We start from the raw sequence: 115,343 nt of genomic DNA on the forward strand, positions 1-115,343 counted from the left end.
AGGAATAATGGTAAGCGTCACTTCCCGAGTTTGTTGTCAGCTTTTCTYTACTTTGATGTAAGCTTTATGATTTGGGTATTTATTGGTGCTTTATCACTCTTCATTACCAAAGATTTCGGGTTGTCGGATACTCAGAAAGCTACCATGGTAGCCATTCCCATTTTGGGCGGATCCGTCTTCCGGATACCGATGGGAATATTGGCGGACCGTATAGGCAGTAAAAAAGCTGGACTTATCGGGATGACGCTTACCATTATTCCTCTTCTTTGGGGCTGGCTCGGCGGAACAAGCATTCTTGAAGTTAAATCGATCGGATTCTTRCTCGGTATCGCAGGCGCAAGCTTCGCTGTATCGCTTTCCTTGGCAAGCCGCTGGTACCCACCACAATATCAAGGTCTGGCGATGGGGATTGCCGGAGCAGGCAACAGCGGTACTGCGTTAGCTACATTTTTCGGACCTCAGCTTGCGCAAGCTTACGGTTGGCACAATGTTTTCGGTTTGGCGATAATACCTTTGATCCTTGTCATTGTTGTGTTTGCGATTTTAGCCAAGGATGCTCCGAATGCTCCTGCKCCTAAAACGTTGGCAGATTACCTCAGTGTATTTAAACATGCGGACACATGGTGGTTCTCCTTCTTCTATGCGATCACGTTTGGCGGCTTTGTCGGATTTGCCAGCTACTTCAGCATTTTCTTCTACGATGTGTATGGCGATGCTATCGTCCCGGGCGGCCTAACCAAAATACAAGTAGGTTACGTGGTTACTCTTACCGTTATAGCCGGCAGCTTCTTTAGACCTGTAGGCGGTTGGATTGCGGATAAGGTTGGCGGAATGCGGTTCTTGACCCTATTGTTTGGCGTCGTTGCAATAAGTGCGTTTKCGATTGCAACAATGCCAAGTTCATTCTTAGTTATGCTTCTTTATACAAGTATTATGATGGCTTGCCTCGGTATGGGGAACGGATCGGTGTTCCAAATTGTTCCTCAACGCTTCTCCAGGGAAATCGGTGTTGTTACTGGAATCGTCGGTGCAGCAGGCGGTTTAGGAGGGTTCCTACTGCCTAAATATATACTTGGTCCATTAAAACAATCGACAGGCACTCACGTTACCGGCTTCCTTATTGTTGGTTCTATCGTTTTAGTCTCGACACTTGTTTTCTACGCTGTAACTCGCTCTTGGAGAAAGTCTTGGGCTACAAAGGAATCCGGCGTTAATTTCTAAGCACGACAGCGCCGAGGTTCAGACGTTGATTCCGATAGCAGTCCATCCTCAACCGAGGGCGGGCTGCTTTTGCTCTTTTAGAAAGCGGCTGGCCGATTTGCAGNTTTAGTCTCGACACTTGTTTTCTACGCTGTAACTCGCTCTTGGAGAAAGTCTTGGGCTACAAAGGAATCCGGCGTTAATTTCTAAGCACGACAGCGCCAAGGTTCAGACGTTGATTCCGGTTAACGCCTTGGCAGGATGAGAAAGAGGCCGCTCGCTTGGTAGAAAGATCTACTAAGCGAGCGGCCTCTTCGTTATTTGCTATTTGAGAGCTGATTCGATTTAGAGCGCCGGAGGCGTGAATGAGCGCCCGGCAAACTCTGCATCAAGCATATAGAAAGCATTGCTGTCTTTGTCGATACGCTTCAGCTTATGGATGATGCTATCGAACAGCGCTTCTTCTTCAACCTGCTCGTCGATGAACCATTTCAGGAAGTTAATCGTCGCGTGCTCACGATCATTGATCGCAAGGTCCGACAAATTGTAGAAGCGTTTCGTATTTTGCTGCTCATGCCCATAGCCTTGCTCGAACGTATCAAGGATAGATGTGTAGTCGTTATTTGGCTCTCCTAGCGCGGAAAGCCTCGCACGACGGCCACGATCGTTCAAAAACTTGTATATTTTCATTGCATGAAACCGTTCTTCCTCTGCTTGTACAATAAAGAAGTTAGCGAAACCATCAAGACTTTCACCTGAACAATACGCAGCCATCGCAAGATACACATGCGCAGAATAAAATTCAAAATTCATCTGTTCATTCAACGCTTCTGCTAGTCCATCATTCATGCTCGTGCACCTCAGCTTTCCTAGATTGTATTTATTCTAACATAAAAATAAAGAACGGCAAATGCCGTTCTTGTAAATGTATCCATATTTACTCAGCCGATCATTTTCTTTAATCGCTTGTAGAGCTTCTCTGCGGACGGTGCGCTTACCGTCTTCGACTTAATGACGACGAAGCACTCTAGCTTGCAGGTTTTGCAATCGCCGAGACAATCGCTTTTCTTCTGCTTTATATCCGGATATCGATTTTTCATAGCCTTATAAACCGGCTCTAAACCATTCTTTAAATTCCTTTTGCAATACTTGATCTTCTTCATCCGACTCACCCCGCAGCGCAACGAAGTATTTGCTTCCTACTAAATGATAATGATAATCATCCCCGTTGTCAACTGCGAATTTTAAGAACTTCAATTCCTTTTTGCAGCTGGCTGTCCTCGCGTCCAAGCTTTTCACGAAGCCGCTCCAGCAGCTGGTAGCCGGTCTTATCATTAAAGCTGCCCGTAGCTTCCAGTTTCTCGGCAGTCTGGAATTTGCTTAATGCTTCGGCAGTCTGCTTGTCGAACAAGCCTTTCTGACCCGTACGCGTGTAGCCGAGCTCCTTCAGCATCAGCTGAAGCGTCTTTACATCCTCGCCGTAGCTTCCGACTTTCATTTCCGTTCCGATTGCAAGCGGCCTAAGCTGAGTATATGCAGGCAGAGCAACAACATAGTCCGGTGACACCCCTGTTTTGTTAATCCAAGTCCCGCCCGGCGTCTTCCACTGTGCTTCCGTTAGGCTTAAGACGGAACCGTCCTTAAATTGATTAAAGGCTTGAACGACACCCTTGCCATATGTCTTCTCTCCGATAACCGCAGCGCCTGCCGATTCTTTCAAGGCAGCTGTCAGCACCTCGCTCGCGCTGGCAGATTGTCCGTTTACGAGCACCGCAACCGGTACTGTCCATTCCTTCTCCTGCTTCGACTTGTAGGTTATCGTTTGACGCTCGTTTTTGTACACGACATTCAAAATAACTTTGTCCTTCGGAATGAGCGTGCTCGCAATCTTAATGGTCGGCTGAAGCAGGCCGCCAGGATTGGAGCGCATATCGAGCAGCAAGCCCTTAAGCGGCTTCTCCGTCTGAAGCTCGGTGAGCGCGGCAGCAAATTCGTCCGCTGTTTTCTCGGCAAAACGACTGATCGTTACATGACCGATTCCGCCTTCCAGCAGCTCTGACGTCACGGTATGGATCGGAATTGCTTCCCGCTTTAACGTTAGAGTGAACGGCCCGGTTTGATTCGGCCTCTGAATCTGCAGCGAGACGGATGTTCCTTCTTCGCCTCTAATGATGCCCAGCAGCTCTTCAAACGTTTTGCCGCTCAGCTTCTGATTATCTGCCGAGATGATCATATCGCCCGGCAGCAAGCCGCCACGTTCGGCAGGAGCGCCCTTCGTTAGCCCGCTGATCACGAACTGTCCTTCCTCCTCGCGAATTTCAGCGCCGATCCCGTAAATTTGACCTTCGTAGGACTCTGTATAAGCATTTCCCTTCTCCTCGGCCAAATAACGGGAATAAGGATCCTCAAGCGAGGCAACCATTCCTTCCGCCGCCCCGTTAATAAGCTTTTTCGGCTCAGCGCCGTTTAAATAATCATCGATAATTTTGTTGTAGGATACCGTAAATTGCTGGAAAGCCGGCTCCTTCAGCATGGGATACCGGTTACCCATCCATAGCAATCCCAATGCGAAGCCAACAACTGTAAACAATACAGCACCCAGCGCACAGAAGGTCAGAAATCGTTTTTTTGCCGCCGCTGATGTAAAATCGTTCATCTGTTCATCTCCTCAAAAGTTTAACGAAGTAAAACTTACTTCGAAAGCATAGACCCCGTTTTGTGTAATAAAACTTAACTTAAAAGCTGGCGTTTAGTCTTGTATGTATGGTTCATTTTAGCTACAATCAACCTAATCTTAACTTTAGAGAGCTGGAGAGGAGATTTACTGCTAGTATGTATAAACTTATCGCTATTGATGTTGACGACACCTTATTAACAGATGACCTAACCGTAACGGAAGGCACCAAGCGTGCGATGGAGGCTGCCATTGCGCAGGGGGTAACCGTAACGCTCGCAACCGGCCGCATGTTTGCTTCTGCCCAGAAGATCGCCAAACAAATTGAACTCAATGTTCCTATTATTACTTATCAAGGCGCCCTCGTCAAAACGCTGCTCGACGGACAAGTATTATATGAGAGAAACGTGCCTATCGATGCGGCTAAGGAACTTCACGCCTTCGCAGAAGCGAACGGTCTTCATCTGCAGCTTTACGTAGATGACGAGCTGTATAGCACAGAGGATAACGATAAAATAAAAGCCTATTCCAAGCTATCCAATATTCCGTACAAAATCGAGCCAGACTTCAACAAGCTGCTGGACTTTCCAATGAACAAAATGCTTATTATTGACGAGCCCGCTCGTCTCGACGAAATAGCCGAGCAGCTGGGGCCACTCATCGGCGATCGCGTGCATATTACGAAGTCGAAGGCGCATTACTTGGAGTTCATGCACAAAGAAGGCACCAAGGGACATGCCCTGCGGTTTATGGCTGAGCATCTCGGCTGTACGATGGATCAGACGATTGCGCTGGGCGATGCGTGGAACGATAATGAAATGATTCTCGCGGCTGGTCTTGGCGTAGCAATGGGCAATGCGATCCAATCGCTGAAGGACATCGCAGACTATGTCACGCTATCTAACAATGAGGAAGGCGTATGCCATGTTATCGAGAAATTTGTTCTGCATGCATCCGCAGAGTAGCCTCACTACACAATAGAACATGCGGAACAGCCCCTTCGTTTTCAGCGAAAGGGCTGTTTCTTTAGAAAAAGGAGCGTATTGACTATGAATTGTCCGATATGCAATCAACCGAATGAGTGCGGCATTCCAGCTGTTCAAGAGAATGGTGCGGATTGCTGGTGCTTTCATGAAAATTTTCCAAAGGAGCTTCTTCAACAGATTCCAACAAATAAACGCGGCAAAGCCTGTATTTGCAAGCGATGCTTGCTTGCAAATGAGGACTCGCTCAAGACCTAGATGGAAATTCACGCGTAAAAGCATTGTGCGGCGGGATGTCGCTAACCGTCTAGGTCACATTCGTGCTTCCGCCAGCTTAATTATTGTTATTTATTTATCTCTATTTATCCTTTAATAGCAGTCATCCATATGCGTTGAAATTGATGGGATGGATTAAGCCTTGTCCCTAAGGAAGATAATTGCTCAGGCTGGTGACTCGTTATGGGATGAAAGCCTGCATGCTCTAGCATCTCAATCAATCTGTTCTCTAGAACACCATTTATGGAATGGCCTACACTTTTCTTCTTCCATGCGATAGGCATATGACTTCTTGTACATCTTCCCATTTTTGACGAAGTCGTGCGGAAAAAGGGGTCTACGTTACGCGCCTTCCAATCGCCGTCCATGACGACTATTTTGCCGCCAGGCCTCAGCACTCTGCCCCATTCTGTCAATGCGCATGCTATGCAAGAAAGCCCCGATAGCACGTTTCGGCTAACGACGGCATCAAAGCTTCCGTCTGGAAAAGGCAGCAGCTGCGCATCTCCCTCAATAAATGTGCACGATAGCCCTATTGCTTCGGCCTTTGATCTCGCGATGCGAAGCATCTCGCTGGATAGATCGATACCCGTTACACGATGTCCCTGCTCTGCAAGCTGCAAAGCAAGCAGCCCCGGCCCTGTACCCACATCCAATACGTCTAGCTCCGATTTCCCTTCAAGCAGCTTACGCAGAAGGCCGTTCCATCGCTCCTTTTGCTGTGTCGTTTCCAGAAGGCGATCTGTTCCTTTTGCGTAAGCTTTCGCTTTATTATCCCAGACAGAAGCGATTGCCGTCATGACTGCATCTGTCATGATTTTGCGGTCAAAGCTTGCTCATATAATTCGGTACAGCGCTGCATCAGCAAGCAAAATGAACGGTTATGCCCAATAAAAAACGAAGAGAGGTCATATCGCTTACGTGCCGGCTCATAGGAAACAAGAAGGCGATGCTTCATGTATCCAGCTGCAAAACGTACGAATGCTTCCGTCTGCTCCGATGTATGTAGCGTAATATAGGCATATAGGGAATGATCCAGCGGATCGTCTTGCAGACTCACGCCTGCGCAAGAAAACTCGGTCGTCATTTGCATGCGTCTAAGCTGCGACAGCACAGGATAAAGCTCCGCATCAACCATAAACGATTCAAGCATTACGGTATGCTTATCTTTCTTTTTCCGTTTATCTCGTTTGGCCCAAGCATAAAGCTCCCGCTCCCTGCGCTCCCAAAGCGCCTTTGTTTGGCTGCTTAATACGAGTTCCTTACCATCGTTCACGGCGATGCTCCCCATCGTTTGCACTGAAACGGCCTAATCGTACGAAAACCCCGGGATCGGATCCTATTGTGTAGTATGCTGCTCTTTTTCGATAGCCAGAAACAGTCATGAAATAGCCTCCATATTCAAATGCGGTTTATATTCCTCAATAGAATAACGAATATGCTTAGATGTTAGCATAGAGCTTTCAATAATAGCTTTCCGCTTTGCTTTCAATATGATTTGCTCCATGTCGGCGAAGCTGCAGCCCTTTAACGACGAGCAAGCATGATTTAGAGTTTGCTGCTCACTCTCGAAATCGCCGATCAGCAGCCGGATATATTCACTTCTCGCAGCATCGTCCGGCATGCCGTACGTCATTTTCGTATCGAATCTGCGCCATACCGCATGATCGAGCTCCTCCTGCAAATTCGTCGCCGCCATAAATATACTGCCGCATTCGAATTCATCCAAGCATTGCAGCAGCGTATTCACGACACGGGCCATTTCCTTGACCTCATCATTATTCTCGCGCGTTCTGGCAATTGCATCAAATTCGTCGAGAAATAACACGCAAGGAGCAGCTTTCGCATATTCGAAAATTTTGCGGACATTGCTCGCCGTTTCACCAAGATGGCTATGAATAATCGTATCCAACCTTACGAGAACAAGCGGAATGTCAAGCTGCTGAGCCATATAGAAGGCAGTCAACGTTTTACCGGTTCCGGGAGGTCCAAACATGACGATTTTATTAGGAATCGGCACATCATGCAGAAAAAACTTTTCCTTCATCTTAAGAATAGTCAAAAATTCCTCTATAATTCTCCGATTTTCCGGCTGAAATACGATCCGCTTAACCTTGCGCGCACAATCTTTAGGGGTATAGAAGGTGGCCATTTCCGAGCCCTTTGCCCGCGGAAGACGGTTATTGTTGTTTTTGCTCATTGCTTTGCATGCTCCTTTGGCTATCGCTTTTAAAACGTAATAATTACGATTTAAGTATATCAGAAACATTTTGCTTTGCAAGCCACTCTTCTCAAAAAGACGCCTAAGCGTTTTCTCCTGCTTTGCCAGGCACCTTGCAATACGTTTCAGGTTCAATGCTATTATCCGCTATAGGGCTCCAGCCAATGATTAATTTCTGCAAGCGGCTCTGCACACAAGCTGATTCCGCATGCCAAAAAAAGGAGCCTCTCCGCTTCTGTGGAAAGGCTCCTGTTCTTTTTGCAGACAAACGATCTATCAAGATACGGCTTTACGCGACCGCTTGCATTCGCCCTTGCTGCATGACTGATAGGTCCCTGTAAAATCAAGCCGATGGTCCGTTACCTTAAAGCCAAATTCCCGTTCAATCCGCTGCTCGATCTCGAGCAGCCAATCCTCTTTTATTTCCGTGAGCGAGCCGCATTCATCGCAAATGAGATGATGATGCATATGCTCATGATCCTCGCCGCGAAGATCATAGCGTGCTACGCCATCTCCAAAATTCATTTTCTCTACGACATGAAGCTCAGCAAGCAGCTCGAGCGTCCGGTATACGGTAGCCAGACCGATCTCGGAATATTTTTGCTTTACGAGCATAAAGACACCTTCTGCGCTCAAGTGATCCAATTCGTTCTCGAGAAGCACTTGTAATATGATTTCACGTTGAGTCGTCAGTTTGTATCCGTTTGCCATCAATTGCCGATTTATTCGGTCCATTTCTGCCGCGATATTTAACACGCTCGGATACCTCCTCATATTGAAAAGCCAGTACATGAATACTATTCCATTTTTGTAAAGGCTTGCTTTTAGAATGATTACAATCTAATGGTAGTATACTTTTGCGAATTTAGCAAATGCCCTATAAAAGAAGGGAAGCTCCCGGCAAACATCCGTACGATACGGCCGCATGCAAGGAGCTTCTCTTGTTTTATTGCTGCGGTGACTTACAGCACCGCGGAAATTCCGCCGTCAATGTTAACGGAGGTCCCCGTCACGAACGATGCCGCCTCGGAAACGAGGAAGCCAATGACATTGGCCGCTTCCTGCGCATTGCCAATCCGTCCAAGCGGTATGCCATGACGCGCGTCGGCCGCGAATTCATCCCAACTTAGCTCGGGGGCTTTGGCTTGCCACATCCGCTCAATTTGTGCGCTGCGAATGAGCCCGATGCATACCGCGTTTACGCGTATGCGGTCAGCAGCCAGGTCCTTGCTCATCGCTTTGGTGAGCGCAAGCCCTGCCGCACGGCTAACGGAGGTTGGCAGCGAGGAAGCGCCGGGAGTTTTTCCGCCGACCGCGGTTACATTGACGATAGCTCCGCCGCCAGCTTGTCGCATATGAGGCAGCACCGCTCGCGAAAATTGAACGGCTCCGAAAAGCTTCAAATCAAGGTCCGCCGTCCAAGCATCCGTCTCGACCTGCTCGAAAGGACGAGCTGCAGACGTGCCCGCATTATTAACGAGAATGTTGACGCCTCCAAAGCGCGCCACTGTCTCCGCAACCGCCCGTGCGGCCTCCTCAGGCCTCGATACGTCAGCACTAATTGCTAAAGCGTCTTTACCTGTCTGCTCCTTGATTTGCTCCGCCGATCTGCGCAGCGACTCTGCCTCCCTGGCGACGATTGTTACCTCAGCGCCTTCGGCAGCCAGCAGCAATGCCGTTGCCAGTCCAATCCCCTTGCTTCCGCCCGTAATGATCGCTACCTTTCCTTTTAACCCAAGCTCCATCGTATGATTCGCCCCTCTTCTGCCCATTGCTATTTTTGAACCGTCTCTATCACCTTTTGCACTTCATTGTTAATATCGACCTCCGTATCGGCAGGTAAATTCACGATAAAGATACCTCCGAATACTTGCTGGGACTTGCCCTGCCAATTACGGATTTTATTTTTTAAAATTTTCAGCTCCACCGAATAAATGACTTCTTTGCTAAGCAGCCAGTTGTGTCTGGTATACCTTGATTTTTCAATTGTTTCTATGTATAAGGAAACATCGTTAGACGGTTTTACACGGATGACGTCGCCGAAAGCAACGTTTTCTGTAAAAACAGGATTTTCCTCGATTCTATAAATATCATCATCCAATTGAATGACATCTAATACTTCAACCTCTCGGCCAACACCATCGAAGCAGAGTTGCAGTTCTATAAAATCTTGAATGCTCTTCACCCTCTATGCCTATTATCAATTTCATTTCTGGAACCCGCTAGCTCAGATCCACACAGGTATAATGCTCCACGGTAGGAAATGGATCGTAGAAGTGATGAAGCAGGCTCTTCCATTCCAAATAGTCTGCCGATCCCCGAAAGCCCTTTGTATGATCCTCCAGCGTTTCCCATCTTACTAGCAATATGTATTTCCTGTCTTCTTCTATACATTTCTGAAGCTCGTGGCTAATATAGCCCTTCATCCTGGAAATGATTGCCGAGGCCTTCTTGAAATTACGCTCAAATTCATCTGACATTCCCGATTTAACCTGCAATACAGCAACTTCCAGAATCATATGATCAGTCCTTTCATACCAATCTAGCATATACGAATTGCCCAAAAAACACCATATGCGATCCTGTATTTCCATCGTATGACCGAATTTAATGCTTTCTTATCATACAACAAAAAAAAGCCCATTCGGGGGCTTACCTGGAAAGCCTCCATGTAAATTAGAGAAAGCATCGCAGCGCATTTTCCTGGATGCCATTATGGACAAATTCGAACTTCATTACGGTTGATCATATTATTTTCTAATAATAATTTTTCTTAATGGAAACATTATTTACTGGCTTATGGGGTTTATTTTTCTGAGGGAATCACCAACCTGGCGTACGTGGGCCGGTCTTGCGATCATTCTAGTAGGATTCGTTGTAGCCAAAGGTAAGTAACAAGAGAAGGTCTCAGGTGATGAGTATATTCTTGTTCCCTAAGGCTATATTGTAACATTGCAGGATAGAAGGCGGTTTCTCAGAGACGCAGCGGTCTATCTTGTATGTGCAGGATAGCTGACTTTAAAGCGCTGAATGTCCGCCAAATGAAAAGGCTATCCTGCAATAATGCAAAATAGCCAGAAATCCGAAACAAGAAACAGAAATATTGCTGCATTTATGCAACATACATAGCATCTTAAACGTAATTTAGTCCTTTAATCATCGTCATTGTCATCTTTGTCGCGGTGACGGCCTTTTCCTTTTTCTGTGTCGTCATCCTTCTTTCTATCTTTTTTCTCTTCTTTTTCTCTTTCTTTCCGCTCCTCTCTATCCTCCTTCTCTTTGTCTCGCTCACTCTCATTATTCGAATCATCGTTAGAGCTCCATTTATTCCCCTTATCCTTCTTATTTGGCAAAAGATTCGGAGCCTTTGGAAACGGCATCACCGGCTCATCCTTTAAAGCTTCTGCTAACAACGCATGGAATACGACAGCTGCGGCCTTAGAGCTCGTGGACAAATAGTGGCTGCTGTCGCTTTGGTCATAACCTAGCCATACCGTGCCTACAAGCTGAGGCGTATAGCCGACAAACCAGTTATCCTTTGCGCTGTAGCCTGACGTTCCCAGCATTTGCGTCGTGCCGGATTTCCCGGCAAGCGGGCGGTCCCCAAGCGCGGCAGCGATACCCGTTCCCTCCTTAATGACTCCCTCCAGCATGGCTGTCATCATTCGTGCAATGGCAGGCTCCGTTACCTTCTCGCTGCCCGCGCTCTTCTCGAATTCTGCCAGTACTGTACCATCAGCGGATTCAATGCGGGTAATGGCATGCGCATGCATACGTACGCCGTCATTGGCGAATACGCCGAAGGCTTCGGCCATATGAAGCGGCGATACGCCTTCATGCAGACCGCCAAGCGCAAGTCCCAGCGTGCGATCCTGCTCCGTCAACGGAATGCCGAAACGCGCTGCGGCATCGATCCCTTTATCGATCCCTATCTCGTTTAACAATTTCACAGCCGGAATATTGTAAGAGTTAATTAACGCATCATAAAGCGACACCTGTCCGTGAAATGAGCCGTCTGCGTTCTGAGGCTCATAGCCGTTAATACTGATCGGTTCATCAACCACCTCATCGCTTGGCTTATAACCAAGCTCCAATGCAGGTGTATAAACGGCGATCGGCTTGATCGTTGAGCCCGGCTGACGCTTTAGCTGTGTCGCTCGATTAAAGCCTCTGAACGGCTGCTCCCCTCTTCCTCCCACCAGCGCTCGAATTCCGCCATCGCGCGGATCGACCAGAACAGCACCGCTTTGGATGAGCTGATCTGCCGCGCTATCCGGAAACAGTTCCTCCTGGGCGTAAACCTTCTCCGCCGACTGCTGCATTTTCGTATCCAACTCCGTATAGATTCGCAGTCCGCCTTGCAGCACTTCATTTTCTGATAGTCCGTATTGCGACATAGCCTCTCGAATGATTTGATCCACATAATAAGGATAGTTGATGTCATCTACCCGGTTAGGCCTCGAGCTTAACAATTGAATGGGCTCACGGAGAGCCTTATTGTAAATATCCTCGCTAATCAACACTTGATCCTTCATTAGCTGAAGGACGACATCCCGTCGTTCACGTGCCTTATCCATGTGCTTATAAGGAGTAAGGGCGGATGGCGCTTTTATTAGACCGGCGAGCAGTGCCGCCTCCGCTACCGTAAGCTGCTTCGGCCGCTTGCCGAAATATGTATTCGCCGCCCTGTCAATTCCCCAGGCGCCTTCGCCGTAATAGATCTGATTAAGGTACATCCCCATAATTTCCCGCTTGCTGTAGTTTTCCTCAATCTTCTTAGCGAGGAGCACCTCGTTCCACTTCCTTGACCAGGTCCGCTCATGCGACAAAAAGACGTTTTTAGCCAGCTGCTGCGTAATCGTGCTGCCGCCCTGCACCGTACCGCCTGACACGATATTCTTTAAAAAAGCGCGTCCGATCGCCCGCATATCCATTCCATCATGCTCAAAATACCGCCTGTCTTCCACCGCTACAACGGCATCCACCATATGCTTCGGTATTTCCGCATATCCAATTTCTTCAATTTTATTGAATGAAATCCGCGTAGCTTCCGTTCCGTTCTTATCATACAAAATCGTCGCTGCCGGCAGCGGTACATCCAGTTGCCCGATATCCTGCGCGCCGACCAGTAAGCGAAAGGTGATCCATGCGCCCAGGAAAGCAACGATGAGCAAAGCTGCAGCCATGCGCAGTATGCTTTTTGCCTTTGACTTTTTCATTTTTAAAGCTTGATTGCTTCTCATCCGTTTTCCCCCATAATCGTGCTTCTCTATTTTCTACATTATTCGTGAAAGGATGTGATTTTTAGTACGTTCGACTCACTTGCCGCTTTTATGCATAAAAAAATGCCAGGGAGCAGTTGCCTGCTCCCCAGCATCTTTTAGACCTATTTGGTTAAGCCTGCATTTCGGGATGATAATGCCTGTCGTAAGCTTCCGGCATAGGAGGAATGAAAATCGCCCGCTTGTTCACAAATTGCTGATACTGAATTCGAGCTATTTCGTCATCCGGATTTTCTTCCAAATAAATTTCCAGCTCCACTATCGTTTGTTCAATCTCAAACAGAACGTCCCTCTTTCCGCCGCTTTTCTCCGGGTTCACCCGCAATTGCTCCCATGGTTTGTTCAAATTATCTGCCTCCTGCCGCCCTATTCTATTGTTTTGCAAAAATAATGATAGATCTGCAACAATAGGGCTTCATTATCTACTTTATTCAGGACAGCCAAAATTAGAACCGGCAATTCGAAAAAAAGCTTACGGAGCAGAGGTCCAGGAAATGATACGCGTGTAACTTTAACGCCAAAAAAGGCTGGAACATGAATGTTCCAGCCTTTCGTCTCAGAGAGAAGAAGTTACACGAATGTTACTTCGCATTACGCTCAGCATACAGTTTATTTGCTTCATCCGTATATGCCTGACCTCCGGTTTTCAACCATTGCTCAACGAAATCGTCAAACGATTTATCCGTATCCAATTCTCCTGAAATGGCTTTAACGAAATATTGATCCTGCAACGGCTTTACAACCGTATCATATTGCGTTTTGCTTTCCAGCACGGCAGGTCCAAGAGCGTCGGTCAACACCTTCACGCCGCTTGTGACTTTATCCCTAAAGGCAATCTTTTCCGTGGACAAGTGATGCTTCATCATAGAAGATACTTTTTGCACGAATGGATTATAGAACCCTCCAATCCCGAGCTCGGTGCGTTTATCACCGTCGCTATATGCCTCCGTCCATACGGCTACATCCCCATCCATTGTATAGGAAACGCCTTCCTCGCCGAATACGGTTGTCATATATCCTTCGGTATCGGTCGCCATAAACTCCAGCATTTGTAAAATTTTGATCCGTTTCTTTTCATTTTTCTCTACATCAATACCGAACATCAACGGTGCTTGGAGTGCGCCGTTTGCCACGACATACGAATCTCCATTCGGTCCGGTCAGCGCCGTTCCGACGACAAGCTTACGACCTTGGTCTATCGATATTTTACCGAAATATCCGTCTGCAAACAGATGATGCCACATGCCGGTGTCAACTATCCCGGTTTTGCCGCTGACGAATTTCTGCTGAATTTCGCCATTTGTATCCGTAATAAACTCCGGATCAATGATGCCCGCTTTGTACCATTTGTTCAATAGTTTCAATGTTTGTCTTGTTTCTTCCGTGATCGCCCCGTTTACAAGCTTGCCGTCAGCGCCAACCTTAAACTGATACGGAGCTACGCCAAACGCTCCGAATACCGGGCTGAACATCGAAGGCGTAAAATCCTTGCCTCTACCAGTCATGCCGTGGGTATCATCCTTACCGTTTTTATCAGGATCATCGAAGGTGAATTTGGTCAGCATATCCTCAAACTCAGTAAGGGTTTTCGGCGGTTCGGAGAAGCCAATGGCTTCGAGCCAGTCACCGTTGTAGGCTGGCGTAAATCCGGTCGCCCCCGCGTCCCAAACTCTCGGAACGCCCCAGTTCTTGCTTTGGTATGTTCCTACATCCCATGCGTTCGGAGCAACCGCTTCGAAATCCGCTACGTATTTCGGCATATATTGTCTGATATCTTCAACCGATATGCTGCCGATGATGCCTTGATTCGCCCATTGAACCATATCGCCTTCTCCCGATGGTGACGGGAAAATATCGGGTATTTCGTTGGAAGCGAGCATGACGTTAATTTGTTCCTTCCAGCTCGCGCTTTCGAATCTGACCGTTTTGATCTTGACGTTAAATTTCTCTTCCAAATATTTCACCGCGAAATTATCGTCTGTTTTTGGTATATCGGCGACATTAGCTATCGTAATTTCGATAGGCTCCTCCTTGTCCTGCGCCGGCGAAGTGACTTTCGGGGTGTTTCCCGTATTACCGTTGTTGCCGCTGCAGCCTGTTACAAGAAGAAACATCGACAATACGATGCATGCGATGGCTGACCAAATATTTTTTCTGTTTTTCAATTTTCTTCCTCCCTTTTTTTGTCCAACAGTTTATTTAAACAGAATGCCGCAAGTGCATTCCTTAAAAACCTTTATCCCTTAAGCGAGCCAACCATGATTCCGTTGTTGAAATGTTTCTGAACAAATGGAAACATCAACAGGAGCGGCAGCGCAGTAAGCATAATGACAGCGGCATTGATCGGATCGCCATACCCAATATCTGTTGTGCCTGAAGTAGCAATCAGTTGAATATCCTCGCCGGTGATGACGAGCCGGCGCAAATACGTTTGCAGCACCATCTTCGACTGATCCTGAATGTACAATACTGCATCGAACCATGCATTCCATTGCGCTACGACTCCCCACAGCGCAAGCGTCGCCAATACTGGTTTCGATAACGGAAGGACAATGCCGAACAAAATCCGCAGATCGTTAGCCCCGTCGATTTTGGCCGAATCCTCTATCTCTTCCGGTATACTCATGAAGAAATTACGGAGAATCAGCATCGAGAACGTGTTGATCAAACCCGGGATAATATAAACCCATCGCGAGTCCATCAATCCGAGCCACTTGATCAGGAGAAAGGTTGGAATAAGCCCACCGCTGAAAAACATCGTAACGACGATAAACATCGTATAGAAATTTCGATGAGGAAGATATTTCCGTGAAAGCGGATAAGCGCACATCGCCATGAAAATTAACGACAGCGCCGTCCCGATAACCGTCCGAAATACCGAATTGCCAAACCCGATCCATACCTGCGGTTTCGTCAATACTTTCTCCCATGCGTATAACGATACCTCAAGCGGATAGAGATGGATTCCGTACCTTTGCGATTCTACAGGGGTGCTAAAGGAAATCGATAACATGTGAATGAAAGGATAAATCATGGTAACGCATAAACCAATGATAAATATAATGAGGATGACCTGAAATATATTTTCTCCGAAACTTCGTTTCACTGCTCTTCACACCTTTCGGGTCTTTCGTTAAACAATGCCTTCCTGTCCCATTTTTTTCACAATATAATTGGTTATCATAACTAAAGCAAACCCGATCACATTTTTAAACAACCCGACGGCAGTCGTCATACTGAACTGAAAGTTTTGCAGACCAATACGGTAGACATAGGTATCCAAAATGTCACCAACCGCATATACATTGGCGTTATATAAATTCAGCACCTGGTCAAAGCCGGCATTCAGAACGCCCCCGATTCGCAATATAAACAAAATGGCGATGACAGGAAGAATGGATGGAATCGTAATATGCAGCGTTTGCTTCCAGCGATTCGCGCCGTCCATGACGGCAGCCTCATACAACTGCGGATCAATGCCTGCCAAAGCGGCCAAATATATGATCATTCCCCAACCGACATCCTTCCAGATTGCGGACATGATCAACGATAATTGGAAATAGGCTTCACTTCCCAGAAAATAGATCGGATCAAATCCGAACCACTCGATCACATAATTCACAACGCCAGTGTTCGGGGACAACAGCATAACCAATATACCCGAAAGCACAACCCATGAAAAAAAATAAGGCAAATACGTGAGCGTCTGCGTGAAATTCTTGAACCTCTTGAAACGGACTTCGTTAAATAACAGCGCCAATATGATAGGAGCGGGAAAACCAAAAATAATATGATATAAGCTGATCACAACGGTATTCCTCAATACCCTCAAAAAGTCCGGAGACTGAAAAAACAAATATTTAAAGTGCTTTAACCCGACCCAAGGGCTCCCCCATATTCCGTCCCGGATAAAAAAATCTTTAAAAGCCAATTGAATACCGTAAATGGGACCGTACTCAAAAACAACATACCAGATCAGCGCAGGAAATAGCAGCATGAACAAATAGCGGTTCCTCTTATACTGTTTCCAAGTATGCGCCAACTTCGACGTTCTATTGTTACTGATTCTTTTAATACCGCCAAGTTCAGGGGCGTTTGCCTGATTCATGTTTGTAAGCTCCTTTCAATTAAATGTGTTTAAGGCGTCGGTTCCTAAGCTCGCTTGACTCCTACTTTACTAAGATGAAAACGTTTTTTCTATTGTAAACTCATTTGATTGCTTATACATTCTTTCAAATAGGTTTATAATTTCTTTAATGAAAAAACAGCAACCCGTATTGGGCTGCCGTTTTATTGGGGGAAGCTGCGCTATTGTGCCATTGTAACCGCACTATTCGCATTGCGGTATTGAACCGGTGTGATGCCGTAACGGGCTTTAAATTTATTGTGAAAATATTGCGGATTTCGATAACCGACAAGGGATGCGATCTCGGCGACGGACATCCGCGACTCATCCTGAAGCAAACTCGCAGCTCTATCCAGCCGTGTCCGGGTGACATATTCGGTAAACGTTTCCCTCATGACTTCACCGAACAAGGTAGAAATGTATGCCGGTGCGAGCGAAGCCACTTCAGAGAGAATATTCAATGAAAGATCTTCATGCAAATGTTCATCGATGTAGTTTTTTAATTTTAAGATGACATCCGCATGCGCATGACTGCCCGATTCACGCACATGAAGCGCAATCCGTTCGGAAAGACTTCGTATCGAATCGATCGTCGCCGCGAGCGTATCCTTTTTTAGTTCATCGAACAAGTTAGAGGGTGGAACCAGCTTTTGCAGCTCCAATTCGATTACGACTTGATAAAGTGTGGAAACCAGTTGAAGCAGTGACAGCTCCACCGTCTCTAACTGAAGGCTCCGTTCCTCTAGAATGGCGGCAAATTCATCAATAAAACGATTCGCACCATTCACGTCCCCCGCCTTCAACGCATTTTTATAGAGATCGAATGCAAATTGATACGGGCTTGAATGGAATGTTGAAATTTTCGAATGCAGCACGATCGCTTCCGGTCCATACACAAATCGATAACGATAAGCTTGCTGCGCCAATTGATACGAAATCGGAATTTCTTCGGGCGAATGTACCAAGATGCCGATCGCAGCCCCGAAATGGATCTCCTCACGAATTTCCTCTTTGATCCGAAGCAAATGCGCAGCAATTGTCTCGTCTTCCATTGTGCTATTCGAATCTAAAAAGTAGATAATGGCGGCCTCCTGCGGATTTAAGCACACAAACTCGCGGTGAATAGTCTCATCTATAGCAGCAAAACGCTGTTTGAATTTGTCGCTATAGCCTTCAATAAGCCGAATATGCGCAACCATGTATCGGCAATCCTGCGGCAAGCCATCCATATGCTCCAGGTCGAGACTCGCGCCCAGTACAAGACTTTTCATCTCATTCGTTTTTGCCCGGGACTCAAGGGTTACTATTTTTTGGCCCAAAAAATTCAACGCGCTGCTGATAATTGCAAATTCATTCGCTTGTGTATTCACCGGATTAGGTTGATAAAGACTGCGAATATGCTGAACTAAACCCTTCATTGGGATATAAAATTGTTTCGAAAACATATAGGAAATGATTAATCCGAACAAAAGCACCAGACTGCAGCCCACGAATATACTCGATTTAAATTGCCCCGAAGACAAAACAAACGAATTAATCGGGCGAATGATTGCATAAGTCCAACCGTTTCCCGATTTCGATCCATCGAGATACGACAAAACGATTTTACCTTGCTTCTTATCGGTAATCTCTTTAACGGTATCACCGGAGCTGATTGCGTTCCGCAGAAGATCGATTTCCTCCGGATTCGATTCCGACGTACGAACAATTAATTGCCCATGCTCATCGAATATATACAGCTTCTCAAGCGGAGAACTCATGATGTTCGCTGCCGATCTTTTGACATGCTCCAGATCGATATCAACAAATAAGTACCCGTCAGGCAGGGCATTTGGCATCTCATAAGGAAGCTTAACGACATAGGTAATAGCCTGCTTCCCATCCGGAAGTTTACGGGCTAACCACCGGTTCGGAGCCTCTTGCCCCAGCCTCTTGATGAAAGCTGCATCCTTGGAATTGTCGGGCTGTGTATAAAAACGATTATTATCCACGACGTAATTTTCTTGGCGAAAATATACCGTCATATAGGAGGTACCCTCGTTCATCATTTTAAATAAGTCAAGATCCTGACGAAACGACACTATTCTGCTGGAATTTCCTTCCCATCGATTATCTAATAAATAATTCAAATTGGAATTGTTTTGTATAAAGATGCTGGATAAAACGGTGTTTTGGAGATTGTCTTCGTATTTTCTGAGAAGTGTTTGCTCGACATAATCCTTGGCGGTAACGAGTCGGATTTGACTGTCCCGTGCAATTTCGTCGACCATCAATCGATTGGCTTTGGAGTACAAGTAACCACCCGCAAGTCCTATTAGGACGACAGCAAATACCGTATAGGATAATATGAGACGGGTAAAAAAGGAATTTCTATATTTAGGCAGCGATTTCACTTTAATATCCCCTTTCAAGATGTAAATCAAAGCTATGAAATCTAACCTATTAACCTTGATCATTATTATAAAAGCTATCACCCTTCTATTGAAAACGCTTACATAAACATAAATGATATTAATCATATCACCTTCACCTTTCATTTCAAATGAAGTATTTTTAGTTTGAATAGCATTTTTTGTAGAAATTTGATCAGAAGATACGTATATCTTTCAGTCATAAACAAATAGCAGCCCTAATAAGGGCTGCTACAAGAGGATTCCAGCTATTCAATTCCTTATTCCATTCGGTTTAGATAAGCGATTGAGCCCACCGGATTAGGATGTCCGCTTGTTCTTTCGTTAACGTTTTTCCGGACTGATCCGTTACTTGACCTATATAAGAGGTCATCAAACTCTTCACCGAAGCTGTATCGCCTCGTCCAGCTGCAGCTTTCGCTTGATCCAGCTTCGATTTCAAAGCTGTTTTGACAGCGTCCGAACCTTGAGCACCTGTCGCCTGAAGGAATGCGGCCGTTACTGTCTTTAAGCTGTCAAACGTTGCCTTAACGGTAAACGTATGCGTAACCGTCGTTACATGACCTGCCATGTCCTCCGCTGTGACCGTTACCGTATTCTGTCCGGCCACTAGTGTATACGCTTTGACCTCCAGCAGCGGTTTAGCGCATGGTGTACCGTATATACTCGAAGTAACATCGGTCGCGGTGCACGTCATGGTAACCGTCTGGTCGATCGTGTATGAAACCGCGCCTGTTATTTTCGCCACAGGTGCCGTAAGGTCGATTTTGACCTCCAGCGATTTCTCCACTCCCGTTTTAACGGAACGATATAGAAGCTTGTGCGTTCCTTCTTCTTTCAGAGTAATTGGCGCTTTATAGGCAACCCAGCTGCTCCCGCCGTCCAGACTGTATTCCGCGATTGGCGCAGGAGACAAAGTCACAGTAACAGGTGATGTATACCAGCCGTTCTTGCCATTTGGAACCGCAGGATCCAAGGCTGTGGATACATCCTTCCACTGTAACCCTTCCAGTGCCGCAAGCAGGCTGGCATCCGCCGCATTAATCTCTGCCTGGGTTGCATCAGCATTTGCTGATACGAGCTCCGCATCTGATACAGCCTTCTGTAGGACCGCTACACTTTCCTCTGTATAATAGTCGGCGTTAATAGCTGAAGCTTCCTCCAGTAAGATCGTCAGCAAGCTGTTGTCGATCCACTTCGCCGTATTGTTCACTACGGCCTGAATCTCTTCTACCGTTAAAACGTGATTATAAATGCGGAATTCGTCGACCAAACCATTGTACAGCGGATCGGGCCACTGGCTCTTTCCGATGTAATTCTTACTCGGTTTGAAATCGCTTGGTTTGATTGTGAAGCCGTTAACAGAGGCCTTCTGCTCGCCGTTAACATACAATTGCGCCGTACCGTTTCCGAGCGTTACCGCCACATGAACCCATTGATTAGCGGCAAGCTGCGAGGTTTGCACGAATTGTTCGCCGCCGCCGTTCTTGATCGCGAAACGCAGCGTATTATTGCCTGAACTCGGCGTAAGGAACATATATTGATTGGTGTTGTTCCCGAAATCGAAAATCCGTTGCCAATTGCTTCCGCCTCTCCAGTACACCCAGGTTGCAAAGGAGATCTCATTGTAAGTGGACATAATATGCGAAGATGGCAGCGTGGCATAATCGTCACCACTCATATTGAAAGCTTGGCCGACTTTTCCTTCCGTGTAAACAGGCGTCCCGTCGACGGTTCCGTGAGACGTTCCTAAGGAATTGTCCGCATTTCCTTCAAACGCATAAAGCGACGGAACCGGAACAAGTAAGCCTTCCGCCTGGCCAAGCTCAGCTGCAAGCTGCACCTTATCGGCTTCCGGTTTTGCCATTTCCGCTTCGATCCGCTCTACTTCCTTCATGTAGAGGTAATAGCTGCCCTTTGTAATGTCTGTAGAAGAAAGAATATTAAGCATTACCTTAAAGTCCACGATTTGTGTAACTGAAAAATTACTGTTGCTGACCGTAAAGGTTACCGGATGACTGCCATAATCCGCTTGACCCGGTGTCCATATTAAGGTGCCGGTCGATGCGTTGAATACCGCGCCTGCAGGCAAATTGCCGGCGCTGTAAGACAAAGCCTCTCCTGATAGATCAGTTGCCGTTACATTATAGATGAGCTGTTGTTTCGCCGTCAGCTCCACAGTCGTATCAGAGGAGAAAATCGGTTGTCCTTTTACGGTAATTTTGATGGTTTGAGAAGATGACTTCTCACCAGATGTTGCGGTAAAGGTTACGGTATAAACGCCGCTCTGTTCTTTGGCCGGCGTCCATGCAAAGGTTTGGGTATCCGCGTTGAAGGTGGCTCCTTCAGGCAGACCGCTGACCCCGTATACAATGTCTTCATTGGTATTCGTCGCTTGTACGACAAATGACAGCTCTTTTTCCGCGGTGATGGTTTTGTTTCCAATGGAATCAAGCACCGGCATTCCCGGAATATACTGCAGTCCCTTTAGCGCCGGTACCAAGTCCTCTGCCGCCGCATCAATCTCTTCCTGTGTTGCACCCTCGTTGCCGGCAACCGGTGTTGCTGCGGTTACAGCCTGCTCGAGAGGCTGCAAGCTTTCAGCCGTATAAATCTCAGCAGCAACAGCTGCAGCCGATTCATCCAGCAGCTGCGTGAGCAGCGTTTTGTCAATGCCTCTCTCCATGAACTCTACTTCCTGAAAGTTCACGAAACCGGAATGATTATCATAGATACGGATATACCGGTATGGTGTTGGATCCGGATTGATGGCCGAATACCATTTGAATCCATTTACGCCAGTAATCTTATGAAGGTCGACCCAGTTTACGCCATCGTTAGAGCCTTTAAAGACCGTATTGTTGGCACGGGTGAAATGACTCTCCCTTGGAAGATATTTGAATGTGTCAACTACTTTTTCATTGCCTGTGCCAAAGTCGATATCAACCCAGCTTACAGCCGACCTGGTGTGGGTAAGGTTAGTCAGTATGCCGTCGAATAAAAACCATCCGTTTTGCGCTTCAGAGATATTATCATTTCCCCAATATTTTTCGGATGCTCGAACCATAGAAGGCAACATCTGAACTTTCGTCAGCAGCGTTCTGAACGAAACAAGCACATTTTTAGCTGCATAGATATCGTTAATCAGCTGCTCCTCATCAAAGCCCGGTTTTGCCATTTCCGCTTTGATTCGGTCCAGCTCTTTTTGGTACAAGTAAAAGCTGGCTTTCGTATAATCTTTAGCCGGAAGGCTCTCGGCATCTTCCATGACGACTGCAATGGAATCCGCATAAGCAGAAACGGTTGCTGAGAACGGCTGCGGCGATCCATCACCATGGACGGCCATTACCTTGTAGTGCAAGCTGCCGTATTTCAGGATTGCTTCTTCGAAGGATGTTGCTCTTGTACCCGCGAGAACTTTCGTCCAAGGGGATCCGTCTACGAGTTCCGTCGTACCCGGTTTAAATACCGGATCAGTCAAGCCCGCCGCTTTATCATTGGTGCGGTACAGATGGAAGGAGGTAGCCTGCTTCGGTTTATTCCAGTTAACCGTAACTTTGTCCTTCACTTGTACGATATAAGGCTCTATGATATTGCGCGGCGTTTCCGTTACGGATACCCCGCTGAACTGCGCCCCAGCCGCTGCCACAACGCCTGCATGGTAGGCATATGGCAATAGGGTCATCATCTTCTTGACAAATTTCCATGTTACGCCATCCTTGGACACAAACGCATTCACATTTTGCGAATCATGTTCGCGTACCAATTTAATATACGGATAATCTGCTGCCTTGTATCCGGTAACCCCCGGGTTGTATGGACTCATGACCACACCGGACCATTGGATGCGGGAATCCCTTGTACGGCTTTGCAAGACGAGATTGCCGTCCTGATCTGCGCCGAAATACATGTAACGAGTATTGGAAGCAAGCTGGTCGCGCAGCATAATTCCGCTTGCTGCTCCGCTATGGCTGTCAATCTTCGCGCTAATCGTGCTGCTGCCGGCTACGACTTGGCTTACGAAATGCAAGGAGTCGTTAATGTTTCTCTTGTAAATATTGTAATCGTCGCCGGTTCCAAGACCCTTGCCATCGGCAGACTCGATCGCGATCGAATCGCCATTAACTGTTGCGCTGCCGGACGTTGTGCCGATCCGGTCGTCACGCCATCCGTCAGTCATGCCGGATATCGGCGCTGTCAAATCGACCTTCGCCCGCCATGAATCCCATCCGGCTCCGTTATCATTTACGGCAGCTACTTTGTAATAATAGACGTTGCCGTTCTGTACATCCGTATCTTTGTAATAATTGCCTGTTACTCCTGTTGCAACGGTCTCATACGTGCCGTTTTCCGTTGTCGAACGTTTAATCGTGTACGTTTTCCCGCCGGATGCCGTTCTCCACGAGATGCCGGCATAGCCGTTGCCTGCCAGCGCATTCACGAAATCAACGTGGTTCGGCTTCTGGGCCGCATCGAAATCGGAGGACAGCTTCAGCACCATCGCCGACTTGTGTGAAATCGTCACTTTCCCGTTCACAACAGGAATACTCGCTCCCGTCACCAGATCCAGCACCGTGCTTCCGTTGTAATCGGACGGCAGCTCAATCTCGAACGATTGTTCGTTTCCATATTCGCTCCGGGTTGTATTCATGGCCATAAAATATTTCCCGTATCTTGCGGTCATCAAATCCGGATAACCGGAATACGGATGGTCCACTTCAAAGTTATCGCGGTTGACTCTGCCGACGCCCGGCTGATAAGCGGAAGGATTCACTTCTCCAGCCAGCGCTTGCGGCAGTTTGCCTACATTGGCTGCTTGATCCGACATAAAATCAACGTCTACATTCTGAGTACGAATGTAGTAGTCCTCATACTGGAATTTCGAGTTGGTGGCGACTTGTACGACGCTTTCATAATTGTCTTTCATGACATGAAGACGTCCGTTGCCCGCCAGTCCGCGATTGCGGAGATATAACGAGCCGTTAAACGAAAGATCGCCGTCTCTTACCGACAAGATCATGTTGTCGATGTCTGCCCATGCAAACTGCTGATAATCAGCCGGATCAACGCCAAGTTCGGCTATTTCTTCCGGTGTATAATAATCAAAATCCGTGTGCGGCAAGATCACGCCGGCTTTTAATGTTCCTCCCAGCTTCGGGTAGGTGTTACGCTGACCAGTCAGGTAGCTGTATACTTCCGGCACCAGAAAATTCTCGGCGCTCATGGAACTATACTGGCCGAAACCGTAATTGAACAGTTGGTTATCCAGCATTTGCTGCTGCGTAATCCCGACTGCCTCTTTCGCATACTTCCAGTACGGATCCCATTCCGGACCGCTGTATCTTTGCTCGTTCTGAACCATCGCCATTTCCAAAGACGCGAACAGAAGGGCCGTTCCAGAACTTGCCCTTGGTCCATAGGCGTCAAATCCGATCGGGCCCTCGTTCCGTTCATCCAGCGTTTGATCTGCGGTCATGACCCGATTCTTGTCGCCATTGAGCATCGGAACGCGGAGATACTTGCGGGCATTAATCGTTTTTAACGCCAGTTTCAGGATCTCGTCGTTCAGCGCTTCATCACCTGCGTGATTTAATGTTTTATAGAAATATTCCGGAAGATAGTTGACGGCTTCGCCATAGTTGCCTACATACGTATTTTCTCTAGACAAACCTGCTTCGGTAATGCCTACGTAATGCTCCCCGTACGGCTTCCGTCTGACGACTTTTCCTTCCGCATCCAGCTTGCTTTTGGCAAGTCCTTTACCGACAATATGCACATAATCATTCGTGAATACCGCTGCTTGATCGTGATGGAAAAGGGAGTGGTACAGATCCAATTCCTCGCCATTCGGTCCAACCAGCACTTCTTCGCCCAGAAACGGTATGACGCCGAGCGCTTCAAGCAGAATGTCATGGCTGCGCTGCTTGCCTTCAAAGAAGCTCGACCCGATTATACCAAGTCCTTCGTGAGCTTCCCATGCGCCCTCGTATGTATAGAGCTGCTGGTTATAAATATAGGACAGCCTTGAGCGGGCAAAGTCGAAGCTCGCTTTCAGCGCCCGTTCCCATGCTTCGCGGCGCGTCAATTCGCCGCCGTTCCAGTCTACGCCTGCCAGCGAGAACTCGCCAGCGGCTGTTCCAGTGACGAACGTTTGGTTCAGGAAAGCGTCGAATGCCGCTTGTCCATATACCGCATCATCCTTGATGAGGTTTTCGACAATGTACAGCGCTTCACCCAAAGCGCTGTAATAACTGCCCCAGTCGCCTTGATGTCCGCCGCGAAGCACCCTTCTTGAATCGGCGTAATAATCTTTTACATGATTGTCAATCGATTTGAAAATACGCGCTAGCGCCGCTTTTTTTAGTTCCGGCGTATTAGCGGGAGACCAGGACTGATTCAATATCCTTGAATAATATCGCATATCGTCCTTGTACCGCTCGATCGAAAATTTAGCTCCTGCCGAACTATCGATCTGGCCTGACATGGTGTTAAACCGGTTGATTTGAGCCTGTCTGTGCGCATCTACTTTGGCTTGCTTCTCTGCATCCGTAATGTCTGCCTTCACAATGGAAGCCATGTCCGCCGGAAACAATTCCGCTCCTTGAGGTTCATCCTCCACATTCAGATAGGCTTGCGGATGCGTGTAGGCTGTATAATATTTCTTGGAAGTAGTATCCATATTGCCAAACACGTTCATCGTTTTGATGGTGATTTCAACGGTCTCCTTGCCTACCGTCGTTTCCAGCGGAAGCATGATCGTGTAGTACAGAAAGCGATTCGGGATTCCCCAGCTCCGATTAAACGTATAATCCCCGTTTCTGTAAAACCCTACTTGCTCGCCGTTAACGACCAGAACCGGTTGATGCCCCGCTTCATCCGAGAACTTCATCGTGAAATAGTTCTGGAGATAGGGATCGACCTTCATCGTAAACGTCAAATCTCCGCCCTGTCCCTCCAGCGGTGTACGCGGATTCGACACCCGGGCAGGCTCGCCTAAGAAACCGGTAATGGTGCTTGTGAAATCGCCTGTAAATTGGTGGGCGCTTTCAGAGGCGCTATCGCCGAATACAACCTTATCCAAATATCCGTTACTGCCGTTGATTGCTGCTGTTTCTGCATGCACGAGCGAAGGCTGCATCGGAATAAATAATTGTGAAATTAGCGCAACAATGAGGCTGACAGCCAGCACTCTCGCAACCTGGTTGGTCAAATACTTTTTTGAGTTAAAGACTTCGCTAGTAAAACTGCTCATTTTGTTCCTCCTCAAAATATACATCGTTTTTACCTCAACCCTTCTTCTTTCACCTCCAAAAAACTATCTCTTGCTATTGCGATATGTACGCCTGACCATGTTGATGTGAATTCAAAACAAACATTAACACAATGAAAGCGCTTTATCTATTGCAATATCATTCATTTTCATCATAATTCTTTTAATTTCATTTCATGTAGACATCATTTTTATAAAATGAACCTTTCTAATGAATTTATATAGCCTTTGTAAAGATTACGTTATTGCAACTACAAAAAGAGGATGTGAGCGGAACCGGAACCGCCAACGGGACGAACTTGCAAATTTGGGCATACACCGGTGGAGCGAACCAGAAGTGGAAGTTCTTAAACAACGGGGATGGGACGTATCAACTGTCCAATTCGAACAGCAATAAAGTGCTGGATGTTAATGGAAGCGGAACAACCAATGGCACGAACGTGCAAATCTGGACAAGTAACAGTAATCTTGGACAAAAGTGGAAGCTTGTCTGGAAGTAGCTTTTTCGGGCAGTCTGAATATTTTTCTGCGGATAATAGGCTGAAATGTCTTCTATCATATACGGATACCCATTGATTCTTTGTGTAATGTAAACTAAAAATACCCCGAATAATCAAATACATTTCGACAAAAAAATCGTTCTATACCCCATATTAATCGTGGGGTATAGAACGAAAATGAATGCGATTAACCTTGCTCAAGATGCTCTAAATATTCACACTAACAAAATTTTGTATCTTTCTATCGTTTTCGAATCGATCTTTAAATTGTCCTTGCGTGTATTCATCAATGGTCTTGTTCCAAAATAGCTGAGCAGGTTTATTGCTTTCTAATTGATAAACTTCCCATTGCCCCTTGTGCAAATTAAATATTTGTTTGGCTACTGCTTTACCAATTCCTTCTTTTCTAAATTTCTTCATTATAAAAAACTCTGCAATTGAAAAGTAATTCTGCTCTTCTGATTCAATAAACCGCACTAATACAAAACCCACATACTTTTCATCTTGTTTAATGACATATGGAAATCGATGATTCGTTTCTCCCCAATAGTCTTCTAAATATGGATATGCACCAAATAGACCATCTTCTTCAACATCACATTTTACAAATTCAGAAAAATCATAAATATAAAATTGCATTAAATTTTTTATGATATCTTGATATTCTTTAGGAGCTTGAATTAATTCATAATTCATTTTATATTCACGCCTTGTTTGTGAATTTTCGGTTATTTCGTCTTACGTTCTTGCATTCACGACATCCCCACCACCTTAAGCCCAGCGGGCCGCGATGCGGTTATATGGTGGGATGTATCATCTTCCAACTTTAACTTTAACACTATAAAAACACATAACCTTAACTATCCGCAACTGGTATTCCGAAGCCCGGAGTTCCATCCTCATTCCATTCTAATCTTTGTGCACGTGTATGACGATTGGGGTCGAATAGAGGATCACCAATAATTTCCTTGTAGTTACGGGAATGATAGACCATAATATCCTCCGAACCAACTTCTGATACCGTAAAGCAGTTGTGCCCAGGGCCATATTGACCGGTTTCCTCATTGGTTTTGAAAACGGGCTCCGGCGCTTTAGTCCATGAATTCGGGTCTAATAAATCACTTGTATCCCACGCTGTCAGCAGCCCCATACAATAATGATCATCCGTGGCGCTTGCCGAATAACTGATAAATATTCTCCCGTTCTTCTTTAGTACAGCAGGCCCTTCATTGACCCCAAAACCAATCGTTTCCCATTGATACTCCGGTTTCGAAAGCATGACCTGTTTTCCGCTGATGGTCCATGGATTGTTCATTTCAGCTATATAGATGTTCGAGTTCCCTTTGATTTGCGGGTCTTGTTGTGCCCAAACCAGATACCGTACACCTTGATGCTCGAAGGTCGTAGCATCCAGAGCTACAGATTCCCAATTCGTTTGAAGCTGTCCTTTTTCCACCCATGTTGGTTCCAACGGATTAGCAGCCTCATTCTCGAGAACGTACATACGGTGCTCCCACACTTCGTCCATGTTCTCATCCGATCCTCCGGCAGCAAAATGGATATACCATTTGTTATCTATAAAATGGATTTCAGGCGCCCAAATATGAGCGCTCATCTTGCCCGCAGCATGCTTTTTCCATATGACCGTAGGAACGGCTGCCCCCAGTTCCTGTATCGTTGCAGCCCTTCTGAGCTCGATACAATCGAACGCCGGAACAGAAGCAGTAAAGTAGTAGTAACCGTCTGTATGTTTATAAATCCAAGGGTCTGCACGTTGTAGAACGATTGGATTAATATAATCCTGCTTTATTCTTAATCTGCCGTTTTTCTCCGTGATAGGTAGAAAAACAGGCCTTTCATCCGGAGTATGGTTTGGCCGATGGATCGTCAGCATGAAATCTCCGTTAAACGTTGTAAAAAGCATGCCATGTCCGCCATCTTTTCCAAATAACGGCTCGCTTTCGTGCACCCATGGTCCTGTAATTTGTCCTGCTGCTGAACGCGCAATGCCAATTGCATATCCATCTGCGCCATGACTTGACCATAGCATCAATAGTTCTCCATTTTCCGCTCGATACAAGAAAGGACCGTCAGTTACATAATTATTTTTTTCGGTTGAATCAGTACTTCCTGCAAACGGACTTACCCATGGCGCATCAGAAGCATGAAATAATAGCTCAGGTTCTCCTATTGCTGATTTGAGGTTCTTCGTTAAACGAATAACGCACATTTCACCATCTTGAACCTGCAGCCATTCATGGCAAAATACCATCCATGGATTCCCTGAATCATCCACAAATAAGGTACCGTCCAGACACTCCCAGTCCGAAGGTGTAACAGGGCCATCCGAATGAGGATGAAATGGGCCGATTGGTTGATCAGAAACCAGTATTTGCGTTCCTCTGCGCTTGCTGTCTGCTTTAAAGCTGGCAAACATATAGTATTTACCTTGATAAAGGTAAACTTCAGGAGCCCAGTAATTCTGATCCGCCCAAAAGCCGGCTTCCGGCAGGAATGCGGGGAACGGTCCTTCCCAGCTATCAAGGTCTTCGCTCACATATACATCAAAGCCAGTCGCTTTTCCTTCCCATGCATTTTTATCTGTTGTTCCGTAAAGATAGTATTTTATTTCATTATTATCAGTCAGAATAAATGGATCTCGTATTTGAATTTCTTCTCTTTTTAGCATAAGCTGCTCCTTATCCTTTATAAGTGCCTAAAGAAGATGGCTGAGCCATCCTCTTCAGATCATTTGTTTTATTTGATAAACTAAAAAAAAAGATTTTTATGCTTACCTTTATTCATAAGTACCCTCATTTCGTATATACCGTTCCAACAACGCTGGTTCAGAGAATCCTTTAGCCTTCCGACACCCTCCCCAAAAGCAAGTGAGCCTTTGCCTTCTGATATTCAACAATATATATATCAAGTTTTTGACTTAAATTAACAATACTTTCATCCGAAAGACATCCTTCGATCATAGCCTTCTCAACCAAGAAAGAACGTAATTGCTCGATACGATTTTCCAATTTGTGCATAAGTTATCTCCCTATTCGGATTTCCCTCAATATGTGTCACAATGCGCCTTATCACTTCGAGTTGTTTCGAGAGGCTCGTTTGGCAAATACCGCCGAGCCTCTCGATATGACTTGATTTTAATGTTTAGCCTTTCACTCCAGTAAAAGCGACGCCCTTCTCAATGTATTTTTGACAGGTTAGAAATACGATCAGCAGCGGGATCATCGCGATAACTGAGCTCGCCATGATCGTGTTTTGATGAATGGATGACTGGCTCTGCAAATCATTTAATGCGACGGTGAACGTCCAATTCTCCGGAGATTTCGTAACGATGAGCGGCCACATGAATTCGTTCCACACCGGGATAAACGTCATAACGGCCACAACCGTGAATATCGGAATCGATAATGGCATAACAAGCTGCGTAAAGGTTCGAAACTCCGAAGCTCCGTCTACTCTGGCGGCCTGCATCAATTCATGCGGAAGCTGATCAAAGAAGCCCTTGAACAAGAAAATGACGATCCCCCAGGCGCTGTGGGGCAAAATAATAGCCAGCAGCGTGTTGACCAGCTGCAGTTTTTTCATCGTTAAGTAAAGCGGAAGCAGCAGAGAAATATCCGGAATCATGATCGTGGCCAAAAAGAACATCAGCAGTACGAATTTCAATTTTTTGCTTGCAATTAAATGCGAAAGTGCATAACCGGCCATACCGCCAAGTACAAGCTGAAGAACGACAGAGCTTAACGTTACGATCGTACTGTTCAAAAGGTACTGAAAGAATCCAAGGTTTCCTGCGGTTACCTGGGCAATTTTATTTAGCGAGAGATAGCTTTCCAGCATCCTAATCCATTTTGGCGCTTCTTGAATAGCTATGACTTTCCCGCTAACGAACGGGGTGGACGAATAAAAAGAAAGAAATTGATTCGATATCGTATCCTCAGAGGAAGAGGAGGCAGATCCCGCTTGCTTCCCTTGCTCCCCATACCACTCATATTTCGACAGCTTTTGTTCCTTGATAATCGGAAGCTTGAAATTGATCATCGCGTCATTGAACAGCGTTGAAGGAACCACTAACGGCTGCCCGGTATGAAACGAGGAGGAAGGTGTTTTTGCTTTATAGATTAATTGTCCGTCTCTGACGCCTCGAATCACGACTTCACCAATGTTTTCTTTTAGATTGACCATCCATGGGAACCATGTCGCTTTCATGGCTTCTTTCTCATAATACAACTCATCTTCTGCTTCCATCCCTGTATAATCGATGGTAACCGTGATCGCATGAGGCACGCTTGGCAGCCATTTAATCGGAACAGCATCTATCGATTGATTATCCTTGAGCGAGGAATTGATCATCCAAAGCAACGGTACAATCGCAGAGATAACGAAGAAAATCGTTACGGAATAAGCAACGAACTTCAGGGAACGCTCGCCTTTCTCAGCTATGCGGTTTCGTTTCATATTCCATCAATCCTTCTCTTTGGTCATTTTGTTTTGAATAATCGTAAGCAATGCAATCAAGACGAACATGAACAAGGACATCGCTCCTGAAATGCCAAAGCGGGATTGTTGGAACGCCGTATTGACCACCAGCATGGAAACGACGAGGGTGCTGTTCGCCGGTCCTCCTTGTGTCATAATGTAAATATTGTCGAACGCTAATAGGATTCCTGACATGAAGGCAACGAACTGGATGATGATAATAAATTTGATATTCGGCAAAAGCATGGTCCATATGCGTTTCCAGGGCCCTGCTCCGTCGATCTTGGCTGCCTCGAGAATTTCAGTCGGAACGGAACGTATCGCGGAAAAATATAGCAGCAAGGAAATGCCGGAGCCGGCAAACATGCTTGGCAATACGATCGCCAGCTTGGTAATGCGTAAATCATTAAGCCAACCGAACGGACCGAGACCAATTTGGGCAAGCAATTCATTCAATAAACCGTGATCAGGATTATACATCCATTTCCATACAAGTATGCCTGCGACTACTGGTATAATGGTCGGAATTTGATACATAAACCGATAAAATGCATTCCCGCGGCGAATTTCATTTAACAAAAGAGCTTGAACGATCGGAATCCAGAATGTGAGTACCAGGTACAGTGCAAAAAAAATAAATGTATTGCTCATGGCTTGCCAAAACGTAGCTGATGTTAAAAATTCCGTATAATTATCTAAACCCACAAATTTCCCAGGCGGATTGACAATGTTATAGTCAAAGAAACTGACATACGTCATATACAAAAGAGGATAGTATTTAAACAACAAATAACAAATAACAGAAGGAAGCAAAAAAATGATCGGCATTAAACGTACTTTAAACCGCCTTGGTTGCTGTATGGTCTGTTTACCCGGCTTCAGCATGATTTCCATCTCATTCACTCCTACGAATTAATTGTCGGGATTCCTGTCTTACAGGAATCCCGACAAACGCAACCACCTATTATTTCAATTCCGCATTGTATTTATCGGCAACTTCTTTTTGCGCCAGATCCTGCGCCTTTTGAAGCTCGGCTTTCGGATCTGCATTTTCGTTTAGAAGTACAGACTGAACCGCTTTAACGATGTAAGGGCTGAGCCGTTCTTTCAAGAAATATTCCAAATGAGTCACTTCAGCAGCTTTTTTAGCGCCTTCGGAAATATCCGCAGGGAAGTCGGCGATATAATTTCCGAGATCGATATCGTTCCTTACAGTAAGAAGATTCGGGAAAATCCCGTTATCTTTTTGATATTGCAAATCAGCTTCCATATATTCCTTGCTGCTGACGAAAGTAGCATAGGTCCATGCCGCGTCTTGCTTCTCCTGTGATGCTTTCGGATTCAAAATCCAATAGGCGCCGCCTACTTGACCCGGAGACTTACCGGATGGTCCTGCCGGCAGTGGAGCAAAGCCAAGATCATTGATATTCATTCCCTTCGAAATCATGTCCCCGAACCAATAGGATCCGGCAACCTGCATAGCCGTACGGCCTGTATAAAAATCTTTCTGGTTGTCATCAAGGCTTTGTACAACGTTCTTTTGCGTTACTTGATGTGTAAATTTCAAGTCCTTGTAGAACTGCAGCGCTGCTACAGCAGCATCGGAGGTGAAGGTTAGCTTCACGGATCCGTCCGCATTTTTCTCGGTGAGGTCTCCGCCTGCCTGCCATACGTAATATTCAAAAAACCAGTCTGCCCAATCCATGCCAAGAATGTCATATCCGTTCTTATTATTGCCCGGGTCCGTCAGCTTCTTCGCATAGTCGGTAAATTCATCCCAATTGGCTGGCGCTTTATTCGGATCAAGGCCTGCTTCTTGGAAAAGCTTCTTGTTGTACATGAGGCCCATGATATACATATCTCTCGGAACACCATATACTTTCCCGTCTTTCAATGCACCCTCCAGAGAAGAAGGAAGAAATTGGTCTTTATCGGCAAAGCTGTTCCAACGGTCAGTAAGATCAGCTGTAATTCCTTGCTGGATGTATAACTCCATCGTCGGGAATGGCGTCTGATAAAGATCCGGCTGCTCACCGCCTGCAACCGCAGTCATGAACTGCTCTCTCTCTTTGGTTTTTGTCTGTTCGACATGGTTCACCTTAATATTCGGGTATTTGTTGTCAAATTCTGCAAACTCCTGCTCATAAAAAGGCTTTTTTGGATCATCCGCATGCGGCTTGTCCCATACGGTAATCTCAACGACTTCGGCTGGTGCCGCAGTGCTGGCCCCGTTATTAGCCGATGGACTGGAATTGCCGCTTTCTGTTTTTTCTTGCGAGCTGCCGCACGCGGCAGACACCAGCAATAGTACGGTCGTCAGAACGACTGCTGCTGACTTTTTAAAAACCCCGCTTTTTCGATTCATGTTTGTTCCCCCTCGAATTATTGTTTCCGTTTACATTTTCATTATGATGTTTTTCCTGACTAGCTTGAATAGAATATCTAAACCCTCTTATATAAAAATCTTAACTATATCTTGCTGAAACTTAAAAAAAAGAAATCCCGAAGGATTCCTCACAACATGCCGTTATGAATTTGATTGAATCTGTTCCCGATGCTGCTTGGGAGTGACGCCATAATATTTTCTGAATACATTACTGAAATAGGATGCATCCTCAAAACCAACCCTATTCGCAATATCTTGTATTTTTATATCCGTCTCCCGCAGCCAATCCATAGCTTTCTTCATTCGGATACCCGTTAAATAGTCGACAAAGCTTTGAGCATACCTTTCCTTAAAACGACGGGAAAAATAATTGGGATGGATATAGAACCGCTCTGAAATCGACTGTAGAGTAATGGATTTGTCATAGTTCATTTCCATATAATATTTTACCTCTTCCATCAGGTCCTTATTCGAACTGGGGTTGTTTTGGGATAAATAACCGACGATGTTATCGGCAATGTTCTGCATTTGATTCACGGCATCTTGCCAGATTGATAAATTTTGCAACCAATACAGCAGATCGTCCATCTCACCGATTATCCACTCCGTGACGCCCGTATTCGCAAGAAGATACTTTCGAAAGAGTAAATATAGATCGACACATAACCATTCCAATTGCATATACGTTGCCGAGGGAGAGTGCGCCAAGGATCGAATGCGAAATTCAATCCAGTTTTGCAATGCGACAGCATTATATTCGCTTAACCAATAAAAGAGCTTGCTTTCGTCCTCGTCAGTAAGCAAAATACCGCGTTCCCCTGAACGTTTTTGAAGAGATTCGTAATCGTAGATTTGTCCGGTGCCATAAATCATTTTATTGCGGATAGCCTGCTTAGCCTGCTTGTATGATTGCTGGATTTGTCCGATATCATCCACAGTAGTCCCTATAGCGATTGTCACCTGTAGCTTTAGATAATTTTGCAGCCCGTCCAGTACTTCTTTAAGCCATGCTTGGATAACCAAGCCTTCACTAGAGCTTTCGATCCCGAGCAGGTAAACCATTTCGTGTTCGTGTAAAATATGCTGAAAAAGCACCCCGTCACGTCCGCTTGATTCCATTCGCTCCGACAAAACATTCTCAATGGCAAACCAAATGAGGCTCTCGTCACCTTGCCGGAATGAATAATGCGGCAGCTGAATGGGCTCGAGGACAAGAACAACCGCCAAATATTTCCGGTATTTGTTCTCAATACGAGAAAGCTGTTCATTACGAACTGCAGCGCTTAGGTCAGGATGGTCTGCTTGTTGGAGCATCTTCGTCATATATTGCTTGCGCAATGTTTCTCTACTTAAATCCGTTTCGTTACGCAAACGAATCATTTCATCGTTGCTCATTCGCCCCTTCTCGATCTTGTTAATGATCTTAGATAAACATTCCTTTAATTGATCATCATCAACCGGCTTTAGTAAATAATCGGATACCCCTAATCGTATAGCCCTCTTGGCATATTCGAAATCACTATAGCCGCTGACAACAATAAAGCCCAGTTGTTCGTTCATTCGCTGCGCTTGCTCAATAAATGCAATCCCATCCATGCCGGGCATTCGAATATCCGTGATGACAATATCAGGTGCTTCCCTCTGTACAAGCTCCAAGCCAGCCTTCCCATCGCCAGCTTCACCGACGATATCTATGGGTAGTCCGGACATTTTTAGTTTGTTTATAATTCCTTGACGTAAAATGGGTTCGTCATCCAATATAAGAAGCTTCATCCTGTCCCCCTCCCTCTTCTCCAAATTTATTTAACCGAAGTATAACTTCAGTTCCCTGCCCTGGGAGGCTATTGATGATTAGGCCATATGGATTGCCGTATATTAACTTCAACCGCGCCTGCACGTTCATTAAGCCTATAGAGGGTTGCTGCTCCGGATTGTGACCCGCTCTTGACCAATTCTCCAGCATCGCCATAATTTTTTGCAGCTTGGATTCTTGAATAGCTTCTCCATTATTCCAAACCCTAATCTCAACATCCCGTTCATCAATCGAAGCGACCTGTATACGGATACAGCCGCCGGAAGGCATATTTTCTATACCGTGAATAATACTGTTTTCTACTAGAGGCTGAAAAAGCAGCTTGGGCAGCCGCATTTGTTCTAAGCCGGGTTCGATATCTATGGAATAATCCAGCCGCGACTCATAGCGAATTTTTTGAATGGATAAGTACAGCTCAATCTGCTGGATTTCTGCCCATAACGTAGACATATTGCCTCCGCTGATGTTATAACGAAACATCTTAGCCAGCGAAAGGCTGATGATGCTGATTCGCCGATCTTCATGCAGAGATGCCAGACTGTCGATCGTCCCGAGCGTATTATACAGAAAATGCGGATTGATTTGCGACTGCAGCGCTTTAATTTCCGCATCCTTCTTGACCAGCTCAGTCTCATATACTTTGACAACCAAACGATTGATTTCATTTGCCATTTGATTAAAACCTATACAGAAATAGCCGATTTCATCTTTGGTGTCAACGGATACCGAAATGTTATAGTTGCCGGTTTCGATCTGCTTCATCCCTTTTCTCAAACTTTTGAGAGGCATGATCACCTTTGAGGAGAGAAATCCAGCAAGCAGCATAGAACCGAGAATGAAACCCAAACCGATAAGTATCGTTCTTTGAGCTACTTCATTCACTTGTTTTAGTAATTGATGTACAGGTATTTTCCCTATAATCATCCACTCGCTGTTGACTAACTTCTGATAAACGACAAGCGTTTGATCGCCTTGATCATTTAAAAATATATGCCTTTTTTTTCCATTCTCTCGCAACTTTCTTAATCCTGTCTCATTCAATACGGATGTTCCTATCATGTTTTCGTCTTGGGCAAGAAGAATCTTGCCATCCTGTTGATTGACCAAAAAGAAATTGCCTTGTTCACCCTTCTCGACATCGTGAAGCCAGTTTCGCAGTTCATCAAAGGACAGTTGAATGGCCAATGAGCCAATTAATTGCTGTGAAGTAACTTTTATTTCTTTCAAAGCTTGAACAAATACAAGTGTGTTTAAAATGCGGTCAGTTTTCGTATCATACATTTTTGAATTGACCCATATCCCTTTTCCATCGTTTTTCAAAGCAATGGCATGGAGGCGTTCTCTCTCTTTTTCAAACAGCTCCAATTGCTTCGAATTCCCATAATACGTATTCGTATTACTTCCAACGATAAGCGGCGACCCCTCTAATGGATTAACAATGATTACGCCGACAATCGGATTCTCTGAAGTAAGTTTTCTGAACTTGCTCAAAAAATAGCTGTATTTGTCTGGATCGGAATCCATATGTTGAACGAAGGCTTGGAATTCCTTATCTCCAAAATAATCCCACGCTTCACCCTTGATATAACTCATATAAGAGATTATCATTTTCTCTGACTGCTCGCTTATCTGTTCCATATTGGAAACAGCCCGTTGCTTTATATCGGCTGAAGTCCCCACATAGTAATACGTTTCTAAGCTGATAACGGTAAGCGTTACAATCGCCAAGAAAGAGAAAAGGATTTTCCGATATAACGAGCGCCTGACATAGTCATACGGGATAAGAATCCATTTAGCGACACGATTCATGCTGATTCGCCTCATTTGTCTAATAATATATCGCTATTCATTCCACGGCGTACGACAAGAATCCTCTATTTTCGACAACATGGAAAAAACAAACACAGCCCCTTCAGCTTATGATGGCTTGAAGAGGCTGTTTTATGTATGAATAATTGCCCGAAGGAGTTCGTAAAATCTTCTACTCAATAAAGACTTTTTACGACGTTCCAAGATTTAGATAGGCCCAATCTTAGCCAGTGCGAATGCGTCCTTCTACTTCCGAAAATTAACTTATATTTCCACGTCCATAAACGGCCCCATTACCGGACTTCTCCTTTTCTTTTTCGCTACCTGTTTGCGGGGGTTTCGGAATGCGACTGAGCAAGCGCTCATGACCGCAGCCGTTCAGAACATGAAAAAGATTCCCTTTCAACTAGAAAGGAGGGAAATCTAGGCGAAATCCCTTTAAGACCTCTTCAAACCGAGTCTCAGAACAAAAAGAGAAATCCATCGCTTCGGAAAAAGCGTAGGTTTCTCGACATTCTGAGCAGCCTTATTAAGGGCTGCAAAAAGAGGAGTCCATATATTTAGCTAACTGCTGATACCTTAAGGTCTGACAATCCATCGTCTTTCCTGCTGCTGTGAAAATGGTCGTCCAGTTCGTATTAACGTTGGAGCCTTGAACCACCGTACCGTTGATTCGGCGATTGATTTCTTGATTTGAGATCTTTACTAAGGTTTCAATTAAAAATTCATGTTCTTTTATTAATACTCTCTCACTCAAGCTTTCAACCGTATCATAAGCTACAACAGGTACTTTTCAATGATTAATAATTCGTCCTGTATCGTACTCCTCATCTACCAGGTACTAAGCCATTCCTTATTCATCCTTCACCGATTCCTCTTTACGTATGGCTGCATCTGTTTTATCTTTAATTGCTCTAATCGTATCATCTAACGAACGTTTACCCGTGAGGTACTGATCGCTTTCCGATAAAATAATATTGCTGTACATTGTTGCTGCAGGCCCTATGTTTTTTTCCTGAACATAACCTAAATTGTTATTAAAGAACGCCTTTGATAATTCGTCCACGTTAACGCTGTCTCCGGAAGCGTCTGAAATTTCTTTAAGCGACTGTTTTTGGGCAACCCGATCCGTTAAAGCGGGTATGACTCCACCCATAATAGCAGAGTTCTCCGCTTTGAATTTCACATATTCCAAAGCTTCCTTTGGATGAGCCGAATGCTTATTCACAGCGTATGTGTAAGTTACACCGAAATTGTTTATTCCCTTTCCATCCGTTGGAATTTGAGTTACGCCCCACTTCCAATCCTTCGGATAATCTTTCTCATTAGTTAGCAGGGCAGTATACCAGGTACCAATAAGATGCATCCCGTATTTTCCGGACATAAACCCGTCCCATGTCAATTTTTTCGTTTTGAATTCATACCAACTGGGTTGAATCTTATAGACATTCCCTAAATCACCGAAAAATTTCAAACTTTCCTTGAAAAGCGGATCGTCGTAATTCGATGTTCCATCTGCCTTGTAAGCAGAAACGTTATGTTGTTTTGCCAGCATAAACAAGTAAATATCGTAATCCAGCATATACGATCCATAGATTCCTTTTGCAGGATCGGTCAGTTTTTTTGCCGTGTCAATGTATTGCTCCCATGTCCATTCCGATGGCGGATAAGAAACTTTGGCGTCATCAAATATCTTTTTGTTATAAAATACGGCCCAAGTAGACACTTGTTCAGGCAAAGAATAAATAATTCCGTCATACTTTGTTAAATATTGGCCAAACTTTTTATCCGCGTCGTAATGTTCCGTTTTCATCAAATCGTTTAATGGCAGCAAATAATTTTTTTTGACATATTTATCAAGAATTAAAGGCTGAATCAAAGGAATGACATCGACTGTACCAGCGGACGCAAGATCCATATCTATTTTTTTGTACATATCATTACCAGCGCCGGGAACCATTTCCGATTCTACATTAATTCCAGTCTTGGCTGTAAACGCTTCATTTATTCTCTTGTAAAATTCTTTAGCTGAATAGTCCGTACCTAAATAAACTTTAATTGTGACTTGCGGCTTAGCAGCGCCAGATGATGCTTCTGGTTCGATTGATCCCAAAGATCCTTTCTTGTTCTCAGTTGAATTGCAGGCGGTTAGAATCAGCAACAGTACAATTACTGTAATTATTTTATAGTCGTATTTGATTCTGTTTCTCATCTCTAATCCTCCAATAGATTTGTTTATTTCAATAGTCGTATTATTTACATTGATGTTGAATGATGTAATACTTATGACATAACTTCCGCCTACAGTCACAAGGAGGGACCTACCATTATAATTAGGCTTGGCATACGAGAAAAATTATTTTTGATCTTTTCATTGTTAACATTGCTGCTTATCGTAATTTCATTTTCGTTTTTCTACTACTATATATCTAAAAATTGGGAGAAGCAAGCCATCGAAAACATGGAAGAATTAACACTAAAGATGTCAAAACAAGTCGACTTGATCTTTCGCGAGTTGAATCATACGTCATTTCAAATCATTACTACTTCCGATTTAAATGTTATTATGCAAAAAGCTGGCGAATCCGAGGAAAATGAGAACTACTTCGCACTCCATACTGATGCTGAACGAATGGTAATGAATTTCTTATCCATCTATAAAAGTCCAGGTCTTAATCTGTCGAGAATCAGTATCTATAATATTCGCGGCGATTATGTAAGTTTGGGAGAGATTAGAGAGGATACAGATTCTATTCGTTCCTACTTGCAAAGTAATTCATTCAAGGCATTATATAGACATTTTACTGAAAACGATAACATTAACTTTATCGCTCCCCATAACGATCCCTATTACACAGATGCAAATCAACGGATGGTCTCTTTTTATCGTGTATTTCGCAATGAGGTTGAAACGTTCGGCTTGATCGAATTCCAGCAGAGCGTTTCGAAATTTGAAGAGACATTAGGTGTGCCACATACCGCCGAAACGGAAGTTTACTTATTTGATAAGGACGGTAAGCCTGTATACGTGAGGCGAACACAATCAGATCCGACGAATCCAAATGTGACGTTAACGCAATTGCTTGGAAACGAAGTCTTAGACAAATCTACCGCTTCAAATCCCGAATATATGATCAAATCCGATCATATTTTGACCTATGTACGATCGCCTTCAAACCAATGGACTGTTGTCCTTGCAGAACCGAAGTCCGATTTACTTTCGTCCAATATATTAGTAGGCAGACTTATAGTCATCGTAAGCATATCTTTCATCGCTCTTAGTTTCGTCATGAATTATATGATAGCCAAACAATTTACTAAAAATATAAGCAGGACGGTCGACATGATTCGAGGGGTTCGATTGGATAAACTAACGATACCGCTGGATAATACCGATGATGAAATGGTTCAAATCCATAATGCCTTCAATAGTATATTCGAACGCCTTAAGATTTCGATGGAAATGGAAGTACACGCGCGTTCACGTGAAATTAAAGCGCGGCTAAACACTCTGGAATCGCATGTAAATCCGCATTTTCTGTATAATGTTCTAACGGTCATTGGATCAGTCGGGGAGCAAGCTGGTGTAGATAAGGTGACTGAATTATGCGAAAAACTAGGTTCGATGTTCAGATACACGTTACAAAATCCGGACAAAGAAGTTACGATTCGTGATGAAATTAAGTATGCGCAGCTCTATCTGGAACTTATGAAGGTCCGGTACGAGGAACACTTACAATATCGGATAGAGATAGATGAAGCCACACTTTTCTATAAGGTACCGCGCCTCATATTCCAGCCTCTTATCGAAAATTGTTTTCGTCATGCCTTTCAAACATGCAATCCGCCGTGGGAAATCCACGTATCCATTAAGCAAACTCTCGATCATTGTTGGGTGTTCGAAGTGAAGGATTGGGGGGATGGCTTCAATCCGGAGGTTATTGCAAAACTCCAACTATCAAACGATCCCTATGTTGATTCGGGCGGTGATAACCTAAGTAATAACGGAGAAACATCCTTAAATATTGGCGGGGTAGGTCTTTTCAATACTTTAATGCGAATGAAGCTGAATTATGACAGGATGGTTTTTTATGAGATTACACCCAACCATCCGAGTGGATCAATAGTTCGTATCGGATTGAAGAAGGACAATTAACCCTGAATTTCGATAGCTCATACTGGGAACAGTTTACGGCGTCCCACCGGCTTAAGGCCACGAAGTGGCTGGCTGCGCTTTCGCAGTTAGCCGGTGCGGATATGTCCATAGAATAGCTTCTATGAGATTCCTTATTTCATTGAGTTCTTTATATTGATTGTATCCATAAGTTAATGTTGTATGAAAATGGAATGTTTCACCGTCAAAACCACTCAGTGGTATTGAAAATAAATCCTTTAACTCACTATTTTAAGGTGCGATTAGATCGAAGACTTGCCAGTACGGATTGTTTCCTTGTGATTCCACTTTTCTGCTACTGAATTACTCTACTTTGAATCCTCTTCTTCTACTTCAGCCCGGACCAAGGAGCGCAGTATACTAGCCGTCGCAGTATTTGGGAATAAAATCCAATCATACCAACCGCCAAAAAAGAAAGGAGGAAGCCCGTCGTCTGCAACGAGACGCTGAGTTTCCTCCGATGCTTTCGAAATCTATGAAGCTGTTACCGAATATTTTGGTACAGCCTTGAGGATTTCTTCAACCTCAAGACAGGTAAAGGTCTGGAGCACGTTTTCCACCCCTGCCGCTTCGTCTGCATGAATCGTAATCGGCAAGCCACTTTCCAGCGCGGCTGCAAACAGAAGTTTAATTATTGCACGATAACGTTATTTACATATTTCCCTATTTGAATATTTCCCAATTGCGCATCTGTAACCTGTGAGCCGTTGATCCTGAAATTCTTAATCGTGATCCCGTCAACGATTCGCTCCTCATCAAAGCCCTCGATAACAGACGGATTGTCGCATATTCCGTTAAATTCGATATTTTCAAACCGGATATTTTCTACTCTGTTACCGGGACTCGGATTATATTTCGGGTTTTGAAATACGCGTATATCGATGAGCCGTCCCAGCTCAAATTGTTCAACCCGAATATTTCGGTATGTAACATTTTTAACGATATTCTTGTCGGCGGCATTAATGGTCATACAGCCCCAATAGCCGTCTTGTGGCTCATGATGCTCCAAAATATCAATGTTATCGAAGACGATGTTCTCAATAGTATCCCCTTCATGCTCGTGATCCCCATGGACGCCGATCATGATCGGATGCGCGACATCCGCCCATAACACGGAATTTGTAACGGAAATATTCGTACTATCCCCATAAAAAACCCCTCGGCTTCCATAGATCGCGATACAATCGTCGGATGTCCGTAGAAATACGTCGTCGATATGAACATAAGAGCAGGACATCATGTCAATCCCGTCAGACCACCCGCGTGTACTGAACGTCTTAAAGTTGCTAATGTGAATATGCTCCGACTTGCCAAGATGAATGCTGTAGTGAGGGGGATCTACTGAAATGATGCCCTCCACCGTAATGTTGCGCGAGAAATCGATTTGTACGGTGCGCAAATAGGTTGTCTTCTCGATATTTGTTAAATAAATGATACCGCGTCCCCTGATCGTAACGTCTTCTACATGATCGCAAATCATTGAACCCACTACCATAGCACCTCCGGCGAGATATACCGTCTTGCCCGAAGGGATTCGTAAGATCTTCTCCTCAATAAAATGCATGCCCGGTCCAAAATAGAGTATCTCCGGGAGCGCTCCCTCACCAACACTGTCATTTCCGGTAGAAGCTGTAAGCAGCGCAACAAGTTCTTCCATCCGGTGCCTGCCTGCTTCTACGTAGATTGTCCGGGAGTCTTCCACATCCGGCACGTTCGTCTCCAAAGCATTTGCAAATATATGAAGGTTATGAAATCTCTCGCCGTTCGCTTCGAATGACAGCTTTCTTGGCCGGTCAAGCTTGAAAGTTACGGTATTCCCGATTTGATTAAATGGGATTTCGAAGCTGTTTGGTCGAATATCAACGTTCTCGAGAATGCCGTTCCTCTTTGTCACTTCCACCTCAACGACGCCCTCGAAGTCAAAGGTAACCATGGAAGCCTCACGCACATTATGCATATCTACAGGGACCAGATAAGGGAACAGCTCCCGCCACTCTTCGTTTTCCACTCGTACACGAACGTAGAAATCATTATTAGCGACAGCCTCAGGGGGAGCTGTGAAAGTGATTAATTCAGCGCGTGTAATTTTCATCCGTATCAGCCTCTTTCTCTTATTATCGCCATACTTATAGCAAACATTAACAAATGGAAAGGTTGATAGCTATTGTATTATCATTCAATTTGATCATATTTCTTTCAAATTAGAGTGAGGATAGCTGAAGCTGGATGCTGTCGCCTGACTATAATCGTTTACGTCTTCTGAGCCGTTCCGTCCTGATCAACTATTTCCCGAGAAATGATAGAAGCTGTCGGGCTGTTTCATCAGACCTGGGAACGGCTCACAAAAAAGCCTCTGTTCCATGCGCCTCACTCAAATGTCGAGCCGCATGGAACTGAGGTTTTCAATTCGTTTCTTAAGCTTGTTCCGTTATTTTAAATATCAGCCAAAACCTGATACCAGACACCCTTCTTCGAATAAAGGTTTTTTCTGACCTCAGGCCAGCCGCCCAGATACGATATGTCGAACAGACCTTCCGGCACCTCATAGCGTTCCTTCGATTCTGCGGCAACCTTCTCGTCGACCGAGCGGAAGCCATGCTCTACGAACAAACGCTGCGCTTCATCGCTTTGCAAATAAGCGATAAAAGCTTCGGCAACTTTACGGGAGCCATGCTTATCTGCATTTTTATCGACTACAGCTGCCGGATTCTCGATCAGAATCGTGCTCTTCGGAACGACGATGTCGTAATCGACGCCCTTCTTCTTTCTGGCGAGCAGCTCATTCTCGTAAGTAACAATGACATCGCCTACACCGTACTCGAAAGCAGCCATTGATGCGCGTCCGCTCTTGTCGAGCGATTCCACGTTAGCGTGAACCGCTTTAAGGAAGCTTTTCGCATAGGCAGCATCCTTCGTACCGTTCTTCTCTTCGGATTGCTTCAGACCAGCCCCATAAATGGCGTTGATGTCCCACTGCGCGCCGCCGGAGGTCTTCGGATTCGGATAAAGCACCTTAACGCCGGCGCGCGTCAAATCATTCCAGTCCTTGATCCCGAGCGGATTGCCGGCACGGGTTCCTAAAACGACGATTGAGTTCGTAATCATCCCTTTATTACGCTGAGCCTTCCAATCATGCGTAATAAAACCGGCATCGGCTATTTTGTCCAAATCGCCTTCCATCGCAAGAATCGCGACATCCGCTTCGAACCCCCCGGCTATCGCACGCGCTTGCGTACCTGAAGCCTCATACGATTCCTGGAAGGTTACCTTTTGGCCCGTCTCTTGCAGCCAGTAGGCCCCAAATGCAGGCAGCAGATCCGCGAAAGCGTCCTTTACTACCGAATATGCACCGATTACAAGTGTTACATCGCCGTCTTGTATGGTAGACCCAGCCGCATTGTTATCCGGCTGCTCCTCTTTGCCGCAGCCCGCCGCAACAAGCAGCACAACTGCAGCAAGCAGCAGCACGAACATGCGCTGACTTGTTGCCCGATTGATTTTCATGTTTGCATACAACTCTTTCTACGTAGCTTATTGGTTAAATATGAATAGGCATAGGATCAACCTTCAATTTATTTTCCGCAATCCAGCTCTCGTTATCATTGAACAAATATGCACGGTGCACAAGCACGCTTACCTGATCGCCAGGATGCAGCACTTCCTTTTCAAGCGAACGGTACGTGATCAGCTTCGTATCCCCAACGAGCAGCTCGACCATCCACTCGCTGCCGCGGAAATGCAAATGCTTCACTTTCCCGGGGAGCGTAGCGGAAGCCAGCTTGATTTCACCCGGCTTGCCGATCTCAATATATTCAGGACGAATAAGTGCTTTGGTGCCGGGACGGCTTGCCGTATCCTCAAAGCCTTTGAGCTGCGCAATGTTGTCCACGATCGTGGATTCGCCAATGAAGCTCGCAACAAACGGCGTCTCCGGGCTTTTATAAATATCCCACGGGCTGCCCTTTTGCTCCAGCCTGCCCTTGCTTATAATCATAATTTCATCGGCTACTTCGATCGCTTCCTCCTGGTCATGCGTAACGAAAATCGAGGTGATTCCGACACGCTCGATCATGTCCTTCAGCCAAGTCCGAAGCTCCGTACGGATCTTGGCATCGATAGCAGCGAACGGCTCATCGAGCAAAAGCAGCTGCGGCTCTGGCGCAAGCGCTCTGGCGAAGGCAACGCGCTGGCGTTGTCCTCCGGAGAGCTGATGCGCATAGCGGTGCTCGAAGCCCTTTAGGCCTGTAAGCTCAACCAGGTACATAACGCGCTCGCGAATATGCTCCTTCGAATGCTTTTTCACCTTTAAGCCGAAAGCGATGTTATCATATACGGTCATATGCTTGAACAAAGCATAGTTTTGAAACACGAAGCCGATTCCCCGCTCCTGCGGCGGCAAATCATTAACCCGTTTGCCGTGAAAAAGAATATCGCCCGAGGAAGGAGACTCCAGTCCCGCCAGCATACGAAGTATGGACGTTTTACCGCCGCCGCTCGGGCCGAGCAAGCCGATCAGATGACCTTTTTCGATTTCAAAACTAACATCCCTCACCGCATGAAAATCGCCAAAGTTTTTGTTTAAGTTCCGTACTTCAATATGCATGGCTTAATGCACTTCCTTTCGTTTCTTCGCCCATTCCATCAGCAGCAGCAGCCCTACGGAAAATGCCGCCAGGACAAGAGCAACGCCGTTCGCGGCAACCACGTTAAAATTTTCGACATCCTGATAAACGAGCGTTGTAGCGGTTTGCGTTTTGTTCATAATATTGCCCGACACGACGAGCACGGCTCCGAATTCACCGAGCGACCGCGCTACGGTCAGTACAACGCCATAAATGACACCCCATCTTATAGATGGCCAAGTCACTTTCCAAAACGTATACCAGGAATAAGCGCCAAGCGTAGAAGCTGCTTCCTCCTGCTGCGCCCCGATCTCCTGAAGCACCGGCATAACCTCACGCACCATAAGCGGGAACGTCACGAACAAGGTCGCGAGAATCATTCCGGGCAGCGCATATACGATTTTGAACCCTGCATCCTCAAACAATGTGCCGATGATCGTATTCGGGCCCAAAATAAGAACGATCATCAGACCGCCTATAACCGGCGATACCGCAAACGGCAAATCAACTAAGCTATTGAGCAGACGCTTCATCCGCCGTCCGATCCATTCGGCTCGCACGAGATACATCGCAAGCATAATGCCAAACACCGTATTCAAGCCCGTAACGACAACAACGATAATTCCCGTCATCATTAGCGCATGCAGCGACTGGGGCCGTGTAATTCCTTCGATAAATCCGCTCCAGCCGTCCGCCCATGAACCGGTAAATATTTTGATAAGCGGCGCAATCAGCAGCAATGAAAATACAATATAAGTTAGCGTAATCCATATTCTTCTCATCATTGGTCGCTCCTCCTGCCTTGAATGAGGTTAACCGTCCATAGGATGAGGAAGGATAGCGTCAGCAGCAGCACCGATACAGCAGCCGCTCCCTGCGGATTGCTGCTTTCGATTTCTCCGAAAATGTAAACGGAAGCAATTAATGTTTTGCCCGGAATATTGCCGGCTACGAGCACGACTGCACCGAACTCCGCAAGAGCGCGGGAGAACGAAAGCATCGCTCCGCTCATAATTCCCGGCAGCATCGTAGGAAATATAACGCTGAAGAACGTCTTCGCGCGGGTAGCGCCCAGCGTATAAGCCGCTTCTTCCTCCGATTTGTCCATTTCCTCCAGCAGCGGCTGAATAGCCCGAATAACGAAAGGAAACGTAACGAACAACATCGCGACTATAATCGCCGGCTCATGGAACACGATCTCGATACCGAGCTTCTCTGCCAAGCCCCCTACTAGACTATTAGGTCCAAGCAGCAGCAATATCATTAGACCGCCAACTGCCGTAGGCAGTGCAAACGGCAAATCAACAAGGCTGTTGAGCAAGCGCCGTCCAGGGAACCGGTAACGAATAAGCACCCAGCCGATCATCGTGCCAAGGAACATGTTGAGAATCGTTGCGATAAGCGCCAATTTCACCGTAAGCAGCACAGCTTTCCAAGCTAATGGATCCGATACGCTTTCCCAGAAAGGGGTCCATCCAAGCGAGAATGATTGCGTATAAATGCCGATGATCGGTAGAACGATTAAGATGACAAAATAAAGCATGATGGCGCTTCGAAAACCGAAGCTCCACCCTTTTCCGCGAAACAAAGCATTCACTGTGACTTTACCTCCAGACCATCGGCTTGTGCCGTAGGTGTAACTAAGCTAAACAAATAAAAACATAATTCCTATTAAGTTACTCGGTATTAATAATGTAGCATCCGGACTGGGATCAAGTCAATGCTAAATTTAGAAAAGCTGATCGCTTTCATAGCTATTTCTTATGCCGAATCCTTTTATAGGCATATCCATGTACAAAAAAGAGAGGAGATCAGCTTAACGCCGATACTCCTCATCTTCTTATTCACCTTCGATATAGTAGACATTTTCGCCTTCAGTAATGATAGCTTGTCCTTGTGTCAGATCGGTTATCCACGTCATAAACGCATCTGCCTCAGGAGCCTCCGGCAGGCAGCGCACGGTGACGCGATCCGTAAAATCCGTTCCGCCCACGCGTGTGCCTTTGCCGTGCAGCACATTTTCCAGCTTGCCGTACCATGTATAGTCCACATCAACGAATACTTCGCGATGAAGGACGTTGACGATTTCATCGGCCGCCTCGATGCCGGCAACCGCGCCGTCGGTGTAAGCACGGACGAGTCCGCCGGCTCCAAGCATAATGCCGCCAAAATACCGCGTCACGACGACGGCGACATTTTTCAGCCCCTTATGCTTAATGACCTCGAGAATCGGCTTGCCCGCCGTACCGCTTGGCTCACCGTCATCGGACGCCTTCTGGAATTGATCGCGTTCGCCAACGATGTAGGCCGAGCAGTTATGCGTCGCCTGCTTATGCAGCTGCTTGATCTCATGAATGAAAAGAGCGGCTTCCTCTTCCGATTCCACAGGCTTCGCATATCCGATGAAACGGGACTTCTTGATCACGATCTCTGCGCTAGCCTGAAGCCTGACCGTTTTATACCTCTCAAGCATAAGCTATGACTCCCGTACACCGGTCAAGCCGGTTTATTACAGCCTTGCTTCCAGCTCGGCTTTTTCTTTCTCGAAGCCCGGCTTGCCGAGCAATGCGAACATGTTCTTTTTGTAAGCCTCAACGCCCGGTTGGTCGAATGGGTTAACGCCAAGCAGATAGCCGCTGATACCGCATGCTTTTTCGAAGAAATAAACAAGGTATCCGAATGTGTAAGGCGTCATGTCGGCAATGTTAACGATCAGGTTCGGAACTTGTCCGTCCGTATGGGCAAGAAGCGTTCCTTCGAATGCTTTCTTGTTCACAAAGTCCATTGTTTTGCCTGTCAGGAAGTTCAGACCGTCAAGATCCGCCTCGTCGTGCTCGATAGAGATATGCTCAGCCACTTCATTCACTTGAATGACCGTTTCAAAAATGTTCCGGTTACCCTCTTGGATAAACTGGCCCATCGAGTGCAAATCGGTCGAGAAATCTACTGCTGCCGGGAAAATGCCTTTAAAATCTTTGCCTTCGCTTTCGCCGAACAGCTGCTTCCACCACTCGGATACGAAATGCAGCGACGGCTCGTAGTTCACGAGAATTTCCGTTGCTTTGCCTTTGCGGTACAGCGCGTTGCGGGCCGCCGCGTATTGGTATGCTTCATTCTCGGCAAGGTTAGGGTTGCTGTATTCTTTGGACGCGTCTGCAGCGCCCTGCATGATCGATTCAATGTTGATTCCTGCAGCTGCGATTGGAAGCAAGCCTACCGCTGTAAGCACGGAATAGCGTCCGCCTACATCGTCAGGAATAATAAACGATTCATAGCCTTCCTCTGAAGAAAGCTTCTTCAGTGCGCCCTTCTCGCTGTCTGTTGTCGCGTAAATGCGTTTGCGGGCTTCTTCTTTGCCGTATTGCTTCTCAAGCGCTGCGCGGAACACGCGGAAGGCGATTGCAGGCTCAGTCGTTGTGCCTGATTTCGAGATTACGTTGATTGACCAGTCGCGGCCTTCAATCAATTGCAGAAGATGCGTCACATAAGTCGAGCTGATGTTGTTGCCTGCGAACAATACTTGCGGCGTTTTGCGCTGCTCTTTCGGCAAAATGTTATAGAACGAGTGCGACAGCATTTCGATTGCAGCGCGTGCGCCAAGATAGGAGCCGCCGATGCCGATCACGATCAGCACTTCGGAATCCGATTTGATCTTGTCGGCAGCCTTCTGAATGCGTGCGAATTCTTCTTTATCGTAATTAGTCGGAAGGTCGATCCAGCCAAGATAATCCGAGCCGACTCCCGTTCCGTTATGTAGTTGCTCATGCGCGAGGCGAACCGGTTCCGCCAAATAATCAATTTCATGCTTGCCGACGAAAGTCAGCGCTTTGGTATAATCAAACTTAACTGTTTTGCTCATGGAAACAAATACCCCCTAAAATTTTTGTGAAGCATGATTGCTTCGAAAGCTTACACTCTTGTTCGCATAAGCAGCTGCTGCGATAGCATGTACAACTATTATGATAACTATTTTCAACTTCGCCTATAGGATATCGGATTTAAACTACAAACACAAGCATATAAACGATGAAATATTAATGAAGAGCATGTATAATCGTGTAAAAAGCCTTACTGGAGCGGAGGAAATGGAAATGAAAAAGATCGGATTTATCGGATTGGGCGTTATGGGCTTAGGAATGGCAGCAAATTTGCTGAAGGGCGGCTATGAGGTAGCCGTCTATAACCGGACCCCGGGCAAAGCGGGCCCATTGCTGGCACTTGGCGCAACAGAGCTTGAATCGCCATCCGCAATCGCACAAACAGCCGATGTTGTCATTACGATGATCAGCAACGATAATGCCATACATGACGTTTATTGGGGCGACAACGGTATTTTTGCCGGAGCACGCAGCGGCGTCACGCTAATTGACTGCAGCACTATCTCTCCAACGCTAGCCAAGGAATTAGCAAATGCTGCTGCAAGCATCGGAGTATCGTTTCTTGATGCGCCGGTAACAGGCAGCAAGCCGGCTGCTGAGGGCGGCACGCTCGTATTTATGGTTGGCGGCCCTGCCAAGGTGCTGAAAGGCGTAGAGGACGTCCTGCTCGCTATGGGGCGCAAGGTAATCCCGATGGGGCCTAATGGCAGCGGCTCAATCGCAAAGCTAGCCCATAATACGATTGTTGGCATTAACGTTGTGGCGCTTGCCGAGGGCATGGCCATCGCAGCAAGCGGCGGCATTGACGGCAGCGCGTTCGTAGAGCTCGTTCAGTCCGGCGGCGCAGCAAGCAAAGCGGCCGAGATGAAGGGACCCAAGCTGCTTGAGGGCAACTTTGACGTTCAATTTTCGCTTGAGCTTATGCTAAAGGACCTGCGGCTATCCTCCGTTTTAGCGGATAGTCTGCATGTACCTACTCCGATGCTCGAAGCGACTAAGAGCCTATTCCAGATCGGTGAATCTTTGGGACTTAGCGATCTTGACATGTCCAGTGTAGGCCAAGCTTACGAGCAATGGATTGGCCGCAAGCTTAGCGGCCGCTCCGATAACTTACACTAACAGCTTATTTGACTAAAGGGGCAGTCCAACGTTTTTAACGATGGATTGCCCCTTTTCGGATACTAAAGATACGAAACCAGAATCAGTAGTACGGAGAAATCATCAGATAAACGACAACGCCCGTAAAGCTGACATAAAGCCAGATCGGCATCGTCCATCTGGCGATTTTACGATGCTTGTCCAGCTTCATTTGCAGGCCGCGGACGGCGGACAGCAAGGCAAGCGGCACTACAACGATCGCAAGCAGAATATGTGTGAGCAGAATGAAGAAATAGACAGAGCGCAGCGCGCCCTCTCCGCCGTATTTCGTTGATTCCGTCAAGTAATGATAGGTGACATAGGAAACAAGAAACAGCGTCGTCGATGTGAAAGCCGCCCCGATGAAAGCACGGTGCAGACGAACGTTCTTCTTCAAAATCGCGGCTAACGCAACAGCGAGCGAAATAAAGGTAAAGCAATTGAAAATCGCATTAAGCAGCGGCAATATCGTAACATCGAATCCAATCTCTCCATCATAAGCCGGCAGAAAGAACAGAACGGTAATGATCGCTACCAAGACCAAAGACAAAATCGCAATAAGGGGCCCAACGTTTTTTTCCTTCAACACATAACCTCCTAATAAGCGCCAAAATGTAGACCAAGGGCACTTTTTCTCTATTAACCTTATCCGATTTGCATAGTTCAAATCAATTTGATTTGAGGCGCATATGTCACGAAAAATCGAATTTTCCGCTTTAATGGACAGACAAAAAAAAGGCCTTCCCGCAGGCGAATGACCGCCGGTGCAGGAAAGCCTACTCTTAACTATGAAAGAAACGATTACTCGTAAATGTACGAGCAGCAGTAGTCCGTTACTTCAGCAACCTGAAGCTTGAACTTTGTGTTCGCAGGTACTTTGAATTCGCCTTCGCCTTGAATGTGCAGCCATTCCGTTTCGCCTGGGAGCAGCACTTTCAAATCACCAGCCAAAATCTCCATGATTTCGAGGCAGTCCGTTCCAAACTCATAGTCGCCCGGCAGCATGATGCCGAGTGTTTTTTTGGTGCCGTCCGCGAACAATACAGCGCGGCTCGTTACTTTACCGTCGAAGTAGACGTTAGCCTTCTTGACGATCGATACATTATCGAATTGAGACATAGTAACCGTAATCTCCCTTATTTATCGGATGCTAAGCTTAGATGTGTTATTACAGCAATGCTTTCACTTTGCTCACAACGTTCTCAACCGTGAAGCCATACTCTTTGATTACGCGATCGCCAGGTGCGGATGCGCCGAAACGGTCGATAGCAAGAATATCGCCTTGATCTCCTGTGTAACGCTCCCAGCCGAATGGATGAGCCATTTCGATTGCAAGGCGGGCTTTAACTTCAGGAAGAATAACGGAATTTTTGTATTCCTTCGATTGCTTCTCGAACAAATCCCAGCTCGGCATGCTTACGACACGTACTTGAATGCCCTCTTCTGCCAAAGCTCTTTGAGCAGCTACCGCCAGCTGAACTTCAGAGCCGGTTGCAAGAATTTGCGCTTGCGGCTTGCCGCCCGCTGCATCGGATACAACGTAAGCGCCGCGGCGCAGGTTTTCTTGAACACCGTTAACAGTGCCTTCAAGGATAGGCAGGTTTTGACGAGTCAAAACAAGAGCAACCGGGTTGCCTGTGTTTTCAACAGCATATGCCCATGCAGCGGAAGTCTCGTTACCGTCAGCCGGACGAATAACCGTCAGGTCAGGAATGATGCGGATCGAAGCCAGCTGTTCGATAGGCTCATGCGTAGGGCCGTCTTCGCCAACCGCGATACTGTCATGCGTCAATACATAAACGACAGGCAGCTTCATCAGAGCGGCAAGACGAACAGCAGGGCGCAAGTAATCCGTAAATACGAAGAACGTACCGCCGAATACCTTCAAACCGCTGTGAAGCGCAATGCCGTTCATTGCAGCAGCCATTCCGAATTCACGAACGCCGTAGTACAAGTTGCGCCCATCGTAGCTGCCTGGTTTGAATTGCGGCAAACCTTTCAGGTGAGTCATTGTCGAGCTTTCCAAGTCAGCGGATCCGCCGAAAATGGTTGGCACGTTTTTCGCAAGACCGTTAAGCGCGTTGCCTGAAGCTACGCGAGTCGATACTGCGTTGTCTGCAGTTGTATATGCAGGAAGGTCAGCATCCCAGCCCTCTGGCAATACGCCGGAGATTGCCAGCTCGAACTGAGCCGCAAGCTCAGGGAAAGCTTCTTTATATGCTGCGAAGCCCGCATTCCATTGTGCATTCGCTTGCTCGCCGCTGCTTTTCACTTCTGCGAAATGAGCGCGAACCTCGTCAGGTACGTGGAATTGGTGATCTTCCGACCAGCCGTAAGCTTGCTTCGTCAATTTTGTTTCTTCAACGCCAAGCGGTGATCCGTGAGGACCAGCATGTCCGCCTTTGCCGCCTTTGTTCGGGCTGCCGTAACCGATAACCGTTTTCACTTCAATCAACGTCGGTTTGGACAGATCCGCTTGCGCCTCAGCAACTGCTTTGGAAAGAGCATCGAGATCGTTGCCGTCCTCTACGCGGAGCACTTGCCAGCCGTAGCCTTCAAAACGTTTTTGAACGCTCTCGGAATACGAAAGGCTCAGCTCGCCATCAAGCGAGATATCGTTGGAATCATATAGGACAACCAATTTACCAAGCTGCAAATGACCTGCGAAGGAAGCAGCCTCGTGAGAGACGCCTTCCATCAAGTCGCCGTCGCCGCAAATGGAGTATGTGAAGTGATTGATAATTTCATGGCCTTCTTTATTGTAAGTCGCGCCAAGCTGCTCTTCAGCGATCGCCATACCGACAGCCATAGCAATACCTTGTCCAAGCGGACCAGTCGTTGCGTCAACGCCAGCCGTGTGGCCAAATTCAGGATGTCCCGGTGTCAGGGAGCCCCATTGACGGAAATTTTTCAGCTCTTCAAGAGGCAAGTCATAACCGGAAAGGTGAAGCAGGCTGTAAAGCAGCATCGAGCCGTGACCCGCAGACAAAACAAAGCGGTCGCGGTTAACCCAAGTCGGGTTCGACGGGTTGTGCTTCATGTTTTTCGCAAACAACTGATAACCCATTGGAGCAGCGCCCATTGGCATACCAGGGTGACCTGATTTCGCTTTCTCGATGGAATCGATCGCGAGTGTACGGATCGTATCGATAGAAAGCTGTTCAACCGATTTTTGTGTAACAGTCATTCCAATTTCCTCCTAAGTATCTAATCTAATCTAAGTTCGTATCGTTATAAGGTTTCTCAATTACGATACAGCGTCATACCAGTACGTAATAACTTTGAATATTGTAACACTCTGTATGCTTGTTTTCCATCATTAAAAATAGATTTTTCGCATAAAAATACATCTAGTTGAATACAACCGTCTTATTATGGTGCACGATTACGCGATCCTCAATATGCCATTTTACAGCACGGGCGAGTACAACGCGTTCAATTGTCCGTCCGATCCGCTTCAAATCATCTACATTGTTGCGGTGGCTGACGCGCTGAACGTCCTGCTCGATGATCGGACCCCCGTCTAATTCCTCGGTCACGTAATGCGCTGTTGCGCCGATAATTTTCACGCCGCGTGTATAAGCCTGTGCATAAGGCTTGCCGCCAACGAAAGCCGGAAGGAACGAGTGATGGATATTAATAATCCGATTCGGAAATTGCTCGATAAACTTTGGTGAAATGATCTGCATGTATCGCGCCAGTACGACGATATCCGCTTTATCCGCGACGACCTCCAGCTGCTTGCGCTCCGCTTCAGCCTTCGTGCCGGCTGTAACCGGAATGTAGTGATAAGCAATGCCGAAGGACTCCACGAGCTCCCGCATATCCTGATGATTGCTTATTACCATCGAGATATCGGCATCCAGATCTCCAGCCTTCCACTGCCATAACAGCTCAAGCAAGCAATGATCCTCTTTGGATACAAAGACAGCAAGACGCTTCTTGCGGCTGGCCCGGAATGTATGCCACTTCATATCGAACCGGTCAGCTACTCTGGCAAAATCCTCTACAAGCACCGGAAGCTCCTTATCCAGATCATTCAGATCGAACTCGAAGCGGATGAAAAACATGCCGCCTTCCGGATCCATCGTATATTGATCCGATTGCACGATATTCGCTCCGTGCTCATACAGGAAATGCGATACGGCCGCTACGATGCCCGGGCGATCCGGACAAGAAATAAGCATGCGGGCGCGGCCGCTTTTTCCGCCGATATCATTTGTTATTACGGGCGGGTTAGATTGAGATGACATGGACTTCAAACTTCCTTTCACAACGATATATATGAAATGGGCGAATTAGCCTATATTACACTCTCGCCAGCAGTTCTTTACCACCAAACCAAGCGGTAATACGCTGATTGATTTGTTCCTCCGTCAATTCGGAAGACAAGGGATTACCTGCGAGCACAAGGTCGTACAGACGCTCCATCGGCTCGCGCGGATCAGCTTTTTTCGCTTTCGCGTCATTTTTCAGCAGTTCCCATGTGGACAGCACAAACAATCTAGGATCGATTTCTTGTTTGCCGAAGAAATGATGAAGACGCTCCACGTCCTCGAAAAACGTTTCTCCTAAACGATTTCTCCCATTGCCGCTCAGCAAAGCGATTTCCGCTTCATACATCGGCCGCTCCGTCTTGTCTTCCTTGCCGATCCAAGGCGTCTCCAGAATGAATGGACGTCCTTGGAGGGCTTCATGACCGATGATCCGCTGGATCGCCTCATGTCCAAGCCAGCCTGCGCCGACCGGTGCATGCCTGTCCTTGCTTGCTCCGCGTGGGTTTTTGCTGTCATTCACGTGAACGACCGCTACGCGGTCCAGTCCAACCAAACGATCGAACTGTTCAAGCACGCCGTCCAGATCATTTATTAAGTCATAACCAGCATCATGCATATGGCAAGTATCCATACATACGGTAAGGCGATGATTATCCTGAACCTTATCCATAATGGCTGCAAGCTCTTCAAAACTGCGGCCGATTTCGGTACCTTTTCCCGCCATCGTCTCAAGCGCAATGTTAACATTCGTTTCTTTCGTCCCGGCGAGCACTTCATTTAAGCCCTCCGCTATACGCGCAATGCCATATTCTGCATCCTTATCCGTATAAGCGCCCGGATGAAGGACAATATTACGAACACCAATATAATCCGTCCGGCGGATTTCTTCCTGTAAAAAAGAAACCGCAAGCTCGTAAGTAGAATCCTTATATGAGCCTAAATTCACAATATAAGGAGCATGTACAACAATTTCGTTGATGCCCGATTGCTCCATAAGCGACTTGCCTTCTTCAATATATAACGAATCGATCGGCTTCCGTCTTGTATTCTGAGGTGCGCCGGTGTAGATCATAAATGTGCCTGAACCATAAGATACAGCTTCTTGTGCTGCCGTTAGCAGCCCCTTGTCCGAAAATGATACATGGGAACCTATTTTCAACATGAATATTACACCCCTTTCAGTTGATCAAACCTTATTTTACAAGGAATGTCGAAATAAATCTAGGAATACGGTATAATTCATTATTGAGGTGAAAAACACGTATGAAAGTTGCGCCAGATTGGTTTATGTATTTTATCGTTTTCTGGGCGATCGTCATGGTTGCGGCTATGTCGATTGGCGGATTTTTCATGTTTCGAAAATTTCTCAAGGTGCTTCCGATGCGAGACGGCAAGTCTAAGCTCGATTGGCAAAACTACTGGGTAGATCGCAGCCGCAGCATGTGGAGCGATGATTCCAAAGCGCTGCTCGATGAGCTTGTATCCCCGGTGCCGGGCGCTTTTCGCGATATAGCTAAACATTCCATCGCAGCTAAAATTGGCCAAGTGGCGATTGAACATGGCGCATCGTCAGTTACGCGCGAGCACTGTATCGAAGGCTACATACGAGCTACTCCAAAACGTGATTACCGCAGCCTGGTATCGTTCCTTGAACGTCAGGGAATCGACTATGGACCCTATAAGCATTTACTTAATAAATGAGTTTGAGCCGCCCTGTGCGGCTTGAGCTCATTTATACTTTCGGCAAGAGTTAACGGCCGTGGACCGTTTCTTGCTTTATATCGTTATTTTGCATTTATATAAAAATGTAACCTAATCTGAATTCAATTCGTTATAAAATGCAGGAGGCGGTTCTTATGATGAACTCATCGAAGCGAAGAAGAAGCAAAAAAGCAGCTACAGCAGGAGCAGTTCTTCTAGCTGTTATGCTCGCCGCATCAGCTTGCGGCGGCACGAACACGAACAATGCAAATATAGGGAACAAGCAGCAAGGAACAGTGAACGAAGGGCCGGTTATCAGTGAATTGCCTGAAGAAAGCGGTGTGCTTGAACCAGATGTATCGTCGCCTGAGCCGATTGCAGATGAAGCAGGCAACAGCGGCGCAATTGAGGAACCGGCACCGGCAGAGTCAGTCAAAGTCAGTGAGGGCACTTATAGCGGTCTAATCGACTCGCACTCTATAGAAATTGTAACAGCTTCAGGGGCAATTGCCCTGCAAGTAACCGAAAAGGATATGAGCGCGTTAGAAGCGCTGCCGGACGCTGCAAAAGTAAAATTCGAGTATATGGAAAAAGCAATCGAAGGCGAAGCGGACCTCAAACAAAATTGGCTCGTCAAAATCGAGGAAATCAAGTGATGAGGTAAAAGAAGGAGCGAACAGGGATGCGGGTTGCGATTGCCGGAGGAACAGGCTTTATCGGAAGTGCGCTGACGAAGGCCTTACTGGAGAGAAATGATGATGTATGGATTATTTCAAGGCAGAGTTCAAAGGAGCAGTCAAATCAGTCCGGCTTCACCCAAATAACATGGAGCGAGCTTGAAGCTGCTCCCTCTTTGCTTGAAGGCATTGATGCTATTGTCAATCTCACCGGTGAATCCATAAATCAGCGCTGGACGGCAGCAGCCAAGCAGCGCGTTATGGATTCTAGATTGACGGCAGCAGCCCGCATCTCTAAGCTCGTTAAATTGCTTAAGCACAAGCCGCCGCTTGTCGTTAACGCATCTGGCATTTCTGCTTACGGCATATCGGCAGACGGTATTTTCGATGAAACAAGCCCGACTAAGGTAACTGATTTTTTATCGGAAGTCGTTCAGAACTGGGAGCAGGCCGCAGACGGTATCCCGGCAGAGCGGCTGGTAAAGCTCCGAGTCGGCGTTGTATTGGACAAAAAGGATGGTGCTTTTCCTTTAATGGCCATGCCCTACCGCTTGTTCGGAGGCGGTAGAATCGGCAGCGGAAAGCAATGGCTTTCTTGGATTCATCTTGAGGATATGATCCGTCTTATTTTATATATTATGGACAACAAGCAAATAACCGGGCCTATCAACGGCTCCTCTCCCAATCCGGTAACGAATGATTTTTTTGGCCGCGCGATTGGCAAGGCTATGGGGAGACCGCATTGGTTTCCGGTTCCGGCCTTTCTGATGAGTGCCTTGTTCGGCGAGATGTCAACACTGCTCCTCGACGGACAGCGCGCGCTGCCCCGAAAAGCGCTTGAGCATGGCTTTAGCTTCCGGTATCCGACAGTGGAAAGCGCCATGAATGAACTGGTGGGCCGCGGCTAAACCTGCCTTATCATCCTGATTTCAGCTCATAGGAAGGGCCTTTTGTGCCTGCCAGATGGATAACGTCACCTATTGAAAGCTTATAGCTTTTGTAAGGAATCATCGTTTGTCCATTTAGCAGGCTTCCATTCCTGGAGCCAAGATCCTTCGCCCTATACTCCCCCTTCAAGCTCTCAATCTCCAAGTGAAGACGCGATATGCCGCTAGCAGCATCCGCATAGTTGATCTGCTCTCCCGTCCGGCCTATTTTAAAGCATCCCTCTATTAATTCCAGCTTGTCATGTTGTCCCTCCCAGCTTCTTTGCAGCCATATGGCAGGATTACCCGGATATTGCTCATGCTGATCACGTCCAAGCAGAACCGTCGGCTCGGAAACGGGCGACACGGAATTCGCGGCGGCTGCATGCAGCGCAGCTGCGGAATGAGCTGTGTTTGCCTCATAAAGATCATCCGACGATCGCATTGAAGCAGCCTCGTTTATCTTATGCTCTGCATATATGTTTGCGAGCCCCGGAAACATTCCGGAGTCCGGCTCATATGGCTCAACTGGCTCATATTGGCCTGACTCATATTGGTCTAACTCAGATTCTGCTTCTACCGGGGATGCGTGCGGATTCACTCTTTTCCTCCAAACAAACAATATAGCGACTAGAAGGAGTAAGGTTATCCCCAAGCTGATTAGCAGACTTTGTCTTGTCGCTGCCGCGAAATGGATAAAGCGCCATACGCACGCAATCGCAATGATAAGTCCAGCCGTTAGCATCCATTTTTTCTTTGTCTCCGGCTCTGCCTCCTCTAAAGAGAAAGTACGTGCAATATCAATTTCAGAAGACGTTGGATGACCATTAGTCTCACCCATCTTTTTCGAAAAAAGCTGATGATGAGGCCGCAGAATGGCTTGATCGCCTTGCTCTTCAGCTCGCTGCTGCTGTACGGGCCGAAAAGCTTGCTCTATCTGCAGTGACGGTTGTACCCGATCATGCATCGTTTGTTCTATTCCATTTTGTGGCTTTGAAGATACTTCACCTATTAAATCTAAAAGCGTCGCCCTAAGCTCAACAAGCGGCCATCTCTTTCCGGTCAAATGATGCAGAACGCGCTTTAAACCCTCTCCGTCGATTTTATCGATATATGATGTGAATCGAACGATCAACGACAAAAGGTCGCCTGCTCCGATCATTTGTTCTTCGGCGCCTCCCTTCATTGGGACGTATGCTAGATGAATGTCATGCAGCCTTTCAGAGGTAAAAATAAACTGCTCGTTAAGCAGGCAGCCTTCCGGTCTTAGCATATAGTGCTTGCATTCAAAGAGCGCATCCGTAACGCCTAGTATAAGCGTATAGTATTGCTCCATCGTGAGCGGCTGCTGCTGCAGACGGTGAATGAGCATTTTCATACCTGACAGCTTGTATCGGAAGGTGACTTTGCCGTCCAGTTCGAACCAATCAACAGGCAGCAAATAAGGAATTTTCTCACTGTGAAGCATATGCAGCTCTATCTCGTCCAGCTCGCCTCTGCATATGCCGCTTTCTCTATCAATCGTCATCTCATGCCCCTGGTTCATTTCAAAATCAATTCGAAAGCTTTGCATCTCTCTTATCTCCCTTCAAGCAGCTGGCTTAACTGATCATCGACCATACCGTAACAGCTGCAGGCGCGACCGCCAGCATGAACGGAAATTTATTGCCTGACTCCGCCCATTGCAGCCACTGGCGTTTTCTCCATCCCGCCGCAGGAACGAGGAACGCTGTTACGCCTGCCGCAACCTTTTTCCCAAAAGCACGATTAACCATAATTAGACATCCCCCGATAACACCTGCATACAAAATGGCATACAGCATCATATCAAGAACGGTCCATACCCCGACCCAAGCGCCCAATGCTCCAAATAGCTTCACATCACCGGCACCTATCCCTCTCGCAAGGTGAAGCAGCAGCAAAGGAACAAAGCCTGCAGCAGCACCGGCCGCCGCCGATGCAACACCGTCCATTCCGCTCAGAGCGGTATGATAAATAAATGCAGCGGCAAAAAAGCTTGCCGTCAGGCGATTCGGAATGATTTGCAGCTTCAAATCCGTTATAAAAGCAATAATCAGAAGTACGGCTGCGGCAGCCGTCTGTATGAGGTCCATACTAATCTCCTTTCTGCTGCAGCTTAACAATCCGGTTAATTGCTGCCGCTGCTTTTCTCGACTAAAAAATGCATCGAAACTTGATTGTCCTGCTTGTTCACCTCAGAGGCAGTAAGCTCCCAAACACCTGGAGTCGTATTTCCGGATACATGCCATGTCCACTTTACGTAACCATTGGCATCCGCAGCAGCTTCTCCCAGATGCTTCGCTTTACTTGAGCCGCTTTTGTACATAACACCCAAGGATAAAGCTGCACCCGGTGCTGTTTTCACGGTAGCGGTTGCCTTCCGGCCCGGCCGGAGAGGCGTCGGCTCTATAGCCACGATTTGTATAGGGATGCTATCTTGATTTCCGCTTTCCGCCCCATATCTGGCAGGGGCTGCATCGCTTATCCAAACCCGCTCAGCGGCCTGCTCTTTCAGCACGATCGGCTTGCCGTAAAAGGGCAGCTTCAACGGGAAATCATAGGCCACCGCGATTGATAAATATGGCTCATTCGCCTTCTCCAAATCAGGCAGCGTTAACCATTCCAGCCTTAGCCTCGCCGGCTCAATAATCACTGCATCGGTGAATTCTTTTATTAACGGCTCAACGACAGAGCGTCCTATTTCCGTTGCGGCCATATTTTGAAGCGGCCCGAAATCGCCTCGAAGCGCAGACGACACTAATGCTCCTGCCGGCGACGGCAGCCATTCTGAAGCTTCAGCCGCAATCTCGCTCCAAGCTGGCAAAGGGATGAGCGCCTGCGCTGGCACTGGAATACTGGCTGCTGCCTGCTGCCATGCCAGTTCTACAGGATGAATGTTCGCTGCAATTTGCCTTACCGTTTGGGAGGCCGCCGAATGCAAAGCCATCTGAACAGCGCATAGACGAATTAGCATGACAAACAGCAGCAGCACAATAATAACCATTGGCATCACTAACGCAGCTTCTACGACTATCGAGCCTTGCTCGTCTCTAGTGCGCCTGCATTTAATAGGACCAGCCAATCGTTTGTTTCGTCTCATAACGGTTGCCGACAACCTTTCCATCCAAAAGTCCGAATCGGCCTAAGGTCCGCATTAAGCCGGGAATAAACCATAGCTCCACAGAGACGCTGGCCTCTCCCGTTACTCCGCTGGGAACGGCTGAAAGCATCGTTCCGCTGTTTTGCTCGATGACCGCAATCATACGGGCCAGTCTAGTCTCATGGCCCGCACCATGCATAAGTATAAAAAGCCGCAAATAGTCGGTGTACGAAAGCTCTGCCTTCACATATTTGGATAAGGGCGCTGATCCTCGCTCGGTGAAAGCAAGCATATCTTCAATCGTCTTCTCTAAGCCGTAAATCAGCGCCGCTGACAAAATAAGCAGCGGATGGCCAAGTGATTTGCTTGCAATTAACCCCTCCATCGTCCTCACCGCCAGGCGCGCCGCAAATAGCTCCCCGTATGCAGCTGCTATGTTTCCTACCGGATTGTGAAAGCCATAAATCACATATTCCGCTTCCTGATTATTAAAAGAGACGGCATGCGACAGCTCTGATACATTTCCTTCCGTCATCAAGGATCGCAGATGCTGAGGAGCAAAGGAGACATAGCGGTGAACCACATATTCGCCAAAATAAAGCGAATCTCTTGTTTGTTCCAGCATCCCTGCCATACCCTCAAATATATCTCCCATAGTTGCAATAGACTGCTCTGCTGCCTCATGCGCATCGCTTGCCTGCTCAAGCCCCGATGCAGCATCCGTTTCGCCTAACTGTTGGTTGAACAACAGATTATCGTTAAAACGCTTCTTGACCTGCTCGAAAACCTGCATATGCTCTTCCGTCTGCGGGACAGAAGTCAAGCTGTGAAGCAAGCCCCTCGCCTGCTTCCACAGCGCTCCGGCTTGCTTCTCCTGCCGCTCCAGCTGCGCCGTTACATTGCCTTGCTCTTGTGTCTGCTTTCGGCTGATCATAACGCTGGCAGGCCTAATGTATTTTTCTTCATAGCCCCCGTAGGCGAGCCGCAAGCTAGTAATGCCCTCAAGCCATGTTTCTGCGGCTATACTAGTGATTGGCTTCACCAATGAAGCCAGGCTATTGGTTTGGAAGCCTCCCGCTTCCATATCTATCGCTGCTGCTGCCCTACCTTGCGCCTCCAGCTCCTGCCTATACACACTAAACCAATCATCCGGTTTTACAAGCTCATCTGCCGATTTCTTCACCTGCTCAATATCGGAAGCAGCGCTGGAAGGCACCTGGTATTGCCCAGTTCCCGTTACGCTTCGTCTGGACACAGCATCATAAGCTGCTTGATCGGGCAGCTGGTTCGCTTGCTGAACAAGCCGCTGCATGTCCTCATTCAATAATCTTGCCTCTTCAAGCTCCGTAATGGCATCTGAATGCAGCTTCACATGCCGCTTCAGCATTTCGCCGCTTACCTTGCGCAGCTCTATCGCGAATGCTCTGACTTTTTCCTCGTATGCTTCAATCTCTTCTGCATATCCGGCTTGCAGTGATTGATCATGCATAACTTGCTCTGCATAGGCACCGTATTCCCCTACGATGGTAAGGGCGGAATCGCCAGCTATCGTTACCGCTTCCGGACGAACCGGAATCATCGCATGAATTCCGCTTCCGCTTACCGCCAAAGCTGCCTGCTCCTGCAGCTGAAGCACTCTATCCAGATGGCTTTCTCGTTTCTCGTATAGCTTCCTCATGCCCTCCAGCAGGCCTACCGTAACGGAAGCCTCCTTCATCGCCCCTGCCATCGGCGCAAACCTCGCAGCCAGCTCCAGCGTAAAATCAACAGGAGCTTTATACTTCATCTCCTCCAGCACCTGTCTCGCAAACACTTTATGATTGCCCAGAAACGAAGCTGCATGCAGCGCTGAAGTCTCCAGCTTGGAACGTACCAGCCTCAAACCTTGTTTATCCGATCCGGCAGCTCCTTCAGCATTAGCTGCCATCACTTCCGAGAAAAGCTTCTGCCCCTCAGTTCCGCCGCGGCCGAACAGCCCATATCTCTCATAAAGGGTAGAATCATAGGCAGAGAGCACGGATCGGACGCTGGAGCGGACAGCATCCTCAGTAAGCTTATGCACAGCCGCAATCCGGGCATAATCGATGAGCAAAGAGAAAAACAGCAGCAGCGATGATAATACGATAACCGAAAATACCGTAACTGCCCCATCCTCTCGAAACATCAACCTGCTGCGGAATTTATGTATAGCTCCCACGCCTTTCTTCCCAGTCACAGCTGCCATGCACCTCCATCTTGTCCAATCATTCTCGAAGGACCGATCCTTCATTAAGGCTGCTGCACTTCTGCTGCGCCTTTGTAAGGAGCAAGAGCCTGCCCTGCTTGAGACCTCGATTGCCTTGCCCCGCCTGTCCGATTGGCAAACTTCATTGCATAATACCGCACAAGATCTACGCTTCGTATAAACTCGACGGGATCCACAACAGCTGCAGCCGATACCGTCTTAGGTTCTCGCCGCAGCCAGCTGTTCAAAGCAGCCCGAACCGATAAAGGCGTCTTCAGCCTTACTTCGATCTCTCTTTTGAGGATACCGCCCGAATAGCTAATTTGACCTTTATATTTCAAGCCTGCTTGTCCAAGCCACAGTACCGATTGCTCCATTTTGCGCCCGGATAAATCGCCCTTGCCCGCTTCATCCTTACTTGGCCGAGGAAGCGCGACAGCAGCAGCTGCCTCCTCTCCTCCTGTTCCAAACAAGCTGCTGAGCAGCTTATCCTCGCCAATCCGCCAGTACAAACCGTCATACTCGGGCGAGATAAGCATGCCGTTCCGCGCTTCGCGAAAGCTATTATCCCAGCCGAATGCGGCACGTTCAGCGGTTGCCGATGCGGCATAGTACAGAACCACCTTTTGATACATGTACATGCCGAACAGAATGAATAGTAAAATTAGCCCCATCAGCATCGGAAATACGATCGTCGACTCTAGCGTAAAGCTGCCCTGCTCCTTCTTCAGCCATTGCAGCAGCCTCCCTTTCATCCTAAGCCTGCTCACAAGCTTCACCTACTAACTGAAAATTTTGTCCGCCTCGTCGTCCGCTTTGCCCATCAGCCGTTCAATCAGCTCAATAATCCAATCCTTAAACAGCAATGCTATAATAATGACAACCGCAATAATCAAAATAATTTCCAGTGTTCCCAAACCGTCTTCCTCTGCCCAAAATGACCGGATAGCTTGACCTAGCTTTTTCATCTTTCCATCTTCCTCTCTGTTTTTGGTTAAGACATGAGCAGAACTACCGGCGCAGCTACTAGAACCATAAGCACCAGCAAAATACCCACGAGGGGAAATACGAGCTTGGATGATGCTTCCTCTCCGCGCGATCTGGCGATTGCCTTGCGCTTCTCCCACAGAGAGTAGGAGAGCTCTCGCAGTGCTAGCACGAAATGCTCCCCGCCGCGGCTATAATTCAGCAGCAGCACAGTCGTAAAAACCGATACCTCCTGCACGGCGCACCGCCTATTAAACCTCTCCATCGCTGAGCTGAAGGATTGACCATTGCGAAGCGATGACACCGCATCGTTCAACTCCTTATAGAGCGGGTGCTGCAAAGGCTCCTTCCCTTCCAGACATCTCGCCAATGCTTTCTGTACCGTCTCCCCGGCGCCAACGAGCAGCATCAGCTTGCTCAGCATATCCGGAAGCCCTGTAATCATTTGCTGCTTGCGCTGCTCTACACGCCGTCCCGCTTCCGCGAATGGCCGTATCGTAAGCACGATGCCAAATACGGCACCCACCGCAAGCAAATTTGGCTCCTGCCCGAGCAGACTCAACCAGGCACAGCCCGTTAAGGCTGCATACCCGGTGCCGAAAGCGGCAGCCGCCTCTGCCTTCGTCCGCTCAATAGACCAGTCGCTGTCCATCAACAGGAGCAGCCTCATATGATAGCTGCTCATAGGCAGCTGAAGGGAATCGAACAGATGGAGCCGCTCAAGCAAACGCATAAACGGATTTATTAAGCAAAGCTGCTTAAGCTGCTGCCTTGCCTGATCACCGTGCCGTTTTCTGCCCGGCAGCCGAAGCCAAATCGAATGAAGCGCCCCGCCTCCAGCTGAATAAAGCCATATCACCGTTAGAGTAACAGCGGAAATCGCTGCAGCCATGATTTCCCCTCCCTTCTCCGTTACATCCGGATGCTCATCATTTTCGCCATCAACCAAAAGCAGAGGAGCAAAAAAAGAAGTGCAGCCGTCAACAATAAATAGCCGATCCCTCCATAGAGAGGAGCCATATAATCGGGGGCAGCCAAGCTTAGAAAAGCAAGAAAAACGAAAGGCACCGCCATCATAATCCGTCCCTCGAATCTTTTCTGAGCGATCATGACGGAAATTTCCTGCTCGATTTCCAGCTTTTCTCCAATAATGACCGAGGTTCGTTTCATGACCTCAAGCAGATCACCGCCCGAGCGCTTGCAGGCTGACAAAGCATCCACGAACTGAGTGATTTCATCGACATCCGCACGATCAGCGAAGTTGCGAAGGGCATACTCAAGCGGCTCGGCGTTATCCAACCGGAAGCGTACAATTTGGAATTCCAGCAAAAGCTCAGTTCGCGGATCCGGATAAAGCAGCCTCAAATCATCAAGCGTGGACAAAAATGCGTTTTCGAGAGAACGCCCGGCTGCAAGCGAGGATGTCAGCGAAAATAAAGCTTCCTTAAATTGCAGCTTCAAACGTTCCTTACGCTGCGCCAGCAGCGAATTCCGCCTATGCCTGGGCGCGATAATGCCAAGAGCCGCCGCCATGAATGAAAGGATAGCCGAATGATAAAATAGATAGACGGCTCCATAAATAAGCAAGGCTGCCGCTATTGCCGCGACGATAAACTGTTTTCGGCTTAGATGGTATTGCCCATAATTCGTTAAAAACCGGCCCGCTCGAATATTTGCCATCGCTGCTTCGCTTTCCCAGCCGCACCATTCAAGCGCTTTCTGCATTCTTCCGCCTTTCAAGCGATCAGGACGATTCCATTTACTAACTGCGCTAGTGCTGCTCATACCGCCATTCCTCCGTTTAAGGTATTCCCTGCCATCTTCAGCTTATCAATCTGAACAAGCGGATTCGCTGTTCGCTTAAGACCGCCGAGTATATGTCCGTTCCGCTCCCCCTCCTCCTCAAAGAGGAAAAGCGGATTAAGCTGCACTTCACCCGCTTCCATGCCTACGACCTCGCATATTTCCGTAACTTTACGCGACCGGTCCCGGAATCTAGACAAATGAATAACGATATCGATAGCAGACGCAATTTGCTGACGGATAACCTGCACGGGCAATTCAGCCGCGCTAAGCACCATAGTCTCAAGGCGGGCCAGCATATCCTTTGCCCCATTGCTGTGGCCGGTAGACATGCTTCCCTGATGGCCAGTATTGAGTGCCTGCAGCATATCTAATGCCTCCCCTCCGCGCACCTCGCCGACGATGATCCGATTAGGACGCATCCTCAGCGATGCCCGGATGAGATCACGGATCGTAATCTCTCCTTTCCCCTCCGTATTGGCATTTCGCGTCTCCATCGAAACTAGATTCGGAATCGTACGAATTTGCAGCTCCGCCGAGTCTTCAATCGTTACGATTCGCTCGTCCGCTCCGATAAATTGCGACAATGCATTTAGAAAGGTTGTTTTTCCCGTTCCCGTGCCGCCGCTTATGAAAATGTTATATTTCGCCCCGATCATCCCTTTCAGGAATGATGCGGCTTCTATAGAAAGCGAGCCGATTGACACAAGCTGCTCCATCGTCAGCGGCTGCTCGGGAAACTTTCGAATTGTCATGCAAGGTCCTTTCAGCGCTACCGGCGGCAGCACGACATGTACCCTGGAGCCATCCTTCAGACGAGCGTCGACAATTGGAGATGACTCATTAACGACGCGGTTCACGCTTGCTACGACCGTCTGAATTAAATCCTCCAAACGCTCTCTGCTTTCGAATGAAACCGGAAGCAGCGTCATTCGCCCCCTTCGTTCAACGAAAATTTCCGCATGATGGTTAATCATAATTTCACTGACGGAAGCATCCTCCATAAGCGGCTGCAAAATATCCAGCCCTCTAAACGAATGGAACAGCCTTCGTACGAGCTTCACCTTCTCGTTTGCCGTAAGGGGATGGCGCTCGCACCATTCGAATACGATCTCTTCTACGATTCTCATAAGGCTGTCATCTGACAGCGCGCCGCTAAAATCTATTTTTGCCCGCACTTTGTTGCGCAGCTCCAGCACCGTCTTATCGCTCAACAAACGAACTCCCTCCTTCAAGGCAAAGATGCTTGAACAGCTTATCTGCCGCCGCCCTGAATGAAGGCGATGACAGCAGCTTCGCTTGGCCAGCACCGCGCCATTCTGGTACCTCCGGCAGCTGGACCTGGGCATAGGCCAAACCGTTCATCTCGCTTAATGAGACGCGTTCGGCTTGTGCTGCACGATTGGTTACGAATACGAATTTAGGGGACAAACGTTTAAATCTCTCCCCCCACTTCTGCTCCCCATAGCGAAGAGCCATCCTTTGCTTGATACTCACTGAGACATCGCCGTTAAGCATCCATAGCACCTGATTCGACTGTTCGAAAATAGCGGTATGCAGCTCTTCCAGCCCACTATCCAAATCGATAACGATAAGGTCGTATTGCCCGCTCCGGGCAATGACGTCCACTAAGTCAGCCGCTTCTTCCCCGCTAAGCGTCATCCGGTCCTCCAAATTCGTGCAGGCGGCCAAATAATCGCTCTGAAGCAGCGCGTCCCGCTTTCGATGCTCCATCAGCCACGTCACCGATTGCTCCGGCTGTGCCTTAAGACCATACAGCAGCTCAGACAATCCTTCGCCTAGCGCTTCCCCGCCGCTGCTGCCATCGCCATAACGCTGCGGTTTAAGCCACATTTCCGACGTGTTCCACCGCTCAAGGTTCAAATAAAACGTCCGGTAACGATGCGTACTCGCGGCTTGCGCCAAATGCAGGGCCAAGGCGGTTTTTCCGGTTCCGCCCGATGCCGAGTAAACCGAAATAACCTTCACCCCGGGCATCTTCTCCGAGGCTTCAGCCGTTTGGACAGGATGGGCGGCGGCTCTGGCATGAATCTCCGTTAAACGCTGCAGCAGCAGCGGAAGCGGCTGATATTGATGCAGCTCATGCACCTCTTCGCTATCTCCCGGCTTCAATACAAGCGCAGCAGTAGGCATGCTCGGCAGCTCATCTTTCATCTCCTTAAGCAGCTCAGGTTGTGCGGCTAACAAGTCAATTTTGTAGCCCTGCTTCACATACCGCTTGCACGCATCCGCATGCGTGAAGGCAACCACCTGCCACTGCTCGCCAAACTTGCTGTCTCGAATATAATCGGCTAAGCGTTTCGAATATTCCTGCTCCTTTACCGCCACTGCAAGCTGATATTTGTTCAACTGAATTCCCCTCCTTTCAGCTAAGAAAACACAAAAAAAGCACCGTAGAAGGCGCAGATAGCTGCGTCCTTGTACGGTGCTTCCGTGTTCGAATCTTTAACTTTGTATAAAATTTACCATATTCTTATTCCATCCGTCAATATAGGAATTTACTTCTGTTTTCCCCAATCGCTTAAAAACTTCTCGATACCGATATCGGTAAGCGGGTGCTTCCAAAGCGACGGCAGCAGCGAGCCTGGAATTGTCGCGATATGCGCCCCGGCAATTGCCGCTTGCTCCAGATGGCCGATATGACGTATGCTGGCAACAATAATTTCAGTGGAATATCCATAGTTACGAATGATGGCATTCAGGTCTCGGACCAGCTTCAAGCCTTCTACGCCGATATCGTCCAGTCTTCCGACGAATGGACTAATAAAGGTTGCGCCTGCTTTCGCTGCCATCAGCCCTTGCGCTGCGGAGAACACGAGCGTCACATTCGTTTGAATGCCTTTCTCCGAAAGCGCATGCGTCGCGTACAGCCCGTCCTCCGTCAGCGGCAGCTTAATAACAACATTCGGAGCCCATTCTGCTATTTCAAAAGCTTCCTTCAGCATATCAGCGGCTTTCGTCCCGATAACCTCAGCGCTGACAGGACCGGTTACGATACTGCAAATTTCCTGAATAACTTCTTTAAAATCCCGTCCTTCTTTCGCAATGAGCGAAGGGTTAGTCGTAACCCCATCAACGAGTCCAAGCTTAGCAATCCGTTTAATTTCCTCTACGTTTGCTGTATCCAAGAAAAATTTCATATCCGGCCATCTCCCTTTTTGCTAATGGAAAAATAGTTTAATTTCCCGCTCCGCGCTTTCAATAGAGTCAGACCCATGGATGATATTGCTCGCAACGTCGATCGCAAAATCACCGCGGATCGTCCCTGCAAGCGCGTCAGACGGATTCGTCGCACCAATAAGCGCTCTCGCGTTTTTGATCGCGTCCTTGCCTTCCCATATCATGGCGAATATTGGTCCCGAAACAATAAAATCGACCAGCTCGTCAAAAAACACCTTTGAGCGCAAATGCTCATAATGGTGCTCAGCATGCTCTCTTGTTAATTGCATGACCTTCGCATCTACAAGCTTAAAGCCTTTCTCTTCAAAGCGACTGACAATGCGGCCTACCAAACTGCGTGCATACCCGTCCGGCTTAACCATAACAAATGTTCTATCCATTTAGAATCCCCCTTCTCTAACGGTATAGCCATTTATTTGTTAAGCCATTCAGTAATAATGCCGGCAGTCTCTTCAATTGCACGATTTGTGACATCAATAACAGGACAATTCAATGATTTCATAACGGATTCCGCATATTTAAGCTCTTCTTGAATCCGCTCAGTCGTCGCATATTGCGCTGAGGCAGGCAGCCCCAGCGTCTTCAGCCGTTCGGAGCGGATTTCAAGCAGATGCTCTGCTTGCATCGTTAAGCCGATGATCAGCCGTCCGGGCGCAGGCTTCAATTCCTCGGGCGGATTGACCTCGGGCATAAGCGGCAGGTTAGCCGTCTTGATTCCTTTATGGGACAAAAATATGCTAAGCGGCGTCTTCGACGTCCGCGATACCCCAATTAACACGACCTGCGCCTGCATGAATCCCCGCGCATCCTTGCCGTCATCATACCTCACCGCAAATTCAATCGCATCCATCCGACGATGGTACGCATCGTCAATAGAATGCAGCAGCCCCGGCTCCCGCTTCGGAAAGCTGCCGAACGTATCAACATAAGCCTGCATCATCGGTCCCATGACATCTACTGCCCGAACGCCGGCTCTAAGCGCCTCTTCCTTCATTAGCTCCCTAAGCTCCGGCTGAACAAGCGTGTAACTGATAAAGCCTCCTGTGCTGACGGCTTCGGCAATGATACGCAAAATCTCATCCTCGGACTTGATATGCCCGTAGCGCTTTATTTTCACATGTTCGGATGAAAATTGACGCAAAGTTGCCTTTGCCACCGCTTCCGCCGTTTCGCCGACAGCATCGGAGCATACATATATGATTTGCTCTGTCATAACTCTGGCTCCCCCAATTCCCCATCCATCGCGATGTCCGCCATCAGACGTATAATGTTCGACTTTGATACCCAGCCGGTTACTTCCGGATCAGCAGCCTGCTCCTCGCGGGGAACAATGACTGGCAGACAATCAATCTGATGGAGCGACATTTTACGAATCGCATCCATAACGGAATCATCGGGCATCAGCGTCACAATATTCGGATAACGGGTCATTACCATACTGACGGGAATAGATATTGCGCCAGCGTTGCCAAGTGTTATTTTGAGCAAATCCTTAGGAGTTACGATACCGACGAACCGCTTCTGCTCATTTACGACAAGAAGGGTGTCAGCATTCTCGGTAAACAATGTAATGACCGCATCATGCACGGACAAAGAATCCGGTACATTGACGGGAACCCCCTGTACCTCTCTCACCTTCATACTGTTGAATTGCTGCAAAGGCTCACTGCTCGTTCGATAGGTGTTGCCGAGAAAATAACCGACCTTTGGCTTCGCATCAAGCAAACCAAGCATAACGAGTAGTGATAAATCCGAGCGCAGCGTCGGCCTGCTGACACTAAGATTTTCTGCTAGCTGTTCACCGGTAATCGGCGCATGCCTCTTTACGAGATCAAGAAGCTCCAATTGCCGAGTGGATAACTGAATCGTACTCTCCTCCAATCTGTATATGAGTCATAATAAATGATATAATACCACTATTCGAAAAATAATATATCATACTCATGCTTTGTTCACAATAAATAGCAGTATTACTCTGTGAATATGACTTTATACAAGGCTTGAGTGCCGCTGTTTTCTTCACCGAGCGCAATAACCTGCTCGTACAAGGAGCGTGCCAGCAATAAGCCAGGCAATGGCAGTCCCATTTCATCGGCCGATTCAATCGCAATTTTAATATCCTTCATGAAATGCTTTACATAGAACCCTGGCGAAAAATCTCCGTTAATGATGCGTGGACCCAGATTCGACAGAGACCAGCTGCCTGCCGCGCCGGCTTCGATGCTCATCAGCACCTTGCCTGGTTCCAGACCCGCCCGCTTCGCATACGCGAGAGCTTCGCTCACGCCAATCATATTGGATGCAATCGCAATTTGATTGCACATTTTGGTGAATTGACCGGAGCCGGCAGCGCCTTGGTGTACGATGTTTTTACCTATCAAATTGAACAGCGGCAGAACCGCTTCAAAGGCTTCTACCGAGCCGCCGGCCATGATCGATAATCTAGCTTCCCTAGCGCCTATATCTCCTCCAGAGACGGGAGCATCAAGCGCCGCAAGCCCTCTGTTTCCAGCCTCCAGCCCAATACGCTTAGCAAGGGATGGACTGGACGTAGTCATATCAATCAGTACGCTATTAGAACGTGCATGCCGCAAAAGGCCTGAATCTCCGAAATACACCTCTTCCACATCAGCAGGATAACCGAGCATCGTAATGATAACATCAGAATACTCAGCTACCGACTTTGGCGACTCATGCCAGACGGCCCCTTTCAACACCAACGAATCCGTTCTCGACTTTGTTCGATTATAAACATTTACTTTATAGCCGCCGCTAAGCAAATGTCCCGCCATACTCGCACCCATGATGCCTGTCCCGATAAAACCGATCACGCTCTCTTGATTGATGGCCAGCTCTGTCAATTGCACTCCGCCTCTCAATAATAGGTCTAATATAATTTCAAAACAGGAAGATTCCATCCGAAAAACGGCAATCACCCTCAAAGCGGCCGTTTTTTCAGTCTCTTTGAGGGTCGTAGATTGTCAAACTATTTTAAAAAATATCAGTTTGTCATGTCGATAAACTGATCAACATCAACCGCAGTCAGAGCAACGGCGTCCTGCCAAAAATCTTTCTCCTCCACATTTACGCCGAGATGCGCCTTAGCAAGCTCCTCAACGCTCATTCGACCGGTATCGCGAAGCAAGGCGACATATTGGTTTTTGAAATCCGGCCCTTCCTTCAACGCTTTGGCATAAATTCCCGCACTGAACAAATAACCAAACGTATAAGGGAAGTTGTAGAAAGGCACGTCTGTTAAGTAGAAATGCAGCTTCGAAGCCCAGAAATGAGGGTGAACCTCGCCAAGCATATCGCAATATGCTTCCCGCTGCGCCTCCTCCATTAAAGCATTAAGCTCTTCGACTGACATCAGGCCTTCGCTGCGGCGCGCATAGAAGCGGGTTTCGAATAAAAACCGGGCATGAATATTCATAAAGAAGGCTACAGACCGCTGGATTTTGTCCTCAAGCAGTCCAAGCTTCTCCTCGGGATCCGCTGCAGCCTTCATAGCGCGGTCAGATACGATCAGCTCTGCAAACGTAGAAGCCGTCTCCGCCACATTCATCGCATACTCTTGCGATAAGGCAGGCAAATCATTCATGACATGTTGATGATACGCGTGACCAAGCTCATGGGCCAGCGTGGAGATGTTCGAGGCGGTACCCGAATAGGTCATGAAAATACGGGTTTGTCCGCTCTTCGGAAAAGCGGTACAGAAGCCGCCGGGGCGCTTGCCGGGACGATCCTCAGCCTCGATCCAGCCTTCACGGAAGGCCAGCTCTGCGAAGTCGGCCAGTTCAGGGCTGAACGTTCGGAACTGCTCTAAAATAAAAGCAGCCGCTTCATCATAAGGAATCGTTTTCGTCGCGGAGCCGACCGGCGCTTCGATATCATGCCAGTCAAGCTTGTCGACGCCCAGCAGCTTAGCTTTGCGCTCAAGATAACGGACAAGCACCTGCTTGCTTTCTTGTATGGCAGACCACATCGCATTTAGCGTCGCTTCGCTCATGCGGTTTATTTGCAGCGGCTCCTTAAGCACAGATAGCCATCCGCGCTTCTCGTAAAGCTTCAAACGGAATCCGGAAATCCGGTTTAGCGTCTCAGCGCATAAATCGGCTTGCGCCGACCACTCGCGCTCCCATTCTGCGAATGCTGCCTGGCGAATCCCGCGGTCCCCATCGGATAGCCGGTTATGCATTTGACCAGCGGATAAAATGTTCTTCTCGCCGTCCTTGCCGGTATCGGTAAATTTCGCTCTTGATACGATCACGTTATAATAATCGCCCCAGCCATGGTAACCGTCCACTGCCAAATCTCCTGCGAGCGCCTCCAGCTCCGGAGCCATCTTTTGCTTTGCGAGCTCCCGGCGTTCAGTCAAATTAAAAGCTACCTCGGCAAGCTTCTCATGCTCAAGCAGCTTGGGCCACTCGTTATCATCAAGTCCGCGCAGTCTGTTATCGAAGCGGGTAAGTACGCCAAGAAACTTTGCCGCTAACGTTTTCACGCGATCGCCACGCGCATTAGCTGTGGTGTCCTTTACGTTTTGAGCCAATAAACAGGAGACGAACGACTCCGATTGGCGCAGTCTAATTAAGACGCTTTGGAGCAGCTCCGTCATGGCCCCGATTTCTGAAGCGGTACTGCTTCCTTCCTCTGAAAGCACGGCATCCAGCTTCACAATATCCTCGTCAATCCCTTTCAGCTCTTGCAGGAAAGCAGCCGAATTTGAGCCTCCCTCATAAAAAACGTCTAAATCCCAGCTTTGCGGATATCCCTTATTCATCTGTTTCCATCCTCTCCTCCATAAAAAAAAGCCGGGAAGCGTCCGCGTTTTTATTTGCGCAAACCTTCCCGGCGGTGTATAACTTAATTATATCCAGATTGGAGGAACTTCACCATGTCTAAACCATTGCAAATTTCGGCCGATACGGCGGTTAAACTGTCCGAGCAGCTTGGCATACCGTTAGAGCACTTGATGCATATGCCTCGTCATATCCTGCTGCAGAAGCTGGCAGAACTTGCTAAGACCGATTCGCCAGCAGTACCCGAGAGCGAAGAAAAATCATGATTCCGTTCGAAAAAGCATGGCCTTATGACCTTATTATGGGTGATCTCTATGTATCAAGCTGTCCGTTTTGCCAAACAGACAATGTGCTGCTTCCCGTAAAGCCAGCAGAAATTCAGGACATTCAGCAAGGCATGAAACGATTGCTCGTCTTTCCGTGCTGCCGGAATAAAGTGACCATTGTTGACGCAGACCGGGATTACTTGCTGACCGACCGCGTTCTCAGGAAAAAAATCCACTAAGCGGAAGTAGAAATCGTTTGCTCAGACATGACCGGGCTGTCACCCTGAGATGTGTCGCCGGATGCGTTTACCGATCTGGCTTCCGTTTCCTCGCGGATAAGCTGCCATTGCTCGCGGCTGGCGCGAATTATCGCGGCATCAACGATTTTCTTGTCGTTTACGACGCGGGAGAACCACCGTACAGCATCGTTCCATTCACCGATTCGACGATTCAGCTCTCCGATCAGATACATCAGCTTTGCGTTGTTAAGCGCAACTCCCTCAACCTCGTAAACCCGTATGTATGCCTGCAGGGCAAACTGCAGAAACCGTTTTTCGTCATTGTGATTCTCTTCATAACGGAATAACCAAGCAATATGATGCAAAATCCCTGCAATCACGCGGTCTTTCTCGCCTATCGCCTGCGCGGAGAGAAGCGCTAGCTTGTAGCTGGCCATTGCTTGTTTCGCGCTTCGCACACCGCAATAATCCTGATTTTCCCAGTGGATTTTTCGTGGTACTGCTTTTTTTGTTGATCGTTCAACCGCTCCATACCATTCTCAGTCGAGGCAAAGCCGCAATTTGGACAAACCCGGACAACATAAAAGTCAGGGTTTACTTCCGGTTTATAGTAACCGCAAAAGTCAGTATCCGTTTTAACCGCTCTTTTGAAGCTAGGTCTAACTCGCGATGTCATAAACGTAAATTCACAGCAAATGCATTTGATTTTAGATTGGTAGAGTGGTTCCATTAGGATCACGTCTCCTCTTCAGATGTATTCACAAAGTGGTGTGCAGGTCCGGTTAGTCTGTCTATAACAATCTTTTGCAGCGTTTCATCTATTCCAACCTCTTGCAGTGCTCTGCGCATGCAGTCCAGCCACGCTCCCGCACGCTCAGGGGTAATTGCAAAGGGTAAATGCCTGGCCCGCATCATCGGATGCCCATACTTATCGGAGTATAGCGAGGGACCTCCGAAAAACTGGGTCAAAAATAAATATTGCTTCTCAATGACAGGATCAATGTCCGGCGGGAATAAGGGCCCGAGTAACGGATGAGCTTGTACCTTTGGATAGAAGGATTCAACAATTAGCCTTAAAGTCTCAGCTCCGCCTAACGCTTCATAAAGGCTTATATTCCTATTCATCGTCAAAATCATCTCCATATTGTAGGTATTTAGTATTATATCACAAATTTTTTTTTTGCAGGAAACAAAAAAAAGCCCGTAGCGTTCTCATACGGGCTTCATCATATAGTTCGTTTTACCCATCAACCCTCATAGTCCTCTTCCCCAGGCGCTGTAAGAGATTCTCGAATGACATAGACGAAAGCACATACCAAGATGCCAGCGATTATACTCATACTCATCACTCCAACCATTTCAAAGGTAAATCTATTGTACCATAAAAAATGCAGGAATCCAGCATTTTTGGAAGCGGTTTCTTTATCAAATAATAATTATTTTTAATCGGGGGCAAGTGATGGATGTTCCACTAACGTCATATACGTGTAGGAGGGGTTGTACCTGATCGTTTTTTTGCTCTTGCATATCCCATTTAAATAAATGAGGAGGCGGTCTTTATGCTGCGCGCTTTCGTTCATCCGTTATCCATAACCGCCCTTGGCGCACTAATAATTGTGCTGCTAATGACCGTTTTTCCGACCGAAACGCTGCACTCCTCGCTTCGCGGTCTCTCTATCTGGTGGCAGGTGCTTTTCCCGGCATTATTCCCTTTTTTCGTCATCTCGGAGATACTGCTCGGATTCGGTATCGTACATTTTTTCGGCAAGCTGCTGGATCCGTTTATGAGGCCTTTATTTCGGCTTCCCGGCATAGGCGGCTTTGTCGTTACAATGGGTTACATTTCCGGATATCCGGTAGGCGCGCGTCTAACGGCCCAGCTCTGGGAGCAGCGGCTCATCAATCGGACGGAGGGCGAGCGGTTAGTTGCTTTTACAACGACGTCTGATCCTATTTTCCTAATCGGGGCCGTTTCGGTCGGCTTCTTTCAAAACGCGGCGCTTGCGCCAGTGCTTGCTGCGGCTCACTATGGCGGCGGACTGATTATCGGCTTCCTCATGCGCTTCCACGATCGTCATGCGCCGCTGTCCGCTGTTAAAAAAAGCATCGATATCGCAGGCGGACTAAAAAAACGCCGTCCTTCGCGAATAGCCGAAGCGCTCAAGGCGATGCATGAGGCCCGCTTGCTTGATGGCCGAGGACTCGGAAGGCTGCTTCAGGATTCCGTCCAATCGGCGCTTCGGCTTATGATTGTCGTTGGCGGGTTAGTCGTTTTTTTCTCCGTCGTCATGGAGATGCTTACTCATGCCGGTATCGTTGAAGCACTGGCTGAAGCGCTCCGATATTGGTTCGGCTTAATCGGACTGCCAAAGCCGCTGGCGGATGCTGGCATATTCGGCTTGTTCGAGGTAACGCTTGGCGCCCGCGCAGCAGGCACAGCGGGCACGGGGCTCATGCATCAAGCCGCGCTTGCCGCCTGGGTGCTGTCATGGGGCGGCTTGTCGGTTCATGCACAAATCGCAAGCCTGCTCAGCAGAACCGATTTGCGTTATCGTCCCTTTTTTCTGGCCAGACTGCTGCACAGCTTTATTGCGATGGCGCTTGTTTACTTGCTTTGGGGCTGGCTGAGCCCCTAATTCCCTCCCAAGAGCGTGATGCTCATTGAATTTAATAGCAATTTCCTTTATCATCTTAAGTACTATGGAGATCGGAAGGAGATTTACCTTTGAAGTATGCGGTTATTGATCGAGGCGATTCTTTATCCAGAACGTTAGCAGAGAAATTTCATACATTAGCTGCAGAGCGCGGCTTCACAAGGAATGATGAAGCGCCGGAAATTGTCATTTCCATCGGGGGAGACGGAACGCTTCTGCTAGCCTTTCATAAGTACGTAGATCAAATTACGAATGTCGCATTTGTCGGCGTACATACAGGCCATCTCGGCTTCTATGCCGACTGGCAGGCAGACGAGCTTGAGGAGCTAGTATCGATGATGGCTCAAGAAACGCCAAGAATAGTCAGATACCCGCTTGCGGAGATTGAGCTTGAGACGCCGACAGAATCCCGCCATTACTTAGCCTTAAATGAATTTACGCTCAAGGGCGTAGATGGAACACTTGTCGCTCAAATTAACATTAATGATGAGATGTTCGAAATGTTCCGCGGCGACGGTATCGTGATCTCTACCCCTTCGGGGAGCACCGCGTATAACAAAAGTTTAGGCGGCGCCATCGTCCATCCGTCGATAGAATCGCTGCAAATCGCGGAAATCGCATCGATCAACAATCGCGTGTACCGTACACTCGGATCATCCGTGCTGCTGCCGCAGCATCATCATTGCGATATCCTTTCCAAAAAAGAGCAGCGGCTCCAGCTCACAATCGACCATCTCAGCATCACGCGAATCGACATTCGCTCCATACGCTGCAACGTATCCAGCCGCAAGGTCAGCTTTGCCCGCTATCGTCCGTTTCCTTTCTGGAACCGGGTACGGGAAGCATTCCTTGGCTACGACGTTCGATAAGAAATTTGCCCGTTAATGCCAAAAAGAAAGACACGGAAGCGCCAATTACAGGCGCCCCGTGTCTTTTTTGTTTGGTCGATTCGTTTCGGCAGAAGCGGCTGCGGTTTCACCGGCTGCAAGCCGAAACGGTTTTTTGCCGCGGTGATCGTTGCCCTTATAGCCGCCCTTGCGCTGCTGATGCTCACGCTTCCCGCTGCCCGGCTGTTCACCGCTGCTCCGGCCTTCTGAAGCAGCAGAGCTGTCGCTGCCGCCCTTATTTTCATGATTACTGCGATTAGCGCTTCTATGGCGATTTTCCCTAGTGTGATTGCGGTTATGCTTCTCATGCGGTGGCGAAGAAATACCATCCCTTGCACTCGCAACCTCATCATCCTCTGCATCCGCACCCTCGGAAACCTCCACTAAGCCGGCAGCTGCCGCAAGGAGATCAGCCGCTTCAATACGAGGGCGATGATCGTCCGCGTCCAAATCATAGTCGTCTGGCTCCCGCTTCGTGCTTTGCGTTTTTTCAAGAATGAAATAAGCACAGCCAAAATTGCAATATTCATTGATGTAATCCGGCATGCCTGATAAGTTGCTTTCCTTCGTTGCCTTCTGATGATTATCGCGGAAAAAACCTTTCAATCGAAGCTGACTATAGCCCCAATCGCCGACGATAAAATCATAACGCTCCAACACTTCGCTGTATCGGTCGCGAAACGCTTCAGGATTCCAGCCGTTTCTATTTTCTTGTACAATTTCGTATGATTTTCCGCCGATATGAATTAAAGCCATATTCTCCACCTCATCTTGAGCGTCAGTTACATGCTGCTTGAGCAAGCACCGGAGGAAGCCTCACGGTTAAATCCTGCCTCTTCGGTATCTGCAGCAATCGCTGCGTGTGCCGAATCGGTTTGCTCATGCGCATGATAAGAGCTGCGTACTAACGGTGCGGATTCTACATGTCTGAAACCGCGCTTCAGCCCTTCTTCTTTTAATTTTGCAAATTCATCCGGGTGGACATAACGTACGATCGGCAGATGGTTAGGCGACGGCTGCAAATATTGACCTAATGTCAAAATATTTACATCATTAGCCCGCAGATCATCCATCGTCTGTAAAATTTCATCCCATTCCTCGCCCACGCCTAGCATGATGCTTGATTTGGTAGGAATTTTCGGTTTCATTTCTTTGGCGCGTTTAAGAAGCTCCATGGTACGGCTGTATTTCGCTCTCGCGCGGACGCGATCCGAAAGCCGCTCTACTGTCTCTACATTATGATTCAATATGTCAGGGTTAGCATCCATTACGATCTGAAGCGCATCCTTATTGCCCAGGAAGTCAGGAATAAGCACCTCAACACGGCAAAACGGCATCCGTTTGCGAATTGCATGAACCGTAGCTGCAAAAATCGATGCTCCGCCATCTTTGAGATCGTCGCGCGCTACCGAAGTAACGACGCAGTGCTGCAAGCCCATTTGTTCAGCGGCTTCCGCTACCCGTTCCGGTTCATCCAAATCAAGCTCAGTCGGCATACCGGTCTTAACCGCGCAGAAACGGCAAGCGCGCGTGCAAATATCGCCCAAAATCATAAATGTAGCCGTGCGGTTCGCCCAGCATTCATATATGTTTGGGCAGCGAGCTTCCTCGCAAACCGTATGAAGCGTTTTTGATCGCATCATATTTTTAATTTCGGCAAAGTTACCGTCTGTCGCAAGCTTTATTCGAAGCCAATCAGGCTTTTTGAGTGTTTCCTGTTGTTTCATATAAGATAACCTGCCTTCAAGTTCATTTATAATTCCTAAACTCATGGGGTTATTATAACATGTTTCACAAAAAAATAGCACTTTCTCAGGTTTTCGTTTCCATTGTTGCAACCGACTTTCTCCGCCGCGCATAAAAACCGATGACTTGCAAAACATAACGTTATAACCGTCATGCTTTTGGAAGGGTGAGACGTTTGAAACTGACTATTTCTATTGTTGCAGCAATAACGGCAGCTTCCCTGCTTATTGTCTTCCCCGTCAGCCCGGCAATAGCGTATCCTGCTGTCAAAAGGCAGACCGAAGCGACAAAAGAGCAAGCGGCAGCGGCCGAGCCCGACCCTCTCCCGGCCAGGAGAGGCTTGTATGAGAAATTAAGCTTGTTTACCGAAATTCCATGGTACTGGATTGCGGCGGTCGATCAGTACGAGCGCTCGATGTCTAAGGTTAAACCGAAGACCCGCCCTATGCTTGGCAGCACGGTGGGCGTATTCATCGACCAAGAACGATGGGCAGGTCTGCTTAATCCCAATTTGGAGGACAGCTCGCCGCTCTCGATCCGCTTCTTTAACGGCATCGGGCGCGATGGAGACGGCAACGGGCATGCAGAGCGGACGAGTGACGTTGATCTGCTGTATTCGCTTGTAAGCCGCATTGCAGCATACGGATCAACGGACGATGATTTCGCAATTGGACTTTGGGAATATTACCAAAATAATCGCTCCGTTCAGCGCATTCAGCAATTTGCACGCATTTATGCTGCATTTGGCAAGCTCGACCTGTTTGAGCACGCTTTTCCCGTTCCGGTCGGTACTCACTATGCTTATAACAGCACCTGGGGAACCGGACGAAGCTGGGGCGGCAGGCGTACCCATGAGGGCACGGACATCTTTGCCAATCACGGTCTTCCTGTTCGAAGCACCTGCTACGGCATCGTCGAGGTGAAGGGATGGAATCCTTATGGCGGCTGGCGCATCGGCATACGCGATCTGAACAACTTTTACCACTATTACGCACATCTGTCCGGCTATGACAAATCGGTCAACATTGGCGATGTGGTAAAACCCGGTCAGGTCGTGGGATGGGTCGGCAGCTCAGGCTACGGCAAGCCGGGGACACAGGGCAAATTCCCTCCTCACCTGCATTACGGCGTGTATAGCGACCGCGGGTTAATCGAATGGTCATTTGATCCGTATCCGATGCTGCGCCGCTGGGAGCAGGCGGAGCGCAAACGGATCCGGTCCGGTAAATGAGGCAGCTGAAGCCGCGCACACGGAAAAGGACCATTTTACGGTGAAACATAGGCTTTATTTAAAAAAACGACTTTATCGTCTTCCTATCCAGAAGACAATAAAGTCGTTTTTATTGTAAGAACTACTCTGCAGGGGCAACTCCTTTATCGTTTGCAGAACTGTTATGAGCATTCGAATTACCTGAATCCTCGGGTAATGCTTCGCCGGAATTAGACGCTTCCCCATTGGAGGATTCGTCATTTCCGCTATTTTGAGGATTGGTCGTGACGCCGCCATCCGAACCTTGGCCGAGCGGCACAGAGATGTTCGGCGCTTCCGCGGCCGATTCGCCAACAGGCTTGCCGGTATTGTCATAATAGTACATAGGCACGTCGCCGACTACAAGAAGATACGAAATCGGGATATCGGTTTCCACAATCTCCGGCTCGGTATCAAATGGAATGATAATGGTCACCTCCGCAATAATGCGGATATAAACCTCCACCAAAATCATATTGATGCCAGCGTCCTTCTGGCGCGTGCTAAGATCAACCTTAACGGCGCCTACCGGCTCGAATTTAACCGGCACACTTGGTCCGTACGAGGAAATGATGGCGCTGTTCAGCGCATGCCCAATCGGAATATGCTCGGGTATGTCCTTCATTTCGTTTAGTGTCTTTTGAACTGTGTTGATCGTTTGCGAGGTGATGTTCATATGCTCAGCGTAATTAAGCATGAATCCCGATATTTTACCGTTGCTGTTCATTTTCCAGTCAATCAGCTTATCGGATTCCGAGCGGCTGGCGACCTGCTCCGTTATCGCTTTGTTGATCGCCTGCGTTGCGAGCTGCTTGACCCGCACTTTGGCTATTTTCATAAGCGGCGGACGCAAATTCTGTTCAATATATACGAAGGACTGTATTGAAAATACCATCATCACAATCAGAGTAATAAGGACGATCGTGCGCCGCCGTATCCGGGGCTTGCCAGGTTTGGCGCCCCAAGTGCCGCTTGAGCCGCCGCTATGGTTCCGGGCGCTGCCGCCTAACCTTAGCGCCGGACGCCGGAGCCCCCATTTTCCGCTGCTGGAGCTTGAACGGGTGCCCCATTTCTTAGGAGCTGAACGGGATGAAGCTGAGCTGCCGCGGCTGCCCCAGCTGACCGTTCTTACTTTAGAGAATGGACGGCCAGACCAAAGCTGCATCCGGCTCCCGCCAAACGGCCTGAACCGCCAGCCTCTCCTTCCCCATTTCGCCAATACGATCCCCTCCCGCATCATCCTGCCCGCTTCCATTACCCATACTTATGCAATACTCGGCCAAAAAAGAAGACGACCTGATCATGGTCTGCAGTAGAGCAGGCCATATCGCCCTCGCACAACTGGGCTTTGCAACGCTATAGGACATGCGATAAACTTAAGAAATAATTTTCCTGTTGAAGGAGCTTACATATGGCCATAAACCGACGTCTTCATACGGACTGTGATTTTGAGGAGGTTATAAGGCAGCAGCAGCGCATTCGCGTCTTTCAAGACAATCAGCTCATCGATTCAAGCTCGCTTGTCGTGCGCTTTGACGACAGCATCATCGTAACCCAATCGGGGATAAGCGATATTTCGTATCACAACCGGAAGGAATGCGAATTTTTTGTGCTTAGAAAGCGTTAAGCCCAAGCGTAAACGGCTGTCGCCGTCCTTTGGTGGCAAAAGCTCGTTTCGCGATGAAATATAAGCAGGTATAAGGGTGAAACTTATAAATTCTTATATTTGAAGCTAAAAACGGTGTCGCCATGACCGCCTTCGCGCGACTGGCTGACACCGTTTTTATTTTAAAGTTATTTTCGAGCTGGAATGCCGTTTTTTTTAACAAGGGGACGAACTGCAAACATAGATTGTGTGCGTTTGGCGAATAATTAAACAGATGCCAAAGGAAAGGAGCAACAATCATGAGCGATCAACACAAGCCAAACACGCAACATGTCGCGCCAAAATCGAGCGATCCGAGTAAGCAGGGAAGATCCGCAGCACAGAAAAAGTCGAAATAACCCTTAAATAACGAGAGACGAAATTGCAAAAAAAAGGTGCTGCTAATCATCGATGATGGTCAGCAGCACTTTTTTCGGTTTATTTTAAGCCATAAAAGCTGAAAGATGTTCATATTTAAAGCTGCATTAAGGCCGCATCATAAACTAATCCTGAAGCCCTCTGTATCTGGCCGTTCTTAATTCCTTTATATACGGTTCTAATAAAGGCATGCCTGATTGAGCGGCTTGCTTAATCGATAATTCAATATCATAGGGTACGCGCACAAACTGAATGTTTAGCGGTGCAGCGCTCTCGTCAGCTAATAAACCCTCTAAAATAACATAGGATGCCTGCGTAATGTCGAGCGGATTTCCTACACTGCCGGCATTAAAAAGTGGCTTGCCCGATATATGCTGAAGATAAGCATTATGAATATCTCCGTAGCCCACGACGTCTGCTCGTTTTTGCCGCTCGCAAAGCTCAGAATAATCAAATAGCGACAGTCGTTTGTCTAAAGCATCCCATGGCTGAATTCGTTCATACAAGCTGCGGGGGGAAGCATGAAATAATCTTATAAATTTTCCGCTCATAACAAACTCGATCGAAAATGGGAGCGCGCCCAAATAGCGCATACGCTGCTCGCCCAGAACGGCTTGATGCCATTGAATCGCTTCAATATCACTTTCCTTTGTCATAAAATCTTCCCAGTTTCCCATAATCACTTGCTCGCAATGTTTGTTTACCAGATCTACGCAAATATCCGAGCTTGGTCCTTTTCCGACAAGATCCCCAAGACAAAAGATTTTTGCGACCTCCCGTTGTTGGATGTCTTCCAGCACGGCTTCCAGAGCGGGCAAATTACCGTGTATATCAGAAAGAATAGCAATTTTCTGCATAAACCTACCTCCATAACACTTTTCGAAATTCGAATGCTATCTCCGTCATGCCGTTTGAATCGTTATAATATTCTACTGTAAGGTTTGGCAACTAACAAAACAAGGAAATATTTGGTGTCAAGATGGATTAAAGCCATCTCTGATTGACACAAGAACAAATGTTCGCATATAATGGACGTGAGGTGACTTGCGTATGGCTATGAAATTGTCGGAAATATACGATTTGACCGCTCGGCCATCACATGAAGAAATGCGGATGGTGTACGATTCCATTATTCTTCCCATCGTACTCGCAGTTGTTAAACATAATCAGCGTGAATTACATAAAAAAGCCCGGTCATTGCGCAGTCTTTTCGTCAGAACGGCAGACATTATTATCGCAAGGATTGAGGCAGACCTAGCGTTGTCCAGACGATTTATTCTTCGTCAAAACATCGTAATTAATGAAAAAAATAAAAGCTGCTCCACCGTTAATTATCTTGTTACTTATCGTAGTTATGAGGAGTCTCTTGCCTTCTCCCGCGATTACTTACTTCTTGAAATTAATGCGCGGATAGCTGCATATATGGCGGTAATTTTTAAAAATGATTGATTTCATCCCGTCTGTCGGAATGAATTGCCGCCAATAATCAATTGAATCCTGGCTTCCACGCAGGTATGCCCATCTTCCCGAGCAATTCCATCCACTCTGCCGGTCTCGTCCATCGCTTGGAGGTGAAACAGTTATCTACTGCTAAATAAATCTATGGGTCAGTCATCGGTTTAGCTCCCTAAAAATTAAACTGATCTGCATTTTTTGCCCTTGAAATATCGAGAGGCGCATGCATATGCATGCGCCTCTCACCGCTTCAGGACGTGCAGACCATCGCATTTGGCCCCTCTATATTAATCCCCGCTTCGAATGATCCTGCAAGATTACTTGATAATAAATGTCGGCACCTTAGCATGCTGCACGACATAATGGCTTACACTGCCTAGGAAAAACTCCTTAATTCCCCCTAGTCCTCTACTTCCCATAATAATCATGTCACAAGCATGATGCTCTGCATAATTCACAATTTTTTTCTCCGGATGTCCTTCGCTAATTTTAATCACGATGGGGTTCCCCATGCCGTCCAGCGATTCCTTTATTTCATTCATCATTAATTCCGCTCTTTCCCTGCGAAGCACTTTCACACTTTCCTCCCCAGCCTCCAAAAAATCGAGGAGAGGAAGCGGCTTTAATACATGCAGGATGTGAAGCTCTATTCTTTTATCAACGCCAGCTAGCTTCATTGCTGTTTTTAATGCCTTTTCAGCTAACTCAGAGCCGTCGTGCGCGACTAATATTTTGGAGTAAAAACTCATCATAGTGTTCACCTGCTTTCTACATATTATGAACCTATCGATATCATTTTTAGAACTGTGCGATGCTATATATAGTAAAGCAGCCCCAGTTTTTATACGTTATAAACAGAGACTGAGACTACCTAAGTAGCTTAATAATAATCTACCAACCCGAAAAACTAAACAACTAAATTCGATAAAATTTGACCAATTTAGGGTGAAACCTTTAGGTAATGATACGGTTATCGTTTCCTTTTGTACACCCCCTTCCAATCTGTCTACTTTTCCATGAAAACGCTTCCAATTAATATTACATAAATACAATAAAAGACAGAAAATCCTTATGCATCAAGGAGTATTCTGCCTTCTGGTTGTCTTGAACATCTCAATTACGTTATAGCTTATACTGCTATTACTTGTTCGAATAAGTCCGCTGACGCAAGCTCTCATAAAGTAAAACCGTTGCCGCCATCGCTACGTTAAGCGACTCGGCTTGCCCAACCATCGGAATAATGACGGATTCGTCGACGAGCTCTCGAACCGCAGGCGACAGCCCTTCCGATTCGCTGCCCATAAGCAGCCATGTCGGCTGTGTCCAATCGTAGCCATAGCAGGTATGCTCCGCTTGCAAGCTCGTTCCGATAAGCTTTACGCCTTTTGACCTCGCTTGCGGGAGAAGCTCCTTCAAATCTGCTTCAATAATAGGCAAATGAAACAAAGAGCCCATTGTCGACCTTACAGTCTTCGGATTGTAGAGATCAACGCAGCCATTGCCCAAAATGACGGCATCGGCTCCAACCGCATCGGCGCTGCGAATGATCGTGCCGGCATTACCCGGGTCGCGTACGCCGTCCAGTACGACAACAAGGCAGTTTTTACGGAATAAAGCGGCAGTATCTGACGATAGCTTAGACAAAATGGCAAATACGGGCGGAGGCGTATCCGTTCCCGTACATTTTGACATAACCGCCCGTGATACTTGTACCCATTCCAATCCTAGCGTTGCAGCCGAATCATTGGTTTCCCGCTCGAGCTTCAGCTCTGCAGGAATGCCGCGCTCCGTATCGTAAACAATCGTCGTCACGTCTGCATTGCCCTTCAGCGCTTCCAGTACGAGGTGAACGCCTTCGATCAGAAACTGCCCGCTTCGATCGCGGTATTTTTTGTCCAGCAGCGATGCCCACTGTTTAACCTTTTCATTTTGCAGGGAAGAAATCAATGGATCAAAATTTTCATTCATAATTAGGTTTAACCTTCCGAATATGCGATTTCTAAATTGGTCAGATCCGAGTTTTTGCCGACGATAACAAGGACATCATCGCTGCCGATTAAATCATCAGCATATGGGGCAATGTTCATCTCGGAGCCCGTTTTGATAGCCATAACATTGCATTTATGCTTCGCTCTAATATCGAGCTGCTTTAAACTTTGTCCGATCATCCGACCGGGAGCTTTAATCTCAATGATACTGTAGTCATCCGAAATCTCGATGTAATCGAGAATATTAGGTGAAACGAGATGATGCGCTACACGCAGACCCATATCCCGTTCAGGGAAAACAACCTTATCGGCTCCAATTTTGTTAACGACCTTGCCATGAAGTTCGCTTTGCGCTTTGACAATCAGCGTTTTCACGCCCAGGTCCTTTAAGATGAGCGTCGTCAAAATGCTCGACTGAATGTCTTGCCCGATCGCAACGACGACCACGTCAAAATTTCGTATACCAAGCGCACGAAGCGCTTCCTCATCCGTCGAATCCGCAGAAACTGCATGTGTTACCGTATTTGCGACTTCCTGAACGCGATGCTCGTTCGAGTCGATTGCCAGCACCTCGAAGCCCATCTCCGTCAAAGCTTTCGCAACGCTGGAGCCGAAACGACCCATTCCGATTACTGCGTACTGTTTTTTCGCCATCTTTACAAAATCCTCCTTACAGGATGATTGATGCGGGTGATCTCATCAGTATACCATAGCTTGCGCATTCGGATGAAAACGGCAAGCGTTGGACATAGTAAATAAGTAAATCCTAATGCGGTAGGAGGTTGTTTCATTTGAAAACTGTTGATTTGCGTCAAGCGATCGTAATGCGTGTGCAAGACAATTCAGCCGAGGAGCTTTCTGAAGTCATTGGAGATTCTGTTGGTGCAGACGAGAAAGCGTTGCCCGGGCTCGGCGTTCTGTTTGAAATGATCTGGCAGGAATCCTCGGAGTCAGAGCAAGGTAGAATGGTCGATTCCCTGTATAAGCATCTTCACGATTCCGAGTTCGCTAATCCCACTCCGTCTTAATAACGGACTGCCGCTCTATAAACGATCTGGCCTCCGACGATTGTATTCGTTACCCATGGCTGGCCGTCATAGCGATCCACGATGATTAGATCGGCTGCTTTGCCAAGCTCTATGGAACCAAGCTCGCTGCCTGTGCCTAATGCCTGAGCAGGATGCAGCGTTACCATCCGTACCGCAGACGGCAAAGCAGCAATCCCTTCATCGGCTAGCTTGAACACGGCTGCCAGCATGGAGGAAGGATGATAATCGGAGCATAAAATGTCGGCCGCATCCGCGGCAATGGCATCGACTGCCCTTAAGTTTTTATCATGCGATGCTCCTCTGACTACATTCGGCGCACCTACGCAAACCCTCATACCCCGCTCAGCAGCAAACTTAGCTGTTTCCAAATTAATCGGAAATTCGCAGACGGAAACGCCGTAGCCGGCAGACTCTTCTATTTTTTCAACCGAATCATCATCATGCGAGGCGATAGCAATCCCGCGCTTTGCAGCAAGCTTGCTCAATTTCAGCAAATGCTCGCCGTTTACAAGCTGTCTCCGCTGAAGTAACTCCTCGACAATAACGCGCACCTCATCAACGCTAACACCCTGGTTCTTCATAACGTAACGTTCAAACGAACCTGGCTCGCGATATTGCCCTTGACCCGGCGAGTGATCCATAAACGACAAGTAGTCGATTGCTTTCTCATCCAAGTACCGCTCGACGATGGGCATGCCAGCCAGATGAGATACTTCGAATCGCAAGTGGATCCGGTTGCGGATCATGGACCGTTTGGTGCGGTAGCTGTTAATATGCTCGACCATCCCGGTAAGCAAATGATCACCGCGCAAGCTTAGCCCTACTCCAAGCGATAACGAATGGTACATCGTTGTTATGCCATGCACCGGCAGCTTTCGTTCGAACTCCAACAAAGCCATATCGAGAGGAAACAACGTATTCGGCCGGGGCTGTACTTCCTTCTCAATCGCATCGCAGTGGATGTCGATAAGGCCCGGGAGCACATACTGCTTTGCCGCATCAACCGATGTAAAGCTGGAATGCAGCCGTCTCCAGTTCCGGATAGCCTCTTCGCTTTCAAGGATAGCGTCAATTCTTCCATCGACGATAGCTACGGCTGCCTCCACTATTTTATCTGGCAATATTACCTTACCATTCATAACGATCAATGGCTTCATGCTGGCACTCAAGCGGTCATTCATCGATTTGGTCGTCCCCTTATCCAATAGTTATGGATGTAAGCTTACCATATTCTGCACATCAAAATCATCCTGCCGCGCTTGCTCCGTATCCATTAATCCAGGGCAGCTGCTGCTTTGAAAAATAAATAAAATAAAGGTCTAAGCGTAAGTCGCTCAGACCTTTATTTTCTGCATAAGCTATATCCCGTGTCCTATTCCTTATTCCTCTAGCGGTATAAATTTATAAATGTCCCCGGTCTCAAACGAGTCGATTAAACGTTCCAGCCATCTGTAATACTTTAACGCCTCGTCAATCTTCTGCATGTCATTCTCGAGCACGTCAAGAAACGCCGGATCGCTCTCATATTGCTGCTTTAATGCATCGATTTCCTTCATTGAACGGTTTAAAGCGCTCATGTTCTGCTCGACTGCTTTTCTCCATTTAATCGAGAAGAAATCCGCGAAGTTCTGATGCCAATTCGGCTCGACCTCGTATAAATCTTTTCTGGAGCCCTTGCCCCATACCTTATTTATCATCTTCAGGTCATGCAGCGTCCGCATGCCTGTACTCATCGACGTCTTGCTCATCCCCATCGTCTGACTCATCTCATCAAGCGTAACCGGCTCACGATTAAAGTACATATTCCCGTAAAGATGACCAATAGATAATGTAATACCGTACAAGTCCATGTTTTTTCCGATCGATTCAATGACGCGGCGGCGCGTATTATGAAGCTTTGTGAGCTGTTCTTCTGTTAAATCTGCAAGTTCATTCATGTCGTTCCTCCTGAGGAGTGTCGTTCCCCCTATCATGCCTACATCAATTATTGTAATCAAAGAGCCGTATATATGTAAAGAAAGCCTTTGACATGAAAAAGGGAGTTATCAGGAGTATGCCGCATGTAAAGTACGTAAAGTTATAACTGTTCAAACTATACGATGGCTCACGCCTTTTGACCTTTACAAAGATAACCATCTACACTTATGGGAGTCGAAATATTCCACAAGGGGGCATAACATGGCGATTATAGAAGCCAAGAGGCTAACCAAAATTTTCGGAGCTGATCCGAAGAAGGTGATCCCGCTGCTGGATAAAGGATGGTCGAAAGAGAAAATTTTTGCAGAAACGAAGCACACGGTTGGAGTTAACCAAGCCAGCTTCTCCATTGAAGCAGGACAAATATTCGTCATTATGGGCTTATCCGGCAGCGGCAAGTCGACACTTGTTCGTCTGCTCAATCGCTTGATCGAGCCTACGCTAGGTCAAGTGCTGTTTAACGGGATAGACGTTCTCCGGATGTCTCCTGAGCAGCTTCGGCTGTTTAGAAGAAAAAATGTAGGTATGGTATTCCAGAAGTTCGCGCTCTTTCCGCATCGCACCGTTATTCAAAATATTGAATATGGGCTTGAGGTTCAGGGCATCGACAAAAAGAAGCGCAGAGCGATGGCGATGAATTCGCTGGAGCTTGTCGGGTTGAAGGGCTGGGAAAATAGCTATCCCGATCAATTAAGCGGCGGCATGCAGCAGCGCGTCGGACTCGCAAGAGGACTTGCTAATGATCCGGATGTTCTGCTGATGGACGAAGCTTTCAGCGCGCTTGATCCGCTTATTCGGAAGGATATGCAGGATGAGCTGCTTGAGCTCCAGTCCAAAATGAAAAAAACGATCATATTTATCACACATGACTTGAACGAGGCTCTTCGAATCGGTGATCAAATCGCTTTGATGAAAGACGGCAGCGTCGTCCAAATCGGTTCGCCCGAAGAAATATTGATGCAGCCTGCCAACAAATATGTAGAGCGCTTTGTCGAGGACGTCGATTTGTCTAAAGTATTTACAGCATCGCATGTCATGGTCAAGCCCGAGACCATTACGATCGAAAAGGGTCCCCGCGTAGCCTTGCAATTGATGCGGGACCGCGGAATATCGAGCCTGTATGTAGTCGACAAAGGGATGCAGCTGCTCGGTGTTATAACCGCAGAGGACGCGGCTAACGCGATAAAAAACGGCTTAAAGCTGGAAGAAGCGATGGAGCGCGAAGCGCCTTCCGCCCTGCCGGACACTCTGCTTAATGAATTGTTTGAATTAATGAGCAATTCGAAATTCCCCGTATCCATCATTGATGACAAAGGACGCCTGAAAGGCATCGTCATCAAAGGCGCGGTTCTGGCCGCATTAGCCGGAAATTCTGTAATAGAGGCAGGTGAACGTCATGAATCTGCCTAAAATCCCGTTAGCCGGCTGGATCGAATGGCTGGAGGCTTGGCTTGAAGCTCATTTGGACCCGTTCTTCCAATTGATTCGTACCGTTGTCGGCGAAACCGTAAACGGAATGGATACAGCGCTTAATTGGTTTCCGCCGCTGGTTCTTATCGTTATATTTACCCTTATAGCTTGGTATATCGGCAAGTGGAAAATGGCTTTATTTACGCTTATCGGACTGCTTATTATCGAAAATCTCGGCTTATGGAGCCAAACGATGCAGACACTAGCGCTCGTATTGACCGCGGCCTTCATATCGGTGCTGATCGGCGTCCCGGCAGGCATACTGTGCGCCCGTAATTCCAGCATCCAAAAAATCGTTACGCCGGTGCTCGACTTCATGCAGACGATGCCAGCGTTTGTTTACTTGCTGCCTGCCGTAACCTTCTTCTCTCTCGGCGTTGTTCCCGGCGTTATCTCATCGATCATTTTCGCGATACCGCCAACGATCCGGCTGACGAACCTCGGCATACGTCAGGTGCCGGCCGAGTTAGTTGAAGCAGCAGATGCCTTCGGCTCGACGCCTGCGCAGAAGCTGTTTAAGCTGCAGCTGCCGCTTGCGATGCCGACGATTATGGCCGGCATCAATCAGACGATTATGCTGTCGCTATCGATGGTCGTAATCTCCTCGATGATCGGCGCACAGGGCGTTGGCGCTTCTGTCTATCGCGCTGTTACGCAAGGCAATACCGGTATAGGCTTTGAAGCCGGTCTCGCCATCGTTATTTTAGCCATCGTTTTGGACCGGCTGACCCAACAGGTCATTCGCAAAACGAAAACATCCTAAACCAACAAGATAAAACGTATATTCACAAACTTTGAGGAGTGATTTTTTGAAATTCAATAAAATGAGTATAATCGCTGCAGCTGTTATTATGATCGCTCTAGTGGCCGGATGCTCCGCCTCCGGGGGGAGCAGCAGCAAAAAAGTAACGCTCGCCTATGTCGCTTGGGATTCCGAGATTGCAAGCACCTATGTTGTAAAAGAAGTGCTGGAGCAAAAGCTTAACTACGATGTTGAGCTGATGCAGGTAGATGCAGGTCCAATGTGGGCCGGTATTTCCGATGGCAGCGCGGATGCTATGGTAGCGGCATGGCTGCCAACGACGCATGCTTCATATGTAGAGAAATATAATGGCAAATACGAGGATCTTGGACCTAACCTGGAAGGCACCAAAATCGGTCTTGTCGTTCCACAGTATATGGATATTAACAGCATCGGGGAGCTAACCGAAAGCATTGGCGATACGGTGGACCATACGATTATCGGCATTGAGCCGGGCGCTGGCCTTATGATGTCAACAGAGAAAGTGTTAGACGAATATAAGCTGCGGGATAAATGGACGCTGCTCGAAAGCTCTTCTGCAGCGATGACGCAGCAGCTCGAGAAGGCTTATGCGAACAAGGAACCGATTGTTGTCACAGGCTGGACGCCGCATTGGATGTTCGCGAAGATGGATCTGAAATATTTAGAGGATCCTAAAAACGTATATGGCGGAGATGAGCAAATTCATACGATTGCGCGTAAAGGTCTGAAGGAGGATCAGCCTGAGGCGTTCGCCTTCCTCGACCGGTTCAATTGGACTTCTGAAGATATGGCAGCTGTCATGGTTCAAATTCAAGAAGGCCAAACACCTGAGGCAGCAGCCAAGGCATGGGTTGAGCAGAACGCAGATAAAGTTGAAGCGTGGATCAAATAAAAGCATAGAACAACATTAGAGTGCCTCGAAAGCCAAATGGCTGCAGGGGCACTCTTTTAAATCATTTTACTGTACAAATCCAAAAAAACAGAAAAATGGCTGTCTCAAAGGTCTTATCAGACCTTGAGACAGTCATTTTTCACATTTATTAATCTAAGCAGTAGGGCTGCAGACCGAGCGGCAGCGGCTGCGGACGCTCACAGCTGCTCTTCATCACATAATGCACGCCTTGCTCCGATGCGTCATGGAAGCCATGCATCGCTTCAAGCACATGATAAGCAAGCTCGCCATTCGCACGGTGCTTGCGGCCGGTTTGAATCGCTTTGGCCATATCGGCTGCGCCAACGCCCCGGGCATTTTCTGTAAAACCGTAAGCAAGAGGAATATCCGACCATTCCTTCGAGCCTGCGCGCCAAATTTTAACCTGACCGCCGAAGTTGTTCGGATCCGGAACGAGCAGCGTGCCTTCACTGCCGTATACCTCGATACGAGGTAGCGTCGAGCCGCCCTTCACGTCAAAGCTCGTCAGCAGCGTCCCGATCGGACCGGATGCAAAATCCATCACGCCCGCGATATGCGTCGGCACCTCGACCTTCACTTGCTGACCGTATTTAGGCTTGCTCGTAATCGTTCTCTCAGAATAAGAGATGCGCGCAGAGGCCGTTACCCGCGTAATAGGTCCAAGCAGCGCAACAAGCGCCGTTAAATAATACGGGCCCATGTCAAACATAGGGCCGCCGCCCGTCTGGTAATAAAACTCAGGAGCCGGATGCCAGGATTCGGGGCCGCCGCTTACCATGAACGCGGTCGCGCCAATCGGCGTACCGATCCAGCCATCCTCCAGCAGCTTAATGCTTGTCTGAATGCCCCCGCCGAGGAACGTATCCGGCGCGCTTCCGACGTAAAGCCCTTTTCTGGCAGCAAGCTCAAGTACCTGCTTAGCTTCCTCGCGGGTTACCGCAAAAGGCTTCTCTACGTAAACATGCTTGCCCGCCTCAAGAGCCTGCAGACAAACCTTGGCATGCGCCTGCGGAATAGTCAAATTGATAATCAATTGAATATCCGGATCAGCGAGCATTTCCTCCACCGAGCAGCCGCGAACGCCAAACTCATCGCCCTTAGCCCTAGCCCGCTCGACATCCAAATCCGCACAAGCCACAACCTGAAGCGCATCAAAGCGATTGCCGTTTTCAAAATAAATCCCGCTAATATTACCCGTTCCGATAATACCTGCTTTAATCTTGTCCATTTTAGTCCGTCCCTCGTCCCATGCTTATTATTTTATCATTTCGATTTACAGCTGATTATCCGCCATGCCGCTATAGGCCGCAGCGCTTGTGCCAGCCTCTAACGCTCTAGCCTTGCCATCCGCACACCATAGGAAGCCGCGTCTCATGAGCTCCTTAACGGTTGGAATGTCGATAATATTCGCTTGATGGCCAAGCGAGTTATAGTAAACTCGTCCTACGCCCCAGCGCTTCGTCCATACGACAGGCATATCGACTGCCTTATTAAGGGAGTGAGGTCCCGGCGTCAGCGGAAACCGCGTTGTTGCTAGCACTTCCACCGCAGGATCCACATGCAAATAATATTGCTCCGAACTTACGACGAAATCGTCAATGCCTTCCGTCAGCGGGCTAGTTGAATTAGAAATATTAACCGTATATTCAACGCCGTCATTGCCTGGATGCGCCACCCATTGGCCGCCGGTCATAAACTGCCAGTCTACGTTTTCACGGAATGCATCGCACATGCCGCCATGACAGCCAGCGAGTCCTACGCCGCTTTGGACAGCAGCAGAAACGTTATTAACGAGCTGCTGCTCAATGCGTGCCATCGTCCACACGGGCACGATGAGATCCAGCCCCAGCAGCTTCTCCGCATCCGCGAACGCTTCCAGCGTATCGGACACCTCCACCTCAAAGTCTTCAGAGGCAAGCACCTCGCGGAAAATCTCAGCTACCTCCTTCGGCTGATGACCATCCCAGCCGCCCCATACGATCAAAGCCTTTTTCATTAGCTCAACCTGCCTCTCCAATGCTCTGCTTTATGTCCTAGCTTTACTTACGATAATTCGCTAATGGCAACCCAGCGGCGCTCAGCAATCGAACGATCTACCGCCTCAAGCACCTCTTGGCATTTTACGCCGTCTACAAAGTTTGGAACCGGTTGGCGATCCTCAGCGAATGCTTGCATCAGCTCGTGCACCTCATGCGTGAACGTATGCTCATATCCAATCGTATGTCCCGCAGGCCACCAGGCATCCATGTAAGCATGCGCCGGGTCAGTAGCAAGCACGCGGCGGAAGCCCTGTACATCCTCAGCATCATCTGTAAAATAAACCTGCAGCTCATTCATCCGCTCAAAATCAAACTTGATGCTGCCTTTGCTTCCATTAATTTCAAATGCGTTCGTACAACGGTGGCCGGCTGCAAAGCGGGTTGCCTCGAAGCTGCCCAGCGCGCCGTTTGCAAAGCGTGTCATGAACAAGGTCGCATCGTCGACCGTAACCTCGCCGCGAGGTCCATCCTCGCTGCCCTTAGCGCTCAAACCCGTCATGGCGGAAGCGATCGGCCGCTCCTTAACGAACGTCTCGCTCATTCCGATAACCTCGTTGAATTCGCCGACCAGGAAGCGCGCCATATCGATCAGATGTGCCCCTAGATCGCCGTGAGAGCCGGAGCCGGCGATTTCCTTCTGAAGGCGCCATACGAGCGGGAAGTTCGGGTCAATGATCCAATCCTGCAAAAACACGGCGCGGAAATGGTGGATTTCACCGATACGGCCATCCGAAACCAGCTTCTTCGCCAGCTGAATCGCAGGCGCGAATCGGTAGTTAAAGCCAACCATATGCTTCACGCCGGCCTTCTCCGCCGCCTCAAGCATCTCGCGGGAATCCTCGAGCGTAAGCGCTAGCGGCTTCTCACAGAATAGATGCTTGCCTGCCGCTGCCGCTGCGAGCGCGATTGCCTTATGCGCGTCGCTTGGCGCATTAATATCGATCAAATCGATATCATCGCGTTTAACAAGCTCCTTCCAATCGGTTTCTGCACTTTCCCAGCCGAATTGTGCACGGGCTTGTTCCAGCCCTTCCGGATCGCGGCCGCAAATCGCCTTCATCTCCGGTTTAACCGAATCCGGAAAAAACATCGGAAGCGCACGGTAAGCGTTACTATGCGCTTTACCCATAAACTTATAGCCAACCATACCTACTCTTACTTTATTCATAAAAGCCCGCCTCTCTTTTATACTTTCTCATTTTTTATGCCGGACGTTTCTCTTTGAACCAAGATGACGGGCAGCAAATCCCGCTCCGGTTCCGTTAATTCATCATTTTGCTCCGTCTCTAGCAGTCTGGCAGCAGCGAGCTTACCCATCTCATAAAAGGGTACCGCAACGGTCGACAGCTGCGGGCTTATGATGCGCGAGCCGTCTGAATCGTCATACCCGACCAGCGCGTAATGCCGGCCTGCCTCGAGCGCCAGCTCGCGCAGCCCCTGCATCAGTCCGATCGCCATCCGGTCATTCGCTGCAAATACCGCGTCAATGCTGCCGGCTTGTATTTGCTTTGCCAACTGCCCTGCCAGCACATAGCCGCTCTTGCGGCTGTAATTGCCCGCGTAGACAAGCTTTGGCTCATACGCAATACCGGCTTCCTCCAGCGCTACCATGTACCCTTCCAGCCGGTCAGCACTGTTAGAATACTGCTGTGGGCCGTTTACGAAAGCGATGCTGCGGCTGCCCTGCTCAATCAAATGCCGAACGGCCGCCATGCTGCCGGCGACATGATCGGCATCGACAGTCCGGTAAGACTCCTCGTCATAGCGCTGGTTCATGAGACAGAAGGGAAAGCCTCCCGCCTTCAGCTCCGCCAGAGCAGCCCTCTCTTCCGGCACGTTTTCGGACCCAAGCACGATGCACGCATCAATCTTCTGCGTTCGAAAAAGCTTCGCGTAATCCCTCGCTCCGTCCGGCTCTCTGAAAATAAGCAGCAGATCATAGCCGCAGCGCTTCACCGTCTCGCCGATCCCGCTTAATATTTCCGAGAAATAGTAAGTGGAGAACAAATGAACCTTCGGCACGAACGGCAGGATGACGCCAATATTTCCGCTCTTCCTCCTGGCAAACTGCTGCGCTAGCGCATTCGGAACGTAACCGAGCTCGGCAGCTGCCTGCAATACGCGCTCGCGCGTATCCTCTTTCATTGGGCCAACGTTGTTCAATACTCTGGATACGGTCGCCTCTGATACCCCGGCCAGCTTTGCTACTTCTTTCCTGCTAATAGTTGAATGCCTCCTGAAAAGCTAATATGCGATGTCAATAAATCATTTAATGTACACGCGTACATTATGGCATGAAAACGGTTCACCGTCAACAAACGAATCGATGCAATTTTTCTGGAGTTATGATGGCAACAAAAAAACGATCCGGAACGTTATCGCCACGCTCCGGATCGCCTATATGACCTTGCTTTTATTCCGTTTAAGCTTTTAAGTTAAATTACCGCTTGGCAATTTCGTTAATCCAATCGAAAACGGCGGCCAACGCATTCGCTTCCTCGCTCCTGTTCATCCTGTCGATATACCCTTTGCGGTTTTCGTACAATCGTTCAACGCTCTCCGTCAACGTTCCCGCAGTCAGCTGCTCCTCGTACAGAACGTCGGCATAGCCTGATTTTTCAAAGGACTGCGCATTCAAAATTTGGTCGCCCCGGCTCTGCTCCTTTGTGAGCGGTATGAGCAGCATCGGCTTTTTCAAGGAAAGAAACTCAAAGATGGAATTCGAGCCTGCACGGGAAACAACGAGATCCGTCATCGCCAAAACATCAGGCAGCTGCTCATTCACATATTCAAATTGCTTGTAGCCAGGTACAACGATCGAAGGATCGACTTGGTTTTTACCGCATAAATGCACGATTTGAAATGGCTTCGCGAGGCTTAATATGGCTTGCCTTACGGTCTGATTGATTTTACGCGCGCCCAAGCTTCCACCCATAATCAGAATAACCGGTTTGCTCTTCGTAAACCCGCAAAAATCTCTGCCGCGGTCGGCGTTGCCCTGCTTTACTTCCTCGCGTATGACCGCCCCGACATGCCGGCTTTTATCTGCCTTCAGCATGCTTCCCGTTTCGGGAAAGGTCGTGCACACGCCGGAAGCGAACGGAATCGATATCCGGTTGGCCAGACCCGGCGTTAAATCCGATTCATGAATGAGCAGCGGCACTTTGTTTAACCATGCGCCAATGACGACCGGTACGGAAACGAAGCCGCCTTTGGAAAAAATAACATTAGGCTTATTCGTCTTAATGAGACGATATGCCTGATAAAGTCCTTTTACCACCTTGAACGGGTCCTTGAAGTTCTGAATGTCCATGTACCTTCTCAGCTTGCCCGTCGAGATCGGAAAATACTTGACCTGTGGAATCGTCGCGATAAGCTGCCTTTCAATACCGCTCTCCGACCCGATATATTGGACTGACCAGCCCTCTTCCAAAAATCGCGGGATCAAGGCCATGTTAACGGTAACGTGTCCGGCTGAGCCTCCCCCGGTGAACATGATTGTTTTCATGAATGACTAGCCACCTATCATTTTTTATCCATTTATTATACGGGTAAAGATTTGTTTTAGCACTGAAATTCATCCAGCCGGAAGCAAAAGCATCCCCAGCCGCATGCGCTGCTGCGCGATTGGCTGAGGATGCTTTCAGCTTGCCTATATCCCTACCCTTAAGGCGCGGTTTCCAGAAACTTAGACGTCGGATTTTTGTCTATTGCCGTACGCATCGCATATTCATTCTCGAACAAGACGACATAATTGCCCTTCTTATCCTTCACAAGCGTCGTATTAATACGGAATTTGCTAGGGTCGATATTATCGTCGACGATCCAGCGGGCGAACTGGAACTGCATCCGGTGCAGCTGGATTTCTACGCCGTATTCCGCTCTCATCCGATGCTCGAATACTTCAAATTGCAAATGGCCGACTACGCCGAGAATGGTTTCGTCGAAGTTGCCTGTAGAATGAAACACCTGAATGGTGCCCTCCTCCGTAAGCTGGTCGATGCCCTTCTGGTATTGCTTATGCTTCAGCGCGTTTTTAACCGTTACCTTAGAGAAAATTTCCGGTGAGAATGTCGGCAGCTCATCGAACACGACTTCGCCGCCTTGCGATAAGGAATCGCCGATTCGGAAAATACCCGGATCAAACAATCCGATTATATCTCCCGGATAAGCGGTATCTACAATATCGCGGTCCTGCGCTAGAAACTGCTGCGGCTGTGCCAGCTTGATGTCTTTGCCGTTACGCACATGACGGACACTCATGCCTCTTTCGAATTTACCGGAGCAAATTCGGAGGAACGCGATCCGGTCGCGATGCGCCGGATTCATATTCGCTTGAATCTTGAACACATAACCCGTGAACTTCTCGTTCGTCGGCTCAACCTTACCTGTTGTGCTGTTGCGCGTAGTTGGCTTTGGCGCAAGCTGCAGGAAGTTTTCGAGAAACGTCTGCACGCCGAAGTTATTGACCGCGCTTCCGAAGAACAACGGCGTAAGCTCGCCGGCCTGCACCTTCTCGTAATCAAATGGATCGCCTGCAACATCAAGCAGCTCAAGATCTCCAATCAGCTGATCGGTCAAATAATCCCCCGCCATTTCACGGATTATCGGATCATTATAGTCGCTGACAGGACGAACCTCAATCGTGGAGTGGTCATTGCCTTGGAACAGCTCAACCTGCGTCTTCATGCGGTCATAAACGCCGCAAAGCTCGCGTCCCATGCCGATCGGCCAGTTCATTGGCACTGCGCGTATACCAAGTACCCGCTCCAGCTCCTCCATCAGTTCGAATGGACTTTGCCCTTCACGGTCCAGCTTATTGATAAATGTAAAGATTGGAATGCCGCGCTTGCGGCAAACCTGGAACAGCTTGATCGTCTGTGCCTCCACACCTTTGGCAACGTCAATAAGCATGACGGCGCTGTCTGCCGCGGTTAGCGTACGATAAGTGTCCTCGCTGAAATCCTGGTGACCGGGCGTATCGAGAATGTTGACGCGGTGTCCCAAATAATCGAACTGCATGACGCTGGACGTGACCGAGATCCCCCGCTGCTTCTCAATTTCCATCCAGTCGGATGTTGCGTGACGGCTCGCTTTGCGCGCCTTGACTGACCCTGCAAGCCGAATGGCTCCTCCGAATAGGAGGAGCTTCTCAGTTAGGGTTGTTTTCCCTGCATCAGGGTGAGATATGATCGCAAACGTACGGCGCTTATCTACTTCCTGTTTAATTTCTTCGTTTAACGATTGGCTCATGCTTGCCTTCCCTTCATTACGTAAGGTATTCGGCAGCGCTTATTTCCCGCTGTTCGACACCCAAATGACTTTATCTTCCTCTTGGCCGTTAACCGGCCACCAATGGAAGCCATCCTCTACCAACAGCTGATTCGCTGCATCCGGACCCCAAGATCCAGCCGGATATAGCTGCAAATCGCTTTTCTCTTCACGCCAAGCCTGTGCGATGCGGTCAACGAATGCCCATGCCTGGGAAACCTCGTCCCAACGCGTGAAGTACGTGGAATCGCCGCGTGCTGCATCATGAATGAGACGCTCGTAAGCTTCCGGCGTATTCAAGCCGATTTGGCAGCTTTGACAAAATTCCATCGCTACCGGCTGAACGGAATTGTTCTCGCCCGGCGTTTTTGCATTTACTTTAATATATATGCCCTCAAGCGGGTTTACGCGAATAACGAGCAGGTTTGGAGCCAAATCATGACGCTGCGCGAACAGAACATTTTGCGGCATCGATTTGAATTCAATGACGACTTCCGTCGTTTTTACAGGTAGACGTTTGCCCGTTCTAATATAGAAAGGAACGCCTGCCCAGCGGAAATTATCAACGAATACTTTTGCGGCAAAATAGGTTTCGGTCGTGGAATCCTCATTAACCGAATCCTCTTGGCGATAGCCGGTAAGCTCCTTGCCATGATGATTGCCTTCGCTGTATTGACCGCGGACAACGTTGGAGCGTACCTCATCGCTGGAAGTGTAGTTGCGCAGCGAACGAAGCACCTTAACCTTCTCGTCACGAATATCTTCGCCGTGCAAACGGCTAGGCGGCTCCATAGCGATCATTGTCAGCATTTGCAGCATATGGTTTTGGCCCATGTCGCGCAATGCGCCCGATTTGTCATAATAACCTCCGCGATCCTCTACGCCAACCGTTTCGGACAACGTGATTTGCACGTTCGCTATATGGTTATTATTCCACAGTGGCTCAAAAAAAGCATTAGCAAAACGAATCACTTGAATGTTTTGGACCATTTCTTTGCCGAGGTAATGGTCAATCCGGTAAATTTCTTCTTCCTTGAACACTTGGTTGATTTGCTCATTCAGCTTCTGAGCCGATGGCAGGTCGTAACCGAAAGGCTTCTCGATAACGACGCGGTGCCAACCGTTTGACTCCAGCAAGCCGCCGTCGCGCAGGTTGAACGATACCGGTCCGAATAGCGAAGGCGCTAGGGCCAGATAAAACAGGCGGTTGCCCGGGATATCAAACTTCGCATCCAATTGCGCCGACAATTTGCTAAGCTCGCGGAAGCCCTCGACATCGTTAATATCAAGCGACATATAAACGAAATGCTCCGCAAAACGATTCCAAAGTTCGGCATCATCCGCTTTGTAACGACAAAATTCTACAATGGATTCATACAGATCCGAACGGAACTGTTCATTTGACCGCGGACGTCTAGCTAGACCGACAACAGCAAAGTTTTCCGAGAGTTTGCCTTCTTTATATAAACTGAACAGGGCTGGAAATAGCTTACGCCGAGCCAAATCGCCCGTTGCTCCGAACAGGTAATAAACTGCTCCCTCTGCGGAGACGGAATCAAGATTATTTGTATAGGTCATTTGCCTCATTCTTTCCTTATGTATTTTATACAGCTTTACATGATATGTAGTTTAGCATATTCGTCTTTAATTCGCTATTCAACAGGCCATAAAAAATACTGATAAGATCCGTTACTTATTCTAATCAGGATATGCCATTTAAGGGTTTTCCGCCGTGAAAACGCTGTATTCTCCACTAATTACCGGTATTCCGATCGTCAATTCGGTATTATTGGAGTTTGTCTCTTTATGCAGCGCAATTTGAATATTCGCGGATTTCCCGTTTTCGACAATAATTGCAGAGCGCAGCATGCGCGTAAAAAACGTTTCGCTGATCGTTCCGCCGTCCTCATAACGATCAATCGATCCGGCATTTGTCAGCTTCACCATGCGATGGACCGTCTGATCATGTCCTGTATAGCCTTGAACTTTCAAACTGCTGGTAAACGCCGGGGAAATAAAAGCAATCTGCTCCGAGATGTCAGCAGTCGCTTTAAGCACCACGTTTTTGTTAAGCAGCTGCAAACCGCTTGCCTCAAGTAAAACCATTAGCTGCTCGCGCGGTCCATCCGATTGGACAAGGCTAACTGAAATACGGCCGCTGTAAGCTGGAACGGCTCCGCTGACCGTTTTCCCCTCATTTTGCTCAAGCTTATTGATCGCCTTCCCCTGCTCATCCGTAAAAAGCTTCTGTACAAGCTCCTTCATCGCTCCTTCCTTGCCTGTCACATTCCATCTGACCGTCCACGTCGCTCCCTTCGAGCCGCTTCTCATCAGATCATCGCTCCACAGCCACAGCGCCTGCAAATCGTGCTGAAGCAGCTGTTCTGCCGGCACAGTATCCCGCGGCGCCCTGTCCGCCTGCCACATCGCCCATGCTGCGCTTAGCAAAATAACGATCAGCGCAGCAATGACGCCGGCCTTCGTTTGCTTGGCACGCTGCCTCGCCGATAATCGATGGCTTACTGGCGGTGTCTTTTTCGGAATGTACATGATTTTTCACTCCTGTCCTCGCAGAATGGGTAAACATCCATACATGTTAGCCTGTAGGTGAATACACTGGTTGCAGGAAGATTAATATTTCAGGAGGTATCTTTAGCAAATGGAACCTATTTTTCCGTTAGATGAGGAAGTCGTTAACCGGTATTGCGGGTATCCGGTATGCGTGGTAATGAATGACGGCAGGCGGCATGTTGGCATACTTAGCTCCTGCGGAGGCGGTAAATTGCTGCTTAACTCAGAAGCAGGCAGCGTAGAGGCAAATGTGACACAGATACAGCCCAAGGTTTCAAAAAAGAAAAAGGGCGGTAAAGGTAAATCAGAGGGCGCTCATAAGTCAGGGCAGCCGAATGCGCAAACGCAATCCTACCCTTATGATCCCTACTACTATGGACCAGACCCTTATTATCCGTGGGGTGGAGCGCTGGCACTTGATTTTGCCCTCGTCGCCTTTCTGTTTCTCTTGCTGTAAAAGACAAAGCGGCGAATTTGGCGAAAAGTCGCCGCTTTCTCATTTTTATCAATGCAATGACAGGTTTCGCCAGCCTTTTTGAACCCGATATAGTATGCTTACGCTGCACTCATCCTTGCGTTCGGAGAGGAGTATCTTATGACCTCATACATAAGCTCCATACGGGGCATTGAACGAACAAGTTCTTACATGCCGGTACAAGCTGTAAGCCCGTACGCTTATTACCCTTATCGCGATGGCGAGCCTCAGCAGGCTCAAGGGAACGACAATGATTGGAACCGCATCTATGTGCAAGCCGCGAACAGCGCGGCAGCCTGGATACAGACTGCTAAGCGGGCTCAAGACGGCATCGACCAGCTAATCTGGAGACTCAGCGGCCAGTTGAATACCGGCAAGCCCGTAGCTGATAGCCTAAATGACCTTACTAATATGCTCAATCATTGGGAATCGCATTACAAGCAGCATGCCAGCGAATTAAAGCATGAGCTCTGGAGCAGCATCGAGCTCGCTCTGCTGCATCCAGCCGCTCAGGAGCTCAAGCTGCGCCGCAGTACGCAAAGCGGCAAATGGACGCAGAAGGGTGATAATGCTTTTTCAGCTTGGTCAATGCCCTTACTTGCAAATGAAACTCAGCGTTTGAAGCAGCTCATGCTGGGAGCAGATGGTTTGCTGAATAAGCTTAAACATGCCCTCAAGTACGCCGAGCAGCATAGGGCTGTTGATCTGCTCCAACCACAATTAGCGGCCACCCTGCCGTATGCTGCTTATTACAGCTCCACGCAATCCTATTGGCCGCTTCCCTATGTTGGATTGATACTAAATCGTTACTTGTAGTTCTTGCAGATTAAAATATGATGCGCAGCAGCAGTTGATTTTGGCTGTGCTCGAGCGTATGCTGCGTATGTTCTATATTCGGCTACCTTGCCGTTATTTCCTGCCATATAAAATCATTTTTTCCAATTCGGTGATATCCGAAGAGACTGTGCTATGGAATCAAGATGACCTCAATAATCTCTCCCGCTTCAGCTCCTTTTGACCCTGAAGGAATGACGGCTAGCCCTTCGGCATCTGCGATTGAAGCCATCATGCTTGATTTGGTGAAAGCAAGCGGATCGGCAAGCAGACATCCGTCCGACCGGCTGATCAGGCGTGTGCGTACAAAGCGGTCATGCGGGCTTGGCTTGTCCACCGCAGTATGCAGCTGCGCCCTTACCGTTCGCGGAAGTGCTTCCTTCACGCCTTGTATCCGCAGCAGCGCTGGCCGAACAAATAACTCAAACCCAACGAAGCAAGCTCCCGGATTCCCCGATAAAGCAAACAGCAGCTTTCCCCCTATGACAGCCGCCGACGTCGGACTGCCGGGTCTCATCGCTACCCGATCAAATAAGACGCGGCTTGCAGCTTCGTCGCTGGCTGTACGAGCCTCATTGCCTTCAGCTGAAGCTCGCGCCGTATTACTAATATGACCGTCTGGCGGGAAGCTGTTGTCACGGAATAGACGATTCTGTCGATTCGTCTCACTTCCGTTCTTTATCGAGCGGAAAATGTCTGACATCACATCGAAGTCTCCTACGGAGACACCGCCGGTCGTGACGATCAGATCGGCGTCTGCCCACGCGCTGGCGAGTGCAGCTGCCACCGCGGCAGGCTCGTCCGGCAGCGAGCCGCAGAGGACCGGCTCAGCGCCGCTTTGCTCTATCATGGCCGCGACCATACAGCTGTTGCTGTCGCGGATCTGGCCCGGCGCGAGCGGCGCCTCAACCGGCAGCAATTCGCTGCCGGTCGCGAATACCGCAACGCGAGGGCGCTTGTGCACCGCCACCTCGGCATAGCCGAAGGTGCCGAGCAGCGCAACATGGCCAGGCCGCACAAGCGTGCCAGGCACTGCCAAAGCGCTCCCGCGGCGAAACTCCTCGCCTCGGGGCGCAATGTTCTGGCTGGCCGTGCCGGCGCGCTTGATCAGCACCGCCGGCGAGCCATCAGCCAGCATGGCATCCGCGGTCTGCTCCAGCATCACGACCGCGTCAGCCCCTTCCGGCACAGCCGCGCCTGTCATTATGCGCACGGCAGTGCCCTTCTGCACGGCCGCAAGGGCGAGTCCGCCCGCCGCGACCGAGTCAATGACGCGCAGCTCCGCCGGCTGCTCCGGCGACGCTCCCGCTATATCCGCCGCGCGCACAGCATAGCCGTCGAGGCCCGAGCGCGCGAAAGGCGGCCAATCGCTTGACGCCTCTATCGTCTGCGCAAGCCTGCGGCCGCCGCTAGCCCGCAGCGGCACAAGCTCGCTGCCGAGTCGCAGCCCATCCGCGGCAGCAAGCACCCGCTGCTGCGCTTCTTCAACCTTCACCGCTTTCCGGTTAAACCGGCCAGCCTGCTCAAGGCCTAACGCTCCGCTGCCGGTATTCCATCCGTTCTCTACTGTCTTCTCCGTTCCGCCACCATTTGCCATCTCCATCATCATCCCCGCTCCTATAGCCGCCAGCTGATCTGATCCAGCAGCTTATTCAGCATCTATTTTACAATGTATGTTAAACTATTGGCAATTACGGTCATCTAAACGAAGAAGGAGAACCCTATGCAGCCACTAGCATCACACACACCGCTTATTGTCCAAATCGTCGGATACAAAAACACCGGCAAAACCACATTGGTTTGCCGGCTAACGGAGCGCTTTAAACAAGCGGGATATAAGGTTGGTACGATTAAGCGCGATGCGCATGATTTTCAGATCGATCATCCCGGCACCGATACGTGGAAGCATCAAGCCGCCGGAGCGGATATAACAGCTATTACATCCTCGAAGCGCACTGCGATCATGAAAGCAAACTTCGAATCACTCGAGCAGCTCATTGCGCAAATGTCCGAAGCGGATGTTATTCTGGTCGAAGGATTCAAGGATGCAGCTTATCCAAAAATAATTACGATTCGCTCCGCCTTAGACTGCGAGCTATTACAGCAGCTAAAAAATCCGCTCGCCGCCGCCGTTTGGACGGAAGCAGCCTCCGCAGCTGCAGCAAGCTCAGCTGTACCCGTATTCGATATTAATCAAATTGACCAGCTGTTCCAAACGGCATTATCACTAATTAATGTAAATCTATAAGTATATTTTCCTTTAATCCGCAATTCCTTGCTTATGAGCATAAATTGCCGCTTGTGTACGGTCATCAACTTCAAGCTTGTTAAAAATATTCGTAATATGGAATTTTACCGTTTTTACGCCTATAAACAGCTCGTCGGCGATTTCCTGATTGGACCGCCCCTGAGCTACCCGCTTAAGCACATCCATCTCGCGGTCCGTCAGCTCCTCATGCAGCGGAGCTTGCTCCTTCTGCTTCGGCTGGCGGAAGCGATTCATCATTTTCGCCGCGACCTGCGATTCCAGCACCGATTGTCCGCGCGCTGCGGCCCGAATCGCATCGGCGATTTCCGTAGCCCGCGACGTTTTCAGCAAATAGCTGAAAGCGCCCGCTTCAATGACCGGATAAAGCTTGTTGTCATCCAAATAGCTCGTCAATACGATGACCTTACATTCAGGGTAAAGCTCAAGCAGCTTAGCTGTCGTCTCGACGCCATCCATGCCGTCCATCACTAAATCCATTAGAACAACGTCTGGTCTGTATGCCTGTGCCAATCGAATGCCGTCCATGCCGTTGCTTGCTTCACCGACAACCTCGATACCATCCTCAGTGTCCAGCACCGCTGCAAGTCCGATTCGCACCATTTCATGGTCATCGACCAGCAGAACCTTTATCGGCTGACTCAATTGCTCGATTGCCTCCACACCTTACACCGCCCTTAGATAATCGTTAAATTTTTCAGTTTCATGGCTTATGCTTTCGCGTCCCGCAGTCCATCCGCAGGAACCCAAATATGAATAACCGTACCTTCACCTGGCTTCGAAATCATCTGCAACGATCCGCCCAGCTCGTTGATACGCTCTTCCATCGTAAGCAGCCCGTAGGACGTTTTCTTCTTAGCCTCAAGATCAAACCCAATGCCATTGTCCTGAACACTCATATGCACTTGGCTGCCCACGCGTATCAGCTTAATAACCATACTGTCTGCTTTGGAATGCCTAAGTGTATTCGATAATGCCTCCTGCGCTATCCGGAACAAATGATCCTCGGCATTCGGCGGAAGCACTATTGTGTCATCCACCTCGAGCGTGATCGTCATCGGCACCTTCTGCTTCAGCTCATCCACTAGAACAGTAAGCGCCTGCCCCAAATTTTTACCGTCCAAGTGAACGGGTCGTAGATGAAGCAGCAGAGCGCGCATTTCCGATTGCGCGACAGCAGCCATTTCTTCTATAAGCTGTACTTGATGCTTAGCCCGCTCCCAATCCCGCTCAATCGTCCTGCTAACGGCCGTCGCCGTCATCGAGATTGCGAATAGCTGTTGGCTTACCGCATCGTGCAGCTCGCGCGCAAGCCGCTGGCGCTCTTCGATCACAGCCGTAAATTTGACCTTCTCTGTCCAAATTGGATCGACCTGCTCCTGCTCTGATATTTCATTTTCCGTCGTCTCGCTATTGCTGAGCGTAACGGTAAAGCGGCTTTTTCTTTGCTGCTCGGTCAGCCGTTTAAGTGATTCCTTCAGCCTTGAGTTTTGCAAATAGCCGTTCAGCGCTGCAGCTGCAAGGCCCGCTCCAACGATGGTCAGCCCGATAACCGCCCATTTCCCCTGAAGCGTGAACAGTTCAACGTAACCGATCCCTTGCAGTACGATGACAACCAAGCTAATGATGATAAGCAGCCATAATACCGTTTCCGTCGCATTGCGCCTGCGGGCCGCATGATTCGGTTGGTTCCCCCTATAGCCCTGCTCCATACGGCTCACTTCCTTCTAAGTACTATATTAACCTTTATTTACATCATATGTAATTAGCAAAAATAAAAAACTGTCACCGTCCGTCGCGCCTCTACTTTCTTATCATTCTAACAAAACACATGAAAGAGCAGACCGTTATCCGGTCCGCTTCATCCATTGTCCTTATCCTATTCTTCAGTTGAAGACTTCGTTAATGATGTTGTCGGATTCAGCTTGTTCTTCAGCGCTTGCAGCTGCTCATCAATCTTAATTTGCTTCTCGGCATCGGCTGCATTAAAGCTGTTTGTCGCGCCGCTGTAAGAGTGAGGCGTGCGGAGAACATCTGCTTCTGCTTCCATTTGCATAATTTTCTCTTCCATACGGTAGAAGCCGCGTGATGCTGAGCCGCTGTCAATCGTGTGGTTCGCTGTCAATTGCGCCATTTGTTTTTGTGCTTTAGCTACTTGAGCACGGGAAGCCAGCTCATTTCGCTTGTTGCGCAGCTGGTAGAACTCTTCCTTCATTGTGTGCAGCTGCTGCATCAATTCCTCTGCTTGCGCCTTCGACTGTGCATGCAGGTCAACATATTCGGTTACCTTCTGGTCAAAATACAGCTTCTCTTCCAGCAGCTTGCGGGCCAGCTCTTCTTGACCGGCTCTTAGAGCCGCTTCTGCTTTGGATTCACGATCAGCCGCGCTGCGTATCGTTTCCTCAAGGCGCTGCTTCATGCGGCGCTCATTAGCCATTTGCTTAGCAACGGTAACCTCTGCTTGATGAATTTCGGACTCCATGTCCCGCAAATATTGATTCAACATAATGATCGGATCTTCAATTTTATCCAAAGCCTCATTTACCGATGCCTTCGTCATATCCTTCATGCGTTTGAAAATTCCCATATTAAAAATCTCCCTTCTCGTATTTAGCAATTTTGGCTTTCAATTCTTCAATTTCACGACGCAGTGCTTTCTTCTCCAAATCATCCATCATGCTATCGAATTGTGTTGACGTTGTAGGTTGTGCAGCCGGTCCCGGGGCGCTCCAAGAGCCTGGCGCTTGCGGCGTGTTTTTGTAGGGGCCGCCAAATTGTGAATGCGCTTGATGGCCAAATCCGGGATTATAGCCTCCGCCATAACCGTTACCGTAGCCGTTTGGGCCAAAGTTAGAGTAGAGCGGCGGTTCTTTGGGCACAACCAAGCCTGCAATAATATAAATCAGAATAACAGCACCGCTTGTAAAAATAGTTACAACAATAAGTAAAATCCGCAGCAGTGTCGCATCAACGTTCAACATTTCCGCTAATCCGCCGCAAAGACCGAATAGTTTTTTGTCACGTGAGGATCGATACAGTTTTTTCAAGACGACCATCCTTCTTTCTCAAGCTTTCGCTTCAACTGCTCAAGCTCCCGTTCTATAACGGATTGTACGGTATTACCTGCTTCCGTTACGAATTCTTGCCCCATTCTGCGAATGTCGCGCAAGCTCTTCGCTTCATGCTCCATGCCGCTAATACGATCCTCCAGCCTTCTGAATACGGAGCCCGACTGTATGCCTTGCTCACCGAACCCGCTGCTGTAGCGGCTGTTCATCCGCTGCTGAAGTCTTAGCGATTCCATGCGGGCCGCATAATATTCACGTTTGTCATATACGGATTGGTATTCGCTGCGCATCTCGCGCAGCTGCTCTTCAAGATCCAGCGTATTCTGCCTGCTTTGCTCGAACAGCTCACGATATTGGATCGAGCGTTCTTCACAGCTTGCCTTCTCATGCAAGGCGATTCTTGCCAGCTGCTCTTCGCCCGCTTTCAGTGCAGTCAGCGCTTGATTCTCGCGCCGTTCTTTCTGCTCCTCGGCGAGCAGCCATTGTGCCTTTAGGTGATTGCTGTGACCCGCGTACTGCTGATACAGCTTCTCGGCCTGTATAATATCTTCTCTTGTCGACCAGAGGAATTGATCGATCATCCGAACCGGATCCTCTGCCTTCTCGAGCCGTTCATTTAATGTGGCGACCGTAATGTCGCGCACTCGCTTCATAACACTCATTCCTTGTCCTCCTTAACGTTTTGTGATGCAAAACCGGCTTCTTAGACCCTTGCTATATATTCAATCGCAGCAATTAGTAAACTCTGCGTTTATCCTTCTTGAAGAGGCTCACTCCGGCTGCAATTAAGCCGATTGCCAGAAGCAGCAAGATAACGCCGCCGAGCTTGCTAAGAACCATCATCCCGCCGATTACGATAAGTATGCCGCCAATCCATCTCTTGCTGTTCATCCAACCGACAATACCTAGACCGATTAGTATGAACGGGAGCAAGAATCCGAATATAGCACCGAAATGGATACCGATAAAATTAAGTACCGCGATACCGCCAACAATTATGAGCAGTACGCCTAACGCGCTTTTTCCATTCATCTCTCATTTCAACTCCTTTCAGCATTTAATATATTTCATTTACGTTTATTGCCTAGCGTGTGTTGCTCTTGCTTATGTACTTAGTTTAGATCAATTTCCCCCTTTCTAAAACGGACCTTCGGCGGTTTCTGCACTGGACTTAGGTCGAGTCAGCAGCCCGCCTCCCGGGGGAAGAGCCAACTTCCCCACTTATTTTCTTCCTCATCCTATTGAGGCGATCCCGTGAGCCTTTTCAATTTGATTGCCGAGTTTCGTACTGTTTTCACTGCTTGTTAGCGGGCGTTTCGCGCCTGTCATGCAAGCAAGAAAAACCCGCGCCTTTTGCAAGACGCGGGCTTTCGTTATTTTCGGGATCATCCTTGATTACTTGCTTGCAAGAAATTCATCGAATTGCTTTTGCTTTTCAGCTACGACCTTGTCAACGCCTGCATCCTTCAGTTTCGCTTCGTACTCAGCAAGGATTTTGTCTACGTCCACCGAGCCCGTTTCAAGCGCTCTTTGGTATTGACGGATAACGTTCGCAAGGGCTCCAACCTCAGCTTTTACTGGCTCGCTGTCAAATACGAAGCCAAGACCAGGAGATACTTTTGCATTTTGGTTAAACTCTTTGAACTTCGCCCACTTGTCCGGGTCCTCAGTATCCCACACATAGTTCAGGAACTGATTGCCGAACATCCAAGATGCGCCCGGATTATAGTTAGGCGTATTAGCTGTAGCTGTTATAATTTCGCCGGCCCGGGTGTAGTGGTCGCCTTCGAGACCGAAGTTAAGAATATTGTTGATTTCTTTGTCTGTATGCAGCAGATTAATCAGCATCATTGCACGATCTGGATCTTTGGATGTCGAAGAAATACCAAGCATCGAGCCAGCTGTTTCAGAAGTTGCTACTGTTTTTTCTGTCATCATAATTTGAGCCAGCTTGCCGGTCAGGTTAGAAGCGCTTGCAATCTCAGCATCCTTGCCCGGTTTCATAGGCTCAATAGTCGAGAAGACATTGCCTGCCTTCCAAGCATCGCCTGAAGACACCTGCGTTGTAGCTGCATCAGCGTTGATATAGCCTTTCTTGAAATAATCGCGGGTAAGGTTCAAATATTGCTTGTAGCGTTCAATTTGCTCAATAGGCATTACCTTTACAGAGTTTTGATCGTCCTTCAGGATTGCGCCTGGAATCGTCGAATCACCAAGGAAGTCGTAGTTAGCGAAGAAGTGAGAATTAAATACTCCTGCTGTTGTGTATAACGGAATCATTTCAGGCTTTTTCGCCTTTACAACGGCATATACAGCATCCAAATCCTCTGGTGTTTTTACTGCGCTCATATCGATGCCAAGCTCATCGGCAATATCCTTGCGGTATACGATACCGCCTGCAGCTGCGAGCTCCTTATTCGTCGGAACGCCGTAGTTTTTACCGCTAATCTTTGCGCCTTCAAGGAATGCAGGGTCAAGGGATTCCTTAATTCCTTGGCCGTATTTGTCAATTAAGCCCCCAAGCTCAAGGAAAGCTCCTTTGGACACATATTTTGCGTGGCCATTCCATTGTGCTGTGAAAACAATGTCTACCTCTTCACGAGAAGCGACCATCAGGTTGATTTTGTCATCCCAAGCGCCCCAATCAATCGGCATAAGATCGATAGTTGCATTGATTTTTTCAGTAAGCAGCTTATTTAGCGCTTCCTCGATTTTCTTCTCATCGGTTTGAGGCGTACCAGGGAACACTAAAGTTATTTTATAAGGCTTTAAATCAGATTCAGCCGATGCTCCTTCTGTATCCGCTGGCTTGTTTGTTGCGGCGTTGTCTGTCGTAGACTCTACGTTGTTTTTACCGTTGTTTCCCGAGCATGCCGATACAATCAATACGATGGTCAACATCATCAGAAGAAGCATAGATGTCTTTTGTTTAACTTGCTTCATAGCGGGTGGACCTCCCTCAAGATTTAGGTTTATATGCTAAACCGGCATTGCCGGCTACAGCCGTAATATAGCTTCTATCGGCGAGATTAACCTTTAACTGCTCCGACAGTCAGCCCTTTCACAAAATACTTTTGAAAGAATGGATAAGCAAAGATAATTGGACCTATTCCTACAACAACCATCGCCATACGCACCGTCTCGCTCGGAAATTTGAACGTGCCGCCGGCTGCTGTAATGGCTGCCGCAGCGGTGCTGTTATTGGCTAAAAATTGAATATTAAGCATCGTCTTATACATCAGATATTGAACGGTGATGTTGGCATCCTTCGTAATAAACACCAGACTTAGGAACCAGTCATTCCAATAGGTAAGCGTCTGAAACAGCGCTACTGTCGCGAGTACCGGAAGCGATAGCGGCAATACGATTTTGAAAAATATAGTCAATTCTCCTGCGCCGTCGATTTTCGCCGACTCAAGCACTGCAGCAGGAATCGTTGTCTGGAAGAACGTACGGATAATGAGGACAAAAAATGCGGCTACAAGCAGCGGCATAATGAGTGCCATCATCGTATTTTTCAAATCGAGTACCTGAACGTAGACCAGATACCAGGGAACCAAGCCGCCCGAGAACAGCATCGTAAAAAATACGAAGAAAGTAAAAAACTTGGCATGAGGAAAATCAGATCTTGAGATAGGATACGCATACAACGCCATGATAATCAAGCTAAGCGTCGTTCCGACAATAGTAACTAATATTGAGATGCTGTAAGAGCGGAAAATTTGTGTTGCGTCCTTAAATAGGAACTGGTATGCTGCGAAATCAAACTTCGAAGGAATAAATTGATACCCGTCTCTAACGACAGCTCCTTCATCGGAAATCGAAACCATAATGATTAAGATCAGCGGTACGATGCAAAGCAATGAATACAAAATGAAAAATACATTGATGCCTAGAGAAGCCGGGAGTGACAATTGGTTTTTAGGATTGGACCCGGACGATATTTTCTCGACTGCTTCCATAGGATCACCTCCAAATTTTTTCGTAGAAATAGCCGCTATGCGATCATAAAACTAAAATAATGCGTTGTCTTTATTAATTCGGCGTACAACCCAGTTCGAAATAAATACTAATGCAAAGCCGATGACTGATTGAAGCAGCCCTGCTGCGGACGACAAGCCGATATCTCCGACTGTCAGGAAAGTGCGGTAAACGTAGGTATCAATTACGTTCGTCACCGGGAACAATACCCCTGATTCTCTCGGAACCTGGAAGAAGAGCCCAAAATCTGCATTAAATATTTTTCCGATTTGAAGCAAGGTCATAATCGTAATAATAGGCATAATAAGTGGAATCGTAATACCCGTCATTTGCTTCCATTTGCTCGCTCCGTCAATCGTAGCAGCCTCGTAATATTCATCATCGATACCAATAATAGCTGCCATGTAGATGACGGTAAAATAACCCATGCTTTTCCATGTGTTAACGATCGGCAAAATGTACGGCCACACCTCTTGTGTGAAATACCATTGCACCGGTTCAAGCCCAAATGCCGGCAGAAGTGATGTATTCAAATATCCGTGTTCATCGCTCAAGAAGCCAAAAACCAAATAACTAATGACGACCATCGACAAGAAATACGGAAGGAACATAATCGTTTGATGCAGCTTTGCCATAAATCTGCTTCTTATTTCATTGAGCATTATAGCAAATGCAAGCGGGAAAACTAAATTCAAAATAATAAATCCCGAGTTATATAGCAGCGTATTTCGTGTAATAATCCATGCATCCGATGTTTTAAACAAATACTCGAAGTTTTGAAGACCGCTCCATGCGCTTCCAAATATGCCGTCCGCATAATTAATGTTTTTGAAAGCGATAATGATCCCGAACATCGGGATGTAATTGTTTAATAACAGCAATGCGATGGCCGGCAGCATCATAATGTAGAACATCCAGTATTTACGAAAAATACGGATTTGAGAGATCTTTTTTACTGAGCTTTTTGGAATGTAGGCGGCTGTTACCGCTTCCGACGTATGTTTCGCCATCGCCTTCCCCCTCCTCTTTCTAAGATTCTGTTTATTTCCTCTTGTCTTAATTGTATAAAAAAAAGACGCCGACATCTGTCGGCGCCGTGACTATATTAACGGTGCTGTGACTTCTAACTCATACATCTTGATACTTTTTGCGATATTCCT

The 115,343-nt window shown here is 47.9% G+C and carries 105 protein-coding genes and 3 pseudogenes (1 of these 108 running past the window's edge); 23 read left to right on the top strand and 85 right to left on the bottom strand.

Features of this window, described 5'->3' with window-relative positions; genetic code table 11:
• Nucleotides 1–30 precede the first annotated feature (30 nt).
• Nucleotides 31–1,221, top strand: a complete 1,191-nt coding sequence (locus ASG81_RS05885; protein WP_056630432.1) for an MFS transporter — start codon at nucleotides 31–33, stop codon at nucleotides 1,219–1,221.
• A gap of 324 nt (nucleotides 1,222–1,545) precedes the next feature.
• Here ASG81_RS05885 and ASG81_RS05890 read toward each other — a convergent pair whose 3' ends face one another.
• The 3 genes from ASG81_RS05890 to ASG81_RS05900 form a co-directional block, all read right to left on the bottom strand.
• Nucleotides 1,546–2,049 (bottom strand): ferritin, encoded by a 504-nt coding sequence (locus tag ASG81_RS05890; RefSeq protein ID WP_056630436.1) that lies wholly within the window; start codon nucleotides 2,047–2,049, stop codon nucleotides 1,546–1,548.
• A 92-nt stretch (nucleotides 2,050–2,141) separates the two neighbouring features.
• The gene (locus tag ASG81_RS05895; RefSeq protein ID WP_056630439.1) at nucleotides 2,142–2,363 is read right to left on the bottom strand and encodes a DUF1450 domain-containing protein; all 222 of its coding nucleotides are present in this window, start codon (nucleotides 2,361–2,363) and stop codon (nucleotides 2,142–2,144) included.
• A gap of 68 nt (nucleotides 2,364–2,431) precedes the next feature.
• Nucleotides 2,432–3,856, bottom strand: a complete 1,425-nt coding sequence (locus ASG81_RS05900) for a S41 family peptidase (protein ID WP_056630442.1) — start codon at nucleotides 3,854–3,856, stop codon at nucleotides 2,432–2,434.
• A gap of 176 nt (nucleotides 3,857–4,032) precedes the next feature.
• Between ASG81_RS05900 and ASG81_RS05905 the strand changes: the two genes are divergently transcribed.
• Nucleotides 4,033–4,839, top strand: a complete 807-nt coding sequence (locus ASG81_RS05905) for a Cof-type HAD-IIB family hydrolase (RefSeq protein ID WP_056630445.1) — start codon at nucleotides 4,033–4,035, stop codon at nucleotides 4,837–4,839.
• An 84-nt stretch (nucleotides 4,840–4,923) separates the two neighbouring features.
• Nucleotides 4,924–5,115 (top strand): cysteine-rich CWC family protein, encoded by a 192-nt coding sequence (locus tag ASG81_RS05910; protein WP_056630449.1) that lies wholly within the window; start codon nucleotides 4,924–4,926, stop codon nucleotides 5,113–5,115.
• A 104-nt stretch (nucleotides 5,116–5,219) separates the two neighbouring features.
• Here the strand turns inward: ASG81_RS05910 and ASG81_RS05915 are convergent, their stop codons facing one another.
• The 14 genes from ASG81_RS05915 to ASG81_RS05980 all read right to left on the bottom strand — a co-directional run bounded on the left by ASG81_RS05915 (nucleotide 5,220) and on the right by ASG81_RS05980 (nucleotide 26,425).
• Nucleotides 5,220–5,948: a class I SAM-dependent methyltransferase gene (locus tag ASG81_RS05915; RefSeq protein WP_056630454.1), complete on the bottom strand. Its 729-nt coding sequence runs from the start codon at nucleotides 5,946–5,948 to the stop codon at nucleotides 5,220–5,222.
• Nucleotides 5,945–6,409, bottom strand: coding sequence for a hypothetical protein (locus ASG81_RS05920; protein WP_327205146.1), 465 nt, complete (start codon nucleotides 6,407–6,409; stop codon nucleotides 5,945–5,947). Before ASG81_RS05920 ends, ASG81_RS05915 begins: the two co-directional genes overlap by 4 nt.
• A gap of 105 nt (nucleotides 6,410–6,514) precedes the next feature.
• The gene (locus ASG81_RS05925; RefSeq protein WP_056630723.1) at nucleotides 6,515–7,333 is read right to left on the bottom strand and encodes an AAA family ATPase; all 819 of its coding nucleotides are present in this window, start codon (nucleotides 7,331–7,333) and stop codon (nucleotides 6,515–6,517) included.
• 297 nt (nucleotides 7,334–7,630) lie between these two features.
• Nucleotides 7,631–8,089, bottom strand: a complete 459-nt coding sequence (gene fur / locus ASG81_RS05930) for a ferric iron uptake transcriptional regulator (RefSeq protein WP_442952818.1) — start codon at nucleotides 8,087–8,089, stop codon at nucleotides 7,631–7,633.
• Between the two features lie 227 nt (nucleotides 8,090–8,316).
• Nucleotides 8,317–9,099 (bottom strand): SDR family NAD(P)-dependent oxidoreductase, encoded by a 783-nt coding sequence (locus tag ASG81_RS05935; RefSeq protein WP_056630461.1) that lies wholly within the window; start codon nucleotides 9,097–9,099, stop codon nucleotides 8,317–8,319.
• Between the two features lie 29 nt (nucleotides 9,100–9,128).
• A complete protein-coding gene (locus tag ASG81_RS05940) occupies nucleotides 9,129–9,539 on the bottom strand; it encodes a DUF4265 domain-containing protein (protein ID WP_056630464.1) in 411 nt (136 codons plus the stop codon).
• Between the two features lie 37 nt (nucleotides 9,540–9,576).
• Entirely contained in the window at nucleotides 9,577–9,873 is a 297-nt protein-coding gene (locus ASG81_RS05945; protein ID WP_056630467.1) for an antibiotic biosynthesis monooxygenase family protein, read from the bottom strand.
• Nucleotides 9,874–10,506: 633 nt separating this feature from the next.
• Nucleotides 10,507–12,597, bottom strand: a complete 2,091-nt coding sequence (locus ASG81_RS05950; protein ID WP_056630470.1) for a transglycosylase domain-containing protein — start codon at nucleotides 12,595–12,597, stop codon at nucleotides 10,507–10,509.
• Nucleotides 12,598–12,748: 151 nt separating this feature from the next.
• Entirely contained in the window at nucleotides 12,749–12,982 is a 234-nt protein-coding gene (locus tag ASG81_RS05955; RefSeq protein ID WP_056630473.1) for a hypothetical protein, read from the bottom strand.
• A 235-nt stretch (nucleotides 12,983–13,217) separates the two neighbouring features.
• Nucleotides 13,218–14,801: an extracellular solute-binding protein gene (locus tag ASG81_RS05960; protein ID WP_056630477.1), complete on the bottom strand. Its 1,584-nt coding sequence runs from the start codon at nucleotides 14,799–14,801 to the stop codon at nucleotides 13,218–13,220.
• 71 nt (nucleotides 14,802–14,872) lie between these two features.
• Entirely contained in the window at nucleotides 14,873–15,742 is an 870-nt protein-coding gene (locus tag ASG81_RS05965) for a carbohydrate ABC transporter permease (protein ID WP_056630480.1), read from the bottom strand.
• A gap of 27 nt (nucleotides 15,743–15,769) precedes the next feature.
• Nucleotides 15,770–16,744 (bottom strand): ABC transporter permease, encoded by a 975-nt coding sequence (locus ASG81_RS05970; RefSeq protein ID WP_056630483.1) that lies wholly within the window; start codon nucleotides 16,742–16,744, stop codon nucleotides 15,770–15,772.
• A 200-nt stretch (nucleotides 16,745–16,944) separates the two neighbouring features.
• Nucleotides 16,945–19,155, bottom strand: coding sequence for a helix-turn-helix domain-containing protein (locus ASG81_RS05975; protein WP_162254996.1), 2,211 nt, complete (start codon nucleotides 19,153–19,155; stop codon nucleotides 16,945–16,947).
• Nucleotides 19,156–19,447: 292 nt separating this feature from the next.
• The gene (locus ASG81_RS05980) at nucleotides 19,448–26,425 is read right to left on the bottom strand and encodes a LamG-like jellyroll fold domain-containing protein (RefSeq protein ID WP_056630490.1); all 6,978 of its coding nucleotides are present in this window, start codon (nucleotides 26,423–26,425) and stop codon (nucleotides 19,448–19,450) included.
• A gap of 263 nt (nucleotides 26,426–26,688) precedes the next feature.
• Here ASG81_RS05980 and ASG81_RS05985 point away from each other — a divergent pair, with 263 nt between their 5' ends.
• On the top strand, nucleotides 26,689–26,943 hold the full coding sequence (locus ASG81_RS05985) for an RICIN domain-containing protein (protein WP_235548751.1): 255 nt from the start codon (nucleotides 26,689–26,691) through the stop codon (nucleotides 26,941–26,943).
• Nucleotides 26,944–27,150: 207 nt separating this feature from the next.
• Here the strand turns inward: ASG81_RS05985 and ASG81_RS05990 are convergent, their stop codons facing one another.
• The 10 genes and pseudogenes from ASG81_RS05990 to ASG81_RS06030 all read right to left on the bottom strand — a co-directional run bounded on the left by ASG81_RS05990 (nucleotide 27,151) and on the right by ASG81_RS06030 (nucleotide 39,660).
• Nucleotides 27,151–27,639, bottom strand: coding sequence for a GNAT family N-acetyltransferase (locus ASG81_RS05990; protein WP_056630497.1), 489 nt, complete (start codon nucleotides 27,637–27,639; stop codon nucleotides 27,151–27,153).
• Between the two features lie 160 nt (nucleotides 27,640–27,799).
• Nucleotides 27,800–28,753 (bottom strand): glycoside hydrolase family 43 protein, encoded by a 954-nt coding sequence (locus tag ASG81_RS31855; RefSeq protein WP_056630727.1) that lies wholly within the window; start codon nucleotides 28,751–28,753, stop codon nucleotides 27,800–27,802.
• A gap of 69 nt (nucleotides 28,754–28,822) precedes the next feature.
• A pseudogene (locus tag ASG81_RS32530) lies at nucleotides 28,823–29,632 on the bottom strand (glycoside hydrolase family 43 protein); the annotation flags it as partial.
• 169 nt (nucleotides 29,633–29,801) lie between these two features.
• The gene (locus tag ASG81_RS06000) at nucleotides 29,802–29,981 is read right to left on the bottom strand and encodes an aspartyl-phosphate phosphatase Spo0E family protein (RefSeq protein WP_056630499.1); all 180 of its coding nucleotides are present in this window, start codon (nucleotides 29,979–29,981) and stop codon (nucleotides 29,802–29,804) included.
• Nucleotides 29,982–30,105: 124 nt separating this feature from the next.
• The gene (locus tag ASG81_RS06005; RefSeq protein ID WP_056630503.1) at nucleotides 30,106–31,419 is read right to left on the bottom strand and encodes a carbohydrate ABC transporter permease; all 1,314 of its coding nucleotides are present in this window, start codon (nucleotides 31,417–31,419) and stop codon (nucleotides 30,106–30,108) included.
• 6 nt (nucleotides 31,420–31,425) lie between these two features.
• Nucleotides 31,426–32,334, bottom strand: a complete 909-nt coding sequence (locus ASG81_RS06010) for a carbohydrate ABC transporter permease (RefSeq protein ID WP_056630508.1) — start codon at nucleotides 32,332–32,334, stop codon at nucleotides 31,426–31,428.
• A 70-nt stretch (nucleotides 32,335–32,404) separates the two neighbouring features.
• Entirely contained in the window at nucleotides 32,405–33,805 is a 1,401-nt protein-coding gene (locus ASG81_RS06015) for an extracellular solute-binding protein (RefSeq protein ID WP_056630512.1), read from the bottom strand.
• Between the two features lie 162 nt (nucleotides 33,806–33,967).
• Complete coding sequence (locus ASG81_RS06020) at nucleotides 33,968–35,599, bottom strand: response regulator (protein ID WP_056630515.1); 1,632 nt, start codon at nucleotides 35,597–35,599, stop codon at nucleotides 33,968–33,970.
• The gene (locus ASG81_RS06025; protein WP_056630517.1) at nucleotides 35,577–37,448 is read right to left on the bottom strand and encodes a cache domain-containing sensor histidine kinase; all 1,872 of its coding nucleotides are present in this window, start codon (nucleotides 37,446–37,448) and stop codon (nucleotides 35,577–35,579) included. Before ASG81_RS06025 ends, ASG81_RS06020 begins: the two co-directional genes overlap by 23 nt.
• 853 nt (nucleotides 37,449–38,301) lie before the next feature.
• A complete protein-coding gene (locus ASG81_RS06030) occupies nucleotides 38,302–39,660 on the bottom strand; it encodes an ABC transporter substrate-binding protein (RefSeq protein WP_056630519.1) in 1,359 nt (452 codons plus the stop codon).
• 249 nt (nucleotides 39,661–39,909) lie between these two features.
• On the opposite strand from ASG81_RS06030, the gene ASG81_RS06035 reads away from it, so the two are divergent.
• Nucleotides 39,910–41,604: a histidine kinase gene (locus ASG81_RS06035; RefSeq protein WP_056630522.1), complete on the top strand. Its 1,695-nt coding sequence runs from the start codon at nucleotides 39,910–39,912 to the stop codon at nucleotides 41,602–41,604.
• Between the two features lie 649 nt (nucleotides 41,605–42,253).
• Here ASG81_RS06035 and ASG81_RS06040 read toward each other — a convergent pair.
• From ASG81_RS06040 to ASG81_RS06070, 7 genes are all read right to left on the bottom strand, one after another.
• Complete coding sequence (locus ASG81_RS06040; protein ID WP_056630527.1) at nucleotides 42,254–43,714, bottom strand: glycosyl hydrolase family 28 protein; 1,461 nt, start codon at nucleotides 43,712–43,714, stop codon at nucleotides 42,254–42,256.
• 341 nt (nucleotides 43,715–44,055) lie between these two features.
• Nucleotides 44,056–45,126 (bottom strand): sulfate ABC transporter substrate-binding protein, encoded by a 1,071-nt coding sequence (locus ASG81_RS06045; protein ID WP_056630530.1) that lies wholly within the window; start codon nucleotides 45,124–45,126, stop codon nucleotides 44,056–44,058.
• 34 nt (nucleotides 45,127–45,160) lie between these two features.
• Nucleotides 45,161–46,225: a sulfate/molybdate ABC transporter ATP-binding protein gene (locus ASG81_RS06050; RefSeq protein ID WP_056630533.1), complete on the bottom strand. Its 1,065-nt coding sequence runs from the start codon at nucleotides 46,223–46,225 to the stop codon at nucleotides 45,161–45,163.
• A 3-nt stretch (nucleotides 46,226–46,228) separates the two neighbouring features.
• Entirely contained in the window at nucleotides 46,229–47,026 is a 798-nt protein-coding gene (locus ASG81_RS06055) for a sulfate ABC transporter permease (protein WP_056630730.1), read from the bottom strand.
• A complete protein-coding gene (gene cysT, locus ASG81_RS06060; protein ID WP_056630732.1) occupies nucleotides 47,026–47,787 on the bottom strand; it encodes a sulfate ABC transporter permease subunit CysT in 762 nt (253 codons plus the stop codon). Before cysT ends, ASG81_RS06055 begins: the two co-directional genes overlap by 1 nt.
• A 297-nt stretch (nucleotides 47,788–48,084) precedes the next feature.
• Nucleotides 48,085–48,717 carry a YigZ family protein gene (locus tag ASG81_RS06065; protein WP_056630536.1) on the bottom strand — a complete coding sequence of 211 codons (633 nt, stop codon included), beginning with the start codon at nucleotides 48,715–48,717 and terminating at the stop codon, nucleotides 48,085–48,087.
• A gap of 36 nt (nucleotides 48,718–48,753) precedes the next feature.
• Complete coding sequence (locus ASG81_RS06070; protein ID WP_056630539.1) at nucleotides 48,754–50,103, bottom strand: glucose-6-phosphate isomerase; 1,350 nt, start codon at nucleotides 50,101–50,103, stop codon at nucleotides 48,754–48,756.
• A gap of 187 nt (nucleotides 50,104–50,290) precedes the next feature.
• On the opposite strand from ASG81_RS06070, the gene ASG81_RS06075 reads away from it, so the two are divergent.
• Nucleotides 50,291–51,241, top strand: a complete 951-nt coding sequence (locus ASG81_RS06075) for an NAD(P)-dependent oxidoreductase (RefSeq protein ID WP_155971263.1) — start codon at nucleotides 50,291–50,293, stop codon at nucleotides 51,239–51,241.
• Nucleotides 51,242–51,323: 82 nt separating this feature from the next.
• Here ASG81_RS06075 and ASG81_RS06080 read toward each other — a convergent pair whose 3' ends face one another.
• The 5 genes from ASG81_RS06080 to ASG81_RS06100 form a co-directional block, all read right to left on the bottom strand.
• Nucleotides 51,324–51,848, bottom strand: coding sequence for a DUF420 domain-containing protein (locus tag ASG81_RS06080; RefSeq protein ID WP_056630545.1), 525 nt, complete (start codon nucleotides 51,846–51,848; stop codon nucleotides 51,324–51,326).
• Between the two features lie 212 nt (nucleotides 51,849–52,060).
• Nucleotides 52,061–52,378 carry a pyrimidine/purine nucleoside phosphorylase gene (gene ppnP / locus ASG81_RS06085; protein ID WP_056630549.1) on the bottom strand — a complete coding sequence of 106 codons (318 nt, stop codon included), beginning with the start codon at nucleotides 52,376–52,378 and terminating at the stop codon, nucleotides 52,061–52,063.
• A gap of 49 nt (nucleotides 52,379–52,427) precedes the next feature.
• Nucleotides 52,428–54,446, bottom strand: a complete 2,019-nt coding sequence (tkt, locus tag ASG81_RS06090) for a transketolase (RefSeq protein ID WP_056630552.1) — start codon at nucleotides 54,444–54,446, stop codon at nucleotides 52,428–52,430.
• A gap of 163 nt (nucleotides 54,447–54,609) precedes the next feature.
• On the bottom strand, nucleotides 54,610–55,512 hold the full coding sequence (gene purU, locus ASG81_RS06095) for a formyltetrahydrofolate deformylase (protein WP_056630555.1): 903 nt from the start codon (nucleotides 55,510–55,512) through the stop codon (nucleotides 54,610–54,612).
• 55 nt (nucleotides 55,513–55,567) lie between these two features.
• On the bottom strand, nucleotides 55,568–56,698 hold the full coding sequence (locus ASG81_RS06100; protein ID WP_056630558.1) for a deoxyribonuclease IV: 1,131 nt from the start codon (nucleotides 56,696–56,698) through the stop codon (nucleotides 55,568–55,570).
• Nucleotides 56,699–56,799: 101 nt separating this feature from the next.
• Here ASG81_RS06100 and ASG81_RS06105 point away from each other — a divergent pair, with 101 nt between their 5' ends.
• The 3 genes from ASG81_RS06105 to ASG81_RS06115 all read left to right on the top strand — a co-directional run bounded on the left by ASG81_RS06105 (nucleotide 56,800) and on the right by ASG81_RS06115 (nucleotide 58,822).
• Nucleotides 56,800–57,237 carry a DUF2621 domain-containing protein gene (locus ASG81_RS06105; RefSeq protein ID WP_056630561.1) on the top strand — a complete coding sequence of 146 codons (438 nt, stop codon included), beginning with the start codon at nucleotides 56,800–56,802 and terminating at the stop codon, nucleotides 57,235–57,237.
• 155 nt (nucleotides 57,238–57,392) lie between these two features.
• Nucleotides 57,393–57,893: a hypothetical protein gene (locus ASG81_RS06110; protein ID WP_056630563.1), complete on the top strand. Its 501-nt coding sequence runs from the start codon at nucleotides 57,393–57,395 to the stop codon at nucleotides 57,891–57,893.
• Nucleotides 57,894–57,919: 26 nt separating this feature from the next.
• Nucleotides 57,920–58,822: a TIGR01777 family oxidoreductase gene (locus ASG81_RS06115; protein WP_056630566.1), complete on the top strand. Its 903-nt coding sequence runs from the start codon at nucleotides 57,920–57,922 to the stop codon at nucleotides 58,820–58,822.
• A gap of 10 nt (nucleotides 58,823–58,832) precedes the next feature.
• Here ASG81_RS06115 and ASG81_RS06120 read toward each other — a convergent pair whose 3' ends face one another.
• The 16 genes from ASG81_RS06120 to ASG81_RS06195 form a co-directional block, all read right to left on the bottom strand.
• Nucleotides 58,833–60,413: a DUF6382 domain-containing protein gene (locus ASG81_RS06120; RefSeq protein ID WP_056630569.1), complete on the bottom strand. Its 1,581-nt coding sequence runs from the start codon at nucleotides 60,411–60,413 to the stop codon at nucleotides 58,833–58,835.
• A gap of 28 nt (nucleotides 60,414–60,441) precedes the next feature.
• Nucleotides 60,442–60,954 carry an A24 family peptidase gene (locus ASG81_RS06125; RefSeq protein ID WP_056630572.1) on the bottom strand — a complete coding sequence of 171 codons (513 nt, stop codon included), beginning with the start codon at nucleotides 60,952–60,954 and terminating at the stop codon, nucleotides 60,442–60,444.
• Nucleotides 60,955–60,989: 35 nt separating this feature from the next.
• Complete coding sequence (locus ASG81_RS06130; RefSeq protein ID WP_162254998.1) at nucleotides 60,990–61,961, bottom strand: TadE/TadG family type IV pilus assembly protein; 972 nt, start codon at nucleotides 61,959–61,961, stop codon at nucleotides 60,990–60,992.
• Nucleotides 61,927–64,185 (bottom strand): hypothetical protein, encoded by a 2,259-nt coding sequence (locus ASG81_RS06135; protein ID WP_056630577.1) that lies wholly within the window; start codon nucleotides 64,183–64,185, stop codon nucleotides 61,927–61,929. Before ASG81_RS06135 ends, ASG81_RS06130 begins: the two co-directional genes overlap by 35 nt.
• 44 nt (nucleotides 64,186–64,229) lie before the next feature.
• Nucleotides 64,230–64,940, bottom strand: a complete 711-nt coding sequence (locus ASG81_RS06140) for a TadE/TadG family type IV pilus assembly protein (protein ID WP_056630581.1) — start codon at nucleotides 64,938–64,940, stop codon at nucleotides 64,230–64,232.
• Between the two features lie 27 nt (nucleotides 64,941–64,967).
• Nucleotides 64,968–65,153, bottom strand: a complete 186-nt coding sequence (locus ASG81_RS06145; RefSeq protein WP_056630584.1) for a Flp1 family type IVb pilin — start codon at nucleotides 65,151–65,153, stop codon at nucleotides 64,968–64,970.
• 26 nt (nucleotides 65,154–65,179) lie between these two features.
• On the bottom strand, nucleotides 65,180–66,064 hold the full coding sequence (locus ASG81_RS06150) for a type II secretion system F family protein (protein WP_056630588.1): 885 nt from the start codon (nucleotides 66,062–66,064) through the stop codon (nucleotides 65,180–65,182).
• 20 nt (nucleotides 66,065–66,084) lie between these two features.
• On the bottom strand, nucleotides 66,085–66,957 hold the full coding sequence (locus tag ASG81_RS06155) for a type II secretion system F family protein (protein ID WP_056630593.1): 873 nt from the start codon (nucleotides 66,955–66,957) through the stop codon (nucleotides 66,085–66,087).
• Nucleotides 66,954–68,189 carry a CpaF family protein gene (locus ASG81_RS06160; protein WP_056630735.1) on the bottom strand — a complete coding sequence of 412 codons (1,236 nt, stop codon included), beginning with the start codon at nucleotides 68,187–68,189 and terminating at the stop codon, nucleotides 66,954–66,956. The genes ASG81_RS06155 and ASG81_RS06160 overlap by 4 nt, the downstream gene beginning before the upstream one ends.
• Nucleotides 68,179–69,345, bottom strand: coding sequence for a hypothetical protein (locus ASG81_RS32535; protein WP_056630595.1), 1,167 nt, complete (start codon nucleotides 69,343–69,345; stop codon nucleotides 68,179–68,181). Before ASG81_RS32535 ends, ASG81_RS06160 begins: the two co-directional genes overlap by 11 nt.
• A 149-nt stretch (nucleotides 69,346–69,494) precedes the next feature.
• Nucleotides 69,495–70,136, bottom strand: a complete 642-nt coding sequence (gene fsa / locus ASG81_RS06170) for a fructose-6-phosphate aldolase (protein WP_056630600.1) — start codon at nucleotides 70,134–70,136, stop codon at nucleotides 69,495–69,497.
• 21 nt (nucleotides 70,137–70,157) lie between these two features.
• Entirely contained in the window at nucleotides 70,158–70,556 is a 399-nt protein-coding gene (ndk, locus tag ASG81_RS06175) for a nucleoside-diphosphate kinase (protein WP_056630603.1), read from the bottom strand.
• A gap of 32 nt (nucleotides 70,557–70,588) precedes the next feature.
• Nucleotides 70,589–71,389: a pyruvate, water dikinase regulatory protein gene (locus ASG81_RS06180; RefSeq protein WP_056630606.1), complete on the bottom strand. Its 801-nt coding sequence runs from the start codon at nucleotides 71,387–71,389 to the stop codon at nucleotides 70,589–70,591.
• Nucleotides 71,386–72,057 carry a CBS domain-containing protein gene (locus tag ASG81_RS06185; protein WP_235548753.1) on the bottom strand — a complete coding sequence of 224 codons (672 nt, stop codon included), beginning with the start codon at nucleotides 72,055–72,057 and terminating at the stop codon, nucleotides 71,386–71,388. Before ASG81_RS06185 ends, ASG81_RS06180 begins: the two co-directional genes overlap by 4 nt.
• An 89-nt stretch (nucleotides 72,058–72,146) precedes the next feature.
• Entirely contained in the window at nucleotides 72,147–73,028 is an 882-nt protein-coding gene (locus tag ASG81_RS06190) for an NAD(P)-dependent oxidoreductase (protein ID WP_056630738.1), read from the bottom strand.
• Nucleotides 73,029–73,177: 149 nt separating this feature from the next.
• The gene (locus ASG81_RS06195) at nucleotides 73,178–74,959 is read right to left on the bottom strand and encodes a M3 family oligoendopeptidase (RefSeq protein ID WP_056630611.1); all 1,782 of its coding nucleotides are present in this window, start codon (nucleotides 74,957–74,959) and stop codon (nucleotides 73,178–73,180) included.
• Nucleotides 74,960–75,073: 114 nt separating this feature from the next.
• Between ASG81_RS06195 and ASG81_RS29610 the strand changes: the two genes are divergently transcribed.
• Nucleotides 75,074–75,244, top strand: a complete 171-nt coding sequence (locus ASG81_RS29610) for a YycC family protein (protein ID WP_081417162.1) — start codon at nucleotides 75,074–75,076, stop codon at nucleotides 75,242–75,244.
• Complete coding sequence (locus tag ASG81_RS06200; protein ID WP_056630614.1) at nucleotides 75,241–75,483, top strand: hypothetical protein; 243 nt, start codon at nucleotides 75,241–75,243, stop codon at nucleotides 75,481–75,483. Before ASG81_RS29610 ends, ASG81_RS06200 begins: the two co-directional genes overlap by 4 nt.
• Nucleotides 75,484–75,638: 155 nt before the next feature.
• Here ASG81_RS06200 and ASG81_RS06205 read toward each other — a convergent pair.
• A pseudogene (locus ASG81_RS06205) lies at nucleotides 75,639–76,213 on the bottom strand (DUF2225 domain-containing protein); the annotation flags it as partial.
• A 5-nt stretch (nucleotides 76,214–76,218) separates the two neighbouring features.
• A complete protein-coding gene (locus ASG81_RS06210; RefSeq protein ID WP_056630618.1) occupies nucleotides 76,219–76,608 on the bottom strand; it encodes a globin domain-containing protein in 390 nt (129 codons plus the stop codon).
• Nucleotides 76,609–77,042: 434 nt separating this feature from the next.
• On the opposite strand from ASG81_RS06210, the gene ylbJ reads away from it, so the two are divergent.
• Together ylbJ and ASG81_RS06220 are read left to right on the top strand one after the other, a co-directional pair.
• Complete coding sequence (ylbJ, locus tag ASG81_RS06215; RefSeq protein ID WP_056630620.1) at nucleotides 77,043–78,119, top strand: sporulation integral membrane protein YlbJ; 1,077 nt, start codon at nucleotides 77,043–77,045, stop codon at nucleotides 78,117–78,119.
• A gap of 89 nt (nucleotides 78,120–78,208) precedes the next feature.
• A complete protein-coding gene (locus ASG81_RS06220) occupies nucleotides 78,209–79,006 on the top strand; it encodes an NAD kinase (RefSeq protein WP_056630623.1) in 798 nt (265 codons plus the stop codon).
• Nucleotides 79,007–79,051: 45 nt separating this feature from the next.
• On the opposite strand, the gene ASG81_RS29615 is transcribed toward ASG81_RS06220, so the two are convergent.
• Both ASG81_RS29615 and lipA read right to left on the bottom strand, forming a co-directional pair.
• Nucleotides 79,052–79,780 (bottom strand): YutD family protein, encoded by a 729-nt coding sequence (locus ASG81_RS29615; RefSeq protein ID WP_081417163.1) that lies wholly within the window; start codon nucleotides 79,778–79,780, stop codon nucleotides 79,052–79,054.
• Nucleotides 79,781–79,806: 26 nt separating this feature from the next.
• Entirely contained in the window at nucleotides 79,807–80,796 is a 990-nt protein-coding gene (lipA, locus tag ASG81_RS06230) for a lipoyl synthase (RefSeq protein ID WP_081417170.1), read from the bottom strand.
• A 149-nt stretch (nucleotides 80,797–80,945) separates the two neighbouring features.
• Between lipA and ASG81_RS06235 the strand changes: the two genes are divergently transcribed.
• Nucleotides 80,946–82,001 carry a M23 family metallopeptidase gene (locus ASG81_RS06235; protein ID WP_081417164.1) on the top strand — a complete coding sequence of 352 codons (1,056 nt, stop codon included), beginning with the start codon at nucleotides 80,946–80,948 and terminating at the stop codon, nucleotides 81,999–82,001.
• Nucleotides 82,002–82,122: 121 nt separating this feature from the next.
• On the opposite strand, the gene yunB is transcribed toward ASG81_RS06235, so the two are convergent.
• Entirely contained in the window at nucleotides 82,123–83,259 is a 1,137-nt protein-coding gene (yunB, locus tag ASG81_RS06240) for a sporulation protein YunB (RefSeq protein WP_327205148.1), read from the bottom strand.
• Between the two features lie 171 nt (nucleotides 83,260–83,430).
• Between yunB and ASG81_RS06245 the strand changes: the two genes are divergently transcribed.
• On the top strand, nucleotides 83,431–83,646 hold the full coding sequence (locus tag ASG81_RS06245) for a hypothetical protein (protein ID WP_056630631.1): 216 nt from the start codon (nucleotides 83,431–83,433) through the stop codon (nucleotides 83,644–83,646).
• Between the two features lie 521 nt (nucleotides 83,647–84,167).
• Here ASG81_RS06245 and ASG81_RS06250 read toward each other — a convergent pair.
• Nucleotides 84,168–84,899: a metallophosphoesterase family protein gene (locus ASG81_RS06250; RefSeq protein ID WP_056630634.1), complete on the bottom strand. Its 732-nt coding sequence runs from the start codon at nucleotides 84,897–84,899 to the stop codon at nucleotides 84,168–84,170.
• A gap of 193 nt (nucleotides 84,900–85,092) precedes the next feature.
• On the opposite strand from ASG81_RS06250, the gene ASG81_RS06255 reads away from it, so the two are divergent.
• On the top strand, nucleotides 85,093–85,491 hold the full coding sequence (locus ASG81_RS06255; protein ID WP_056630637.1) for a hypothetical protein: 399 nt from the start codon (nucleotides 85,093–85,095) through the stop codon (nucleotides 85,489–85,491).
• 323 nt (nucleotides 85,492–85,814) lie between these two features.
• Here the strand turns inward: ASG81_RS06255 and ASG81_RS06260 are convergent, their stop codons facing one another.
• The 3 genes and pseudogenes from ASG81_RS06260 to ASG81_RS06270 form a co-directional block, all read right to left on the bottom strand.
• Nucleotides 85,815–86,249 carry a universal stress protein gene (locus ASG81_RS06260; RefSeq protein ID WP_081417165.1) on the bottom strand — a complete coding sequence of 145 codons (435 nt, stop codon included), beginning with the start codon at nucleotides 86,247–86,249 and terminating at the stop codon, nucleotides 85,815–85,817.
• Nucleotides 86,250–86,637: 388 nt separating this feature from the next.
• A complete protein-coding gene (locus tag ASG81_RS06265) occupies nucleotides 86,638–87,465 on the bottom strand; it encodes a TrmH family RNA methyltransferase (RefSeq protein WP_056630644.1) in 828 nt (275 codons plus the stop codon).
• An 8-nt stretch (nucleotides 87,466–87,473) separates the two neighbouring features.
• Nucleotides 87,474–88,145: pseudogene (locus ASG81_RS06270) on the bottom strand (potassium channel family protein); the annotation flags it as partial.
• A 131-nt stretch (nucleotides 88,146–88,276) separates the two neighbouring features.
• Between ASG81_RS06270 and sspI the strand changes: the two are divergent.
• Nucleotides 88,277–88,513, top strand: a complete 237-nt coding sequence (sspI, locus tag ASG81_RS06275; protein ID WP_081417166.1) for a small acid-soluble spore protein SspI — start codon at nucleotides 88,277–88,279, stop codon at nucleotides 88,511–88,513.
• Here sspI and ASG81_RS06280 read toward each other — a convergent pair.
• Together ASG81_RS06280 and ASG81_RS06285 are read right to left on the bottom strand one after the other, a co-directional pair.
• Complete coding sequence (locus ASG81_RS06280) at nucleotides 88,510–89,715, bottom strand: alpha-D-ribose 1-methylphosphonate 5-triphosphate diphosphatase (RefSeq protein WP_235548754.1); 1,206 nt, start codon at nucleotides 89,713–89,715, stop codon at nucleotides 88,510–88,512. The two genes, sspI and ASG81_RS06280, sit on opposite strands and share 4 nt — an antisense overlap.
• Nucleotides 89,716–89,913: 198 nt before the next feature.
• Nucleotides 89,914–90,471, bottom strand: a complete 558-nt coding sequence (locus ASG81_RS06285) for a GbsR/MarR family transcriptional regulator (protein ID WP_056630651.1) — start codon at nucleotides 90,469–90,471, stop codon at nucleotides 89,914–89,916.
• Nucleotides 90,472–90,712: 241 nt separating this feature from the next.
• Here ASG81_RS06285 and ASG81_RS06290 point away from each other — a divergent pair, with 241 nt between their 5' ends.
• From ASG81_RS06290 to ASG81_RS06300, 3 genes are read left to right on the top strand one after another with little or no spacing between them, the layout of a single operon-like run.
• Nucleotides 90,713–91,921 carry a quaternary amine ABC transporter ATP-binding protein gene (locus tag ASG81_RS06290; protein ID WP_056630654.1) on the top strand — a complete coding sequence of 403 codons (1,209 nt, stop codon included), beginning with the start codon at nucleotides 90,713–90,715 and terminating at the stop codon, nucleotides 91,919–91,921.
• Nucleotides 91,908–92,744, top strand: a complete 837-nt coding sequence (locus ASG81_RS06295) for an ABC transporter permease (protein WP_056630657.1) — start codon at nucleotides 91,908–91,910, stop codon at nucleotides 92,742–92,744. The genes ASG81_RS06290 and ASG81_RS06295 overlap by 14 nt, the downstream gene beginning before the upstream one ends.
• 46 nt (nucleotides 92,745–92,790) lie before the next feature.
• The gene (locus tag ASG81_RS06300) at nucleotides 92,791–93,657 is read left to right on the top strand and encodes a glycine betaine ABC transporter substrate-binding protein (RefSeq protein ID WP_327205149.1); all 867 of its coding nucleotides are present in this window, start codon (nucleotides 92,791–92,793) and stop codon (nucleotides 93,655–93,657) included.
• Nucleotides 93,658–93,805: 148 nt separating this feature from the next.
• Here ASG81_RS06300 and ASG81_RS06305 read toward each other — a convergent pair whose 3' ends face one another.
• The 8 genes from ASG81_RS06305 to ASG81_RS06340 form a co-directional block, all read right to left on the bottom strand.
• On the bottom strand, nucleotides 93,806–94,906 hold the full coding sequence (locus tag ASG81_RS06305; RefSeq protein ID WP_056630660.1) for a Gfo/Idh/MocA family protein: 1,101 nt from the start codon (nucleotides 94,904–94,906) through the stop codon (nucleotides 93,806–93,808).
• A gap of 45 nt (nucleotides 94,907–94,951) precedes the next feature.
• A complete protein-coding gene (locus ASG81_RS06310) occupies nucleotides 94,952–95,674 on the bottom strand; it encodes a ThuA domain-containing protein (protein ID WP_056630661.1) in 723 nt (240 codons plus the stop codon).
• Nucleotides 95,675–95,721: 47 nt separating this feature from the next.
• Nucleotides 95,722–96,885, bottom strand: coding sequence for a Gfo/Idh/MocA family protein (locus ASG81_RS06315; RefSeq protein WP_056630665.1), 1,164 nt, complete (start codon nucleotides 96,883–96,885; stop codon nucleotides 95,722–95,724).
• Between the two features lie 17 nt (nucleotides 96,886–96,902).
• Nucleotides 96,903–97,940: a LacI family DNA-binding transcriptional regulator gene (locus tag ASG81_RS06320; RefSeq protein ID WP_056630669.1), complete on the bottom strand. Its 1,038-nt coding sequence runs from the start codon at nucleotides 97,938–97,940 to the stop codon at nucleotides 96,903–96,905.
• A gap of 217 nt (nucleotides 97,941–98,157) precedes the next feature.
• Nucleotides 98,158–99,225, bottom strand: coding sequence for an undecaprenyldiphospho-muramoylpentapeptide beta-N-acetylglucosaminyltransferase (locus ASG81_RS06325; RefSeq protein WP_056630672.1), 1,068 nt, complete (start codon nucleotides 99,223–99,225; stop codon nucleotides 98,158–98,160).
• Nucleotides 99,226–99,383: 158 nt separating this feature from the next.
• Nucleotides 99,384–100,970, bottom strand: coding sequence for a peptide chain release factor 3 (locus tag ASG81_RS06330; RefSeq protein WP_056630676.1), 1,587 nt, complete (start codon nucleotides 100,968–100,970; stop codon nucleotides 99,384–99,386).
• Nucleotides 100,971–101,009: 39 nt separating this feature from the next.
• Nucleotides 101,010–102,566: a glucose-6-phosphate dehydrogenase gene (gene zwf / locus ASG81_RS06335; protein ID WP_056630679.1), complete on the bottom strand. Its 1,557-nt coding sequence runs from the start codon at nucleotides 102,564–102,566 to the stop codon at nucleotides 101,010–101,012.
• A 138-nt stretch (nucleotides 102,567–102,704) separates the two neighbouring features.
• Nucleotides 102,705–103,538: a YwmB family TATA-box binding protein gene (locus tag ASG81_RS06340; protein ID WP_056630682.1), complete on the bottom strand. Its 834-nt coding sequence runs from the start codon at nucleotides 103,536–103,538 to the stop codon at nucleotides 102,705–102,707.
• A gap of 109 nt (nucleotides 103,539–103,647) precedes the next feature.
• On the opposite strand from ASG81_RS06340, the gene ASG81_RS06345 reads away from it, so the two are divergent.
• Nucleotides 103,648–104,016: a hypothetical protein gene (locus ASG81_RS06345; RefSeq protein ID WP_056630685.1), complete on the top strand. Its 369-nt coding sequence runs from the start codon at nucleotides 103,648–103,650 to the stop codon at nucleotides 104,014–104,016.
• Between the two features lie 138 nt (nucleotides 104,017–104,154).
• Entirely contained in the window at nucleotides 104,155–104,850 is a 696-nt protein-coding gene (locus ASG81_RS06350) for a hypothetical protein (RefSeq protein ID WP_056630688.1), read from the top strand.
• 151 nt (nucleotides 104,851–105,001) lie between these two features.
• Here the strand turns inward: ASG81_RS06350 and ASG81_RS06355 are convergent, their stop codons facing one another.
• Entirely contained in the window at nucleotides 105,002–106,477 is a 1,476-nt protein-coding gene (locus tag ASG81_RS06355; protein ID WP_235548756.1) for a molybdopterin molybdotransferase MoeA, read from the bottom strand.
• A gap of 114 nt (nucleotides 106,478–106,591) precedes the next feature.
• Here ASG81_RS06355 and mobB point away from each other — a divergent pair, with 114 nt between their 5' ends.
• Nucleotides 106,592–107,116, top strand: coding sequence for a molybdopterin-guanine dinucleotide biosynthesis protein B (gene mobB, locus ASG81_RS06360; RefSeq protein ID WP_056630691.1), 525 nt, complete (start codon nucleotides 106,592–106,594; stop codon nucleotides 107,114–107,116).
• A gap of 12 nt (nucleotides 107,117–107,128) precedes the next feature.
• On the opposite strand, the gene ASG81_RS06365 is transcribed toward mobB, so the two are convergent.
• The 10 genes from ASG81_RS06365 to ASG81_RS06410 all read right to left on the bottom strand — a co-directional run.
• Nucleotides 107,129–107,779, bottom strand: a complete 651-nt coding sequence (locus ASG81_RS06365; RefSeq protein WP_056630756.1) for a response regulator transcription factor — start codon at nucleotides 107,777–107,779, stop codon at nucleotides 107,129–107,131.
• Between the two features lie 65 nt (nucleotides 107,780–107,844).
• The gene (locus ASG81_RS06370) at nucleotides 107,845–108,846 is read right to left on the bottom strand and encodes a sensor histidine kinase (protein ID WP_056630693.1); all 1,002 of its coding nucleotides are present in this window, start codon (nucleotides 108,844–108,846) and stop codon (nucleotides 107,845–107,847) included.
• 167 nt (nucleotides 108,847–109,013) lie between these two features.
• The gene (locus tag ASG81_RS06375; RefSeq protein ID WP_056630696.1) at nucleotides 109,014–109,721 is read right to left on the bottom strand and encodes a PspA/IM30 family protein; all 708 of its coding nucleotides are present in this window, start codon (nucleotides 109,719–109,721) and stop codon (nucleotides 109,014–109,016) included.
• Between the two features lies 1 nt (nucleotide 109,722).
• Nucleotides 109,723–110,190 (bottom strand): PspC domain-containing protein, encoded by a 468-nt coding sequence (locus ASG81_RS06380; RefSeq protein ID WP_056630699.1) that lies wholly within the window; start codon nucleotides 110,188–110,190, stop codon nucleotides 109,723–109,725.
• Nucleotides 110,178–110,864 carry a PspA/IM30 family protein gene (locus ASG81_RS06385; protein WP_056630703.1) on the bottom strand — a complete coding sequence of 229 codons (687 nt, stop codon included), beginning with the start codon at nucleotides 110,862–110,864 and terminating at the stop codon, nucleotides 110,178–110,180. The genes ASG81_RS06380 and ASG81_RS06385 overlap by 13 nt, the downstream gene beginning before the upstream one ends.
• A 73-nt stretch (nucleotides 110,865–110,937) precedes the next feature.
• Entirely contained in the window at nucleotides 110,938–111,234 is a 297-nt protein-coding gene (locus ASG81_RS06390; protein WP_056630707.1) for a LiaF transmembrane domain-containing protein, read from the bottom strand.
• A gap of 363 nt (nucleotides 111,235–111,597) precedes the next feature.
• A complete protein-coding gene (locus tag ASG81_RS06395) occupies nucleotides 111,598–113,145 on the bottom strand; it encodes an ABC transporter substrate-binding protein (RefSeq protein ID WP_056630710.1) in 1,548 nt (515 codons plus the stop codon).
• An 86-nt stretch (nucleotides 113,146–113,231) separates the two neighbouring features.
• On the bottom strand, nucleotides 113,232–114,164 hold the full coding sequence (locus ASG81_RS06400; RefSeq protein WP_056630713.1) for a carbohydrate ABC transporter permease: 933 nt from the start codon (nucleotides 114,162–114,164) through the stop codon (nucleotides 113,232–113,234).
• 51 nt (nucleotides 114,165–114,215) lie between these two features.
• The gene (locus tag ASG81_RS06405) at nucleotides 114,216–115,193 is read right to left on the bottom strand and encodes an ABC transporter permease (protein WP_056630716.1); all 978 of its coding nucleotides are present in this window, start codon (nucleotides 115,191–115,193) and stop codon (nucleotides 114,216–114,218) included.
• A gap of 118 nt (nucleotides 115,194–115,311) precedes the next feature.
• Nucleotides 115,312–115,343: the final stretch of a helix-turn-helix domain-containing protein gene (locus ASG81_RS06410; protein WP_056630718.1), read on the bottom strand. 1,582 nt of this gene lie beyond the right edge of the window; 32 of the gene's 1,614 nt are visible here — the last part of the coding sequence; its start codon lies off the right edge, out of view; its stop codon occupies nucleotides 115,312–115,314.

The organism is Paenibacillus sp. Soil522 (genome assembly GCF_001428245.1).
In the GTDB taxonomy this organism is placed as follows: domain Bacteria; phylum Bacillota; class Bacilli; order Paenibacillales; family Paenibacillaceae; genus Pristimantibacillus.

Bases quoted from the DNA above. Each gene is read 5' to 3' on its own strand.
- ASG81_RS06295 (WP_056630657.1), top strand. From the start codon at position 91,908: ATGAATCTGCCTAAAATCCCGTTAGCCGGCTGGATCGAATGGCTGGAG.
- ASG81_RS06105 (WP_056630561.1), top strand. From the start codon at position 56,800: ATGAAAGTTGCGCCAGATTGGTTTATGTATTTTATCGTTTTCTGGGCG.
- ASG81_RS06155 (WP_056630593.1), bottom strand. From the start codon at position 66,957: ATGAGCAGCACTAGCGCAGTTAGTAAATGGAATCGTCCTGATCGCTTG.
- ASG81_RS06200 (WP_056630614.1), top strand. From the start codon at position 75,241: ATGATTCCGTTCGAAAAAGCATGGCCTTATGACCTTATTATGGGTGAT.
- mobB (WP_056630691.1), top strand. From the start codon at position 106,592: ATGCAGCCACTAGCATCACACACACCGCTTATTGTCCAAATCGTCGGA.
- ASG81_RS06070 (WP_056630539.1), bottom strand. From the start codon at position 50,103: ATGAGCAAAACAGTTAAGTTTGATTATACCAAAGCGCTGACTTTCGTC.
- ASG81_RS06040 (WP_056630527.1), bottom strand. From the start codon at position 43,714: ATGAAAATTACACGCGCTGAATTAATCACTTTCACAGCTCCCCCTGAG.
- ASG81_RS06000 (WP_056630499.1), bottom strand. From the start codon at position 29,981: ATGCACAAATTGGAAAATCGTATCGAGCAATTACGTTCTTTCTTGGTT.
- lipA (WP_081417170.1), bottom strand. From the start codon at position 80,796: ATGAGTTTAGGAATTATAAATGAACTTGAAGGCAGGTTATCTTATATG.
- ppnP (WP_056630549.1), bottom strand. From the start codon at position 52,378: ATGTCTCAATTCGATAATGTATCGATCGTCAAGAAGGCTAACGTCTAC.
- ASG81_RS06290 (WP_056630654.1), top strand. From the start codon at position 90,713: ATGGCGATTATAGAAGCCAAGAGGCTAACCAAAATTTTCGGAGCTGAT.
- ASG81_RS06055 (WP_056630730.1), bottom strand. From the start codon at position 47,026: ATGAGAAGAATATGGATTACGCTAACTTATATTGTATTTTCATTGCTG.
- ASG81_RS06245 (WP_056630631.1), top strand. From the start codon at position 83,431: ATGGCCATAAACCGACGTCTTCATACGGACTGTGATTTTGAGGAGGTT.
- ASG81_RS05910 (WP_056630449.1), top strand. From the start codon at position 4,924: ATGAATTGTCCGATATGCAATCAACCGAATGAGTGCGGCATTCCAGCT.
- ASG81_RS06115 (WP_056630566.1), top strand. From the start codon at position 57,920: ATGCGGGTTGCGATTGCCGGAGGAACAGGCTTTATCGGAAGTGCGCTG.
- ASG81_RS06150 (WP_056630588.1), bottom strand. From the start codon at position 66,064: ATGGCTGCAGCGATTTCCGCTGTTACTCTAACGGTGATATGGCTTTAT.
- ASG81_RS06375 (WP_056630696.1), bottom strand. From the start codon at position 109,721: ATGGGAATTTTCAAACGCATGAAGGATATGACGAAGGCATCGGTAAAT.
- ASG81_RS06010 (WP_056630508.1), bottom strand. From the start codon at position 32,334: ATGGAAATCATGCTGAAGCCGGGTAAACAGACCATACAGCAACCAAGG.
- ASG81_RS29610 (WP_081417162.1), top strand. From the start codon at position 75,074: ATGTCTAAACCATTGCAAATTTCGGCCGATACGGCGGTTAAACTGTCC.
- ASG81_RS05900 (WP_056630442.1), bottom strand. From the start codon at position 3,856: ATGAACGATTTTACATCAGCGGCGGCAAAAAAACGATTTCTGACCTTC.
- ASG81_RS06350 (WP_056630688.1), top strand. From the start codon at position 104,155: ATGACCTCATACATAAGCTCCATACGGGGCATTGAACGAACAAGTTCT.
- fsa (WP_056630600.1), bottom strand. From the start codon at position 70,136: ATGAAATTTTTCTTGGATACAGCAAACGTAGAGGAAATTAAACGGATT.
- ASG81_RS06265 (WP_056630644.1), bottom strand. From the start codon at position 87,465: ATGAATGAAAATTTTGATCCATTGATTTCTTCCCTGCAAAATGAAAAG.
- ASG81_RS06020 (WP_056630515.1), bottom strand. From the start codon at position 35,599: ATGAAGCTTCTTATATTGGATGACGAACCCATTTTACGTCAAGGAATT.
- ASG81_RS06180 (WP_056630606.1), bottom strand. From the start codon at position 71,389: ATGACAGAGCAAATCATATATGTATGCTCCGATGCTGTCGGCGAAACG.
- ASG81_RS05990 (WP_056630497.1), bottom strand. From the start codon at position 27,639: ATGAATTATGAATTAATTCAAGCTCCTAAAGAATATCAAGATATCATA.
- ASG81_RS06325 (WP_056630672.1), bottom strand. From the start codon at position 99,225: ATGAAAACAATCATGTTCACCGGGGGAGGCTCAGCCGGACACGTTACC.
- ASG81_RS06130 (WP_162254998.1), bottom strand. From the start codon at position 61,961: ATGAGACGAAACAAACGATTGGCTGGTCCTATTAAATGCAGGCGCACT.
- ASG81_RS05980 (WP_056630490.1), bottom strand. From the start codon at position 26,425: ATGAGCAGTTTTACTAGCGAAGTCTTTAACTCAAAAAAGTATTTGACC.
- ASG81_RS06355 (WP_235548756.1), bottom strand. From the start codon at position 106,477: ATGATGATGGAGATGGCAAATGGTGGCGGAACGGAGAAGACAGTAGAG.
- ndk (WP_056630603.1), bottom strand. From the start codon at position 70,556: ATGGATAGAACATTTGTTATGGTTAAGCCGGACGGGTATGCACGCAGT.
- ASG81_RS06135 (WP_056630577.1), bottom strand. From the start codon at position 64,185: ATGGCAGCTGTGACTGGGAAGAAAGGCGTGGGAGCTATACATAAATTC.
- ASG81_RS06140 (WP_056630581.1), bottom strand. From the start codon at position 64,940: ATGAAAGGGAGGCTGCTGCAATGGCTGAAGAAGGAGCAGGGCAGCTTT.
- ASG81_RS06280 (WP_235548754.1), bottom strand. From the start codon at position 89,715: ATGAATGACCGCTTGAGTGCCAGCATGAAGCCATTGATCGTTATGAAT.
- ASG81_RS06110 (WP_056630563.1), top strand. From the start codon at position 57,393: ATGATGAACTCATCGAAGCGAAGAAGAAGCAAAAAAGCAGCTACAGCA.
- ASG81_RS06045 (WP_056630530.1), bottom strand. From the start codon at position 45,126: ATGAAAATCAATCGGGCAACAAGTCAGCGCATGTTCGTGCTGCTGCTT.
- ASG81_RS06345 (WP_056630685.1), top strand. From the start codon at position 103,648: ATGGAACCTATTTTTCCGTTAGATGAGGAAGTCGTTAACCGGTATTGC.
- ASG81_RS06195 (WP_056630611.1), bottom strand. From the start codon at position 74,959: ATGAATAAGGGATATCCGCAAAGCTGGGATTTAGACGTTTTTTATGAG.
- ASG81_RS06005 (WP_056630503.1), bottom strand. From the start codon at position 31,419: ATGAAACGAAACCGCATAGCTGAGAAAGGCGAGCGTTCCCTGAAGTTC.
- ASG81_RS05950 (WP_056630470.1), bottom strand. From the start codon at position 12,597: ATGAGAAGCAATCAAGCTTTAAAAATGAAAAAGTCAAAGGCAAAAAGC.
- ASG81_RS06260 (WP_081417165.1), bottom strand. From the start codon at position 86,249: ATGATGAGTTTTTACTCCAAAATATTAGTCGCGCACGACGGCTCTGAG.
- ASG81_RS06145 (WP_056630584.1), bottom strand. From the start codon at position 65,153: ATGAAAAAGCTAGGTCAAGCTATCCGGTCATTTTGGGCAGAGGAAGAC.
- ASG81_RS05890 (WP_056630436.1), bottom strand. From the start codon at position 2,049: ATGAATGATGGACTAGCAGAAGCGTTGAATGAACAGATGAATTTTGAA.
- ASG81_RS05915 (WP_056630454.1), bottom strand. From the start codon at position 5,948: ATGACAGATGCAGTCATGACGGCAATCGCTTCTGTCTGGGATAATAAA.
- ASG81_RS06100 (WP_056630558.1), bottom strand. From the start codon at position 56,698: ATGTTGAAAATAGGTTCCCATGTATCATTTTCGGACAAGGGGCTGCTA.
- zwf (WP_056630679.1), bottom strand. From the start codon at position 102,566: ATGACCTATACAAATAATCTTGATTCCGTCTCCGCAGAGGGAGCAGTT.
- ASG81_RS06285 (WP_056630651.1), bottom strand. From the start codon at position 90,471: ATGAATGAACTTGCAGATTTAACAGAAGAACAGCTCACAAAGCTTCAT.
- cysT (WP_056630732.1), bottom strand. From the start codon at position 47,787: ATGCTTTATTTTGTCATCTTAATCGTTCTACCGATCATCGGCATTTAT.
- ASG81_RS06250 (WP_056630634.1), bottom strand. From the start codon at position 84,899: ATGCAGAAAATTGCTATTCTTTCTGATATACACGGTAATTTGCCCGCT.
- ASG81_RS05970 (WP_056630483.1), bottom strand. From the start codon at position 16,744: ATGAATCAGGCAAACGCCCCTGAACTTGGCGGTATTAAAAGAATCAGT.
- ASG81_RS06390 (WP_056630707.1), bottom strand. From the start codon at position 111,234: ATGAATGGAAAAAGCGCGTTAGGCGTACTGCTCATAATTGTTGGCGGT.
- ASG81_RS06015 (WP_056630512.1), bottom strand. From the start codon at position 33,805: ATGAATCGAAAAAGCGGGGTTTTTAAAAAGTCAGCAGCAGTCGTTCTG.
- ASG81_RS06065 (WP_056630536.1), bottom strand. From the start codon at position 48,717: ATGCTTGAGAGGTATAAAACGGTCAGGCTTCAGGCTAGCGCAGAGATC.
- ASG81_RS05935 (WP_056630461.1), bottom strand. From the start codon at position 9,099: ATGGAGCTTGGGTTAAAAGGAAAGGTAGCGATCATTACGGGCGGAAGC.
- ASG81_RS06385 (WP_056630703.1), bottom strand. From the start codon at position 110,864: ATGAGTGTTATGAAGCGAGTGCGCGACATTACGGTCGCCACATTAAAT.
- ASG81_RS06340 (WP_056630682.1), bottom strand. From the start codon at position 103,538: ATGTACATTCCGAAAAAGACACCGCCAGTAAGCCATCGATTATCGGCG.
- ASG81_RS06395 (WP_056630710.1), bottom strand. From the start codon at position 113,145: ATGAAGCAAGTTAAACAAAAGACATCTATGCTTCTTCTGATGATGTTG.
- ASG81_RS06120 (WP_056630569.1), bottom strand. From the start codon at position 60,413: ATGCAAAGCTTTCGAATTGATTTTGAAATGAACCAGGGGCATGAGATG.
- ASG81_RS06370 (WP_056630693.1), bottom strand. From the start codon at position 108,846: ATGGAGCAGGGCTATAGGGGGAACCAACCGAATCATGCGGCCCGCAGG.
- purU (WP_056630555.1), bottom strand. From the start codon at position 55,512: ATGTCATCTCAATCTAACCCGCCCGTAATAACAAATGATATCGGCGGA.
- ASG81_RS06075 (WP_155971263.1), top strand. From the start codon at position 50,291: ATGTATAATCGTGTAAAAAGCCTTACTGGAGCGGAGGAAATGGAAATG.
- ASG81_RS05895 (WP_056630439.1), bottom strand. From the start codon at position 2,363: ATGAAGAAGATCAAGTATTGCAAAAGGAATTTAAAGAATGGTTTAGAG.
- ASG81_RS06380 (WP_056630699.1), bottom strand. From the start codon at position 110,190: ATGGTCGTCTTGAAAAAACTGTATCGATCCTCACGTGACAAAAAACTA.
- ASG81_RS29615 (WP_081417163.1), bottom strand. From the start codon at position 79,780: ATGGCTTTAATTCATATCGGCGGAAAATCATACGAAATTGTACAAGAA.
- ASG81_RS06050 (WP_056630533.1), bottom strand. From the start codon at position 46,225: ATGCATATTGAAGTACGGAACTTAAACAAAAACTTTGGCGATTTTCAT.
- ASG81_RS06030 (WP_056630519.1), bottom strand. From the start codon at position 39,660: ATGAGAAACAGAATCAAATACGACTATAAAATAATTACAGTAATTGTA.
- ASG81_RS06305 (WP_056630660.1), bottom strand. From the start codon at position 94,906: ATGGACAAGATTAAAGCAGGTATTATCGGAACGGGTAATATTAGCGGG.
- yunB (WP_327205148.1), bottom strand. From the start codon at position 83,259: ATGATGCGGGAGGGGATCGTATTGGCGAAATGGGGAAGGAGAGGCTGG.
- ASG81_RS06405 (WP_056630716.1), bottom strand. From the start codon at position 115,193: ATGGCGAAACATACGTCGGAAGCGGTAACAGCCGCCTACATTCCAAAA.
- ASG81_RS05905 (WP_056630445.1), top strand. From the start codon at position 4,033: ATGTATAAACTTATCGCTATTGATGTTGACGACACCTTATTAACAGAT.
- ylbJ (WP_056630620.1), top strand. From the start codon at position 77,043: ATGCTGCGCGCTTTCGTTCATCCGTTATCCATAACCGCCCTTGGCGCA.
- ASG81_RS05945 (WP_056630467.1), bottom strand. From the start codon at position 9,873: ATGATTCTGGAAGTTGCTGTATTGCAGGTTAAATCGGGAATGTCAGAT.
- tkt (WP_056630552.1), bottom strand. From the start codon at position 54,446: ATGACTGTTACACAAAAATCGGTTGAACAGCTTTCTATCGATACGATC.
- ASG81_RS06330 (WP_056630676.1), bottom strand. From the start codon at position 100,970: ATGAGCCAATCGTTAAACGAAGAAATTAAACAGGAAGTAGATAAGCGC.
- fur (WP_442952818.1), bottom strand. From the start codon at position 8,089: ATGGACCGAATAAATCGGCAATTGATGGCAAACGGATACAAACTGACG.
- ASG81_RS06125 (WP_056630572.1), bottom strand. From the start codon at position 60,954: ATGGACCTCATACAGACGGCTGCCGCAGCCGTACTTCTGATTATTGCT.
- ASG81_RS06210 (WP_056630618.1), bottom strand. From the start codon at position 76,608: ATGAATAGGAATATAAGCCTTTATGAAGCGTTAGGCGGAGCTGAGACT.
- ASG81_RS06315 (WP_056630665.1), bottom strand. From the start codon at position 96,885: ATGAATAAAGTAAGAGTAGGTATGGTTGGCTATAAGTTTATGGGTAAA.
- ASG81_RS06310 (WP_056630661.1), bottom strand. From the start codon at position 95,674: ATGAAAAAGGCTTTGATCGTATGGGGCGGCTGGGATGGTCATCAGCCG.
- ASG81_RS05925 (WP_056630723.1), bottom strand. From the start codon at position 7,333: ATGAGCAAAAACAACAATAACCGTCTTCCGCGGGCAAAGGGCTCGGAA.
- ASG81_RS06035 (WP_056630522.1), top strand. From the start codon at position 39,910: ATGGAAGAATTAACACTAAAGATGTCAAAACAAGTCGACTTGATCTTT.
- ASG81_RS06025 (WP_056630517.1), bottom strand. From the start codon at position 37,448: ATGAATCGTGTCGCTAAATGGATTCTTATCCCGTATGACTATGTCAGG.
- ASG81_RS06400 (WP_056630713.1), bottom strand. From the start codon at position 114,164: ATGGAAGCAGTCGAGAAAATATCGTCCGGGTCCAATCCTAAAAACCAA.
- ASG81_RS06255 (WP_056630637.1), top strand. From the start codon at position 85,093: ATGGCTATGAAATTGTCGGAAATATACGATTTGACCGCTCGGCCATCA.